Here is a 108,193-nt window from a genome sequence, read left to right as displayed (position 1 = left end):
CGCGCTGCGAGCGGGTAAGCTGAGGCCTCATCGTTTCCGGTTCCTCCGGTTTTGCGAGACCGTCGCCCACTCCAAATTGTCATCTTGGTTGTTGAGGCTGTCCCCGTCCTGGTGATCGCCGATCGTGTGGGCTTCGGTGGGTCGCACCTTGCCGGTTTCGCCCAAAATCGCCTTGTGCATGTAGATCGTGCAGCGCCGACCATCGCGCCATGATGTGCGCGTGGCGTAGCGTTTCGTTTTGGTGCGGTCCCAGCGCCAGGACCAGCGCCATTGCGTCACCCAGCCGTAACGGCCGGGCGATACGAGGCAAAAAACCTCGCCGTCATTGTCGAGATAGACGCGGCGCGGCGCGTTGACGTCGACAAGCACCAACTGCCCCGCTGTCGACAGCGGCCAGTCATCGGCGCCGAAGGTTTCAGAAATGGACAGCGCTGCGCCGGTCAATCGCAATACTCCAGCTCATCGCGGAGCGACCGGACGAAATCGGCTGTTTCGACGTCGAAGCAATCCGGGTTCTCCGGATCCTCACCGATCAGCCGCCGGATTTTGTGAACCGCGTGCATCACGGTGGTGTGGTCTTTGCCGCCGAAGTGCCGACCGATCACCGGCAAGCTGCTGGCAGTGAGCAGCTTGCAAAGGTACATCGCGACTTGCCGCGCGTGGACGAGCCGCTTATGCCGGCGTTCGGCGAGGAATTCGGAAAGGCTCAAGTCGACCCGACCGCAGACCGCAATCTGAACATCGCGAATGGTGATCGGCTTTTCGAGCGAAACGGTCTCGATGGAGAACCAGGTTTCTTTCATCGGCAGGCAGTAGAGCGGCGCAGTGTCGACCACGGGCGCCAGCTTCGGGTGCGCGGCCTCGAGCGCTGCCCGCAACTTTGATGCCGCAAGTTCAGCGGCCTTTGTCTCGATCGAAGCCCGGAACGCTGCGCGCCGATTGCGCGCTCGCAATTCCGTTTCTGTTGGTTGGTAAGCCGGGGCGGCTACGCTCATTTAGCCCCCGTTCTGGCGAACCAAAGCCTTAGCCTGCACCACAGGATCCGATGCAGCGCCGCACGCCGCCTCGGTGATCGCAATTTCATGCCGCAGTTTCCCCATCTGACGTTTGCACTCGGCCTGGTAGGCCGCCCGTAACCGCATGTACGCAGTGACGCCGATGTCCTTGAGCGATGAGGCGCGGTATCGAAGCCGCCACATCACGCCATAGTCGACGCCGTAATCACGTTCGATTGAACGCATCGCGTGCTCGGTGTCTCCTGCACCCCGAGAACGCATTTTCGTAAGGTCCTTCGACCACTTAACCGCTTCATCCAGATACGCAGACCGCGGCATTTGCCTTTGCCTCCAAGAGAATTTGCACCAATGCAAAACCCGTCATGTTTGAACTTCCGGCATGACGAACCCGGACAACGAGAACGAACCCTTCCCCTTCCAGCCGCTCGCAGCATTCGCCGCGCGCGTGCTAGCTCCCCAGAACCAAAAACAAAGCGAAGATGTTGAGCGCGATCGAAGCGAGCCACGTTCCGACGAACAGCACGCCGAACAGCACCGCGCCCACGTCGATCAGGGCTTGCGCCAGATAGCTGCGTTTGAACGACGCGCCCGCGGCTTGAAACGTTGGTGAAACGTTGCGCATCAGGCGAGCCCCGCAACGACCGCTTCAAATTCGAGCCGGCAATATTCGTCCATCGCGGACGTCAAAGCGCAGTCGACCAGATCAACCCAGAAATCCCACCACCACAGAGCCAGCATTAAGCCGCCTCCATGTTGCGAGCGCTCATGAAGGCGCGGACGCGATCCATGGTCTTTAGGCTAGGAAGCCGGCCGCCTCGCAAAATGTCAGGGATGAAATTGCTGTCGCCCAGCGCGCCGGTGCCAAAGGCCGTGACGCTCATTCCCGTTTTCGCGCGGAACTCTTCGATCTCGTCGATTAAGGATTGGATAGCAGGATGAATGACCATGAAACAGGAAATACAGGAAGTTTCCTGTCACGTCAATCGGACAATTCCTGTTTTCCTTCTGAAAGGGTAAAGTTTTACAAAGGAGGCATGGATGTGGTGCGAAAACTGATTCTTGATCGATTGCAGCAGCTGGACTTGGGCATGGCCCAGGTCTCGTTGCAGATCGGCAAAAACGAAGCCTATTTGCAGCAATTTTTAAAACGCGGATCCCCGAAGGAGCTGCGGGAGCGCGAGCGCGCGTTACTCGCAGAGATTTTAAAGGTTCCGGAAGCTGAACTGCGCGGACCATCTACCCCGCTACCTAAACGCGGGTACAACAAACAAGATGTGGTTGAGCGCGAAAGTCTGATTGACGTTACGTCACACACGCCTCAAATAGCGCCAGCAGCGCAGAGGTCGGTAATTCCAGGCGCTGAACTTTTTTCAAGCATGGATTTGCCAGTGTTCGGCACAGCGCAAGGCGGCGATGGGGCTTTGATCATCACTGATCGCCCGGTCGACTATGTGGCCCGACCCTCCGTACTACTACGGGTTGAGGATGGATACGGCATGATAGTGACGGGGGACAGCATGGACCCTGCCCTGCGATCCGGATCAACGGCCCTCGTCAATCCGCACCTCCCTCCCCGCGTCGGCGATCTGTGCTTGTTCCGCAGCCACGCCGAGGACGGAAGCACCCACGCCGCCGTCAAAGAATATCGCGGCGAAACCGAAACGTCTTGGAAGGTCCGCCAATACACCCCGGCGAAGGATTTCACGCTTAGGAAATCCGAATGGCAGGACCGGCCCCAAAGGATTGTCGGTTCCTACTTCACCTGACCCCGAGCCCCGGTTCCCCGGGGCTTTTTCTTTGATTTGCGCACTATTCAGCATTTTCCTCAAAATATTTTTTGAGGCCGCGTATTTTTCCTGTTGCTGAAAAGGAAATTTCCTGTAGGATGTTTCCTGTCACAACGGGGAACGCCCAATGGCCGGATATCGACGCGACGACGAAAGCCCCTCCGAATACGCCGAGCGCCTTGAGCGCGCCGAGGCCGAAGCCGGTTGGTATTTCAAGACTTCCACCACGCAGCAGCAGGCCCGTTACGCCGATCGCATGAGCGTTGCCGCTGCCTACAAAGGCTCGCCGCGCTGGGATCGCGAGCGCGAAGCCGCTCAGAAGGAATTCACCGAAACCACCGCCGCCGCGTCCGAACTGTGCACCGAGACGATGCACGAGCTGATGACCATCGGCGAGGTTTCGGAAGCCCTCTCCTACCGCTGGGATGAACTGGCGGTTTCCGACGCAATGGCACAGGCCGCGGAGTAACCACCATGAAGCATTTCCGCTTTGACGTTCGCTGCATTGACGGGCGCCTTTTCCAGCACATCGCGCAAAACGATGACCCGGATTTCGAGCGCGACATCGGCCGTTGTGAGGAATGCGACGGCGCCGGCTGCGAGCGCCTGCACCGCCAGGCCGCAGAGGCCAAGGTTGGCGACAAGATCGTTTGCACCCACGTTTTCCCGCCGATCCCGGATCGCAATCACGATTGGTGCGCCACGCGCGACAACGACGAGCCCGACGACAACGGCAACATGTTCCAGGGTTTCGGCCGCACCGCGCAGGACGCGATTGACGACCTTGTGGCCGTCATCGAGGACGCGCGGGGCTGATGACAATGGGCGATTTCCTCCGACGTCACGGCTGCGACGCGACCGATATCCGCGATCTCGGCATCATCGCCGCTTTCATCGCCACGGTTTTTGTGTGGTGCGTCGTTCTGGGTGCAGCGTGAACAACTCGCAGGGCGACGTCCTCGAGGTCGGCACGCTGGCGATGTTCGATCGCCTGCCCCGCCTCGCCCGCGAAGCGATTGCCGGCGCCCGGTTCGATTGGGCGCTTGGCGAATGGCTGTCCGACTGGACGGCCGGAACGATCAGCGCGCGCGGCCTCGCCGTGAAAATTCAGGCCGTCGACAAGGTGGCATCCGCCTCCGAGCGCGTCGAGACCTGGGGACCGGACTACCCGATTTTGAAAGGTGAGCTTCCGTAATGGCAATCACGCTTGGCGACTTCCGCATTGACGCGGGACACCACGACATCACCCCGGAGCAGGAACGGGAGCTGGACGAGGCGCGCCACGCCGCCGAGGCCGGCGCCGCTCGCAACAAGCGGGTTGAGGGTTACGCCTCATGGCTCGCCGACGACGTGGACGGGCTGATTAGCGCCGTCGCACCGCGCGAAGGCGCGCCCAGCCAGCACTCGACCGCAATTCTCGCCGAGGCCCGCGCGGTTGTCGCGCTCGCCCTCTCGAAAATCGACCTCGCCATTGAGCGAGACAAAGAAGCCCACAGCCAGGAGGCCGCATAAATGTCAGCCGAACCGCTCCCCGAAAGCAACATCAAGCCGCTCGCGACGCGCCGCCCACGCGCCGTGACGCCCGTCACCCAGCCTATGGACATCGTTCGCGCAGCGCTGGAGACCGGCAACGTCGAAATGTACCGCGAAGCCGTGGCGCTCGCGAAGGAAATGGACGCCCTCGCCGCCCGCAAGGCGTTTGACGTCGCGATGGCCGAGGCCAAGGCTGAAATCCCGGTGATCCGGAAGAACCGGCGGGTTGGTTTCGAGAGCCGCAAGGCCGGCGCCGCGCGCACCGACTACGCCCATGAGGATCTTGCCGAGATCGCGCGCACCGTCGACCCGATCTTGGGCCGGTTCGGCCTCTCCTATCGCTTCCGCGTCTCGTCCAAGATCGGCGAGCCGGTTTCAGTGACATGCGTTCTGTCCCACCGCGACGGCCATTTCGAGGAAACGACGCTGCACGCCGGCCGCGATGAGAGCGGCAACAAAAACCACATCCAAGGCGTCGGCTCGACCGTCACTTATTTGCAGCGGTACACGCTCAAGGCCGCGCTTGGCCTTGCCGCGGCGGAAGATGACGACGGCCACGGCAGCGAGCAGCCCGCCGAGGAAGCCGCCTATACGCCGCCGCCCGGCTCGATCACCGCCGACCAGGTGGCATTCATCCGCGACGAGCTGGAAGCCAAAGGCGCAAGCGAAGTCGCCTTCCTTGGCTGGGCCAAGCAGAAGCGAATTGAGGACATCCCCGCAACCCACTTCGGCGCTTGCGTCAATGCGCTCGCCAAATTCCGGAAGGCCTAACCCATGAACGCAATTGTAACCCTCGACAGCATTTTGGAGCCGTCACAGGCCCTCACCCCGGCGGCGCTGTTCGGCACCGGCCAGATTGAAACCATCGTGTCGGCGATCGAGAGCCAGGTACGCGCCGAGGCCTACGACATCACCACGCCGGAAGGCCGGGAGCGCATCAAGTCGGTTGCCTACAAGATTGCCCGCAGCAAAACCACGCTGGACGAGATCGGCAAGGAGCACGTTGCCGAGATCAAGGCGCAGTCCGCCGCGATCGACAAGGAGCGCAAGACGCTCCGCGACCGGCTGGACGCCCTCAAGGAGGAAGTCCGCAAGCCGGTCACCGATTGGGAAGATACCGAGGCGAACCGCGTCAGCGGTCACGAAAACGCGATTGTTCGCATCATCGGCCTGCAATCCCCGCAGTTGCCCGGCGTCGACGGCATTCGCGCCGCAATTCTTGAAATGGAGCGCATTGCCGCCCGCGATTGGCAGGAATTCGAGCATCGCGGGATCGGCGCATATCAGGAGACCCGCGACAAGCTGGCCGCGATGCTCGCCGCCGCCGAGAGGGCCGAGGCCGAGCGCGCCGAGCTGGAAGCGCTCCGCGCCGAGAAGGCCGCACGCGAGGAGGCCGACCGCAAGGCCGCGGCCGAGCAGGAGGCCGCCGCAGCAGCCGCCCGCCATCGGGAACAGGAGCGCATCCGTGCCGAGCGCGCAGAGGAAGAGAAAGCCGCCGCCGTTGCCCGCGCCGTCGAGCAGGAGCGCCAGCGCGCCGAAGAGGCCCGCATTGAGGCCGGGCAACGCGCCGAGCGCGAGAAGGCCGCCGCGATCGAGGCCGAGCGCCGCCGGCTGGAGGAAGAAGCCCGGGCCGAAGAATGGCGCCGCAAGCGCGAAGAGCAAGCCGCGCGCGACGTGGCCGCCGCGGTAGCTGCCGAGCAGGCCGAACGCGAAGCCGCCGAGCGCAAGCGCCAGGAGAGCACCCGGCACCGCAACAAGGTTCACCGCGCGATCCGCGACAGCATGACCGAAAGTGCCATCCCCGGCGAAGTCGCGGACTTGATCCTTGCTGCGCTCATCGACGGCAGCATTCCCCACGTTTCAATCAACTACTGAGGCCAGCCAGTGCAGATTTTCAACGTCGAACAGAATTCCCCCGAGTGGTTCGAGGCGCGCCGCGGCATCCCGACCGCCTCGCAATTCAAGGCCATCTTGGCGAAGGGCGAAGGCAAGACCCGCCGCGCCTACATGCTGAAACTCGCCGGCGAGATCCTTTCCGGCGAGAAGATGGAGAGCTTTTCCAACGACTACACCGAGCGCGGCCACGAATTCGAGCCGATCTTGCGTGACCTTTACTGTTTCGAGACCGGCGCGCTGCTCGAGCGCGTCGGGTTCATCCGGAACGGCCGCGTTGGCTGCTCGCCTGATAGCCTGATCGGCACCGATGGCGGCTTGGAGATCAAGAGCCAGTCCCCGCACCTGTTGATTGAAACGATCCTCAAGGACGAATTCCCGCCCGAGCACAAGGCCCAGGTGCAGGGAACGCTCTGGGTCACCAAGCGGGAATGGTGGGACATCGCCGTAGGCTACAAAGGCATGCCGCTGTTCCGGAAAAAGACCTACCGGGACGAGCGTTACATTCAGACCCTCGCAACCGAAGTCGACCGGTTCAACGCCGAGCTTGACCAGGTTGTGGAGCAAATCCGCCGGCGCGGCGAGGCGGTGGCAGCATGAGCGCGCGCGTCGTCTCGGAAGCTGAATTCAGAACCAGGATGCGAGTAATTCTATCCGACCCGCTCACCATGACGGTCGGTTGTGTCACCGGCCCAGGCCGCAGCGGTGCCATTGCCGCAGTCTATGCCAGTCACATCCTGCGCGTGCCCTTCCTGCCGTACGGGCAGAAAGCGCCCGCGGATCTTGGCCGGCTCCTGATCATCGACACCGCACGCGAGAGCGGCGCCACCCTCCGCAAAGCGGAGCGGAAATATCTCGGCTGCACTCCGCTTGTGCTTGTGGCCTACGAAGAACCGCCCCGGGTGGTGTTTTGGTACGAGGCGCGCAAGCCGCAGCGGTATCGCCACGAGAGGGCCGCGGCATGAGCGGGCGCGCCCTCCTTGTTCTCTCTACCCGCGCGATCCGGGAGAAGGCCATTGACTGGATCATGCGCCTTCCCCCCGGAACGCGCGTCGAGTTCAAGGAGCCACAGCGCACCCTTGAGCAGAACGACCGCATGTGGGCGATGCTGACCGACATCGCCCGCCAATGCACCCTCAACGGCCGCCGCTGGTCGACCGATCAGTGGAAGGTGATTTTCCTGCACGAGCTGGGCCGCGAGGCGCAATTCATCCCGTCTCTGTCCGGAAACTTCATCCCCTACGGGCAGTCCAGTTCTGACCTTGGCGTCAAGGAAATGTCCGACCTCATCGAAAGCATGTTCGCCTACGGCGCCGAGAACGGCGTTCGCTGGAGCGATCCGAAATTGCAGGAGAACGCTGCTTGAGCCGGACCGTCGCCGAGTGGATCGGAAAGACCGACGACAGCCGGCCACCGCCGCATGTCCGCCTGCGCATTTTCGAGCGCCACGGCGGCCGGTGCCACTTTTCAGACCGCCGCATCATGCCGGGCGACCATTGGGACGTCGACCACGTCAAGGCGCTCATCAACGGCGGCGAGAACCGCGAAAGCAATATGGCGCCGATCCTGCGCGGGAAGCCGCACAAGGAGAAAACCGCCCAGGACGTCGCCGAGAAATCGAAGGTCTACCGGAAGCGCGCAAAGCATGTCGGAGCGATGCCGGCCGCGCGCCAGAAGATCAAGAGCCGCGGCTTTGAACGATCAAAGGCGCAGCACACCGCATCATCACCGATCGAGAAATGGAGGGGATTTTGAAGCAGACCCGCGCGGCGATGATCGCGAAAATCAAGGCGTTGCTTGCCAAAACGGTTGAGAACGGCTGCACCGAAGGCGAAGCCCTCGCCGCGCTCGAAAAGGCGCGCGCGATGATGGCCGAGCACGCCATCGGCGACGATGACGTCAATTTCGGCGGTGAACAGTGCATCCGCGACAGCACGTCACAGGACGATCGGGACCGCATCCGGCAGTCCCTCGCCACCGGCGTGGCCGCGTTCTGCGAATGTCGGACATGGACCGGCCCAGGGTTCGAGCAGATCAATTTTTGCGGCCTCGAGGGCGACGTTGGCTTTGCTCATTGGCTGCTGGACACCCTCGCCGCGTTCGTGCGCCGCGAGCTGGCCGCCTACCTGCGCGCCACATGGGCGCCGACGATGGGCCGCGTCCGCCGCCTCGAGACAGCCGGCTTCGTTGGCGGATGTTGTCGACGCATCGCCGAGCGATTGCATGAGTTGGCACCGAAGCCAGCGCCGGGCAATGGCCGAGACCTGGTGTTGGCGAAGGGCGCCTTGATCGACCGCACAATGCAGGATCTTGGCATCAAGCTCCGGGACACCTTCCACCGGAAGCGCATCGACCGCACCGCCGACGCCGCCGGCGAGCGCGCCGGCGATCACGCGCAATTCAACCGGCCGGTAGATGGCTGCGCACCTATGGGGATGATCGGCCGCCGATGAAACGGGGAATGAACAAACAGGAAGCCGCCGAATATTGCGGCTGCGACACCCTCGCCGCCTTCGATCAGTGGCGCAGCAAGGGCATTGTGCCAGGCCCCATCCCCGGGACCACCCGATGGGACCGGAAGGCGCTGGACGCCGCCCTAGACCGCGCCAGCGGCCTTGTGACAACATCGGCGCCCGAACTGACCCCGTTCCAGCGCTGGAAGGCCGAGAATGCCGCGCGCGAAACCACCTAAAGACCTCATCGCCGAGCTTCCCGACGTCCACCGCGTCAAGGCCAAGCTCGCCGATGGGTCGATCAAGGTCTATTTGTACTACCGGCCATCCGGCGAGAAGCTGGACCCGAACGACATCATGCAGAGCTATGCCCGGGCCGAGAAGAAATTCCGGACCAAGGGCGACGAGACGCTGACGGCGCTGATCCGCCTATTCGATGGTTCCAGCTATTTTGACCAGTTGAGCGACGACAGCCGGCGCGAATACGTCTGGAAGCTGCGCCGGATCGAAACCAAATGGGGCAGCGTCCCGAAGGCGACCTTTGACGATGCCGACGACGCAGACGAGTTCGCCGCGATGGCGCTCGCGTGGCATCAGGCGCTTGGCAAGACCTCGCTCCGATCGGCAGACAACCTCATGTCCGCGCTGTGCCGCGTGTTGTCGTTCGCCAAGGAACAACGGGCGATCAAATTTCACCCGCTGGCGACGTTTAAACGGCTCTACAAGAGCGACCGCGCCGACAAGACTTGGAGCGAGGATCTACAACAGAAATTCATCAGCACCGCCCGCCCAGCGATGCAGGCGGCAATGATCCTGGTCCGCAACACCGCCATGCGCGCGGCCGACATCCGGAAATTCCCTTGGACCCGCTACAATGGGTCGCAGGTTCAAATCCGATCCAGCAAGACCGGCAAATTACTGTGGATACCGGCGACCCGCGAGCTGAAAGCCTACCTCGACGGCCTCGACCGCAAGGGCGCGCTTGTGATGCTAACCCCGACCGGGAAAGCTTACACGAAGCGATATTTCAACGAGCATTGGGCCGAGGACGCCGCAGCCGTTGGGGCCGGCGATTTGCATTTCCATGACAACCGCGGCACCGCGGCAACACTTCTCGCCGAGGCCGGCGCGACGGCGCCCGAGATCGCTGAGGCGCTTACATGGACCGTCGACAAGGCCCAGCGCATCATTGACCAGTACCTTGCGCGAAAGGGCATTCTGGCGGCGAACGCGATTGCAAAGCTGGAGGATCATCGCGACAAGCTGGCATCCCAGACGAAGCAAAACGGGACGCCGTAGAGAACGGCCAGAGAACGATTTTGTAAAACGCCCGTAAAAGGGCGCTCCGAGTAAAACGGACCACGCCGAAACGACGTTGAATGTATTGAGAAAAATGGTCGGAGCGAGAGGATTTGAACCTCCGACCCCTAGTCTCCCAGACTAGTGCGCTAACCGGGCTGCGCCACGCTCCGATGCCGTTCCATTAGCTGCGATCCTGCGTTCGCGCAAGGCGGCGCGGGCCTTTAAGCCTGCAATTGGGACCCCGGTTCCCATGCCAGCTTGCTTGGCGGCTTCCTCGGCTCAGCCGTCCTTCATCGCCGCGTCGATCATCTGCCGGCAGGCGACCAGCTCCTGCAGCGCGCGCTCGAGCCGCTCCCGGTCCATTGGCGGAACGGAGGGCCTGACCGCCGGCGCAGCGGACGCCTTGCCCGTGTGGGCGTGCGCCTTCTTATAGGTCGACAGGATCGGGTCCTCGTCGGGATCGACGAATCGGTAGTCGATCCCCCCTTCGTCGCCGTCGCCCTCCTCGCCGTCGAAATCGAGGCCGTCATTGCTCTCGAGGTCGTCGGGCTCGGCCATGCTGTTGCCGACCGCCTCCTCGACCGCGCCGAACGACACGGCGGCGGTCTGGTCGGCGATGCCCTGCACCGACTTGATGCCGTGCTCTTTCAGGATCCGCTGCACGCCGCGGATGGTGTAGCCCTCGCCGTAGAGCAGTCGGCGGATACCCTTGAGCAGGTCGACGTCGTCGGGGCGATAATAGCGGCGTCCGCCGCTGCGCTTCATCGGCTTGATCTGGGCGAAGCGGGTTTCCCAGAACCTCAGCACATGCTGAGGGATATCGAGTTCGTCAGCGACCTCGCTGATGGTACGGAACGCATCCGGCGCCTTGTCCAAATGCCCGCTCCTCTGGCTTCAATGCCTGTTAATCGGCCTTGCTGCCGTCGCCATTTGTGACGGCATGGCCATTGATCCGCTGCTTCAGGATCGCCGACGGCTTGAACACCATCACACGCCGCGGCGAGATCGGCACCTCGGTGCCGGTCTTTGGATTACGCCCGATGCGCTGGCCCTTCTTGCGCACCATGAAGGAGCCGAATGAGGACAGCTTCACCGTCTCGCCCTTTTCCAGGCAATCGGTGATCTCCTTCAGCACCAACTCGACAAATGCCGACGATTCCGTGCGCGACAGACCTACCTTTTGGTAGACCGCCTCACACAAATCGACGCGCGTCACTGTTTTTCCGGTTCCCGTGGTCATCGCCTGCCCCGCACTCTCGGCGAACAATTTCTTGACTGAAATTAAAAGCTTAGCGCGCAATGGTCAACAGCGACCAGCATCCGGTCGCTGGAAAGATGCCGGCAACCTGCCGATACTCTTTGGCGATGCGCTACCAGCGCACGAGCGCCGACCCCCAGGTGAAGCCGCCGCCCATCGCCTCGAACAGCACCAGATCGCCCTTCTTGACCCGTCCGTCCCTCACGGCGACCGACAGCGCCAGCGGGATCGAGGCCGCCGAGGTGTTGCCGTGCTTGTCGACCGTCAGGACCACTTTCTGCGGCGCAATATGCAGCTTGTGGGCCGAAGCATCGATGATTCGCTTGTTGGCCTGGTGCGGAATGAACCAGGTGATGTCGTCGGCGGTGAAGCCGGTGGCGTTGAACGCATCGACGATCACATCGGTGATCATGCCGACGGCGTGCTTGAATACCTCGCGGCCTTCCATCCGGAGATGGCCGACCGTCTTGGTCGAGCCGGGACCGCCGTCGACGAACAGCTTCGACTTGTGGCGACCGTCCGAGCGCAGATGCGTCGTCAGCACGCCGGGATCGTCCGTCGTGCCGGAATGCTGCTGGGCTTCCAGCACGACCGCGCCGGCACCGTCGCCGAACAGCACGCAGGTACCGCGATCGTTCCAGTCCAGGATACGCGAGAAGGTTTCGGCGCCGATCACAAGCGCCCGCTTGTGGGCGCCGGCGCGCAGGAAATTGTCCGCGGTGGTCAGCGCGAAGACGAAGCCGGAGCACACCGCCTGCAGGTCAAACGCGACGCCGTGGTTGATGCCGAGCCCGTGCTGGACTGCGACCGCGGTCGCCGGAAACGTATTGTCGGGCGTCGAGGTCGCCAGCACGATCAGGTCGATCGACTGGGCGTCGATCTTGGCATCGGCGAGCGCAGCGCGCGCGGCATTGATGGCCAGATGCGAGGTGAACTCGTCATCGGCGGCGATGTGCCGCTCGCTGATGCCGGTGCGCTGCACGATCCAGTCATCCGACGTGTCGATTCGCTGAGCCAGTTCGGCGTTGGTCAAAACCCGCTCCGGCAGATATGAGCCGCAGCCGAGCACTACCGAACGTATCGCAGTCACGAGACAGCCTCCTGCGTGGTCTGCGCCTTTACCAGGGCGCTGCCGTCGCGGTTGAGCATCTGGTTGATCTTGGTGAGGAGATCGTAGTGGGCCATCTCATAGCCAACATCCACCGCATAGGCAAAGCCTTCCGCGTTGATGCCGCCATGGCTCTTGACCACCACGCCGTTCAGGCCGAGCAGCAGGCCGCCATTCGACTTATTGGGATCCAGCTTGTCGCGCAGCTTCTGGAACGCGCCGCGGGCAAACAGATAACCGATCCGCGCCAGCCAGCTCGACGACATCGCCTCGCGCAAGAGCGTGAACATCTGGCGCGCGGTTCCCTCGGCGGCCTTGAGTGCGATATTGCCGCTGAAACCTTCCGACACGATCACGTCGGCGAGCCCCTTGCCGATCGCATCGCCCTCGACGAAGCCGATATAGTTGAACTGGGGCGCGTTCATCGCGCGCAGCATCTCGGCGGCCTCGCGGATTTCCCCGTGCCCCTTGATCTCCTCGGACCCGATATTGAGCAGGCCGACGGTCGGCCGTTCGAGGTTGAACAGCACGCTCGCCATGGCGCTGCCCATCACCGCGAGCGTCGCCAGATGGCGGGCATCGCCGCCGATCGAGGCCCCGAGATCGAGTACCACCGAATTGCCGCGCAGCGTCGGCCACGCCGCAGCGAGCGCCGGGCGGTCGACGCCCGGTAACGTCCGCAGATTGATACTGCCCATCGCCATCAGCGCGCCCGAGTTGCCGGCGGAGACCGCAACATCGGCCTCGCCATGCTTCACCGCATCGATCGCCAGCCACATCGACGAGGCCCTGCGGGTCCGCCGCAGCGCTTGGCTCGGCTTCTCGTCATTCTTCACCGCGACGTCGGTATGGATCACCTTCGATACCGCCTTCAGCGCAGGATGTTTCGCAAGCTCCGGCTCGATCTGGGCGCGGTCGCCGACCAGCAGGAATTCGCTGTCGGGATGACGGCTCAACGAGATCGCGGCGCCGGGAATGACCACCGATGCGCCGACGTCGCCCCCCATGGCGTCAAGCGCGATTCGAACCTTATGAGGCATGAACGTCCCGGAAGCCTGCTCTCCCACAGCCCTTCAGACGAAGGCCGCGAGCTTGAAGTCACCGCCGTCAACGGCGCGCGGCGAAACACCAACTCGCGTCCCGGCCGGGCCGCGACAATAGCGTGTCCGCGGTCCGACACAACCTCTTGACCACAAACAACCGAGCTGCCGAACCGTCACGCAAGACATCAAGACATACCTGAAATACATGATATTTCAAACTATTACGACACATACTTGAAGTAACTGGAAATACCCCTCGCGCAGGCCTGCAGGCAAGTCATCCCCTCAAATGTTGGCGCTGGCTGCCCTCAACTCCCCTTTGGCTTCTTGCCGTCGGCCTTGTCCTTCAGCGCCTTCAGCGCGGCGAAGGGATGATTTTCCGGATCAGGCGCTTCAACCTCTTGTTCAAAGACCGCGTCCGGCTTGCGCGGATAGGGATCGATGCCGAGAAACAGCGCATCGGTGGCAAGCCGGCCGATGTCGATGAAGCCGCCTGTGATCGGCTCCGGCGGGTCCGGGGTCTCCTCGTCGCTTTCCTCGGCGTCGTCGACGAGGTCGGCCATCTCCGGGATCTGCTCGGGCGGCGCGAATACCACGTCGATCGGCTCGACGATCTCGTTCTCGATCGGATCGAGCGTTACCACGCAGGTCTGCCCGATCCGCGCCCGAACCCGGCCGGTGACGTGGTAGCTGCCGTCGCTCTTGGGCTGCAGGTCGAACTCGGCCTGCGCGGAGATGACTTCGCGCAATTCCGCGACCTCGGCCATCGCCTTGCGGGCCGCCTCGTCGGCGGTGATCTCGCGACGCAGGCCGGTCTCGGGAATCTGCGCCACATTGACCAGAACCCGCCAGGGATCGCGGTCGCGCGTTGCATCGGTGCGCCCGGTGGTGCTGCCGCTCATGCCGTGGTCCTCGCAGCCTGCGGCGCCGGGAAGCGCCATGCGCCCTCGGTCAGCGTCGCGAGATCGGCGCGTACCAACTGCGTCACCGCCTCCCTTGCGTAGGCTGCGAGCTCGCGGGCCTTGTCGATGTTCTGGCCGTTGAGGATGTTCTTGCAGAACGAGGCGGCCAGCGCCTCGTCGCCGTCGGCCAGCGCTAGGTCATAGGCCGCGGTGCGGCCGTAGAAGGCCTCGCCGAACGCCTGCATGCGCTTGGGCACCGTCAGGTCGCCGACGCCCATTTCCCTGAGATTGTCATCCATGTCGATACAGAAATGATCGAACAGGGCCTGCGAGAGCTCCACGCCGCCTTCTGCGGATTTCAATCGCCGCAGCACCAGCCACAGATGCATCAGAAGCAGGTCAAAACGGCCATTAACCGTGTCCGGAACGCCCAAGTCACGGTAAAATAACGGTTCTCGCGCCTGCGTCACGATCATGCCATAGATGGTCTCAATGGTGCTGCGCGCGGGCACCCGGGGTCTTCTGAAGTGATTGAACGGCCAAAGCATAGTGGGTTCCGGCTGCCGGTCCCCCGAGGGACGCCTGTTGACGGGGCGCCCGCAGGACGCCGGCATGATTGCAATCCATTGAGCTGCCCGGTACGTCAATGCCCCGGCCGATGCAAGAGGACGGATCAGATCCGCCGATGAACCACACGCTTTCCCGACAGTCTCGCGCGGCTTCCGCGCGTGGGTTCCTTTCGCGCTTCCGCGCCATCGCGGTCGTTGGTCTGTTCTGCGCCGCCGCGCTCGGCGGCTGCGCCGGCGAGCAATTCCAGAAGGGCTACATCCTGCCCGACGGAGCGCTCGAGCAGATTCCGATCGGCGCGAGCCAGGATCAGGTGCTGATCGTGCTCGGCACGCCCTCCACGGTCGCAACGCTCGACGGCGAGGTGTTCTACTACATCTCGCAGCGGACCTCGCGCCCCGTCGCCTTCATGAACCAGCGCGTGGTCGACCAGCGCGTCATCGCGGTCTATTTCGACAAGAACCGCCAGGTGCGCCGGCTCGCCAATTACGGCCTGAAGGACGGCAAGATCTTCGACTTCGTCAGCCGCACCACGCCGACATCGGGCCAGGAAATGTCCTACCTGACACCGCTCTTCAAGCTGCTGAGCTTCAACTAGAGCATTTTCGAGCGAAGTGGACTCCGGTTCGCGTGAAGAAAACGCGTCAAACCAGAGTCCAGAGCTTAAGCACTGCGCCAGTTTGTCGCTTGCCCCACGGGCAAGCGCTCCCCTACGCTTGCTCGCAAACAAGAAGCCTGAGCAGGGGGTAAGCGCGTGAGAGCGAACAGATTTTCCCGTCGTACGGTATTGTCGGGCACGGCCGCATTGGCAGCCGCGTCGATCCTGCCGCGTGCCAGCCTCGGTGCCGGCGACTGGCGGCCGACCGAGACGGTTCGGATCATCGTGCCGGCCGCAGCAGGCGGCTCGACCGACGTGATGGGCCGGCTGCTGGCGGCGCATCTGCAGCCGCTCTGGGGCCAGTCGGTTGTGGTGGAGAATCGCTCCGGCGCCGGCGGCACCATCGGAACGGCCGAGGTCGCCCGCAGCAACGGCGACGGCGATACCATTCTGATCGGCAATCCCGGTCCCAACGCGATCGCCTACAGCATTTTCCGCAACCTGACCTACAGGGCCGACCAGCTGCAGGCGGTCTCCAACTTGATCCGGATCCCGAACATCGTCTCGGCGCATCCATCGACCGGCATCAAGTCGATCCCCGAGCTGATCGCCTATCTGAAGAAGAACCCCGACAAGCTCACCTACGGCTCGTCCGGCACCGGGCAGAGCCCTCACCTCACCGGCGCCTGGTTCCTGCAACTGACCGGGCTGAAGATGACGCATGTGCCGTTCCGCGGCGCGGGCCCCGCGCTGCAGGCCGGGCTCGCCGGCGACATCCAGATCCTGTTCGACAATCTCTATCCGTCGCTGCCGCAGGTGCTGGACGGCAAGCTCAACGGGCTCTGCGTCACCACGCCCGAACGCAGCGAGTCCGCACCCAACCTGCCTGCAATGCGCGAGGGCGCGCCGGAGCTCGCCAAATTCGACGTCGCGTCCTGGTTTGGCGTGTTCCTGCCGAAGACCGCACCTGCCCCGGTGCTCGACGAACTGAACCGCCAGGTCAAGGCGATGCTCGAGCGCGACGACGTCAAGAAGAACATCGCGGGCATGGGCGCGCGCGCCGACTACGGCACGCCGCAACAATTTTCGGATTTTGTCGACGCCGAGACGAAGAAGTTTGCCGCCATCATCGAGAAGGAAGGCTTGCAGATGGAGGTCAAGTGACAGCCGCGGTCACAGTCTTCCTACGATGACTTGTTGATCTTCTTGATCTTGGCATCGGTCGCTTCCATCGACATCGCCAGCTCCATGATCGCCTGCGACAGCAGCTCGATGGCCTCCTTCTGATCCTGCGACTTGGAGGCGCGGAGCGCAAAGTTTCGGGCGGATGAGAGCGACATCGATTGATCTCCGTTTGGTTGGCGCCTGGCTCGGCGGATAGCCGATCAATCCGGCAGTACACCGAACCAGGTCCATGCAAAACAAAAACCCCGCGGCTTGCACCGCGGGGTTTTGCATTCAGTCTTGTCGCGGCGCTCAATGCGCCAGGATCGCCAGCAGCAGCAGCGCCACGATGTTGGTGATCTTGATCATCGGGTTGACCGCCGGGCCCGCCGTGTCCTTGTAGGGATCGCCGACGGTGTCGCCGGTCACCGCGGACTTGTGGGCGTCAGAGCCCTTGCCGCCGTAATGGCCGTCCTCGATGTACTTCTTGGCGTTGTCCCAGGCGCCGCCGCCCGAGGTCATCGAGATCGCGACGAACAGGCCGGTGACGATGACGCCGAGCAGCATGGCGCCGACCGCGGAGAACGCCGCCGACTTGCCGGCCGCGCCGCCGCCCGCGATCGCGTAGATCACGAAATAGACGACGATCGGCGACAGCACCGGCAGCAGCGAGGGGATGATCATCTCCTTGATCGCGGCCCGGGTCAAAAGGTCGACCGCCTTGCCGTAGTCCGGCTTGTCGGTGCCCTGCATGATGCCGGGCTTCTCGCGGAACTGGCGGCGGACTTCCTCGACGATCGCACCGGCCGCGCGTCCGACCGCGGTCATGCCCATCGCACCGAACAAATACGGCAGCAGGCCGCCGAACAGCAGGCCCACCACCACGTAGGGGTTGTTGAGCGAGAAGTCCGGGTTGACGCCCTTGAAGTAGGCGTGGGCGTTGGCGTCGCTGATGAAGAATTTGAGGTCCTGGTTGTAGGCCGCAAACAGCACCAGCGCGCCGAGACCGGCGGAGCCGATCGCGTAGCCCTTGGTCACCGCCTTGGTGGTGTTGCCGACCGCATCGAGCGCGTCGGTCGACTTGCGCACTTCCTTGGGCAGCCCCGCCATTTCGGCGATGCCGCCGGCGTTGTCGGTGACCGGGCCGAAGGCGTCGAGCGCGACGATCATGCCGGCCAGCGCCAGCATGGTGGCGGTCGCGATCGCGATGCCGAACAGGCCGGCCAGGCTGTAGGTGACGAGGATGCCGGCGATGATCACGATCGCGGGCAGCGCGGTCGCCTCCATCGAGACCGCGAGGCCCTGGATCACGTTGGTGCCGTGACCGGTGACCGAGGCCGCCGCGATCGACTTCACCGGGCGATAGTCGGTGCCGGTGTAGTATTCGGTGATCCAGATGATCAGGCCGGTGACGGCAAGACCGACCACGCCGCACCAGAACAGCGACATGCCGGTGTAGTCGACGCCGTCGAGCTTGCCGAAGCCGATCAGCCAGTTGATGACGGCCGCGACACCGATCAGCGACAGGATGCCGGTGGCGATCAGGCCCTTGTAAAGGGCGCCCATGATCGACTGGCTGGCGCCGAGCTTGACGAAGAAGGTGCCGATGATCGAGGTGATGATGCAGATGCCGCCGATCGCGAGCGGCAGCGTCATCATGTTCAGCAGGATCGGAGTCTTGGCGAAGAAGATCGCCGCGAGCACCATGGTGGCGACCGCGGTCACCGCATAGGTCTCGAACAGGTCCGCCGCCATGCCGGCGCAGTCGCCGACATTGTCGCCGACATTGTCGGCGATGGTGGCAGGGTTGCGCGGATCGTCCTCGGGGATGCCGGCCTCGACCTTGCCGACGAGGTCGCCGCCGACGTCTGCACCCTTGGTGAAGATGCCGCCGCCGAGACGGGCGAAGATCGAGATCAGCGAGGCGCCGAAGCCGAGCGCCACCATGGCGTCGACCACGGTGCGGCTCCCCGCCTCCAGACCCATGAACTTGACGAGCACCATGAAGTAGATGGTGACGCCGAGCAGCGCGAGACCGGCAACCAGCAGGCCGGTGATCGCGCCCGCCTTGAAGGCGAGTTCGAGGCCGCCGGCGAGCGAGGTGGTCGCCGCCTGCGCGGTGCGCACGTTGGCGCGCACCGAGACGTTCATGCCAATGAAGCCGGCCGCGCCCGACAGGATGGCGCCGATCGCAAAGCCAATCGCCACCGGAAGGCCAAGGAAGTAGGCCAGCACCACGAAGATCACGATACCGACCATGCCGATCGTCGTGTACTGCCGCCGCAGATAGGCTTGTGCGCCCTCGCGCACCGCGCCTGCGATTTCCTGCATGCGGGCATTGCCCGCATCCGCGTTCAGGACCGACTGGGTCGCCCAGATCGCGTAGACGATGGAAAGCGCCCCGCAGAGCACTATCAACCACAAAGCTGTCATTGAATGTTGCCTCAGATCCTTGATGTAACCCCCGCGCCTTCTTGTGCCGCTAGGGGGGCGGCAGGCGCTTATTTTGCGAGGACAACCCTCCCCAAAAACGGATTGCCTCAAATCGGGCGCGACCTTGCCAAAATCGTTACCGCTGCGCAACGCCACCTGTGGCCGAAAGCGCCGATATTGGCAGCTATTTAGAGGGAAAATCGGCGCGTTTCGGTCGGACGTTCTAGAAATGGCTGTAGGACAGGCGCTTCAGCGCCAGTTCCCTGCCCTGTCCGTCGAGAAAGCTCGGCGGCGACAAGCCTGCAATGAGGCCACCGATCGCAGTCACGGCGACCTTGGCCCGCCGTGCCTCCCGCACAAAGGCGTCCGCGCGATCGCCCGGGACCGCGCACAACAGTTCGTAATCATCGCCGCCGGCAATCAGGGTCTCGACCCCGATCGCCTTGCGCGCGAGCAGTCCTGCAGCTGCGGGCGATAACGGGATGCTCGGCACGTTGATCACGGCCGTCACTCCGCTGGCTGCACAAAGCTTGGCCAGATCGCCGGCGAGACCGTCGGACACGTCCATCGCCGCGCCGGCGTGGCTGCGGACCGCGTTGGCAAGTGCGTTGCGCGGCTGCGGAACGCGGTAGCGAGCGGCAAGAAAATCGCGGCCGGCGGGATCGTCCGCAAGTGCCGCCGCAACCGGACCGCCCCGCAGCACATCGAGGCCGAGCGCGGCATCGCCGATCGTGCCGGTCACGAACACGCGGTCGGCGGCCCTTGCGCCTGCGCGGTGCACCATCTTGCCCTGAGGCAGCCGCCCGAACGCGGTGATCGAGATCATCAGCGGACCCGGCGTCGAGACTGTGTCGCCGCCGAGCAGCGGGCAGCCGAAATGGGCAGCGTCCTCGCCGAGCGCTCGGGCAAACGGCTTGAGCCAGGCCTCCTCGGCGCCGCGCAGCGCCAGCGTCAGCACGAAACCGGCCGGCATGGCCCCCTTGGCAGCGATGTCGGACAGGTTCACCCGCAGCGCCTTGCGCGCCAGCGTGTCGGGCGGATCGTCGGGAAGGAAGTGCACGCCCTCGACGATCGCGTCCGTGGTGACCACGATATCCTCGCCGGCCGCGCGCAGCGCCGCGGCGTCGTCGTCGAGCCCGAACGCCCCCGGATCGCTCGCCAGCGGCTTGAAATAGCGCGCGATCAGGGGGTCTTCGCCGGAGGGATTGCCGTGACGCTCCGTCATGTCGCGCGCTTTCCCCTCAGCTGTCATCGCCCGGCTTGACCGGGCGATCCAGTACGCCGCGGCAGCTGTTGTTGCCAATAACCGCCGCGGCGTACTGGATCACCCGCATGCGCGGGTGATGACGGCAGAATACGTGGTTCAGTTCCGCACAAATTCGTCGCCGCGGAACTGGCGTGCGATCTGGTCGAGCACGGCGTTGACCATGCCGGTCTCGTCCTTCTCGACGAAGGCGTGCGCGACGTCGACATATTCGGAAACCACCACGCGGCCCGGCACGTCCCGGCGGTGCTCGAGCTCGTAGGACCCTGCCCGCAGCACCGCGCGCAGGATCGCATCGATCCGCTTCAGCGGCCAGCCCTTCGACAGCGCCTCGTCGATCAAGGGATCGAGCTTGGCCTGGTCGCGCACCACGCCGGAGACGACGTCGCGGAAGAAGGCCGCTTCCGCCGGCAGGTATTTCTCGCCTTCGACCTCGTTGCCGAGCCAGTGGCTCTCGAACTCGGCGAAGATGTCGTTGATGCCCGCGCCGCCGATGTCCATCTGGTACAGCGCCTGCACGGCAGCGAGGCGTGCTGCGCCGCGCCGGTTGGCTTTCCTGTCGGGGGCTTTCGCGGGCTTCTTGTTGTCAGCCATGGTCAGGCCTTTGCCAGGCGGCGTTTGATCCGCAGCATCGCGATCGCCGCGCGCGCCGCGTCGCCGCCCTTGTTGAGCTCGCTGGCGCGCGCCCGCGCCCAGGCCTGCGCCTCGGTGTTGACGGTGAGGATGCCGTTGCCGAGCGGGAATTTCCGGCTTACGGCCAGATCCATCAATCCGCGCGAGGATTCCTGCGAGACGATCTCGAAATGGATGGTGTCGCCGCGCACCACGCAGCCGAGCGCGATCGCCGCGTCATAGGGCTTGCCGTTCGCCGCTGCGGCATCGATCGCAATCGCAATCGCGGCCGGAATCTCCAGCGCGCCTGGCACCGTGATCACGTCATGGCTGGCGCCGGCCGCCTTGATCTCGGCGAGCGCCCCTTCCAGCAGCGCATCCTGGATGTCGTCATAAAACCTGGCCTCGACGATCAGCACGCGTGCGCCTGTGATGTCGGTCTGGTCCTTCAGGGGTGCGCGCCGCGCGTCAGCCATTGCAATACCAATCGGAACTTGGGGAGGAGTTGTGCTGCGTTTTAGGCGCAGCAGGCGCTAAAGCCAAGGGCCATACTGGCCCGGATGTCACCACGATCGGCCTGATTTTTCGGGTCGGCTTCGCCCGCAATGCATGGGCCATGCGGCCCAAGGCCACCCGCGGTGAACAGGCAGATAAGGACGTCTGCCTCGGCCGCAATGCCGAGGCCGAAGCTATTTCATCTCCGACAGCCGTGCTGCGTAGCGGGCCATCAGGTCGACCTCGATATTGACCTCGCTGCCGGCCTTCCAGCCGCTCAGGGTGGTGACGGACAGCGTATGCGGGATGATCAGCACCGAAAAGGTGACATCGTCGACCGTATTCACGGTCAGCGACACGCCGTCCAGCGTGATCGATCCCTTCGCCGCGATGAAACGCGCCAGCTCGCGGGTGGTTTTGAGCTCGAAGCGCGCCATGTCGGGCAGATCGTCGCGCTTGACGATGGTCGCGATCCCATCGGCATGGCCGGCCACGATGTGGCCGCCGAGTTCGTCGCCGATCTTGAGCGCGCGCTCGAGGTTGAGCCGGCCGCCCTGCGCCCAGTGCCTGGCGGTGGTCATGCCGAGCGTCTCGGCCGCGGCATCGACGTCGAACCAGGTCTTGCCGTCAGCGGTGCCGGAGGCGACCACGGTGAGGCAAACACCGTTGCAGGCGATCGAGGCGCCGTCGGCGATCGTGGTCTGGTCGTAGTCGCAGGCAATCCGCATCCGGTGCAGCTGCCCCTGCGCCACGGGCTTCAGGCTTACGATCTCGCCAATATCGGTGACAATTCCGGTAAACATTACGCACGCTCGTAGATTGTGAGACTGTCGTTATCGAGGATTTCGCTAGCACGAAGGCGGAAGGCCGGCGACTGCGTGATTGCGGCGAGCGGCATTGCGTCCAGCGCGGGAACGCCGTCGGCGCCGATCGCATCTGGTCCGCGCAACAGCCAGATCTCATCGACGAGGCCGGCCGCCACGAAAGAATTTGCCACGCGCGCGCCACCCTCGACGAGCAGCCGCGTAATGCCCTTCTCCGCCAGCGCATGCAGCACCGCCGGCAGATCGAGCCCAGGTTGCTGGCTGGACGCAACGCGGATCACCTCTGCGCCGGCAGCACCAAGCTTCATCGCGGCCGGCGCCTCGGCGAGATCTGATGTCACCACCCAGAGCGGCGTCTCGCGCGCGGAATGCACGAGGCGGCTGTCGCCCGGGATCCGCAGCGCGCGATCGAGCACCACCCGCACCGGCGAACGATCAGCCATGCCGGGCAACCGGCAGGTCAGCATTGGATCGTCGGCCCTGACCGTGCCGATCCCGACCAGGATCGCATCGCTCTGCGCGCGCAACAGATGCACACGAGTTCGCGCGGCCTCGCCGGTGATTGCAACGGGCTTATGATTGGCGGCTGCGATCTTGTCGTCGGCGGACACCGCGAGCTTGAGGATCACATGGGGACGCTGATCCGCGATCCGGCGAAAATGCCCGGCATGGTCGCGCGCGGCCTCCGCCGAACACAGCCCGACCTCGACCGCGATCCCGGCCGCGCGCAGCTTGGCGTGCCCCTTCCCTCCGACCTCCGGATTGGGGTCCTCGATCGCCGAGACCACGCGGGCGAGCCCGGCCGCGACCACGGCATCCGCGCAAGGCGGCGAGCGGCCGAAATGCGAGCAGGGTTCGAGCGTGACGTAGAGCGTCGCGCCCCGCGCCGCGCTACCCGCCCGCCGCAGCGCCTCGACCTCGGCATGCGGGCGGCCGCCTGCTTGCGTCCAGCCGCGGCCGACGATGACACCGTCCTTGACGATGACGGCGCCGACCGCCGGATTGGGCCAGGTGCGCCCGAGCCCGCGGCGACCGAGCGCAAGCGCAAGCTGCATGAAGCGCAGATCGGCGGCCTTTGCCGCTTCCTTGGCAGCTTCCTTGGCCTCTTTGGCTTTCTGCCCGAGCTGCTCTTCCAGAATACGGAAGATCATTTTCGCAACGTCGCGATCCGCGGGTCCTCTTCGCCGGTCAGCTCGTCGAGCACGGCCTCGAAGTCCTTGGCCTCGCGGAAATTACGATAGACCGAGGCGAAGCGCACATAGGCGACGTCGTCGAGCTGGCGCAGATGCTCCATCACGATCTCGCCGATCGCCTCCGAGGAGACCTCCGCCTCGCCGCCGCTTTCGAGCTCGCGGACGATGGTGGACACCATCTTCTCCACCCGCTCCGACTCCACCGGACGCTTGCGCAAGCTGATTTGCAGCGAGCGCACCAGCTTGTCGCGATCGAACGGCACACGTCGCCCGTTGCGCTTGATCACGGTGAGCTCGCGCAGCTGCACCCGCTCGAAAGTCGTGAAGCGGAAGTTGCAGGCCATGCAGACGCGCCGCCTGCGGATGACGGCGGAGTCCTCGGTCGGACGCGAGTCCTTGACCTGCGTATCGAGAGAATTGCAGCTCGGACAACGCATCCGACGGGACCTCTAGGACCTTTACTGATAAATCGGGAAGCGATCGGTCAGCGCCTTGACGCGCTCCTTGATCGCGGCCTCGACCAGCGGCGCCTTGCCGTCCGGTGACTGCGCCAGCGCATTCAAGACTTCCGCGATCATGCCACCGACCTGCTTGAACTCGGCCACGCCGAAGCCGCGCGTGGTCGCAGCCGGTGTGCCGAGACGCAGGCCCGAGGTGACGAACGGCTTCTCGGGATCGAACGGGATGCCGTTTTTGTTGCAGGTGATCGCAGCGCGCACCAGCGCCTTCTCCGAGATGTTGCCCTTCAGACCCTTCGGCCGGAGGTCGACCAGCATCAGATGGTTGTCGGTGCCGCCGGACACGATATCGAGGCCGTGGCCGCGCAGCGTCTCCGCCAGCGCCTTGGCGTTCTCGACCACGTTCTTGGCGTAGACCTTGAAGTCCGGCCGCAGCGCTTCGGCGAACGCGACTGCCTTGGCCGCGATAACGTGCATCAGCGGACCGCCCTGCAGGCCGGGGAAGATCGCCGAGTTCAGCTTCTTGGCGAGCGTCTCGTCGTTGGTCAGGATCAGGCCGCCGCGCGGACCGCGCAGCGACTTGTGCGTCGTGGTGGTGGTGACGTGGGCGTGCGGCACCGGCGAGGCGTGCACGCCGCCGGCGACGAGGCCGGCGAAATGCGCCATGTCGACCAGCAGATACGCGCCGACGGAGTCCGCGATCTCGCGGAAGCGCTTGAAGTCCCAGGCGCGCGAATAGGCCGAACCGCCGGCGATGATCAGCTTCGGCTTGACCTGCTCGGCCTGCCTCGCGACCTCATCCATGTCGATGATCTGGTCCTCGCGGCGCACGGTGTAGTGCGCGGCCTTGAACCACTTGCCGGACATGTTGACCGGCGAGCCGTGGGTGAGATGGCCACCGGCGGCGAGGTCGAGGCCCATGAAGGTGTCGCCGGGCTGCAGCAGCGCCAGGAACACCGCCTGGTTCATCTGGCTGCCGGAGTTCGGCTGGACGTTGGCGAAGCCTGCGCCGAACAGCTTCTTGGCGCGCTCGATCGCCAGGTTCTCGGCGACGTCGACCCACTCGCAACCGCCGTAGTAGCGCGCGCCCGGATAACCCTCCGCGTATTTGTTGGTCATCACCGAGCCCTGCGCCTCCAGCACGGCGCGGCTGACGATGTTCTCGGAGGCGATCAGCTCGATCTCGTGGCGTTGCCGGCCGAGTTCGCCCTTGATCGCGGCGGCGATCTCGGGATCGGCCTCGGCAAGGGTCGCCGTGAAGAAGGAGTCGGGCGCGGAAGCGGTCTTGGAGGATGAGGTCATCGGCGAAATATCTCCACCGCCGCAAGCCTTTACACGGGATGCGGACGGTCACGAGTGGCGGTCGAAGCTGGTTTCAGAGGGTTATCACATCACCCCAAAATGGCCAAGCGGTTGCGGTCCCCGGCGGTCAATTATGCCAGATATGGTGGGGATGGCCGGGATTGCCAGCCGGCGGGACCGAGCCCGTCCGCGGGCCCGGTACCGGTCCCCCCAGACGGCATGGCCACGGCGGCCTGCGGAGCGAACGGACGCCCGCTTTCCCGAGCGGCCCCCCCATCGGGGCCGACGCCTCACGGCGCGGGCAGCGCCCTCTGGCTTCGCCAGTGCCGGTCCCTCAATCATGCTCTACTCAATGACGCGACGACCGACGCTCTGGATCATCACGCGCGCGAACATGATACATCGAGTCACGAGATGATTTTGAATCATTCGATTTTTGAATCGTTCAACACTGGATCGATTCAAGCGTCTCACGCGATGCGTGCAATTGTGCGCCGTACTCCGTTGTCCCTCAGTCACACACATCAGCTTTGCGTGCAGCTTCGATAGCTTCTAACCGCGCGCGGGCCGTTCGCGAAAATCACCGTGATAACGACGCCGAAGAAAACTTCTCTTTGGGGGCGTTGAATGACGGACGGATGGATTCGGCCGCAGCGGTTTGCTGCTTCGGCCTTGGTGATGGTTTCGGTTGTTGCTGCGGACAACGCCGTTGCGCAAACGCAATTGCCCTCCGTGACAGTCGATGCGCCCTCGCACCGGCAAGCCGCGCGATCGCAGCAGCCATCGCAACGGACCACGCACGCACGCAGCGCCGCGCGCCGCGCAACAGCCGCGCCAGTGGGCGCGCAGCAGCCGGCCGCACAGCAGGCCCCGAGCGCAGGCGGCGGACATGAGCGCGGCAATGGCCCGGTCACCGGCTATCTGGCGCGACAGAGTGCGAGCGGCACCAAGACCAGCACGCCGATCATCCAGACGCCGCAATCGGTGACGGTGATCAGCGCCGAGCAGATCCGCGACCAGAAGATCGTCAGCAAGTTCGACGAGGTGCTGCGCTATACGCCGGGTGTCATCGGCGGCACCTACGGCGCCGATTTCCGCAACGACTGGTTCATGATCCGCGGCTTCCCCGCGCAGAACGAGTCGCTGTTCCTCGACGGCCTGCAACTATTCTACACCTCGTATGCGAGCTGGAAGCTGCAGCCGTTCAATCTCGAGCGCGTCGAGGTGCTGCGCGGTCCGTCCGGCATCCTGTATGGCGGCTCGGCGCCGGGCGGCCTCGTCAACGCGGTGAGCAAGCTGCCGCAGGCCGAGCCCATTCGCTACATCGAGACCGGCGTCAACAATTTCGGCAACGCCTATACCCAGTTCGACATCGGCGGCGCGACGGCGCAGCCCGGCGGCGGCCAGCTGCAGTATCGCCTGGTCGGCCAGGCCCAGGGCGGCGGCACCCAGACCGACTATGTCTACGACAACAATTTCTTCTTCGCCCCGTCGGTGACCTGGCGGCCGGATGCCGACACCAGCCTCACCGTGTTCGGCCTCGCCTCGCACAGCAACACGCGCGCGCTGAACTTCCTGCCCTATGTCGGCACCGTCACCAACGCGCCGTTCGGCCGAATTCCGACCGGCCTGTTCGCCGGCGACCCCAGCGTCGACCAGTTCCGCCGCGACCAGCAGATGGTCGGCTACCAGTTCCAGAAGAGCGTGAGCGACAACGTCGACTTCCGCCAGAACGCGCGCATGGCGCATGCCGACGTCTACTACGCCGGCCTCTACGGACTGGGCTACGCAACGACGCCGGCGGGCGGCGATATCACCCGCGGCAATTTCTACACCCGCGGCATCGCCACCCAGCTCAACCTCGACAATCAGGTCGAATACCGCTTCTCGACCGGCGCGCTGCAGCACACCGCGCTGGTCGGCGTCGACCTGAAATATTACGGCATCGACGACCGCCAGGGTTTCGGCATGGGCACGAATCTCAACGTGTTCAATCCGGTCTACGGCAACAATCTGCCGTATGGCGGCCCGCTGTATCAGAACGCCTATCTCACCCAGGGCATGGCCGGGCTCTATCTGCAGGACCAGGTCAAGCTCGATCGCCTGACGGTCGTGCTGTCGGGGCGCCAGGACTGGGTCGATCTCACCAACAACAACCGGATCGGCGCCGATCAGGGGCGCGACGACAGCAAGTTCTCCGGCCGGGTCGGCGCGATCTACAATTTCGACTTTGGCGTTGCGCCCTACGTCTCCTACATGACCGGCTACAATCCGGTCATCGGCACCAATGCCGCCGGCCAATTGCTGCTGCCGGAGACCTCCGAGCAGACCGAGGTTGGCGTCAAGTACGAGCCGGTCGGGCTCAACGCGCGGTTCGGCGTCGCGTATTTCGATCTCAAGCGCAAGAACGCGCTGACGACGGATCCGAACAACACGCTGTTCCAGACCCAGAACGGCGAAGTCACCTCGCGCGGTGTCGAGCTCGAGGCGGTCGCGAACATCACGCGGGATTTCAAGCTGGTGGCGAGCTACACCAATTACGAGCTGTTCGTCAGCAAGGACCTCAATCCCGCGCTGATCGGCACCGTGCCGACCAACACGCCGCGGCAACTCGCCTCGGTGTGGACCGACTATACGTTCCGCGACGGGCCGCTGAACGGCTTCGGTTTCGGCGGCGGCGTGCGCTATGTCGGCTCGTCCTTTGCCGATACCGCGAACACCGCGCGCGTCCCCGGGGTCGTGCTCGGCGACCTCGCCTTGCATTACGAGTGGGACAACAACTGGCGCGCGGCGCTCAATGTGGTGAACGTCACGGACAAGATCTACGTCGCGAGCTGCGCGACCATCAGTTCGTGTTACTACGGCGATCGCCGGCGCATCACGGCAAGCCTCGCCTACAAATGGTGAGCATGCCGCGAAACATTCTGTTCACAAAAGGATGATCGAGAGGCGACGTTCAGCCGCCTCTCTTTTTTGATCCTCGTCAGGGTGGCGTCAGCAAGCCGCGCTAGGTTCTCGCCGCGGCAACGCTTGCCGCGCCCAGACTGGCCCGCTCCGAATTGCGAGCCCCGGAGCGGGCCTTTTACATGCCGGGAGCATGACAGGGTTTCACGCGACGGCCAGTTCGCATCCAGCTCACCATCGATAGCGCAGCCCCGCATAGATCGCCCTGCCCGTTCCGGGCTCGAACAACGGTGATGCCGCATTGGCGCGGTCGATGATGCTGGCGCTCGCGATATAGGCCTTGTTGGCGATGTTGCGCGCCTCGATATAGCCGGACACCGGACCGCCATTGTCGAAGCCTGCCTTGAGCCCCCAGATCGCGTAGACCGACGTCATCAGCGTGTTGGCGCTGTCGACGAAATAGGCCTGCGGCACCCATTCCAGATTCGGGCCGACGTAGAGCCCGGTCGGATGCTTGTAGAGCAGCTCCGCCCGCACGAAGTGGCGCGGTGCCCCCGGCAACTGATTGTTGCCGAACACCGGATCGTTGTCGAAGCGGAAATCGTTCAGGGTGTAGGCGATGTTCAGCCAGACCTTGTCCGGCGCCTGGCCGCCGACGAAGAGGTCGCGGAAGATCGCCGCGCCCGCCCCGGCCTCGATCCCCTGATGGACCGTCTTGTTGGCGTTGGTGACGTTGCAATTGCCGAACGCGCTGTAGAGGCACAGCAGTTCGTTGTCGATTTCGGACCGATAGAGCGTGACCTCCCAGGCATAGTCCGGCCGCTTCATGCGGGTGCCGACCTCGTAGGTCGTCGCGGTCTGCGGCTTGATCGAAAAGAACGGAATGTTGGGCAGGGTCGGATTGAGGAAGTTCGGGCTGACGCTCTCGCCGAAGCTCGGCACTTCGGCGCTGCGCGAGACGTTGCCGAACACTTGCCAGCTCGGATCGACCTGCCAGAGCAGGCCGGTCTTGGGGCTCCACAGGCTGAAGCTGCTGCGGCCGTTGAGATCGCCATTGGTCGAGAAGTTGACGTGCTGGTCGCGCACCGCGAACAGATATTGCGTGCCGGCGATGAAGGCGACCTTGGGCAGGAAGTAGAACGAATTCTCCGCGAACGCCGAATAGTTCTCCGGGGTCTGCCGCAACGACGACGTCTGCGCGCCTTTGAAGCCGCCGACATTGACGAATTGCTGGGCATCGATCGTGCCGTTGACGACGTTGACGCCGGCGACGAAGCGGTTGCGGAAGCCGCCGATGACGCGGTCGTCGGTGACTTTCGCAAAGCCGCCATAGTCCTGGTAGCGATAGTCCAGCCACTGGAAGATCGGATGCATCAGATGCCGGTCGACGCCGAACGCGCCGAATTCGAGCTTGACGTCGTCGAGGCGGATGGTCGTCTTGTTGGCGACCCGCACAGTGTCGATGTTGCGCTGCCAGTCATTGGCGACATTGACGGGTGCAGCCGTGGTCGGCGACGTCAGCGCCGTAGTCCGGTCGACGCTGCCGGGGATGCGCTGACGCACCTCGTTGGCATTCAGGTAGAACCGGGTCTCGACGTCGGGCGAGATCTGGTAGCCGACATTGGCGCTGAGCTTGTTGCTCGAGCCGAAACTGTGATCGCGGAAGCCGTCGGAGGCCTGCGTGGACGCGGTGACGAAGCCGTCCCACGGTCCGTTCGCGCCACCGGCATTGACCTGCAGCCTCCTCGTGTTGAACGCGCCGAAGTCGAACGAGGCGCCATTCGGGTTCGGATCGCGTCCGGTCGGCGTGACGAAATTGATTGCCCCGCCGAGCGAATTGGCGCCGAACTGCAGCGCGTTGCCGCCCTTGTAGACCTCGACATATTTGTACGCGGTCGGGTCGATCTCCTGAAAATCACCGTAGCCGTCGGAGGTGTTGATCGGAATGCCGTCCATAGTGAGCTGGATGCCGCGCAGATGGAAATTGCGCGACAGGCCGGAGCCGCGGATCGACAGCCGCGTATCGTCGCCCCATTTCGGCTGCGCGAACACGCCGGGAACATAGTCGAGGATTTCCTTGATCGTGTTGGCCACAGTCGAGTTGCGGTAGGCCGCGGCCGGCACCAGCGCGACGCCGCCCGGGGTGTTGTTGATTTCCTTCAGCGCCTGTTGTGCCGACAGCACGGCGAGCGCGGCGCGGGCGCCGCCGCCCTCACCGTTGGCCGCTTGCACGGGCGCGGCAGGAAGGCGCGCGGTCCGCGCCGGGGCGCTGCGCACGGCGCGCCGCTGCGGACGCACCGATGCGTCCCGCCGCGGCTGCGGTGCGTCGACCGTGACTGATGGGAGTGTCGATTGCGATGTGGACTGAGCGCTTGCAGGCGAGATGAATGCTGCGGCGGTGCCGGCGAGCGCACAGGCTCGCAGCCGCGCGATGGCGAATGACATGGCTGGACTCCGGATTTGAACTGACGAGCGGGATGCGCCGAAGCGGGGCGCGGTCAGGTCAGTGCCGGAGGTCCGCGGGACTGATGGTCGTAGGACCGGAAACGCGCAACGAACCGCGCCTCGAACGCACGGATCGTCGTGACCACAACCGGCAGCCGTGCGCTGAATGCAAATGCCGGGGGCGGCAGCGCGCCGGTGACGTGATGACCGACGCACAGCGGACAGTGGATCGCGCCGCTTCGCCCGCTCTTGCCCGCATCGTCGTGCGCCGGATCGGCGTCAGTGCTGTTGATGCAGAGGATTCGGTCGGCCGCCGCGGCCACAGGCGATATGCCGGCGACGAGGAGGCTTGACAGGATGACGTTGAGGACAAGCGCGTAGGCTGCGACAAACGCCGCCGCGCTGCCCACACGCTGCCTGAAAACGAACCGCCTCATCTCATACCCCGCCTCACGCCTATCACAGCGCAAGAGCGAGTCAAAACGCATCGGCCGCCGATTCGACCGATCGCGCGGCGGTGTTGCGGGCGGGCCATGTGACGAACTGTCCTGCGGGCTACGAGCCGACGTCAGAATGCACCCTTGAACTGCGCGACATAGTCGGGGCTGCCATAGACCCACATCGGCTCGTCGCATGGCTGCGGGCCTACATCGTTCATGCAGGCAGCACTCCAGGGTGGAGCCGCGATCTGGCGCCCGACGATCCGGTATCCCTGCGGTCCGCCGCCGATTGCAGGCCCCGTGCCGACATGCGCGCGGTCGCTGCCTTTGCCGGTTCGCGCATCGGCATTGTCCTGGGTCGCGAGAGATAGAGCCAGCAAGAGCGCCGCCAGAAAGTAGATCGCCTTCATCGTTCAGCCGCCTTGATTGCGCCTCGCGCAAGCGAGGTGTGTGCGTTGCTGAAAGGAAGACCGGGATCGGAGCTTGGATATTTCCCGGTCACGCAAATGTTGGCGATATTATCCTCCGGCAGATCGATGGACCCAAGGCCTAATCTTCATTCGCCTTGAACCGCCCGAGTCCCCTCAGCACGAACGGCGCCAGCAGCGCGATCAGCGCGATGCCGAGCAGCGTGGCCGACATCGGGCTTTGCAGCAGCACCATGGGATCGCCGAGACTGATCGCCAGCGCGCGGCGCAGCTGGCTTTCGGCGATCGGCCCGAGGATCAACCCGATCACGACAGGCGCGATCGGAAAATCGAACCGCCGCATCAGGAAACCCATCACGCCGAACGCTGCCAGCATCGACAGTTCGACGACCGACGGCTTTGCCGCGATCGTGCCCATGGTCGCGAACACCAAAATGCCGGCATAGAGCCACGCTTGCGGGATCGCGAGCAGCCGCACCCACAAGCCCACCAGCGGCAGGTTGAGCACCAGCAGCATGCCGTTGGCAATGAACAGGCTCGCGATCAAGCCCCACACCAGATCGGGCCGTTCCGCGAACAGCAGCGGCCCGGGGTTGAGGCCGTATTGCTGGAAGCCCGCCAGCATCATCGCCGCGGTGGCCGAGGTCGGCAGCCCGAGCGTCAGCAGCGGCACTAGCGTGCCGGCGGCGGAGGCGTTGTTGGCGGCCTCCGGTCCGGCGACGCCTTCGATCGCGCCCTTGCCGAATTCCTTCGGATATTTGGTCAGGCGCCGCTCGGTTGAATAGGACAGGAAGGTCGGGATCTCGGCGCCGCCGGCCGGCAGCGCCCCGATCGGAAAGCCGAACAGCGTGCCGCGCAGCCACGGCTTCCACGAGCGTCGCCAGTCCTCCCGCGTCATCCACAGCGAGCCTCGCACCGGCTCGAGCTTCTCCTCGGCATGGTGGCGGCGCGAGGCGACATAGAGCGCCTCGCCCACCGCGAACAGGCCGACTGCAAGCGTCGTCACCTCGACGCCGTCGAGCAACTCCGGAATACCAAATGCAAGCCGCGCCTGGCCGGTGAGCTTGTCGATGCCGACCAGCCCGAGCGTGAGGCCGATGAACAGGCTGGTGAGGCCCCGGACCGGCGAGTCACCGAAGGTCGCAGACACCGTGACGAAGGCGACGCACATCAGCGCGAAGTAATCCTCCGGCCCGAACCGGACCGCGACATCGACCAGCCATGGCGCGAGGAACGCGAGGCCGATGGTGGCGATGGTGCCGGCCACGAACGAGCCGATCGCCGAGGTCGCCAGCGCCGGGCCGCCGCGGCCGGCCTTGGCCATCTTGTTGCCCTCGAGCGCGGTCGCCATCGACGCGCTTTCGCCCGGCGTGTTGATCAGGATCGCGGTGGTCGAGCCGCCATACATGCCGCCATAGTAGATCCCGGCGAACATGATCAGCGAGCCGCCGGGATCGAGCTTGTAGGTCACCGGCAGCAGCAGCGCGACGGTCAGCGCCGGGCCGATGCCCGGCAGCACGCCGACCGCGGTGCCGAGGAACACGCCGATCAGGGCGTAGAGCAGGTTCATCGGCTGCATGGCGACCGCCATGCCGTGCGCCAGCGCGGCGAATGTCTCCATCACAGCAGTCGCTCCAGCGGGCCGGCGGGAAGGCTGAGCGTCAACAGCTTGTCGAACGCCAGGTAGATGAGGGTCGTGATCGCGAGCGCGATGACGGTGTCGGCCGCGACAGCGCGCCGGCCGAAGGCAGCCGACGTGGTGACGAACAGCGCCGAGGTGGCGAGGATGAAGCCGCCTCCGAAGCCGATGATGCCGATCAGCAGCGCAAGGCCGCCGATGATCAGCCACACCGGTTTCGGATCCATGCTCTCGCGCGGCGGCAGCCTGCCGTGCAGCACATCGATCAGATTGCCGACCGCAAGGATGACGAGGCCGACCGCGATGACGATCGGCATCGCCTCCGGCCCCATCCCGTACATCGTGGTAGCCGGCAGCTTGCTCGCGTCCCACACCAGCACCGCGGCGAGGACAGCGAGCGCGGCCGCAATGGCGAGACCCGCGCGATCGATCCGCCGCGCCGGCTCGCGCGGGAGATTGTCGGAAGCCGTGTCCGGCGTCATGACTTCACGAGGCCGACGGACTTCAACACCTCGGTGACGCGCGCGATTTCCTTGTTCAGGAAATCGGCGAACGCATCGCCGCCGAGATAGGCGTCATCCCAGCCCTTCTGCTTCAGGATGCCCTTCCAGGCGTCGGACTTCACCATCTTCTCGACGGCATCGCCGAGCGCCTTGCGCTGCTCCGGCGTGATGCCGGGCGGCGCCACCACCGAGCGCCAGTTGGCCAGCACGAGGTCAATCCCCTGCTCCTTGAAGGTCGGGATGTCGACACCGGGCAGCCGCTGCGCCGAGGTCACGCCGAGCGCGCGCAGCTTGCCGGCCTTGATCTGGCCTTCGTACTCGCTAAGGCCGGAAATGCCGGCCGTGACCTTGCCGCCGAGAATGGCGGCGAGCGACTCGCCACCGCCCGAGAACGGAATGTAGTTGATCTTCTTGGCGTCGGCGCCGACCGTGCCCGCGAACAGCGCCGCCATCACGTGGTCAACGCCGCCGGCCGAGCCGCCGGCAAAGGTCACCTTGGCGATATCGGCCTTCAGCGCAACGGCGAGGTCCTGCGCCGTCTTGATCGGCGAACTCGCCGGCACCACGATCACCTGGGTCTCCTCGGTCAGGCGCGCGATCGGCGTCACCTGATCCAGCGTCGCCGGCGACTTGTTCATGGCGAGCGCACCCACCATGACGAAGCCGTTCACCATCATCTGGTTGCCGTCGCCCTTGGCGCCGTTGACGAACTGCGCGATGCCGACGCTGCCGCCGGCGCCGGGCACGTTGGTGACCTGGACGCTGCGCGCGACACCGGCGGCGACCAGCGCCTGCTGCATCGAACGCGCGGTCTGATCCCAGCCACCGCCAGGCGCTGCCGGCGCCATCAGCTTGAGGTCGAGCTGCTGCGCCGGCGCCGGCCCGCTCGCCCCAAGCAACAGCGCGACGACCGCGCCGAACAGGCGCATGTGGGACGAGATCATGGGGCTTCCTCCTGGATTTTCTGACGCGCCCCGCCGATCGCAGGCACGTCCAGTCGCGTGGTCGCATCGCCAGTCGAAACGCGCGAGTTCGGGTTATGGAATCGCGCGCGGAGCTCGCGTCTGCGCGTCCTTAGCGACCATTCGCCACAGCCTTCGGCAAGCCCGCGGCGCAACTACGCCGTGCTGCAAATCGCCGCACCTCGCTGATCGCTTTTCGCTTGCCATGAGTTGAGCGAGGGTCGGCCGGCTCGCTCGAAGCTCAGCAGATGCCGCAGACCAAAAATCGCGTCGCGACGGCACACGGCCGCAACACAAGCCGCCGGCTGGTCAAACTATAGGAACCATCGTGGCTTTTTCCCGTTCCACCTCGGCCGATAGATGCGGCATTGGAGGAGAGAAGATGAACGTTAAAACGATTGTCGCGGCAGCGCTGCTTGCCGCTTTTGTCACGCCGGCATTTGCAGCGGACGAATTCTACGTCGTGCAGGACGTGAAGACGAAGAAGTGCACGATCGTCGATCAGAAGCCGGTCGATACGACGACCACCGTCGTCAGCCCCTCGGGCACGATCTACAAGACACGCGCCGAAGCCGAGGCCGGCATGAAGACTGTCAAGGTCTGCACGTCCGACTGATCGGCGCCGAGCACGCAGTCATCGTTATTTGAGCCGTGCCGGCATTCGTCATCCCGGTGATGACATGTGCCGGATCGGTCATCCCCACTGAAGGCGAGGAGTTTCTCTTATGAAGAAGTTTGCTATCGGCTGCATCTTGGCTGCGGCGTTCGCGGCCGCCGCGCATGCAGCGACCACGATGCCCGCCGCCCCGACGGACAGCTGGACCATCACCAACTACTACAAGCAGAATGTCTATGATCCGAAGGAATCCAAGATCGGGACGATCGACGACGTGCTCGTCGACAAGGCCGGCAAGGTGACCGGCCTCGTCGTCGGCGTCGGCGGCTTTCTCGGCGCCGGCGAGAAGGACGTGATCGTGCCGTACACGGCCGTCAAATCGCAAAAGAAGGACGACAAGTGGTGGCTCACCCTCGACGAGACCAAGGACAGCCTGAAGGCTGCACCGGGCTTCAAGTACGATCGGGCCAGCACGACCTGGATTCCTGAGAACAAGTAGCACCGAAAGTCCGCCCGCTCGGCGGTGCATGCCGATCACGCAGCTTGACGAGCAAAGCGGAACACTCGCCCCGGCGCCTTCCCGCGCTGGGGCTCTTGCTTCCGCTCGAACTTCGCCTCAGCCCGGCAAGCAAGGCAATGAAGCCGGATTCTCGCGATGATGATCCGATACCGCCAGCGGAAGACAACGAACATGCGACAACTAGCAGCCACCCCTTGGTCGTTTTCCTGTTTCAAGATTTCTGGCCTGATCCGCCAACCAACGATCCCCGGCACCGGAGGTCTCACAGCACCGGGGATCGCTACTCCCGGTGGGCTTGGGGGCGGAGACCGGGAGCTGAAAGTCGACTCCCGTGGTTCCAGTTCGTTCCAACGGAACCATGGGAACGCCTGCCATCGTCCGGAAGTTAACCCGACATCACCGCGCGGCCTTCGGTATCCATCGGTGATGAGAACGCCAATTGCGCTCCCGCCTTCTCCAGCAGGAAAGGACAGCGCATGTTCAAGCGTCGTCGTTTCAGGCAAAAGGGCTCGCTTGTAGAACGCCTTTTGGCGCAGGCCAAAGGCCTACGTCAGAAGGCAACGGCTCTTCCGATCGGAGCCGAGAAAGAAAGGCTCTTGCAGAAAGCCCGGCAGGCCGACACGGCCGCCCAGTTGGACCAATGGCTATCGTCGCCCGGGTTGATGCCGCCCGAATAGGAACAGAATCCATCGAACGGCCGTTTCCTTCCTGTTGCTCGAGGAGCAATGGCAATGCCCCGCTATTTCTTCGATATCAGGCACGACGGCGATCTCTACCCCGACGAAGAGGGACTGGATCTGGCGGACCTGAGAGCCGCCAAGGTTGAAGCCGCGAACACCCTGGCCGGCATCGCCAGAGACACCGGCCATTCTGGCGGGGACCATGATGTTGCGATTGAAGTCCGGACCGACGATGGACTGCAATTTCATGCCGCCTTTATCCTCCATGGACCGAAACAATAAGGCGCCCGGCTTGCCGATGTCAGATATTCGCATGCCATCACGATTGCTGTCGTCTCTGAGCCTCTCGTTTCTGGTCGCCCTGAGCGGTTGCGGCAATCAGCTCGAGTGCGATTCAATCGAGACGCGAAAGGCCGTGCTCCAGAGCATTGCCGACGACCACCGCAATCCGCTGATCAACTATGCCGCCAGGGAGGCAACGGCGAAGCCTGATCCGGAAAACTCAAAGCCGCAATACCTGCTCGGGGAAAAGATCGTCACGACTTCGACGAGCGCGGACAAGCGGACCCTGCAATGCAGTGGCGGGATTTCGGTCGCCATCGGCGACGTCAAGGCGTCGAAAGAGGTGGAGTTCACCGTGCAAAAGTCCGCCGACGGAAAGTTGTCGGTTTCAGTTGCGCCGTTTCAGTTTTGATTTGGTCGCTTTGCCGGGAACCGGAACGGCGAACACAGAGTTATCCGTCATAGCCAGGGAGCCCGGAGAAAATTCCGGGCCCTGCAAATTTCAGTTCGAAAAGCCGGGCCGCTCCATTCATTCGCGCTCGCATCGCGAAGGATGCGGTAGTGGATGCCGACCGCGCTCGTCGTGGGAGCACGCCGTCGTGGGAGCACGCCAATGGCTGCCCGTCCGGAGTGGAGTGCGACGATGCAGGCGAACCACCATCATATCAACGGCGTGGAGGTTGCTTTTGTCTGCGCTGCGGCGGTGTCGCTTTTGGCCCTGATCGCCAGCGTGGCGTGGCTCCTGCTGCGATGAGCAATCGAATCGTATCATGAATCGAGAACCATCCCCGCCGCGATCCCATCGATCATCAAGCGGGGTGGTTATGGGTTTCGCCAGGACGACGATCGTGTGAGGCACCGGCGCTGTCGTCGGCCGGCTTGGATCTCTCGCATGCGCGGGTGATGCCACCGATGGCTCTTTGATATCTTTGATAATTGAATTTCACAGCAACGGCGGAAAAGTACGCCCTACAGCCCGGTAAACCCGGCTTTCACATGGTCGGTGCTGCCGTCGAGCTGGCGCAGATAGGTCAACCCGCACACCGTCAACCGATGCGTGTCGCGCTCGCCCGCATCGAACAGCGTCTGCACGTACTCTGTCACCTTCGCCCGCGCTTCGTCGCTTGCAGCGGACGTGCGGTTGAGCAGCAGATCATACGTCTGCATGATCCGATCGATCGCAGCTTCCATTGAAGTCTCCGGGTTGACGCTCAGGCGACCACCAGCGTCTCGGCCTCGAATTTCGCGATCGCCTTGTTGGCGAGGCGGAGGCGATTGATCTCACCGCGCTGGAACAGCTTCACGATGATGCCGAGCAGGCGCTCATTGGTGGCGAAAGTGTCGGGAATGGTGCCTGATTTGCGCAGATAGTTCGAGGCGATCGCGTAGGCGTCACTGACGACCTCGACGTTCAGCACCTCAATTCCGCGCTCGACCAGCATATCCCTTACTCTCCGTTGGGAGACGGGATAAAGCGCTGGGAACGCCATGGTTCCTTGCCCGGGCCGATTTATTTTCGCAGGTGCAGCATGAAACGTGCAGCATGAAAAACGCATCGGCCGGGCATGACCGATGCGTTGGTTGAAGCAAGGTTGGACTGGAGGGAGGCTGCCGGTCTTTTCAAGTGGCCGGCTTGGCCATCAGGCGAAAACGGGAAGACTCAGAGGCGATACAGGATCTGGTCGGTCCAGAACCGCTCGAGGCGATGCAGCGACTTGTTGAGGCTCGCGAACTCCTCGTTCGAGATGCCGCCGACCTGCTCGACCGTCTTAACGTGCTTCTGATAGAGCGCATCGACGATCTTGCGGACTTCCTGGCCCTGCGGGGTCAGGCGGATGCGGACCGAGCGGCGATCGACACGCGAGCGCTGATGATCGAGGAAGCCGAGTTCGACGAGCTTCTTCAGATTGTAGGAGACGTTGGAGCCGAGATAGTAGCCGCGGGTGCGCAGTTCGCCGGCGGTCAGCTCCTTGTCACCGATATTGTACAGGAGCAGCGCCTGCACCGAGTTGATGTCGGCGCGGCCACGACGATCGAATTCGTCCTTGATGACGTCGAGGAGCCGGCGATGCAGCCGCTCCACCAAAGTCAGGGCTTCGAGATAGAGCGGCTGCACCGGAGCTTGACCGGTAGCGCGATCAGCGGCATCCGCCGCCGTTGTCGCAACGGCTTTCATCATGACACTTCCCCTGTTTGTCGTTTTTATCGACTTTATTCGACGAAACTTGTGTCCCGCCTGATAGGTCCAACGTAAGGGGGCCGTTTGAATATCCGCTTAAATAAGAGAATAAAGAGATCATGAATTTAAGACAGTGAATCGTGGATTAAGCCCATGGATCAAGGGCTTTTCGCAACTTTTCATTGACGGTGGCTGGCCCCTGTTCACGCTTCGTCTGCCTGCCCTGTCACATTCGGAAACAGCGGCGTCCGAATTCGAAACGACGGCGTAAGGTGTGTGAGGGAACCCTTTACGGTGACCGATCGGTTACCCGAAAATTCTTCGAAAATTTTATTGGAGTGCATCGCGGCGGGATGCGCGTGATGCGCGCAGGCGGGCCCCATTCGCTGCCGCGGCCAGATCAGTTCCGCCGTCGGCCTGCGCAAAGCCGGCCGGTCACGCACCGAGATCCGAAGAAATGGCTCCCGACGGCAGGTCCCGCGGAGACGCTCCGGGGGAAACGGGCATCTCGAAAGGGGTACGATCTGTCGGGCATCCACTAGCAGAACCAGTGCGGTTGTCTTCTCGTTGCGCGCACGAGTGCCGAATATTGCCAGCCGCCGTCAGCTATTCGCCATGCTGTCGCAACAAGGCAACAGCGTATCGCGCAGGCGGTGAGCTATGGCGGGCGTTCGCGCGCCGCCATCCAGGCCAACGCCAGATAGGCCGCGAGCATGACGGCCTCGAGCCCGACCACGGTGAGGCTGCCGCCATAGATACCCGGAAACATCAGCTCGATGACGGCCATCGACACCACCGTGGTCAACCAGACCACGGCGCCCCACGGCGTCGCGAGCCAGAGCCCGACGGCGGCGACGAGTTCGATGACGGCGAAATAGATCGTGGCGGTCTGCCAGGCCATCGACTGGTTCTCGAAGGCCTCCTCCTCGCCGCCGACGAAGCCGGTCACCTGGGCCCAATGATAGAGGCCCTTGGCGACCGAGACGACGGCCATGATGCGCAGGAAAATGACGAGGCGCCGCGTCCACGCATTGTCGTCCGGCTCGATCCGGTCGGACGAGATCGCGCTCACCGAGATGGCGTTGTCCCGCGCCTGATCGCGTGCAGAGGTGTCAGACATCAGAATCGCCGCGTGGCGGCTGCAAAATGGGGTTCATGGCGCAGTCTTGGCCCGCCGGGGCCGCAAAATCAATTGCCGTTGCGGCAAATCAAGGGCGCCCAAGGCGCAACGGTTGGCGCAATGACGGCGCCCCTGCGAGGTGCTAGAAGTACCCTTATATCCGGTCCAGACCAGCCGTCCCTCGAGGAGAAGACAATATGGCGATCAAATTCGGGCGCCCGATCGAATTGCGCGATGCGCCGCGGCGCCAGAAGGATGCCCTCGCCTCCCCCTCGCTCGACCTCACGATCCGGATGCGCCGCAACCGCAAGTCGGAATGGGCCCGCCGTCTGGTACGCGAGAACGTGCTGACCACCGACGACCTGATCTGGCCGATGTTCGTGGTCGACGGCCATAACACCCGCACGCCGGTGGCCTCGATGCCCGGCGTCGACCGCCTCACCGTCGACCAGATCGTCCGCGACGCCGAGCGTGCCGCAAAACTCAACATCCCCTGCATCGCGCTGTTTCCTTTCACCGAGCCTGCGCTGCGCGACGAGCAGGGCTCGGAAGCGCTCAACCCCGACAATCTGGTCTGCCAGGCGGTGCGCGCAATCAAGAAGGAGTTTCCCGACATCGGCGTGCTCTGCGACGTCGCGCTCGATCCCTTCACCAGCCACGGCCATGACGGGCTGATCGAGGGCGGCAAGATCCTCAACGACGAGACGGTCGCGGTGCTGGTCCAGCAGGCGCTGACCCAGGCTGAGGCCGGCTGCGACGTGATCGCGCCGTCGGACATGATGGACGGCCGCATCGGCGCGATCCGTGAGGCGCTCGACGACAACGGGTTCGGCGACGTCCAGATCATGTCCTATGCGGCGAAATACGCGTCCGCCTTCTACGGCCCGTTCCGCGACGCGATCGGCTCGGCCAAGACGCTGACCGGCGACAAGCGCACCTATCAGATGGACAGCGCCAATTCCGACGAGGCCCTGCGCGAGGTCGAGCTCGACATCGCCGAGGGCGCCGACATGGTGATGGTGAAGCCGGGCATGCCCTATCTCGACATCGTCCGCCGCGTGAAGGACCATTTCGCGATGCCGACCTTCGTATACCAGGTGTCGGGCGAATACGCGATGATCGCGGGCGCCGCCGCCAATGGCTGGATCGACGGCGAGCGCGCGATGATGGAGAGCCTGGTCGGCTTCAAGCGCGCCGGCGCCGACGGCATCCTGACCTATTTCGCGCCGAAAGCCGCCGAGAAGATCAAGGCGGAGAGCTGAGGCGCGGCCAAGGCCGCCCTCCCCGGTACAGCAACATTGCTTTGCTGGCCGCCGCGCTGTCCGCAAACACGGCACAGACCAGCCGCCGAATCGCCGGAATATTTCGGCTAGTTAATGTTCGCGCGGACTTGGCAGGCCGGCCTCCTGTTCCCATGTCCGGCGCGGGAGTTTCATCGGAGGTTGGTCATGTCCTACGGCAATGACGGTGGCGCTTGGCGCGGGGCAGCCTGGCGCAACGACGGCGGCGTTCCCCCGCATGCGTTCGATCCGTTGATGCAGCCGGAACTGTTCCGCGGCGTGCTGACGCGGCGCGTCTTTGCGTTCCTGATCGACCTCTTCGTGCTGTCGGTGCCGGTGATCCTGGCGGTGATCTTCATCGCGATCTTCGGCATCGTCACGCTCGGTCTCGGCTGGGCGCTGTTCTGGCTGGTCTCGCCGGCTTCGATCGTCTGGGCCATCGTCTATTACGGGGCCTCGATCGGCGGGCAGCACTCGGCGACCATCGGCATGCGCATGATGGATCTGGAACTGCGCACCTGGTACGGCGCGCGTGGCTATTTCGTGCTCGGCGCCACCCATGCGGTGCTGTTCTGGGTGACGGTGTCGTTCCTGTCGCCGCTGGTGCTGCTGGTCGGCCTGCTCAACGGCCGCCGCCGGCTGCTGCACGACATCATCCTCGGAACCGTCGTCATCAACAGCTCGGTCCGGACCCAGGTCACCTCGGCCGCGCGGGCCTCTTATTAGGCCCGCCTAAACCAATTGACCGTTAGCCTCCGGAGGGCGATGCTAACTCGGCTGCCTGTATTGTATGTGGAGCCCGACGATCAGACGTGACCCAGCACTCGCGTGATACCCCCCAGTTCTACCTGACGGCGCCCTCACCCTGCCCCTATCTGCCGGGCCGGCACGAGCGGAAGGTTTTCACGCACCTGGTCGGCGACAAAGCGGGCGATCTCAACGACTTGCTGACCCATGGCGGCTTCCGCCGCAGCCAGTCGATCGCCTACCGCCCGGCCTGCGACCAGTGCCGGGCCTGCGTCTCGGTCCGGGTGGTTGCCAACGAATTCCGCCCCTCCCGCAACTTCCGCAAGGTGCTGGCCCGCAACGCCGACATCATCGGCGAGCAGCGCACCGCGGTGCCGACCTCGGAGCAATATTCGGTCTTCCGCGCCTATCTCGACCGCCGCCACCGCAACGGCGGCATGGCCGACATGACCGTGCTGGACTACGCGATGATGGTCGAGGACAGCCATGTCGAGACCCGGATCATCGAGTACCGCAAGCGCAATGCCGACAGCGCCATCACCGGCCGCGGCGACGAGCTGATGGCGGTGGCACTGACCGACGTGCTCAGCGACGGACTGTCGATGGTCTATTCCTTCTTCGAGCCGGGGCTCGAGGCCCGCTCGCTCGGCACCTTCATGATCCTCGATCATATCGCCCGCGCCCGCCGGCAGGGCCTGCCTTACGTCTATCTCGGCTACTGGATCGAGGGCTCCAAGAAGATGGACTACAAGGGCCGCTTCCTGCCGCAGCAGCGGCTCGCGCCATCGGGCTGGCTGCGCGTCGACGCGTCAGGCGAGGGATTGACCGAGCCGCAGGACTAACGCGTTTCGATTGGACGCTCTAGGTACCGAGCAACGTATCGATCAGCAGCTTCACGTTCAGGATCACGATCAGGCCGGCGACGATCCACGCCGCCACGGCGACCGGGAGCGAGATCGCAAGCTTGCCCATCTTGCGCTTGTCGGACACGAAGCGGACCAGCGGGATCACCGCGAACGGCAGCTGCATCGACAGCACGACCTGGCTGAACACGAGAAGCTGCGCGGTGCCGCTTTCGCCATAGAGCGCGGCGACCACGATGACCGGGACGATCGCGATGCCGCGGGTCACCAGGCGCTGCAGCCAGTCGGGCAGCTTGAGGTCGAGAAAGCCCTGCATCACGATCTGGCCGGCCAGCGTCGCGGTCACGGTCGAGTTGAGGCCGGACGCGAGCAGCGCCACGGCAAACAGCGTCGAGGCGATGCTGAGCCCGAGCAGCGGCGACAGCAGCTCGAAGGCCTGATCGATCTCGGCGACGTCGGAATGGCCGCTCTTGTGGAAGGTCGCGGCCGCCAGCACCAGGATCGCCGCGTTGACGAACAGCGCCAGCATCAGCGCGATGGAGGAGTCGGTGGTCGCCCATTTGATCGCGTCGCGCCGGCCCTCCTCGGTGCGAGGATAGGCGCGGGTCTGCACGATCGATGAGTGCAGATAGAGGTTATGCGGCATCACGGTGGCGCCGATGATGCCGATCGCGATGTAGAGCATCTCCGGATTGGTGACGATCTCGCGCGACGGCATGAAGCCGCCGATCACGCCGGCGATCGGCGGCTCTGCGGCCGCGATCTGGACCACGAAGCAGACCGCGATCACGATCAGAAGCGCGACCACGAAGGCTTCGAGAAAGCGGAAGCCGCGGTTCATCAGGAGCAGCAGCAGGAACGCATCGAGCGCCGCCAGCAGCGCGCCGCCGATCAGGGGAATGCCGAACAACAGCTTCAGCGCGATCGCGGTGCCGATCACCTCGGCAAGGTCGCAGGCGATGATCGCGGCCTCGCAGGCGATCCACAGCAGCAAATTCACCGGCCGCGAATAGGTCGCGCGGCAGGCCTGCGCCAGGTCGCGGTCGGTGGCGATGCCAAGCCGGGCCGACAGCGCCTGCAGCAGGATCGCCATCAGGTTGGAAAGCAGGATGACCGACAGCAGCGTGTAGCCGAACTTCGATCCACCCGCGAGATCGGTGGCCCAGTTACCCGGGTCCATGTAGCCGACCGAGACCAGGTAGCCTGGCCCGGCAAAGGCCAGCAGCCGTCGCCACCACACGCCTGTGCTTGGCACCGCAACGGTCGCGTTCACCTCAGGCAGGCTGCGCGCATGGCCGGCATCGCCCCGCCAGCCACCTCGCGCGGCGTCGGCAACGGAAACGGGAGACATTTCAGGGGTACGAGCGTCCATCCCCAAAGGATGGCCCAACTCTTTCGTTATTGCAACTCATTTGCAAATGCATCTGGGCTCACGGAAATGATACCGGCCCTCGATCTTGTAAAGCACTGAGGAAGTGCTTTAAATTTGCCACATGATCAAGCTGCCGGCCGAGACACCAACCGCAACGCTGCGCTACGCTCTCGCCCCCGACCCGTCAGGCATCGAGGCGATCGAGGCGACCCTTGCGGCCTATGATCGGATGATGGCAATCCTCGCCGAGGTCGCCCCTGTCGGCGCCAACCTCGTTTCGCTGCACGCCCAGGCCTACGAGAAGATCCGCAAGGAGACCGGGCTGCCCGCGCGGCTGGTGACGCTCGGCCTGCGCGACCGCGCCAACTACATCGCGGGCGCCGCCGTCCGCCGGATACCGCTCGACGACAAGTTGTTTGCGATCAAAGGTCCAACTTCACTGACCATTAGCACTGTCAGCGGACGCGTCTTGGTGCCGTTCGACGTGCCGGGATATGTCTCGGGCTGGGAAAGCCCCTTCCCGGCGCATTTGATCTCGGATGGACGCGGCTACGAAATCCACATCGCCGTCAAATCGAAATCAGCCCAACCGGAGGAGAAGACCATGCTTCACGAAGGCATCCTTGCGCGCATGGGCCGGCTTCTTGCCGCCATCGCGAGCCAGACCATCGACAACGTCGAGAGCAACAACAAGGTCGCGCTGGTCAAGCAGGCCATCCGCGAGATCGACGCCGGCGCCGACGAAGCACGTTATGCGCTCGGCAAGTCGCGCGCCGAGGAATTCCGCCTGAAGCGGCGCCGCGAAGAACTGGATGCCGAAACGGCCAGCCTGAATGAGAAGATCCGTCTCGCACTTGCGGAAAATCGCGAGGATCTCGCGCGCGCCGGCGTCGCACGGCAAATCGACCTGGAGTCGCAGGTGATCGCGCTCGAACGCGCGATGGATTTCATCGAGCTCGAGATCGACGAGCAGACCAAGGCGCTGCAAGCCATGCTCGGCGCGCGCCGCGAGGCGGAAACACGATTGGCCGATCTCGAACAAAGTCTGATCCGCGAGGCCAACGACGAAACCAGCCGGGCCCCATCGACGACAAATACATTGAGCGCTGAACGCGCGATGGCGGCGATCGCCCGGGTCACCGGTGTTCCCGCTGCAAGCGTGCTTGGCGACAAGGAGCTTGACGAACTCGATCGCCTGCACCGCGAAAAGGAAATCGCGGCGCGGCTTGAAAGGATCAAGTCAGAAAAATGAGTGCAGTTGGCGACATTCTGCTCGCCCCGGACGTGCGGCCCTTCGCGGTCGCGGCTGCGATCATGGTGGCACTTGGCGGTATCGAGCTGCTGACCACCATGGTCGGACTTTCGATCAGCGAACTCGTCGGCAAGGATTTCGCGGTCGAGGCCGAGAGCCACAATGCTCTCAGTGGCCTGTTTCTCTGGATCAACGCCGGGCGGCTTCCCCTCCTGATCCTGATCATCCTGATACTCGGCATATTCTCGATCGGAGGCTTCCTGCTTCAGGGACTGGCGCATGCCGCAGGCACCGCCATCCCGGTCTTGATTGCCGCGGTGGTTGCTGCCGCAGGCAGCATCCCGGTGATCAGAAGTGCGAGCCGCGGCCTCGCCTGCATCATTCCGCGCGACGAGAGCTATGCGGTCAACGACAGCGACTTTGTCGGCAAGGTCGCAACCGTGTCGGTCGGCCCGCTCGATCAGGGCCTGCCCGGTAGGGTTCGTCTCAAGGATGTCTTCGGCAACTGGCACACTGTGTCGGCGCGTGCCAGCCCTGATTCCGAGGCGTTGCCGGTTGGCGCCAGCGTGCTGCTGGTCGACCGCGACGCCAAAGCCTTCATCGCGATTGCCGCTCCCGCCGACCTCATCGAACAACGACAATCTTCCAACAGGGCATAACATATGTGGGAACTTGCTGTACCCGTCGCCATTGGCGTCCTCGCCATCCTTGTCATTGGTCTGCTTTTCGCAAAACTCTACAAGCGCTCGACGCGCGATGAGGCCTATGTCCGCACCGGCCTCGGCGGCCAGAAGGTGGTGCTCGACGGCGGTTCGCTGGTGCTGCCGATCTTCCATTCCACCGCCGCGGTGAACCTGAAGACGTTGCGGCTCGAGGTCGCGCGCGGCGGCCCGGACTCGCTGATCACCAAGGACCGCATGCGGGTCGACATCGGCGCCGAGTTCTATCTGCGCGTCAAACCCGACTCGTCGTCGATCGCGCTGGCCGCGCAGACGCTCGGCAACCGCACCAATGACGCCGCCGAGCTGCGCGAGCTGGTCGAGGCCAAATTCGTCGACGGCCTGCGCTCGGTCGCCGCCACCATGAATCTCGAGGAATTGCAGGAGCAACGCGCCACCTTCGTCAAGGCGGTGCAGGACGCGGTCGGTGCCGACATCCAGAACAACGGCCTCGAGCTCGAATCGGTGTCGCTGACCAGGCTCGACCAGAGCGACATCAAGCATTTCAACCCGAGCAATTTCTTCGACGCGCACGGCCTGACGACGCTGACCAAGATCACCAAGGAGCGCGAACAGGAGCGCAACCAGATCGTCCGCACCACCGAGGTCAATATCGCCCAGCAGGACCTGGTGGCACGACAGACCACGCTGACGATCGAGAGCACCAAGCGCGAGGCCGAGCTGGCCCAGCAGCGCGACATCGCCAACAAGACCGCCGCGATGCGCGCGCAGACTGCGCAGGTCGAACAGACCGCGTTGCAGAACGAGGCCGAATACCGCATCCAGCAGGAGCTCGCGGTCGCCAACAAGCAGACCGAGGCCAACCAGGCTCGCGACACCCGCAAGATCGAGGCCGATCTCGCGGTCAAGCGCCGCAACACCGAGATGGAGCGCGATCTCCAGATCGTCGCACAGGAGAGCGCGATCGCGGTCGCGGCCAAGAGCAAGGAGCAGTCGGAGGCCCAGACCATCGCCGAGACCGCGCGAGCGGTTGCGATCGCCGCCGAGGAAAAGGTCACCACCGCTCGCGCCACCGAGATCGCCGAACGCGACAAGATCATCAACGTGATCGCCGCGCGCAAGGCGGCCGAGACCGACGCGATGCCGATCACGGTCATGGCCGAGGCGGAACGCCAGGCCGCAGCCAACAAGGCGGAAGCCACCAACGTGCTCGCCAAGGCCGACGCGGCGGCCGCCACCACCCGCGCGGCCGGCGTCAAGGCGCTCGGCCAGGCCGAGGCGGAAGTCGCGACGATGAAGGCGGAGGCGCGCAACAAGCTGAGCGCCGACATGATCGCTTACGATCTCAATCTCGCGCGGATCAACGTGATCCCGAGCGCGCTCGCCGAAGCCGTAAAACCGATCGAGAAGATCTCCGACATCCGGATCTTCGACACCGGCAGCATGCTCGGCCGGGGCGGCGCCAACGGCCATGTCAACGGCAATGGCGGCGGCAATGGCGGTCTTGGGCTTGGCGACGGCCTCGCCGCGCAATTGCTGTCGGTCTCGGCGTTCAAGCCGATGATCGACAAGATCCTCTCGGAGGCGGGCTTCCCGGCCGGCCCCGACGCGCTCACCAGCCTGACCAGCGCGCTGGCGCAGCGCAAGGCCGAGGCCGCGCCCGCGTCTGCGGTCAGCGACGACAACCGGCCAGCCACATTGGTCGGCACCATCACCGGCCAGCTCGCGCCCGCGCCGCAGTGACGTGACTGCACTCTGATCTCAACGACAGGCCCGCCTCTCCCGGCGGGCCTTTTGTTTTGGGTTGTCGGGAAACGGGTGGGATCGGGCGTCTTCCAACCACACATTATGGCCAGACGAATTTTCCTCAAGGACTCTGCCATGCCCGCCGATACGCCTCGCCTGCCAAGCACCTTCAATCGCCTGGCCTGGTCCAACCTCGCCGCACAATCGGCCGAGCAGATTGCGCTTGCGGCCGCGCCCATCGTCGCCGTGCTGGTGCTCGGCGTCGGTGAAGGCCAGACTGGCCTGTTGCAAACCGCGCTGACGCTGCCCTTCATCCTGTTTGCGATACCCGCAGGCCTCTTGGCCGATCGCGTGTCGCGGCGCTGGGTGATGGCGGGCGCCGAGGCCCTGCGCGCCGCGGCATTGGCTGCGATCCTGCTGCTGCTATGGCTCGGTGCGATGACCCTGCCGCTGCTCGCCCTGCTCGGTTTCATCGCGGTCTGCGGCACGGTTGCCTACAGCGTCGCAGCGCCCGCGCTGGTCCCGTCCCTGGTGACGTCGCAGCAATTGCCGGCCGCGAATGCCCGCATCGAGCTCGCCCGCACCGTCGCTTTCGCCAGCGGACCCGCCCTCGGAGGCGTGCTGGTCGGCTGGGTCGGCGCCGCACCCGCATTCGGCTTCGCCGCGGCGCTGTCGGCGATCGCGGTCGTGCTGCTTGCCGGCCTCTATGAGCCGGCCCGCGCGCCCGCCCCGCGACGCCATCCGATGCAGGACATCAAGGAAGGCGCCGCCTTCGTCATGCATCACGCCTTGCTGCGGCCGGTGTTCATCACCCAGTTCATCTTCAACACCGCCTCCTTCCTGCTGCTCGCCGTGTTCGTGCCCTATGCGGTGCGCCATCTCGGGCTCAGCGCCACCGGCGTCGGCACGACGCTTGCGATGTACGGCGTCGGCATGGTGGTTGGCGCGCTGTTCGCAACCCGCGTGATGAAGCGGCTGGCGTTCGGCACCGTGATCGGGCTCGGCCCGGTCACCGGTCTCGTCGCCTCGATCGTGATGGCGCTGACCACCTGGATTGCGACGCCGCTGCTCGCCGGCCTCGGCTTCTTCCTGCTCGGCGTCGGCCCGATCCTGTGGGTGATCTCGACAACGACGCTCAGGCAATCGGTGACGCCCCCCTCGCTGCTCGGCCGCGTCTCGGCGATCAACATCATGAGCTACGGTGCCCGCCCGCTCGGCTCCGCACTCGGCGCCGTCGTCGGCGGCTTCTATGGCGCCGAAGCCTGTCTCTACCTCGCGGCCGCGATCTTCGCCGCCCAGGCGCTGGTGATCCTGATGTCTCCGGCGGTGTCGCTCAGGCGGCAGCCTGACATGGTCGGCGAACCCGCGCGCTGCTGAACGGCTCCTGCGCTCGCCGTCATTGCGAGGAGCGAAGCGACGAAGCAATCCATCTCTCCGCAAGCGGTGAATGGATTGCTTCGCTTCGCTCGCAATGACGAGGGAAGAAATCAGCTCGCCAGGTACCGCTCATACTTGCCGCCGACGACCTCGTCCGCGGTCACGGCCGGATCGAGCGTAAAGAGATCCTGGGCATGGCTGATGCCGCGCAGGACGAAGCGGCCGGTGGAGACCAGATAGTTGCGGCCGGCGGCGTCGAGCCCGGTGCGAAAATCGGTCGAGGTCAGCAGTTCGCGGTCGACCGAGGCGCACATCGAGGCGATCCGGCTGACTTCATTCACGGCAGGCCCGACCACCGTAAAGTCGAGCCGGTCCTCGCTGCCGATGTTGCCGTAGAAGACCTCGCCGACATGGAGGCCGACATAGGCAGTGGTGGTCGGCCGGTTCTCGTTCTCGCGGCGATCGTTCAGCACCCGGATGTTATGGCGGAATCTGTGCTCGGCACGCAGCGCCGCACGCCTGGCGCTTGCCATGTTCTCGCTGGTGAACATCGCCAGCACGCCGTCGCCGATCAGTTTCAGCACCTCGCCGCCGGCATCATGGATCGCGTCGATCGAGGCCTGCGCATAGTCGTTGAGGAACGGGATGATCTCGTCCGGGCCGATGCGCTCGCTGATCGCGGTCGAGCCGCGCACGTCGGAGTACCACAGCACGGCCTTGATCTTCTCGGTGATGCCGCGCTGCATGCGCCCGCGCAGCACCTGCTCGGCCGTCTCGCGGCCGAGATAGACCCGCCCGAGCGTGCGGGCGATCTCGACCTGGGCGGCCGATTTGATCGCGAGCCCGAGCACCGGCACGAGATCGCGCAGCGCCGCCATATGGGTCTCGTCGAAGCCGTCCGAATGGCGGGTGGTGTAGTAGGAGTAGAAGCAATCCATCTCGCCGATCGTGCCGGCCTCGCCGAAGCGATGCACGAACGCGGCGAAGTGCTTGTGGCCCTTCTCGGCGAGGTCGCCGATCATCGAGAAATCGTGCGGGCCGGTGAGGTCGATCACCATCTCCTCATGGCCGTTTTCGAGCATGTGATGGAACGCCGACCGCCGCCAGTTCTGGTTGGCCTCGCCGCTGCTGGTCGAGCCGTATTCGAAAATGTCGGCCTCGTTGCTCTCGCCGTCGTTCCAGCGGAAGCCGCGGCCCTCGAAGATCGGATGCAGGGTGTCGATGAAGACGATCGCCCGCGACAACGGCATGCCGGCGGCCCGGCAGCGCTCGCAGAAGCCGCGCAGAAGGTCGTTTTCCGGCAGGCCGGTCAGGCCCTGGCGGACCAGCCAGTTCATGAGGCGCAAACGGGGCGTCAGTTCCATACGGTGAATTATGCCGGGCAATTGGTGCGGGAGGAAGGGCTGGTCGGCGCGTGACAGATGCGGATGCTGGTCCAGCATTGCAAGGCCGCCCGACCTCATCATTTCACGCGGAACACCACCACCTGGGCTGGCGATTCCGCTTCCCTTTGCCCCAGCCTTCGCGCACAAGAGCGCATGGATAACGACACCGGCCAGCCGAACCCGATCCGACGCCTCGTGCAATGGGCGATCACCCCGCCACAATCCTATGGCGTCTACCTGGCCGCCCTCGCCCTGATGTTCACCCTGTCGTTCTACGCCGGGACGATGAAGCCGAAGCACGCGCCGGCTCCGCCGGTTGCTGCACCATCTGCGCCGCGCAACTGATCAGCGGACCGAAACTGGGCGAAAGCGCGCGCCGTCAAAGCAGCTCAGTCATAGAACTCCGGCGAGAGCTTCAGCCCGTCGCGGTGCGCTTGGCGGCCGGCTAGACCATTTCCGCCGGCGCCAGCCGGCAGGTCTCGCTGCTGATCTCGACCTGCAGGGTCGCGTGGTGGATGCTGAACCGCTCCGACAGCTCGGCGCAGACGCGATGCAGGAAGACGTCGTCATGTCCGCCGGGCCGCACCAGATGCGCGGTCAACGCGGTCTCGCTGGTGCTCATTGCCCAGATGTGCAGGTCGTGCACCTCGGTGACGCCCTCGAGCGCGCCGAGATAATCCCTCACCCGCTTGAGATCGATGCCCTTCGGCACCGCGTCGAGCGCGAGGTTGACGCTGTCGCGGGCAAGCTCCCCGCCGCTCAGCAGCACCACCACGGCGATGACCAGGCTGATCGCCGGATCGAGCCACTGCCAGCCGGTTGCCATGATCAGCAGCGCGGCGATCACGACGCCGAGCGAGACGCCGGCATCCGCCGCCATGTGCAGATAGGCACCGCGCACATTGAGGTCGCTGTCGCGGCCGCGCATGAACAGCAGCGCCGTGCCGCCATTGATCAGGATGCCGAGCGCCGCGACCCAGACCACGGTCCAGCTTGCGACCTCCGCGGGCTCACGGAAGCGGTTGATCGCCTCGACCGCGATGCCGCCGACCGCAATAAGCAGCAGCCCGGCATTGAACAACGCCGCGAGGATCGAGGCGCGGCGGTAGCCATAGGTGTGGGTATCGGTCGGACGCCTGCCGGCGAGCCAGGCCCCGCCCCAGGCCAGCAGCAGCGCGATGACGTCGGAGAGATTGTGAACGGCGTCGGAGACCAGCGCCAGCGAGTTGGCGGAATAGCCGAAGATCAGCTCGGCGATGACGAAGGCAGTGTTGAGCGACGCGCCGACCGCAAACGCGGTGCCAAAACTGTCCGGCGCGTGGCTGTGCCCGGGATGGGAATGCCCGGCATGCGAGTGGCCGGCGTGTGCGTACCCGGCATGGGAATGGCCGTGAGAATGACCGCTGTGGTCATGGTCGTGGTCGTGATTGTGCGCCATGGCAACCGTCGCCCGAGTTCGTCGGCGACGGTTATAGCGCTGTGAAATGTGGATACTATCACACCGCGGCTGTTGAACGGCGGGTTACGACTTGCGCCTAACCCGCCCGACGCTATCACTCCACGCCGCGATTGAACTTGTTCGACTTCGGCAGGCCGTGGGCGAGCCGGCCGGCGTCGGCGCGGTTGCCGCGCCAGTCGGCCAGTTCCTTCATGGTCATGCTGTGCTCGCGGCCCGCGGAATCCTTCCAGGTCAGGCCGGCCCTGGAGTCGAACACTGCGACATCGGACAGCTCCGAGCTGGTGTATTTCTGCAGCCGCACGCCGCGGCCGCGCGCCATCTCCGGCACCTGGTCGAGACCGAACAGCACCATCTTGTGGTTGGTGCCGATCACCGCGACGGTGTCGCCGTTCACGGTGGTGATCGCGCGGGCCTCGTTCGGCATCTCGACATTGAGCACCTGCTTGCCCTTGCGGGTGTTGCCGACGCAGTCCTCTTCCTTGACGATGAAGCCCTGTCCTTCGCTGCTCGCGATCAGGAACTTGCGCTCGCCCTTGTTGACGAACAGCGCGATGATCGCAGCGTCCTGCTCGAGGTCGATGAACATGCGGATCGGCTCGCCATGGCCGCGGCCGCCGGGCAGTTTGGCCACGTCGAGCGAGTAGAACTTGCCGTTGGTGGCGAACAGCAGCAGCTTCGAGGTGGTCTCGGCAAAGAACGAGTGCTCGAGCTTGTCGTCGGTCTTGAAGGCGAGCCCCGAGAGGTCCTCGACGTGGCCCTTCAGCGTCCGCACCCAGCCCTTCTCGGAGATCACGACCGTGCAGGGCTCGCGCTCGACCAAGGCTTCCTCGATCGCGGCGAGATCATGCTCGGGCGCATCGGCGAAGGTGGTGCGGCGCTTGCCGAGCGGCGTCTTCGGCCCGAAGATATCGCGGACCTTGCGGACCTGATCGCCGACCTTGGCCCATTGCTCGGTCTCGGAGCCGAGCAGGCCCTCGAGGCCCTTCAGCTCCTTCCGCAATTCCTTGTCCTCATTGCGGATCTCCATCTCCTCCAGGCGGCGCAAATTGCGCAGGCGCATGTTGAGGATGGCGTCGGCCTGGATCTCCGTGAGCTTGAAGGTCTTCATCAAGACCGGCTTCGGCTCGTCCTCGGTGCGGATGATCTTGATCACCTTGTCGAGGTTCAGATAGGCGACGAGGTGGCCGCCCAGCACTTCCAGCCGATGCTCGATCTGCGTCTTGCGGAAGTTCGAACGGCGGACCAGCACGTCGCGCAGATGGTCGAGCCATTCGCGCAGGCACTCGGCGAGGCCGACCACCTTCGGGATACGGCCCTTGATCAGCACGTTGAGGTTCAGCGATATCTTGCTTTCCAGCTCGGTCAGGCGGAACAGCGACTCCATCATCAGCGCTGGATCGACGGTGCGCGATTTCGGCTCAAGCACGACCCGGACGTCTTCGGCCGACTCGTCGCGGATGTCGGCGACCAGCGGCAGCTTCTTCTCGTTGATGAGTTCGGCGACCTTCTCGACGATCCGCGACTTCTGCACCAGCCACGGGATCTCGGTAACGACGACCACCCAGCTGCCGCGGGCCCCCTCTTCCACGCTCCAGCGCGAACGGGTGCGGAACGAGCCGCGGCCCGTGGTGTAGGCCTCGATGATCGCTTCCTTGGAATCGATGACGATGCCGCCGGTCGGGAAGTCCGGACCCTTGACCCACTTCAGCAGCGCCTTCGACTTGGCGTCGGGCTTCTCGATCAGATGCAGCGCGGCGTCGCAGAGCTCGGCGGCGTTGTGCGGCGGGATCGAGGTCGCCATGCCGACCGCGATGCCCTGGGCGCCGTTGGCGAGCAGGTTCGGGAAGCCGCCCGGCAGCACCACCGGCTCTTTCGACTGGCCGTCGTAATTGAGGCGGAATTCAACGCCGTCCTCGTCGATGCCGTCGAGCAGCAGTCGCGCGACCTCGGTCATGCGCGCTTCGGTATAGCGGTAGGCGGCCGGATTATCGCCGTCGATATTGCCGAAATTGCCCTGGCCGTCGACCAGCGGGTAGCGCGAGGAGAAGTCCTGCGCGAGGCGCACCATGGCGTCGTAGATCGCCTGGTCGCCATGCGGATGGAACGAGCCCATCACGTCGCCGACGATCTTGGCGGATTTCTTGAATGCAGAGCGCGGGTCGAGCCCGAGCAGGTCCATGCCGTAGAGGATGCGCCGATGCACCGGCTTCAGCCCGTCGCGGGCGTCCGGCAGCGCGCGATGCATGATGGTCGAGAGCGCATAGGCGAGATAGCGCTCCTCGAGCGCGTCACGCAGCGGCACCTCGTGAATTTCGGCCGGCTTTTCCGGCGGTATCTGTCGTTTTCCCATGGGGGAGGCGTTAAACCTTGGCGGTGAATCGGGCAAGCCGCGAATCACCGGGAATTTAGGGCCCGAATCGGCCTTACGGAACCGCCGACCGGCCCCGCGGCCGGGTCACGGCGTTGATAAATCCGTCCCGGGCGTCGGAATGGCCCTGGCCGCGGGGCTCCAGCACATGGCGCAGCAGGAACAGCCCGGTGATCTGGAAACCATCACGCAGATCCTGCTCCGACCAGCCGTTGGCGCCCCCCTCGCCTTCGCGCAGGAATGCCGGCAACGGCAACAGCCGGTCGCGCCACGGCTCGCCGGCTGCGCGGGACACGGCACCGCCGGATTTCGGCGACACGTAGATCAGGTCGGTGGTCTCACCTGTCGCCGCGCAGTTCTCCAGATCGAGCCCGAAGCCGAGCTCGGTCAGCATGGCGAGCTCGAACCGGATCAGGTGCACCGCGGCGATACCGGCATCGTCGAAATCGTCCAGTGTCCCCTGCAGCATCTCGTAGATGTCTTCATGCGGATCGCGCTCCGGCAGCAGCCGCGCCAGCGCCGCCAGATGCGTCACGCCGTAGACGGCGTGCGACGAGGCCAGCAGCGTCGCCGCGCGCAGCCGAGTGCCTTCCAGCGCGTACATGCCGAGATGCTCGTCGAGCCGGGCCCGCCACACCGCGGTGACGCTGTTGCCGGGCTGCAGCAGCGGCCGCATCCGCGAGCTGGCACCGCCGCGCACCAGGCCGAGATGGCGGCCGTGCTCGCGCGTCAACAGCTCGACGATGGCGGAGGATTCGCCATGCCGCCGCACGCCCAGCACGATGCCTTCGTCGGTCCATTCCATGAAAGAGAGACTACAGGATTCAGTCGGGTAACACAGCCATTTGCCTCGTCATTTCCGGGATGCGCCTCTTGGCGCAGGCTCGGAAATGACCGCCGACGTGGTCCGCTATGCGTTGAACCAGCCCTGCGCGTCGCCGGTGAAGGAATAATACAGCCCCGCCGTGGTCAGGATGCAGGACACCACCTCGATGGCGCTGTCGAGCTCGAGGCCCTTTTCGCCGATCACCTGCACCAACGAGATCACCGACAGCACCAGCATGGCGCCCAGCGCCCAGCGCGGCCAGTTCTTGCGGTGCTGCGCGGCGAGCCGGACGAAATACACCAGCAGCAGGATCATGCAGCCGGCGGTCAGCGTCTCGCCGGTGATCATCTGTTCGGTCCTGACGTCGGTCGGCGTGCGGTCCTGGAACGCCACCGACAGCGCGTCGAGCGTCAGCGACAGATAGAGCAGCACCTCAAACCACAGCACGTTTCTGGGCACGTTCATTGCGACGCCGGCTCTATTCCTTCGGGAAATCCAGTCCCATTTCCTTGTAGCGGTCGGGATCGTCGCCCCAGTTCTCGCGCACCTTGACGAACAGGAACAGATGCACGGGAACGCCCATGATCTCGGCGATCTCGGCACGCGCCTGCGCGCCGATCGACTTGATGGTGGCACCGCCCTTGCCGAGCACGATCTTGCGCTGGCTCTCGCGCTCGACAAAGATCGTCTGCTCGATGCGGATCGACTTGTCCTTGCGGTCGGTCCAGCTGTCGGTCTCGACCGTCGACTGGTACGGCAATTCCTGATGCAGATGGCTGTAGATCTTCTCGCGGGTGATCTCGGCCGCCAGGTGCCGCATCGGCGCATCCGACATCTGGTCCTCGGGATAGAGGAATGGGCCCGCCGGCACCATCTTCGCCAGCGCCTTGCGCAGATCGTCAACGCCGTCGCCCGACAGCGCCGAGATCATGAAGGTGTGCTCGAAGCGCATCCGCTCGTTGGCGGCCTGCGCCAGCGCCAGCAGTTTCTCGCGCTGCACGAGGTCGACCTTGTTCAGCACCAGGATCTTCGGATGCGCGACGGTTTCGAGCTTGGCCAGGATCGCATTGGCCTCCTCGTCGATGCCCGACTTCGCGTCGAGCAGCACGCAGACGAGATCGGCATCGTGGGCGCCGCTCCAGGCGGTCGACACCATGGCGCGGTCGAGCCGGCGCCGCGGCGCGAAGATGCCAGGCGTGTCGACCAGGATGATCTGCGCGTTGCCCTCAATCACGATGCCGCGGATCAACGCGCGGGTGGTCTGCACCTTGCGCGAGACGATGGTGACCTTGGAGCCCACCAGCGCGTTGACCAGCGTCGACTTGCCGACATTGGGCGCACCGATCAGCGCGACGAAGCCACAGCGCGTCGCATCCCCCTGCCCTTTGGGTTCGTCAGTCATTGGTGCCGACGCCTTCACGCTCGATCATCGCGGATGCCGCTGCTTTCTCGGCCGCGCGCTTGTTGCCGCCGAGGCCCTCGGCGGAGGCGAGGCCCGGCAGGTCAACCGCAACGCGGAATTGTGGATCGTGGTGCGGGCCGGTGCGTTCGACCTCGCGGTAGACCGGCGTCGGCAATCCCTTGCCCTGCGCCCATTCCTGCAACACGGTCTTGGGATCGCGCAGCGGCCGGCGCAGCTTGTGCATCCGCTCGGTCCAGTTGCGCTCGACGAACTGGCGCGCGGCCTCGTAGCCGCCGTCGAGGAAGATCGCCCCGATCACCGCTTCGCAGATATCGCCGAGCACGGATTTGCGCAGCCGCGCGCCCTCGACCGCCTTGACCATGCCGAGCTTGATGTCCTCGAGCAGCCCGAGCGCCTTGGCGACGTCGGCGCAGCTTTCCTTGCGCACGAGATCGGCGAGCCGCTTCGACAATTCGCCCTCATCGGCCTTCGGGAACGCCCGGAATAGCATATCGGACACGATCAGCCCGAGCACGTGGTCGCCGAGGAATTCCAGCCGCTGATAGCTGTCGGCGCGGTTGCGGGTGGCGGGCTTCAGCGCCGAGACGTGAGTGAACGCGGTGGTCAGCAGCGCGGCATCCGAGAACGTATACCCGATACGCGCCTCGGTGCCGGCGATCGCGGCCTTCTCTTCGGCCGCCTTGGCGGCCTTGCTGCGCCGCTTCTTCGGCGCGGCCGTGCTCTCGGCGGCAGGCGTCTGGCTCGGCTCGCCGGTCGGCGCTTGATCGTTGATGGCTGCGGTATCGTCGTTCATCGCACGATGGTGAATAGGCGATTCCACCGCACGGCGAACGGCCAGCGCCAGATCATCCAGGCCTGCTCGCCCTCGGCGATCGAGAAGAAGATCATCTGGGCCCGCCCGATGATGTTCTCGAACGGCACGTAGCCGACCTGCGACAGGAAGCGGCTGTCGGTGGAGTTGTCGCGGTTGTCGCCCATCATGAAGAAATGCCCGGGCGGAACGGTGTAGACGATGGTGTTGTCCATATAGCTGTTGTCGGTGCAGTCGAGCGACTCATAGCTGACGCCGTTCGGCAGCGTTTCCTTCCAGCGCTTGACCTTGGCGGTGGCATCCGCCGAGCCGCAGGGGTCCTCGCCGACGAAATCGCTCAGCCGCTCGCGCTTGATCGGCTCATCGTTGATGTAGAGCAGCCCGCTCCGGACCTCGATGCGGTCGCCCGGCAGGCCGATGACGCGCTTGATGTAGTCGGTGGAGTCATCCCGCGGCAGGCGGAACACGACGATGTCGCCGCGGTTCGGCTCCGAGCCGAAGATGCGTCCCGAGAAGATGTTCGGCGAGAACGGGATCGAATAGTGGCTGTAGCCATAGGAATATTTCGAAACGAACAGGTAGTCGCCGACCAGCAGCGTCGCCTTCATCGAACCCGAGGGTATGTTGAACGGCTGGAACAGGAAGGTGCGGATGACGAGCGCTATCAGAAGGGCATGAATGACGACGCGGATGGTCTCGCCCAAGCCGCTCTCAGATTTGGTCCCGGTGGTCGCGCTCATTGCTTTCCCAATTCCCGCAGGCCCTGATGCCCACGCGGTGGCAGAACGTTCTCTCCACGCGAAGCGTTCGCCCCCCGCGTGAGGAAAATGGCCTTGATTCTGATCTTGAGGGCAAATTCCGGCCTGAACCTGGAATCCGCGTCTCGCTCGATACCCTGCGGCGTTTTAGACGGTTGTTCGCAAGGGCGCAATCAATCGCCGCCTCAAAACTTCGCAATTCATTGAAATATCAGCGATTTTTTAGTTTTCTGAAGTTTTCTGGCAAATTCCGGCGCCACCCGCTCATGTGGCGGGAGCAACCGCCGAAATTATGACGAAGGCCTGCGCCAGCGGCCAATCGTCCGTGATCGAAAGGTCGATCTGCGCCTGCATGCCCGTGGGCGTCAGCTCTTGGAGCCGAGCCAGCGCCCCGCCGGTCAGCCGCATCGACGGCCGCCCGCCCGGCAGGTTCACCACCCCCATGTCCTTCCACCACACCCCGCGCCGGATACCGGTGCCGAGCGCCTTGGAGCAGGCTTCCTTTGCGGCGAACCGCTTGGCGTAAGTTGCGACCACCATCTTCTCATTGTTGGCGCGGCGCATCGCCTTGGCGCGCTCGGCGTCGGTGAAGATGCGGTCGAGGAAGCGCTCGCCGTGGCGCTCGATCACCTTCGCAACCCGGGTGATGTCGATCAGGTCGGAGCCAATGCCGATGATCATGCGCTGACCTTGGCGCGGCCGCGGTCCATTGCCGCACGCATCTCGCGCACCGTGGCGGCGATGCCGACGAACAGCGCCTCGCCCATCATGAAATAGCCGATGTTGAGCTCGCGGATCTCGGGCAGCGCGGAGATCGTCTCCGCAGTCTCATAGTCGAGCCCGTGGCCGGCATGGACCTCGAGCCCGGCCGCCTGCGCGAGCCTGGCGCCGGCGACGATGCGCGCCCACTCGGCCTCCGCCTTGTCCTTGTGGCCGTCGACCACGGCGTCGCACCAGCCTCCGGTATGGATCTCGATCACGGGCGCCTTCAGCTTCGCAGCCATCTCGATCTGCCTGGGATCGGCGGCGATGAACAGCGAGACCCGGATGCCGGCGTCGCTAAGCTTCGCGATGAACGGCGCCAGCGCATTGTGCTGGCCGACCACGTCGAGGCCGCCTTCGGTGGTGAGCTCCTGGCGCCGTTCCGGCACCAGGCAAACGGCGTGCGGCCTGGTGGCGAGCGAGATCCGCAGCATGTCGTCGGTCGCCGCCATCTCGAAATTCAGCGGCTTGGATATCTCGGCTTTGAGCCGCGCCATGTCCTCGTCGCGGATATGGCGGCGATCCTCGCGCAAATGCGCCGTGATGCCGTCGGCGCCGGCCGCGATCGCGGCGAGCGCCAGCCGCACCGGATCGGGTCGCGCCCCGCCTCGCGCGTTACGCAAGGTCGCGACGTGATCAACATTGATACCGAGACGGAGCGGAGGAGCCTTTGACATGTCTTTAACCTGCAACCAAACCTAACCTGTCACCAAACCTGACCCATGCGCGCACAGCGATGCGGAGAACGGCGTCGCCCGCGCACCATCTTCAGCCGTTGACGCGCTCGACCCGTGCAACGACCGCCTTGGCGCGCAATTGCGCGATGATAGCGCTGAGATGTTTGAGGTCATAGACCTCTAGATCGATGGTCAGCTCCGTGAAGTCAGGCGATTGGCGCGACATGTGGATGTTGTCGATATTGCCGTCATGCTCGGCGATCACGGTCGCAATCTGGGCGAGGCTGCCCGGCTCGTTGACATTGTGCACCAGGATGCGCGCGGGGAAGCGCTGCGGCATGGTCTCGTCGATGTCCCAGCGCACGTCGAGCCAGCGCTCCGGCTCCTCCTCGAAATCCTTCAGCGCCGGCGACTGGATCGGATAGATCGTGATCCCCTCGCCCGCCGTGACGATGCCGACGATCCGATCGCCCGGCACGGCGCCGCCGTTCGGCGCGAATTTCACCGGCAGGTCGGAATTGATGCCGCGCACCGGGATCACCGATGTGGCGCGCGCCGGATGCGGCGGGGTCTGCGTCTTCAGCTTGGCGGCGAGCCCCTTCTTGGCGCCGTAGCGCACCAGCCGCTCTTCCTTGTAGTCGGGATACATCGCGCGCGCGACGTCGGAGGCCTTGATCTCGCCGCGTCCGACCGAGGCCATCACGTCCTCGATCGAGGTGCGCGCGAGCCGCGGTAAGGCGCCCTTCAGCTTGTCGTCGGCATATTCGATCTTGGCGCGGGCAAACAAGCGGTCGACGATGCGGCGGCCGAGGCCGGCATACTGGTCGCGCACCGCATCGCGGGTCGCGCGCCGGATCGCAGCGCGCGCCTTGCCGGTCCGGGCCAGCGCTTCCCAGGCGGATGGCGGCGCCGACTGCGCCTTCGAGGTCAGCACCTCGACCTCGTCGCCGTTCTGCAGCTCGGAGGACAGCGGCGCGAACTTGCCGTTGATCTTGCAGCCGACCGCGCTGTTGCCGACCCCGGTGTGCACGGCGTAGGCGAAGTCGATCACGTTGGCGTTGCGCGGCAGCGCGATCAGCTTGCCCTTCGGCGTGAAGCAGAACACCTGGTCGTGGAACAGCTCGAGCTTGGTGTGCTCGAGGAATTCCTCCGGATTAGAGCTCTCCGAGAGGATGCCGATGGTGTGACGCAGCCAGGCGAAGGCGTTGGACTCGTGCTTCAGCCGCTCATGCGGCGAGCCAACCCCCTCCTTGTAGAAGGCATGCGCGGCGATACCGAACTCGGCGATCTCGTTCATTTCCTCGGTACGGATCTGCAACTCGACGCGCTGCTTGCCCGGCCCGATCACGGTGGTGTGGATCGACCGGTAGTCGTTCTGCTTCGGCGTCGAGATGTAGTCCTTGAAGCGGCCCGGCACGACCGGCCAGGTGGTGTGAACGATGCCGAGCGCGCGATAGCAGGCGCCGACATCGTCGAGGATGACGCGGAAGCCGTAGATGTCGGACAGCTGCTCGAAGCCGACCGACTTGCGCTCCATCTTGGTCCAGATCGAAAACGGCTGCTTGCGGCGGCCGAACACCCGGGCGGTGATGCCGTTCTTCTGCAGGTTCTTGGAGAGCTGGGTTTCGATCTCGCCGATCAGGTTGCGGTTGCGCTCGGCCAGTGAATCGAGCCGCTGCTTGACCACCGCATAGGCCTCGGGGTCGAGGACGAAGAACGATAGGTCCTCCAGTTCCCCGCGCATCTCCTGCATACCCATGCGGCCGGCCAGCGGCGCATAGATATCCAGCGTCTCCTCGGCGATGCGGCGGCGCGAGGCCGGCGGCACGAATTCCAGCGTCCGCATGTTGTGCAGGCGGTCGGCGAGCTTGATCAGCAGCACGCGGACGTCGTCGGCGATCGCCAGCAGCAGCTTGCGCAAATTCTCGGCCTGCTTGGCCTCGCGCGACACCAGCTCCAGCCGCTTCAGCTTGGTCAGGCCCTCGACCAGCGCGCCGATCTCATGGCCGAACACGTGGTCGATCTCGGCCCGCGTCGCCTCGGTGTCCTCGATCGTGTCGTGCAGCAGCGCCGCCACGATCGTGGCATCGTCGAGCTTGAGGTTGGTGAGGATCGCGGCGACCTCGAGCGGATGCGAGAAATAGGGATCGCCGGAGGCACGCGTCTGGGTGCCGTGCGCCTTCATGGCGTAGACGTAGGCGCGGTTGAGCAGGTCTTCGTTGGTGTCGGGGTTGTAGGACCGGACGCGCTCGACAAGGTCATATTGTCGCATCATGCGGGTCCGCGGCTTGGCCGGCCGCTCCGCCGTGGACGACGCCGGCGCGACCGCGACCGTTTCGGTTGCAGCCTGCATCTGGATGGAACTGCGGCGTCGATACGCCATGAACTCGCTGCCTCTCGCGCGGGACCGGAACGTCCCTTCTCAATCTAGTGCGCTTTCGAACGAAGCTGCACCCCGCGCGGGCCCTGGAACCATTCAATTTCCCGCGTCCGCATAGGACGCACCGTAACAGCGAAATTGTCAACAAAAGCAAAGGCCCGGAGCGATGTCCGGGCCTTTGGCAAATCTACTCGAAAATGAAGAGCTGAACGGCGAGATTACTCGTCTTCCTCGGGCTGCTCTTCCGGGGGCGCCAGGCCCTCGAGGCCCTTCAGCAGCTCTTCTTCCGTCATGCGCTCGACTGCGACCTCGGTGTCGTCGGCATCGACGCTGGCACCGGCGGAACCGATCAGCGGCACGGTGTCCGGCTCGGGCTCGTCGACCTCGACGAACTTCTGCAGCGAGTGCACCAGTTCCTCTTTCAGGTCCTCGGGCGAGATCGTCGAATCGGCGATCTCCCGCAGCGAAACGACGGGATTCTTGTCGTTGTCGCGATCAACCGTGAGTTGCGATCCCGACGAGATCATCCGGGCGCGATGCGCAGCCAACAGGACGAGGTCGAAGCGATTGTCGACCTTATCAATGCAATCTTCGACGGTGACGCGAGCCATCTCGAGGCGCTCCGTGGTAAAAGGGACCGAACATGTAGGTTATGAGGGTTAGTTATAGGGCTAGCCCCCGTTTCGCAAGGTAAAATTTGTGATTTGCCTTCCCGACAGGCTCTGATAACCCCCTCTGCCGGGGCCAGAATGGCCGGAGCGTCTGACGACATGGCTAGGTTGCTGTCCCAGACAAGTAAATCTCTTCATTGCAATGTCAAAGGTCTAGGCTTTTTGCCCTCGCCTCACCATAATTGCGGTGGTGACTGTCGCGGGGAAAGATTCACAGAACTTTAGGCAGCAACGCCGGAATTTACGCGCGGTCGATCACCGCCGCGCTAAGAACACGAACAACCACGCGAGAACACTTTGATGTCGTCACCTGTTTCCAACAAGATCGCGCTCTTCATCGACGGAGCCAATCTTTACGCAACCGCAAAGACGCTCGGCTTCGACATCGACTACAAGCGCCTCCTCAAGGAATTCCAGGGTCGCGGCACGCTGCTTCGTGCGTTCTACTACACGGCGATCATCGAGGATCAGGAATATTCGTCGATCCGTCCGCTGATCGATTGGCTCGACTACAACGGCTACACCGTGGTCACCAAGGCGACCAAGGAATTCATCGACGCCAGCGGCCGCCGCAAGGTGAAGGGCAATATGGACATCGAGCTCGCGGTCGATGCCATGGAACTAGCCGAGCACATCGACCAGATGATTCTGTTTTCCGGCGACGGCGATTTCCGCTCGCTGGTCGAGGCCGTGCAGCGTCGCGGCGTTCGCGTCACCGTCATCTCCACCATTGCGAGCCAGCCGCCGATGATCGCCGACGAGCTGCGCCGCCAGGCCGACGTCTTCACCGACCTCGTCGAACTGCAATCCAAACTTGGCCGCGATCCGTCCGAACGTCCGGCCCCGCGCGAACCGCGTCATCACTCCCCGCAATTCCTGCAGCGCGCGACCACGATGGCCCCCCGGGGAGCCGATGACGATTTCGACGAGTAATCTCGTCGCCGCACCTACGCGCCCCGACAGCAACTGTCAGCTCTGCGTCAGGCTGGCCGACTTCCGCACACAGGCCCGCGCCCTCCACCCGGATTGGTTCAACTCGCCGGTGGAATCGTTCGGCGATCCGAATGCGCGGCTGTTGATCGTCGGTCTCGCGCCCGGCATGCAGGGCGCCAACCGCACCGGCCGTCCGTTCACCGGCGATTACGCCGGCGATTTGCTCTATGCGACCTTGCTCGAATATGGCTTTGCCAGCGGCGTCTATCAGGCGCGGCCGGACGACGGCTTGAAGCTGGTGGACGCCCGGATCAGCAACGCGGTGCGCTGCGTGCCGCCGCAAAACAAGCCGCTGCCGGCCGAGATCAACACCTGTCGGCAATTCCTCCGCGCCACCATCGCAACCATGCCGAAGCTGCGCGCGATCGTGCTGCTCGGGCGGATCGCGCACGAATCAACATTGAAGGCGCTGGATATGCGTCTGGCTGCCGCGCCCTTTGTGCACGGCGCCGTGCATAACGCGGGCACATTCAAGCTCTACGACAGCTACCATTGCTCGCGCTACAATACGAATACGGGCGTGTTGACGACCGATATGTTCCGCAAGGTCTTCGCGACCGTGCGCAAGGACCTAGGCTAGCACAAGCGACAGCCTTGGAGCGGAGCAGTCGCGCAATTTCGGAATATTAGAAAATACCCCTGAATTGCCCGACGTGTCAAGTTGCTCGGTCGAACGCCGGCCGCAGCCGGCTCCTTTGCATGGGGTTGTTTTCGATATTTTGGAACAGCCCCCTGCGTCGGCCCCGTGACGCTAGCCCTTGCGCGGGTTGTCCCTCAGCCATTCCAGCACGTCGCCGGCGTTCCGGTCGGGCGGGAACACCGGATAGAACACGCGGGTGATGCGCGCATCGTCGATGATGAGCGCAAGCCGCTTGATCAGCGTCAGGCCCGCTACCGACATCGTCGGCAATCGCAGCGCGCGCGTCAGTTCCAGCGCTTCGTCCGACATCACCGGGAACGGCAGATGCAGGCGCGAGGCCATTTCGGTCTGGTACGCGTTGCTTTGCGTCGACAGCCCGAACACCTGAGCGGCACCGGCCGCCTTCAGTTCGGCGAACAGGTCGCGGAAGGCGCAGGTCTGCGGCGTACAGCCGCGGGCCCCCGGGATCATGTCCCAATCGTCGACCAGCCCGATCTTGCCGGGCTCGCCGGTTCGCGGATAGGCGAACACCACGGTGCGGCCCTCGAGCGCCGACAGCGCCACCGAGGTGTCGTCGGTGGCGCGCAGCCTGACCGGCGGGATCGTCATGCCGGTCAGATGCGCGGCGCCGCCATCGTCCGTGGGTGCCGGGATCTTGCTCCAGTCGACGTCGGTCAGGCTGCTCTGGCTCATCAGACCAATCTCCATCCGCCGTCGTCGCAGTGTCGGGCTCCGAGCGCCCTAGCCCCGCGCCCGCATCAGGCGGCCCTTTTCGCGGCCCCAGTCGCGCTTCTTCTCGGACTCGCGCTTGTCGTGCAGCTTCTTGCCCTTGGCGACCGCGAGCAGCAGTTTGGCACGGCCGCGCTCGTTGAAGTACAGCTTCAGCGGAATGAGCGTCATGCCCTCGCGGTCGACTGCGCCAAGCAGCTTGTTGATCTGCTTGCGGTGCAGCAGGAGTTTTCGCGGCCGCTTCGGCTCGTGGTTGAAGCGGTTTGCCTGCAGATATTCCGGGATATTGGCGTTGATCAGCCAGATCTCGCCGTTCTTGGAATCCGCATAGGACTCCGCGATCGTGCTCTTGCCGCTGCGGATCGACTTCACCTCGGTGCCGGTCAGCGAAATGCCGGCCTCAACCGTATCCTCGATGGCGTAGTTGAAGCGTGCCTTCCGGTTTTCAGCGACAACCTTGATCGGACGTTCGTTCTTGTCGGCCACGTTAGCCCTTCTTGAGGAGGTCGCGGATTTCCGTCAGCAGCACGACCTCGTCGGACGGCTTCGGCGGCTCGGCGGGCTTGGCCTCATCCTTGCGCTTGAACTGGTTCATGGCGCGAATGACCATGAACAGCACGAAGGCGATGATCAGGAAGTTCAGCGTCAGCGTTAGGAAGTTGCCCCAGGCCAGCACCGCGCCCTGCTTCTTGGCGTCGGCGAGGTTGCTGGCCGTCACCTTCGCTGAAAGCGGAGTGAAATAGTTGGAGAAATCGAGTCCGCCCGTGATCGCGCCGATGATCGGCATGATGATGTCGCCGACCAGCGAGGTGACGATCGCGCCGAAGGCCGCACCGATGATGACGCCGACGGCGAGGTCGACGACATTGCCCTTCATGGCGAATTCGCGGAATTCCTTCAGCATCCCCATCCCCTTCTGTTCGACATTGCGCACGGTGGTGTTCACGGCAGTAGCAGTCCGGTTCAGTTGATCAGGCCGGCATGGACCATGGCGCTGCGGACGGCCTGACGGGTCGATTCAGAAACCGGCACCATCGGCAGGCGCAGCTTCTCGTCGAGCTTGCCGAGCAGCGACATCGCATACTTCACCGGCGCAGGATTGCTCTCGATGAACAGATTGGTGTGCAACGGCATCAGCTTGTCGTGGATCTTCAGCGCCGTCGTGACGTCGCCCTTCTGCCAGGCGGTCTGGAATTCCGAGCACAGCCGTGGCGCGACGTTCGAGGTCACCGAGATGCAGCCATGGCCGCCATGCGCCATGTAGCCGATGATGGTGGCGTCCTCACCCGACAGCTGATTGAAGTCCTCGCCCATCGCGGCGCGCTGCTGCGACACCCGCACCATGCTCGCGGTCGCGTCCTTGACGCCGGCGATGTTCTTCAGCTCGAACAGACGCGTCATGGTGTCGACCGACATGTCGATCACCGAGCGCGGCGGGATGTTGTAGATGATGATCGGAATACCGATCGCATCGTTGATCGCCTTGAAGTGCTGGTACATGCCTTCCTGGGTCGGCTTGTTGTAGTACGGCGTCACCACCAGCACCGCGTTGGCTCCGGCCTTCTCCGCGTGCTCGGCGAGCTCGATCGCCTCCTTGGTCGAATTCGAGCCGGCACCGGCGATCACCGGCACCCGGCCCTTGGCCTCCTGGATGCACCACTCGACCACGCGCTTGTGCTCGTCGTGGCTCAGCGTCGGGCTCTCGCCCGTGGTGCCGACCGGCACCAGGCCGTGCGTGCCCTCGGCGATCTGCCAGTTCACGAGGCCGCGGAACGCCGCCTCATCGACCGATCCGTTTTTGAAGGGCGTCACCAAGGCAGTGAATGATCCCCGGAATTTTGTCTTGGCTGCCATGGACTTCCTCCAAACGCTTCAGGCTAAAGGCTAGGTCGACGGACCCTTTGTTATTGTCGTGCTTCGCGTCCGTGCAACCGGCACTCGGTTGATGCGAAACGCCATGAAAGGCAATTCATATCGGGTCTGGCTGACAGGCGAAAGGGCCGTACCGAACCTATTCCCAGCCGGTTCCAGCCGCGATTTTGCCGTTGTGCTGGCGCAAACAGCCGCACCGGCAGGCTTCTTAGTATTTTGTCTACGTTTTCAATCAAATAAGAACCCAGGGCCCAAACGACCAGATGATTCGGGGCCGCAGAGGACTTCTGTGATTCGTTCCGTTCGCGCAGGCACATTGCGATCGACGGCGCTGGCGACGAGCCTGGCGCTCGTGGTCGGCTTGGCCGCCATCACGGCCGATGCATGGGCCGCCGAGGATGTTCCAGCCGCAAGGCCGGCCGCCCAAGACACCGCTTCAAAGACGGCCGCCTCGAAGGACGCGACTGCCAAGGGTGCCGCCTCCAAGTCCGAAGCTTCCAAGAGCGGCACCTCGAAGCCGCATGCTTCAAAGCCGACCGCGACCAAGAACGACGAAACCAAGACCAGCGCGGCCAAGACGGGCGCGGCCAAGACGACTTCTTCGAAGTCCGGTGCCGCAAAGGCCGACGGTGCCAAGGCCGCTTCTTCCAAAACCGACGCTTCGAAGAGCGCCGCGTCAAAGAGCAGCACGTCCAAGAGCACCGCGTCCAAGTCCACTGAGGCAAAGACCACTGCGTCGAAGCCCACCTCTCCGGCTGCGACGGGAAGTCTGCCTAACAAGCCGGCGCCCGTCCGCGCCGCCGCCCCTGCGTTGGTTCCGGCGACCCGCCAGCATGCCGCGCCGATCGCGCGCAAGCCGGTGTTGCCTGCGGCCGTGGCCGCGACATCGTCGACGTCGCAGTCCGACAAGGAAGCGCTGGCAAGCGTCGTCGAGCTGCTGCGCAAGCGCAAGCCGGCGGACGCCACCGAGGCCGAGGCCTCGATCTCCGATCCGGTTGCGCGCAAGCTTGCGGAATGGCTGATCCTGCGCAGCGAGGACAATGGCGCCTCGGTCGAGCGCTACCGCGCCTTCCTCGACGCCAATCCGAGCTGGCCATCGCAGACCTTCCTGCGCCGCCGCATCGAGGCATCGCTATGGGACGACCATCGCGACGATTCCGCGGTCTGGGCCTGGTTCCAGAATGAATCGCCGGTCTCGGCCAAGGGCCGGCTCGCGCTTGCCAAGGTGATGATCGGACGCGGCGACCGCGGCAATGCCGAGCGCCTGGTGCGCGAAGCCTGGCGCAACGATCCGATGAGCGAGGACACCGAGAGCACCGCGCTCGACCTTTTCGGCTCGTTCCTGACCGCCGCCGACCACAAGGCGCGCATGGACACGATGCTCTACGGCACCGACAACGAAGCTGCCGGAATTCGCGAGGCCAAGCGGCTCGGCTCCGGCTATCTGGCGCTCGCCAAGGCGCGCATCGCGGCCAACCGCAAGGGATCGAACCTTCGCGCGCTGCTCGAGGCGGTGCCGAGCGAGCTCTCCGGCGACACCGGTTACCTGTTCGCAAAAATCCAGCTGCTCCGCCGCGAGGAGAAATTCGCCGAAGCCGCCCGCCTGATGCTGAGCGCGCCGAAGGACCCGGCGCGGCTCTACAACGTCGACGAATGGTGGGTCGAGCGCCGCCTGCTGGCGCGCAAGATGATCGACGTCGAAGAGTTTCGCACCGCCTATCTGATCGCGCGCGACGCGGCGCTGCCCGCCCGCGACATCTACAAGACCGAGCAGGAATTCACCTCGGGCTGGATCGCGCTGCGCTTTCTCAACGACCCCGCCCTCGCCGCCCAGCATTTCGCGCGGATCGGCGTCGGCAGCGCCAACCCGACCGCGCTGGCGCGTGCGGGCTATTGGCAGGGCCGCGCCGCGGAAGCCGCCGGCCGCGGCCAGGAGGCGCGCGCCGCCTACGCGCGCGCAGCCGAGCAGTCGACCAGCTATTACGGCCAGCTCGCGCGCGCCAAGCTCGGCCTGCCGCAGATCGAATTGAACAGCGCGCCGCGCGGCCGCGGCGCCGACCGGCTGGAGATCGTGCGCGCGGTCGGGCTGCTCTACGAAATCGACGCGCGCGAGCTTGCGATCCCGATCTTCGGCGACATGGGCGACAATGGCGATCCGGAAGCGCTGGCCGGCCTCGGCGAGCTCACCGCGCGCCATGGCGATGCCCGCGGCATGCTGCTGATGGGCAAGGCCGCGCTCAATCGCGGACTGCCGTTCGACCACTACGCCTACCCGGTGAACGGCATTCCATCGTTCCGCCAGGTCGGACCGGAGGTCGAGCAGAGCGTCGTCTATGCGATCGCGCGCCAGGAGAGTGCGTTCAATCCGGCGGTGGTGTCGCCGGCCCAAGCCTACGGCCTGATGCAGGTGACGCCGGACGCCGGACGCTACGTCTGCAAGCGCGCCGGCATCGGCTTCGATCTCAACCGAATGAAGACCGACCCGGTCTACAACGCAATGCTCGGCGCAGCCGAACTCGGCGGCCTGCTCGAGGACTATCGCGGCTCCTACATCCTGACCTTCGCCGCCTACAATGCCGGCCGCGGCAGCGTGAAGAAGTGGATCGAGCGCTACGGCGACCCGCGCGATCCCAAGGTCGATGCGGTCGACTGGGTCGAGCTGATTCCGTTCTCGGAGACGCGAAACTACGTCCAGCGCATCATGGAGAATCTGCAGGTCTACCGCGCCCGTTTCGGCGGCGGCACCAGATTGCAGATCGACGCTGACCTGCGCCGCGGCGCCAGCGTCGAATAGCCGCCTCGGCCGCAGCTGGGCTCCAACGCGTTTTCTAAAACTTCTTCAATACTTTACGCGATAAGTTCTGCCTTCGTTCTCGCGCAGTCCATTATCGCGACAAGGACGAGCCATTCCGACCGCCCTCATCACGATGGGGGCATTGCGAATAATCGAGCGGAAACATGCCCTTCCAAATTGACCCAGCTGACAAAATCGATGCATAAGGCTCGCACCGGAGAGGTGGCCGAGTGGCTGAAGGCAACGCTTTGCTAAAGCGTCATACGGTCTCAAGCTGTATCGAGGGTTCGAATCCCTCCCTCTCCGCCAGCCAACCTTTTCGATCTTGAGCAGAACCCGGCGCCGCCGATATCCGACCCAGCTTCGATTCCATGGTTCGCGAGCCGTCCGAGGCCCGCTGGGCTTGAACCGATAGTCACCTCCGCGTGAACGAAACATCATTCCCGGCGCCTCGAAACGAGCGCGAAACAAACCGCGCCCAGCATCTCCTGCGTTTTTCATCACCTGAATATTTCCGGAGCAAAGCCATGCACCACGATAATGGCATTCAATTCCAGGACATCGACCAGGTTTTGCGTAACGCCCAGCTTCGCCGATCCACCGATCTGGGTCCCTTGTTACGGCATGGCTTCAAATCCAACGCAGGCAGGATCGTGATCGCAACTTCACTGGCCTGCGTGATTGTCGTGCTGGCGATCGTTGCTGCCCCACGGCCGGTCTCGAGCGCTGCGCTTGGCAGCGATTGGCAATGCAGCAAGGCAGCGTTCGTCCTGACGACCTGTCGTCAAACCGACCCTGCGCGCTCGTAGCAACGGCCTCGAATGGTCGCGCCGCCAATCGGCCGGCGAAACCTTTATCCGGCGACAACGTAGCTGGACGGCCGGCCTCCTGTTCTTCCATTTTGGTGCTGCGGGCCGGCAGAGGCCGTTCGGTCTTTCCCAGTCACGAACGGCCTCGCTCCTGCGCCCATCGATGAATCGTGTCGTCGCTGAAGGCGAAGAAACATGAATGGGCCGAGCCGCGGTCTCAGGTTAGTGATCTACCTCGGACTGGCTATTGTCCTGCCTGCTGCTCAGACGCGGCCGACGGTACATGCGCGGGACGTGCGTCGTGTGGTCGACAAGGAATGCCGCGACGTCTTGCCTGCGCAGGCAAAGATAAGGGCGTGCCTCAATTTGCTCAGCGATCGGCGGCTCTCGACCGCCTATCTTGCGCCGATCAACAGCGAAATATCGAGCGCGTTCCAAAGCCTGCGGGACTACGACAATGCGATCAAATACAAGAAGATCGAGATTGAACGCGCGCAAGCCGCGGTGAAGCAACCTTCTGCGGCCGACGCACTCCCTGCAAGTTTCGGCGCGATGTCCCTGCGTTACATGGAACTCGGGACGCTCCAGGCGCTCAATCGCCTGACCAACTTCAACAGTCAGTCCGACGAAGCGCGCCGAAGCGCCGCTGAGGAGCAAGGCAACTACAACCTGGCGCTCCAGTACAACCCGATGAACTACAGGGCATATCGATACCGCGCTGAAATTCACAGCTTGTTCTGCGATAGCGCGTCTGCGGTTCTCGATATGGAGGCAGCGGTCAGATTTGCTGAAGAAGCCGGAGACGAGAATACGGCTCGAGACTACAAGCGCGTCACGCTCGACGCATGCATCCCGGCTTGGCGCCGAGAATGGCCAGCGACGTCGGCTACCCGGTGACCTTCCCGCGTGAGCCGCTGCCGTAGTCTTACGGCCCCCCTACTGGCAGGCAACTTGCGATGTATCCGTGAACGTTCGTCGCCGGCCGTTCCCGGCGTACCGAACTCGGACATTCGGAGCACGCCCATGAACATGCATCATCGTTTTGAGACAGTTCGCGCAAGCACCGGACGAGAGTCGACGGTCAGGAGGATGCTGTCCGATCTTGTGCTGGCCTGCCAGCAGATCGAAGCCGACATTGCCACCGAAGAAGCGCGCGCGGGAATTCACGACCGATCGGACACAAGGTATCCGATCCTGGCAAGGTCGCTCCATGAACGGCACGACAATCTCAAGGGAACCATCGCCACGCTCGAAAAGCGCGTCACCAGCGATCACAGCACAAGTTGGTCGCCGACGCAGCATGGCGCGATCCTTTGACCAACCTGGGCGACGGAAGAGGCATCCGCCGTCCGCCAGGCAAAGGAGCCCGCGAGAAGCAGGCCCAGCCTCCTCACCGTCCCCCGAAGCACTGCTGCTTGCCATCGTTCAGGCAGGCAGCGTGATCGAGCGATGGAGGCGCGGCGCTGACCGACGTCAGCCGCTTCCACGCGTGGATGGATCGAGATTTCGGTTCTCGCCAGGCGGGATCGGCCCGAAGCCGGGATATCGGTACCCGCCAGGCACGATCACCTCTTCGCTCGGACGGATGATGAGGTGTTGTCGCACACGCCGGTGATGCGCCGTCGCCGCGTCGGCAACCGCACTCCACAGGATCAGAAGAGGCAACGTCAAGACCAGGGCAACGCGCATCGCGATCACTCCGTTTCACCGAACAAGTGACCGCCGACCGCGACGCTCTATTCTGCCCCGGCCATTCACCTGTGATCAAAACCGCGAGATCGCCGATCCGTAGCTCGCACGTCATCGCGGATCGTGTGCGGTCTTCAGGGGCCGCGGCAAGGCCTGCGCGCAGGCAACGCCGAGCAGCGCGAGGCCGCCGCCGATGACGTGGAAGGGCCTGACCGGCTCGCCCAGCATCACGATCGCGGCCGCAGCCGTCAGCACCGGCAACAGGTTCATGAAGATCGCGCAGCGGTTCGGGCCGAGCTGCGCGACACCGCGGATCCAGAGGAACGGCAGCACCACCGAAGCCAGCGCGCCGGCATAGACGATCAGCGGCCAGGTCGCCGCGTTGACCTGACGGAGCGGCGCCGGCGTCGCGAGGAACGCGGGGAACATCACGGCCAGCGCGCACAGCGCCTGCATGTAGGTCGACTGCCACCCGGTGATCGGCAAATTCCAGCGCTTCAGCAGCACGCCATACAGCGCGTAGACGATCGCGGCCAGCAGCATCAAGGCGTCGCCCGCATGCACGCCGTTCTGCAGCAGCGACGACAATTCGCCGCCGCTGACGAGATAGACGAGGCCCGCAAACGACAGCGGCGCACCGCAGACCATGCCGAGCGTCGGCTGCTCGCCGAGTAGCCCGGCGCTGAGCCCGACCGTGAGCAGCGGCGTCAGCGCGGTGAACACGGCCATGTTGGTGGCAGTCGTGGTCTCCGCCGCGAGATAAGAAAGGCTCTGGAACAGGCACATCGCCAGGAAGCCGAGGATCGCGAGCGGCCCGAGATGCGGCCAGATCACGCGGCGATTGCGCCAGGCGGCGCGCGCCACGAACGGCGACATCAGCAGCACCGCGATCAGCAGGCGATAGAAGGTAATCGCCTGCGGACCGATCGTGTGGGCCGACAGTCGCGAGACGATGACATTGCCGGCCCACAGCACAATGGCAACGAAGGGATAGAGAAGTGCAGCATTCTTCCTAAACATGACCTGGCAGCGCATTGGTGAAGGAGGCACCAGCAACTACCTGTCGCACTGAGGTCCGTCTCACGCTAGAATGACCAGACCTAGCGAGATTGGGACATGCGAGATGAAGACGTGTTGGACGACCTGATCACACGGCACCTCGACTACCACGCCACGGCGCGGCCGATGGCGGCGATGGAGATCGATTATCCGAGCGGCGCGTCGACCGGCCTGCATGCCCATCCGCGCGGCCAGCTGCTCTACGCGATCGAAGGCGTGATGATCGTGCGCTGCGCCGAGGGCACCTGGGTGGTGCCGCCCAATCGCGCGGTGTGGCTGGTGGCCGATCTCGCGCACGAGGTCCGGATGTGCGGTGCGGTCAAGATCCGCACCGTGTTCGTCGACGCCACTGCCGTCCCTAACCTGCCGCAGACCAGTTGCGTGTTCACGGTCTCGCCGCTGTTGCGTGAATTGTTCGTCGCCGCGATGGGTGTGCCACTGGACTATGCGCCCGCGACCCCTGACGAGCGCCTGATGCGTGTGCTGCTCGACCAGCTCCGCGAAATCGATGTGCTGCCGCTGCATTTGCCGATGCCGCGCGACCAAAGGCTGGCGCGGATCTGCGCGGCGCTGGTGAACCGTCCGGACGACGCTTCCACTGCCGAGCAGTGGGCGCGCCGGCTGAAGCTGACGTCGAAGACGATCCATCGTCTGTTCGTCAGGGAGACCGGCATGACGTTCGGCGAGTGGCGCCAGCAGGCCCGCCTGCTGTTCGCGCTGGAGCGCCTCGCGCGCGGCGCACGGGTGGTCGATGTCGCGCTCGATGCTGGCTATGCCAGCCAGAGCGCCTTCAGCGCGATGTTCCGCAGGCATTTTGGGGTGCCACCGAACGGCTTCTATCGGTAGGCCGTCTCGCGTTCGGCAGGCGCCAACTGGGCCAGCGGCCCGAGTATCCATTCCCTGAATGCCGCGATCTTCGGAAGCCCCTGCCGGTTGTCGGGGCAGACGAGATAGTAGGCGAACTCCTCCAGATGCGCGGTCTCGAGCAACTGGATCAGCTCGCCGGCCTCGATCTCATTTGCGACCATCGCCGCCGGCAAAAGCCCCGCGCCCTGCCCGGTCAACACGGCCTTCAAGAGCAGGCCGCTGTCGTCGAACGACGGGCCGCGCGGCGGACGAACTTCAGCAATGCCATTGGCCTGAAACCACAGGCTCCATCCCTTGCGATCGGCATCGTGTACCTGCGGCCAGCCCGCGAGATCTGCGGGAGACGCCGGCCGCCCGAGCCGCGCAACCAGCGACGGCGCGGCCACCGCAACCATCTCGACGGTGACGACGCGGTCGCTGCGCAGCCCCGGATAGCGGCCGAGGCCGTGGCGCACCGCGAGGTCGACGCCGCTGCGCGAGAAATCGACCACCGTGTTGCTGGTGACGATCTGCAGATCGATCTCGGGATGCGTCCCCTGAAACGACGCCATGCGCGGCACCAGCCAGGCCGATGCGAAGAATGGCGTCACGCTCACCGTCAGCGTGCCGACGTCGACTGAAGCGGCGACGCGGCGCGAGGCCTCCGCGATCTGGCGAAACGCATTGCGGATCGACGGCAGATAGTCGCGCCCGGCGTCGGTGAGATAGATGCCACGCGGCACCCGCTCGAACAGCTTGACGCCGAGATGGGCCTCGAGCGTCTTGAGCATCTGGCTGACCGCGCCCGGCGTGACGCACAGCTCCTCGGCCGCGAGCTTCACCGAGAGATGGCGGGCGGCGGACTCGAACGCCTTGAGTGCGTTCAGGGGTGGAAGCCGGCTCTCCATGATTTAGATTTTCTAATCCAAGATACGCAGCAAATCTGGTTTGCCAACTTGGTCATCTGCGCGCTCAATCAGCCTATCCCAGTGCAGGAAGCTTCGTCAACGCAGAGAAATCCAAGCAAAAAGTTAGATTTTCTAATCTTTATGACGCCTCCCGCGAGGCTTTCGGCGCACTCGTGAAACCAAGGACAAGGCATGACTAACGTCCCCGATAGACTCGGCCTACGCGACATCAGCGCAGGTAGCCTCGCCAGCGGACTCGTCGACCGCATCAACGCCTCGCAAGCCGGCGCCCTGCCCGGCCTGCTGGACTTTCAATGGCTCGAAGCCGAGCGCGGCCTCGTCCGCGGCCGCTTCGAGATCGCAGCGAAGCACTTCTCGCCGCACGGGCTGTTGCACGGCGCAAGCCTGGTCGCGCTGGCGGATACCGCGTGCGGCTTCGGCTGTCTCACGTCTCTGCCGGACGGTGCGACGGGTTTCGCCACCGGCGAACTGAAGACGAACTTCATCGGCGCCGCGCGCGAAGGCGGCGTCCGCTGCGAGGCGCGCCTCGTTCATGCCGGGCGCACCACCCAGGTGTGGGACGCCGAGATCCGCAGCGAGGCAACCGGCAAGGCCATCGCGCTGTTCCGTTGCACGCAGATGCTGCGCTATCCGCCGGCCAAGGCGAGCGACCACGCACCGCAGGGAGAACGATCATGAGGAGCGCCGCCATGCACGCCGGACACCAACGCGCAAGGCCGTTCTACGGCTGGATCGTCGTCGCGGCCGCCTTTGTCGTGACATTCATCGGCTTCGGCAGCGCCTACACGTTCTCATCCTTCGTGGACTCGTTGCAGCGCGAGTTCGGCGCCTCGCGCGGCTCGGTGTCGCTGGTGTTCTCATTCGCGGGCTTCCTGTATTTCGGCCTCGGCATCGTCTCAGGTCCGCTCGCCGATCGCTGGGGCGCGCGCAGGCTGGCTGCAATTGGGATGGCGCTGGTCGGTCTCGGCATGGTGCTGGCGGGGCAAGCGCAGACCATTCTTCAGGTCTATGCCGCCTACAGCATTGGCATCGGCGTGGGCGTCGGTTGCGCATACGTTCCGACCTTGGGCGCCGTGCAGCGCTGGTTCGTCAGGCGGCGCGGTTTTGCGTCGGGCCTCGCCGTCAGCGGGATCGGCGTCGGGACACTGGTGATGCCGCCGCTCGCAACCTGGTTGATCACGAGCCTTGGCTGGCGCGATGCCTACGTCGTGCTGGGGGTCGTGGCCGTCGTTGCCGGGATCGGGGCGTCGCTCCTGATCGCCGACGATCCGCGCCGCTACGGCACCGGACCGGATGGCGATCCGCTTGATACGGCGTCAGGCACGCCGCTGCGTCAGGGTGTTTCGATCCGCCATGCGGTGCGCACCGCCCGCTTTGCCGGGCTCTATGCGGCCTGCCTAGTCAGCGCGTTCGGGGTGTTCGTACCCTTCGTGCATCTGGTGCCGTTCGCCGTCGACCATCAGGTAGCACCGACGCTCGCCGTGCTGCTGCTCGGGATGATCGGCGTCGGCAGCACCGCCGGCCGCTTCTTCCTCGGCGGCATCGCCGACCGCGTCGGCCGCGATGCGTTCCTGATCGCGATGTATCTCGGCATGGCCGCCTCGCTGGCGATCTGGGCGCTTGCCGGCACATTCTGGTCGCTGACTGTCTTCGCATTGCTGTTCGGCGTGTTCTATGGCGGCTGGGTCGCGATCCTGCCCGCCGTGGTCACCGACCATTTCGGCGGCCGTAATGTTAGCGGCATCATCGGCATCCTCTACACCAGCGTCGCTTTTGGCACGCTGCTGGGACCCAGCGCTGCCGGCTTCGCGTTCGACATCAACCACAGCTACTTCATCCCGGTGGCGATCAGCGCCGCCGCCAACCTCGTCGCCGCCCTCATCGCTCTCGCGACCATGCGAACGGCCTCGCCGATGGCTTCAATCGCCCGGCCGTGACGGTCGGTGACCCCCGTGCTACGCTCGGGGATCACCCACCATCGGCTCGAGACTGTGATCACCCGGTTCGCCATGACCAAAACCTGGAACTACCGGCGCGCCGACAGTGACGATATCGTCGAACTGGCGTCGTGGCGCGGTGCCGGCTCGCTCGGCCTCAGGCCGCACTTCCATGACGAGAGCCAGATCGTGCTGGTGCTGTCGGGGTCGCGCGCCTTTCGCATCGACGACGCGACCGTCACCGTGCCTGCCGGCCACGCCGCGCTCATCCCGGCGGGAATGCTGCATGCACCGATGGCGACACCGCGCGCGGAGACGGTTTGCTTGAACGCCTATGTTCCGGCGAATCGCGCCTGCTCGTCGCTCCGGATCGTCAATGTCGGGGACCGCTGGCGGAGTATCGAGGAAATATCGCCCGAGCACATCGGCGAGATCGCCAACGAGATACTGTCGCGCGAGCCGCCCAACTCGATCGAGCGGACCGGCAGAGCCAGGCTCGGCACTGCCCTGACCGAGAGCCTAGAGCCGATCGGCGAGATCGCCGCCAGCTTCGGGCGAAGCCGCGAAGGATTCAGCCGCATGGTGAGGCGCGAGCTCGGCGTCGCGCCGCATGCCTTCCGTCTGCTCGCCCGGCTCAATGTTGCCCGGCGGCTGCTGCGCGCCGGCGAGCCGATCGCAGCCGTTGCGGCGGATGCCGGCTTCTCGGACCAGAGCCACCTGACCCGCCTGTTCCGCCGCACCTTCGGCACGACGCCGGGCGTCTACTGGCGCGATTGAGGCGGCGTCACAGACGTTCCAGACCGGCCGCTGCTCGGCCCGCTAGCCTGCTCACCCTGCAAGGGGTGAATGATGGATACCGGGACAAGTCTTCTGCTGCTCGCGGCCGGTGGCGCGGGAGGCGTCATCAACGCATTGGCGGGCGGTGCGACACTCATCACCTTTCCGGCGATGCTCGCCGCAGGCCTGCCGGCGGTCATCGCCAATGCGTCGAATGCGGTGGCGATCTCGCCAGGGCATTTGATCGCGGCGCTCGCCGATCGCGGCAAGCTGCCGCCACCGACGCGGCGTACCGTCAGCTTCGTCGCCGTCTCCACGGTTGCAGGCGCCATCGGTGCCGGTGTCCTCTTGTTGCTTCCCGAGCGACTGTTCGTCCTGCCGGTGCCGGCCCTGATCGCATTCGCAACGCTGCTGTTTGCCTTCGCGCCGCAGATCCAGGCATGGACCGTCGGGCACCAGACCGCAGCCTTGCCATCGACCGGCGCGAGCAGTGCTGTCCTGGGATTGGCGTGCGTCTATGGAGGGTTCTTCGGTGCCGGACTCGGCGTCATCCTGACTGCGGTGCTGTCGATCACGGAACCGAGCGACATCAGGGCGATCAAGGCACTGAAGAACCTGCTCGCGACCTGCGTCTCGCTCGCCGCCACATTGATCTTCATCGCGCAGGGAGCGGTCCGGTGGCCGGAGACCTTGGTGATGCTGCTCGGCGCCATGGTCGGCGGCTATGCCGGAGGCTACCTGATCCGGATCCTGGCGGCTCGGATCGTCCGGCAGTTCGTCATCGCCAGTGGCGCGCTGATGACCGCGGTCTACGCAGGACGATACTGGTTCTAGGTGGAGCACGGGAGCCGAGGCTCCCAGCTCGATGATATCGGTGACTTGCCTAGTGCGTCGTCATCCAGGCGCGGGCTTCGCGCTGGGCGGCAGCGATCTCGACGTCGGACATCTGCTCGGCGACTTCGCGGCGGTGCGCGATCGCGTCGGTACGTCCCTTGAGCGCCGCCAGGTTGAACCATTTGTGCGCCGCGACGAGGTTGACCACGCCGGAGCGGCCGCTCGCCCAATACATGCCGCGCTCGAACAGCACGTCCTGGATTGCAGTCGCAGCAACCGGGACAGCGCTTTCCTGATCGATGACCCCCTGAAACATTGTCGTCATTCCCCTTTTTGTTGTTGGCCGCCCTCCCCCGAGCGCGGCCCCCGTCCACTGATGAAACGCCTTGTTATCCCCGCGCTGATCCTGGATCATGCGCCGCGCTGATCCCTGGATCATGCGCTCGCCGTTTGCCGGCTTGTTGGGATGATCATGGCCCATCAAATTTGAAGAGCGGTTTAAGTATCGCGATGAACGGGATGTAAATCGGGCCGGCCGGGTGCATTCCCCGGAATCGCAGAAGTGCCTGTGCCGCAGGCATTTCCGTGGATTCGTGAATGCCGGTTTACCTTGGTGCTTCGGACATCGATAACCATCGCCGACAATGGCCGCGGCGCCGTCCGGTCGCGGCCGCCGTCGCATCCGATCAGTCGATGAATTGACGGTGGGCTGCTACGACAGCCGGACGGTCCGCGAAGCCGCGGCACGGTCGCGCACGCAAAGAAACGTGAGCCCGTCAGGCCCGACGTCGATCCAGAAAATGGGATGTGGAAAGTGGCTGCCGGGCGCGGACTGCGCGGGCCGCCGGAACGAGGGGGTCGGCGAACACGTCAGGACCAGATTTCAGCTCGGCATTCTCGCCGGTGAAATTGCGGAACCGATCCGGCCCCGCACCGAACGAAGAAATCTCTGTTTCTTCTGCCGGACCGGTTTTGGGAAGGTTGCCCTCCCCGAAATACGATCCAGCCGTTTGACCTGATGTCTCGCCGACACCCTCTTTCGTCAGCCAGAGCCTTGGGGTGGGATATGCTTCTCAGCAGTCCGTCCGCTGGCTCTTGCGACGTGCCGGCGTCAAGCCGCCGGCAATCCTCTCAAGGCGAGAGGCTTACTTCTTCTTGGCGACCTTGCGGGTCTTCTTCGCAGTCTTCTTCACTGCGCTCTTCGCCTTCTTCGCCTTCTTCGCCTTCTTTGCCTTCTTAGCCATGTTGCCCTCCAGTATGTGAGATGGCTCTTACTTCGCTGCGTGCACTCGGGAATCGATATGCACTACTTCCCGAATACACCAACAGACCAAAAAAAACAGTGTCCCGCTTAAGGAAGTGTTGACGCAGCGGTGGCAGCGCGCACACCGCGCGCCGCCGATAAAATCGACGATGCATTCGCGCGACGATGCAAGAAACGCAACAGCCGCCGACATCGCCATTTGTCAACGTTGCAGGAAACGCCTTCTGTTGTAGGCTTTTCTTGAATTCGCATTGAAGCGATCGACGCGAGATCGTCGTTGCGCTGAGTCGCGAGCGAAGACGAAAAGCGGCGCGTCGCCGACGCCGAGTCGTAATTTTTGGCAACGAAAAAATTTTCGTGGGAAAGACGGCTTTTGCCTCGTTTGAGGTCGTCCAAGGCGGATTCGCGAACGAATCGCAGCTTCGTCGATTCGGCGCCGAAGCCGTCAGCGCGGTCGTCGAGCGAGGGTGTGAGGCAGGATCACGCCGCGTTCACGCGCGCGCGACGACGCCGACGGTGACGGCGCGGGAGCATGATCCGACTGGATCATGCGCCAAGGACAACATCATTGTCCTGTTCGTTCAGATGCCGAGCTTCGACTTCAAGAGGTCGTTGACCGCCTGCGGGTTCGCCTTGCCGCCCGACGACTTCATCACCTGACCGACGAACCAGCCGACCAGTTGCGGCTTCGCCTTCGCCTGCTCGACCTTGTCGGGATTGGCCGCGATGATGTCGTCGACCACCTTCTCGATCGCGCCGAGGTCGGTCACCTGCTTCATACCGCGCGTCTCGACGAGCGCGCGCGGATCGCCGCCCTCCTGCCAGACGATCTCGAACAAGTCCTTGGCGATCTTGCCGGAAATCGTTCCCTCGCCGATCAAATCGACGATCGCGGCGAGTTGCTCCGCCGACACCGGCGAGCCTGCGATCGCCACACCTTCCTTGTTGAGACGGCCGAACAGCTCGTTGATCACCCAGTTGGCAGCAAGCTTGCCGTCGCGCGCCTTGTCGGCGAGACGAGCGAGCACCGTCTCGTAGAACTCCGCGCTCTCGCGCTCGGCGACGAGCACGCCCGCATCATAGGGTGACAGGCCGAAGCCCGTAATAAAACGGGACTTCTTCTGGTCCGGCAGCTCCGGCAGCTGCGCCTTGAGTTCGTCAACGAAGGCCTGGCTGAATTCGAGCGGCAACAGATCGGGATCGGGGAAGTAACGGTAGTCGTGCGCCTCTTCCTTGGAGCGCATCGAACGCGTCTCGCCCTTGTTCGGGTCGAACAGCCGGGTTTCCTGGTCAATCGAGCCGCCGTCCTCGATGATCTCGATCTGACGCCGCGCCTCGTACTCGATCGCCTGACCGATGAAGTTGATCGAGTTCATGTTCTTGATTTCGCAGCGGGTGCCGAACGCGGTCTCGCCGTAGCGCCGCACCGAGACGTTGACATCGGCGCGCAGGCTGCCCTTCTCCATGTCGCCGTCGCAGGTGCCGAGGTAGCGCAGGATCGAACGCAGCTTGGTGACGTAGGCCTTGGCCTGCTCAGCGTCGCGGATGTCGGGCTTGGAGACGATCTCCATCAGCGCGACGCCGGAACGGTTGAGGTCGACATAGGTCATTGTCGGCGACTGATCGTGCAGCAGCTTGCCGGCGTCCTGCTCCAGATGCAGCCGCTCGATCCCGACCGTGGCGCTGCGGCCGCCGTCGAGCTCGAGCAACACCTCGCCCTCGCCCACGATCGGCGACTTGTACTGGCTGATCTGGTAGCCCTGCGGCAGGTCGGGATAGAAATAGTTCTTGCGGTCGAACACCGAGCGCAGATTGATCTTCGCATTCAGCCCGAGACCGGTGCGCACCGCCTGGCGGACGCACTCCTCGTTGATCACCGGCAGCATGCCCGGCATCGCGGCATCGACCAGCGAGACATGGGAGTTGGGCTCGCCGCCGAATGCGGTCGATGCGCCGGAGAACAGCTTCGCGTTCGAGGTGACCTGGGCATGGACCTCCATGCCGATCACGACCTCCCAATCGCCCGTGGCGCTCTTGATCAGTTTGTGAGGGGCAGCAGATGCGGTCATGGATCTCGGTTTCCGGACAGGTATTATCTGGGATGGATTGGGCTTCGCGCAACCGACAGCGCCAGTCAAGCCGCCTTGCAATCCGGTTGCGGCCCGCCCGTCGCCGGAGGCGCTGATCAGAGCCCGCGCCGGAACTGCTGATAGGCCTTGCTCGAGCGCAACGCGTCCGCGCCGCCCGTGATCAGTTGGTCGACCTGCTCGGCCGGCAGTGAAAGCCGCGTCGGGATGGCGTTCAGGATGCCGGCACGATCCGGTCCGAGCCGGTCGAAGCCGAGCCGCTCGACATAGATCGCGACATCACCGCATTTCCACCCCGTACCGACGCCGAGCCTGGAGCGATCCGCCGCCGACAGGCCGCAGCGCCAACGCTTCAGCTTGCCGGACCAGTCGCTGGCGAGCGCCGTGAACGCGGCGTAGCTGGAGCGCACGCTGGCATCGATCGCGGTGTCTGCGGCCGCCGACACGAGTTCGACACCGTTCGGCCCTTCGAGCGTCTGCACGAAATCCCCGGAGATGCCGCGGCCGGCATCGACCACCAGGAACAGGATGCGCTTCAGCTTGGCCGCCTGCCGCTCGTCGAGCGGCTCGTAGGGACGTTGCGCGGCGAGCAAGCCGATGCTGAGCCCCGACAGCCCGTAATTGTCGACCAGCCCGCCATCGAGCAGCTTGACGTAGCGCATCGAGCCGTCGCGGTAGCGCGCCTGGGCCTCGGCGTAGGACCGCAGCAACGGCTGCGCGTTCGGATCGTTGCGCACCCGATCATACCAGGGCGGCAGCGGCGCGGCGCAGCCGCCGGGATAGGTCTGCAGCACGATCGGGGCAAACGCGAGCGGCACCGCGGCCGATGCGGCCACCGCTTCGGCAACACGATAGGAGCGGATGTCGCTGCACAGCGCGTCGAACGATGTCTTGCCGAACACGAACGGCGTGCGGTTGTAGATGTCTGACGCGTTGATCCACACCCGCGGCCGGCGGTCGTCGGGCAACGCCTCGAACCGTGCGCCGTCGAACAGATTTTGATCGAGCCAGTCGGTGAACTGACTGTCGTTGACACCGCCGCCGAGCGCGCGCCCGATATTGCCGAGCGAGATCCGCGTCTTCAGTCCTTCTTCGGCATTGCGCAGCAGGAAGCGTTCGCGGAAATCAGCGAGCGCCGCACGCCGCTTCAAGCCGAAATAGGCGGCGGTAACCGATCCGCCGGAGACACCCGAGACGAAGTCGACGCGGTCGAGCAGCGTCTTGCTGCCGGCAGCGCTGGAGCGCGCCCGGTCGAGCTCTTCCAGCACGCCGAACGAAAACGCCGCCGCGCGGGTGCCGCCGCCGGAGAACGACAGCGCGAGCAGCAGGTCATCTTCATAGGTCGGATAATCGCGGGCGCTGCTGTTGTCGGCGAGCGCAGCACCGAGCGGCACGTTGCCGGGGAGATTATAGACGGACGCGCAACCGGCAAGGCCCGCTGCCACCGCTGCCACCAGCAATGCTGACAGCCATCCCCCTATGCCCGACCCACGCACGAATACTCTCTTTGCCGCTGGCCCCCGCCACGTTCCGTCAGCCTATCACGGCCAATCTGGGCGGCGGCATGGCGGCCGAAATACGGTTAATACTCGCGGTGCCACGGCACCGGCATCTGGCACCGATAGTTCAGGCCAAAAGCGCCGAGACGATCCGCTCCCACTCGGCCTCGACCGTGTCCTTTGCGACCGGCTGGCCGGCTCGGCGATACCAGTACCCGGCATTGCCGAGATCGCCCTCGACCCGATGCAGATGGGCATGCACCCAGGCCGAATTGGCGTCGCTCTCGTCCTGCACGATGCGATGCGCCTGATCCCAGTCACCCTTCCTGGCCCACCACAATGCGGCGAGCGGCGGCGACAACGCGCTATTCGGCGCAGCGTCAGCGAGACTGGCGCGGAAATCCGCCATCGCTCACCACCATCTGGGCGCCGCGAACCGGCCGGCCGCCTGCTCGATCACTTCGCCGAGCGAGAACAGCGTCTCCTCGTCGAACGGACGGCCGATCAGTTGCAGGCCGAGCGGCAAGCCTTGCGTGTCCTTGCCCGCTGGCACGGCGATACCCGGCAGGCCCGCCATGTTCACAGTCACCGTGAAGATGTCGTTGAGGTACATCTCGACCGGATCGGCGCCGCCCTTTTCGCCGATGCCGAATGCCGCCGATGGCGTCGCCGGCGTCAGGATCGCGTTCACGCCCTTGGCGAAGCAGTCCTCGAAATCCTTCTTGATCAGCGTCCGCACCTTCTGCGCGCGCAGATAGTAGGCGTCGTAGTAACCGGCCGAGAGCACATAGGTGCCGATCAGCACGCGGCGGCGCACCTCGTCGCCAAACCCATCGGCACGGCTGTTCTCGTACATCTCGATGATGTTCTTGGCCGGTTCGCGCAGCCCGTAGCGCACGCCGTCGTAGCGCGCGAGATTCGAGGAGGCCTCCGCCGGCGCCACGATGTAGTAGGCCGGCAGCGCATATTTGGTGTGCGGCAGCGACACTTCGACGAGTTCGGCGCCGGCGGCCTTCAGCCACTGCGCGCCCTCGCTCCAGAGTTTTTCGATCTCGGCCGGCATGCCGTCGAGGCGGTACTCCCTGGGAATGCCGATCTTCATGCCCTTCACGGACTTGCCGATCGCGGCTTCGTAGTCCGGCACCGCGATGTCGACCGATGTGGTGTCCTTGGGATCGTGACCTGCCATCGAGCGCATCAGGATCGCAGCATCGCGCGTCGTGCGTGCGATCGGGCCGGCCTGGTCGAGCGAGGATGCGAACGCCACGATGCCCCAGCGCGAGCAGCGGCCGTAGGTCGGCTTGATGCCGACGGTCGCGGTGAACGCGGCGGGCTGGCGGATCGAGCCGCCGGTGTCGGTTGCGGTTGCGCCCATGCAGAGCAGGGCCGCCACCGCCGAGGCCGAGCCGCCGGACGAGCCGCCTGGCACCAGCGTGGTGTTGGAACCCTCGCGACGCCACGGGTTGGTGACCGGGCCGAAGCACGAGGTCTCGTTCGACGAGCCCATTGCGAACTCGTCATTATTGAGCTTGCCGAGCAGCACCGCGCCGTCGCGCCACAGCTGCGAGGTTACCGTGGATTCGTAGGGCGGGATGAAATTGCCGAGGATCTTCGAGCACGCGGTGGTGCGGATATCGCGGGTCGCGAACAGGTCCTTGATGCCGAGCGGGATGCCGGCCAGCGGCCCGCCCTCGCCCTTTACAATTTTCTCGTCGGCGGCCTTGGCCATCTCGCGGGCACGGTCGGGCGTCTCCAGCACATAGGCATTGAGCACGCGCGCGGCTTCGATGGCGGCGAGATGCGCGTCAGTCAGCTCGACGGCGGTGAAAGACTTGCTCGCCAGGCCCTCGCGGGCCTCGGCGATCGTCAGCGATGTCAAATCGGTCATTTATTGATCGGGCTGCAGAAGAACGGAGACAGGGTCTTGTCGTGGGCGGGGTCGTCCTGCCGGGGGCTGATATTTCTCTGGACGTTTTCCCTGGCACGCTCGGCATCGAGCGCTTCGAGATGGTCGAGGACCGCATCCATCGCCGCATTGGGATCGGCGACCTTCCCCTTGCGCTCCATCGCATCGAGGAAGTCCATATAGGCCTTGTAGGCCTTTTCATCGTCGCAGAGCAGACACATCGCCATCGTCCCAGAACAGAGAAACTACTCGACCACCTTCGGCACGAGGAAGAAGTGATCGGTCGTATCGGGCGCGTTGCGAACGATGTCGTCGGCGATCTCGCCGTCATTGACCACGTCAGCGCGCTTCTTCATCTCCATCGGCGTCACCGAGGTCATCGGCTCGACGCCGTCGATATTCACCTCCGACAGCTGCTCGACAAAGGCAAGCATCGCGTTCAGCTCGCCCTGGAGGTGGGGAACTTCGGCGTCGCTGACCGCGATCCGCGCCAGATGCGCGATGCGGCGGACGGTTGTGGCGTCGACGGACATTATATAGGGCCTCGGGTCCCAAAGGTCAGGCTGAAAGGTCAGCCCGCCGTATAGCAGAGGCCGGTTTTGCGCCGCAACCGCGCGAATCCCTCGGCCCCGGGGGCTTGGGCCCCCTGCCCGGCGCCCCGGCGAGGCCTTCCGCGCGCATTCGGGACGCAAAAAGCCTGCGACGAAACCACTTTGCGGCTGCCACGAAGTGGTGCCGAAACATTCGCGGCGCCTACTTCCCCCAAATAGAAAAGTTCGGAGTGCGTCATGCAAACGCTGGAAAGCCGCCCCCGGCCGGAGAGCTGGGACCCCGCTTTGTGGTCGATCGGCACGGTGCTGGGGATCGCGATCCTTTACGTCGCCTGCCTGGTCTGAACGAGGAGCCATGGCCATGTCCCAGGCAACAGCTCTGCAGGAAAAGGCCGAGATGTTCGAGCGTCGCGCCGAGAGCGCCACCGATACGATCTCCCGGCAGCATTATAAGGAAATGGCCGCACATTATCGCAGGCTCGTGGCCGAGCATCTTGAGATCAGCCGGAGCGAGCCCGCGCGTCAGGCCTGAGACAGCGCGCCCATGCGTGCGAGTGCGGCGCCCGCCAGCGCGCGGGTCAGCTCGGCGGCCGGCATCTCCTTCCCCATCCGCACCGCCTGCCCGGCCCAGAGATTGGTGAAATCGACCTTGCCCTGTTTTTCGGCAGCCGCCTTCAGCGGCCCGAGGGCGGTCGCCGCATGCGGGAACGCCGGTGCGTCCGGCGAGATCGGACCGACCTCGCGCATCACGCGGTTGGCAACCCCGCGCGCCGGGCGGCCGGTCATCACATTGGTGATGACGGTCGATTCATCGCTCGCCTGCGCCAGCGCGATCCGGCCCTGCGCAGTGACCTTGGATTCCGGACAGCGCAGGAACGCGGTGCCGATCTGCACCGCGGATGCGCCCAGCGCAAAGGCCGCCGCGATCCCGCGTCCGTCCGCGATGCCGCCGGCCGCGACGACCGGCACCTTCACCGCATCGACCACCTGTGGCAACAACGAGAACGTGCCGGGCTGCTCGGCGATGGTCTCCGTCAGGAACATGGCGCGATGGCCGCCGGCGTCGGCGCCTTGCGCGATGACGACATCGGCGCCGTTCTCCTCGAGCCAGATCGCCTCCTTCACCGTCGTCGCCGACGACATCACGATGGCGCCCGTCGCCTTCACCCGCTGCAACAGTTTCGGCTCCGGCAGGCCGAAATGGAAGCTGACGACCTCGGGCTTCAGCTCCTCGACCACGGCGCAGAACGCCGCGTCGAACGGCGCGCGGTTCGCCGCATTGCTCGGCGCATCCGGATCGAGGCCGTGCTCGCGGTAGTAAGGCCCGAGCCGCTGCCGCCATTGCGCCTCGCGTGCCGGATCGGCGTCGACCGCCTTATGGCAGAAGAAGTTGAGGTTGACCGGCGCGGACACGCGCTGGCGGATGATGTTGACCTGCTCACGCGCCTTCTCGGCCGAGAGCATCGCGCATGGCAGCGAGCCGAGCCCGCCGCCCTGCGCCACCGCAATCACGAGCTCTGCATCCATCACGCCGGCCATCGGCGCCAGCACGATCGGGAATTCGGTCTTGAAACGATCGATCAATCGACGGTCCGGCCACATGGTCTGTCTCGCGCTTGTTCAGGACAAAGAGGAAAGGGTGTTACGCCGGCCCTGCAGCGTCTGCTCGGCCTCGGCGACGATGCGGCCGACTATCTCGGCCGCGGGAACGATATCATGGATCAGCCCGACGGACTCGCCGGCGAATACCGCGGCGATGTCGAAATTGCCCGCTTCCCTCGCCGCGGTGTATTCCACCACGATCTCGTCCGCGCGCTGCATCAGCTCGATCTCGCGGCCAGACCAGCGCCGCAGATGATCGTTGGCAAGCGAGCGCGCGGTGAACGGCGCCGGCCACATCAGCTTGCGCGACCAGTCCATCACCACGCCGCGCACCGTCTCGCCGCTCCTCGCCGCGCAGATCAGTTGCTTCGCCCGCTCGGGCGCGTCGGCCTCGGCGCTGGCATAGAACCGCGTTCCCATCAGCACGCCGGATGCGCCGAGCATCATCATCGCAGCCAGGCCACGGCCATCAGCGATGCCGCCGGCTGCGACGACGGGGACGCGCCCCGCCGCGAAATCGATGATCGCTGGCACGATCTCGAGCGTGGTGCGCGAGGCACCGTGACCGCCCGCCTCCGTGCCCTGAGCTATCAGGATGTCGGCGCCGCAATCGAGCGCTTGTTGCGCCATCTCCTCGCTCTGCACCTGGCAGATCAGCAGCGCGCCCGCGGCCTTGATCTTGGGCGCGAACGGCGCGGGATCGCCGAACGACAGCATCACCGCGCGCGGTCGCGCTTCCAGTGCGATCTCCATCAGCTCCGGCTGTTTTGCGAGGCTCCAGGTGATGAAGCCGATCCCGAACGGGCGGTGATATCGCCTGAGCACCGCTGTCTCCGCCGCGAGCCAGGCTTTGTCTCCGTAGCCGCCGCCGAGAATGCCGAAGCCGCCGGCGTCGCTCACCGCCATGACCAGCCGGCTTGCCGTGATCATCGCCATCGGCGCCGCCAGGATCGGATGCGCGATGCCGAGACGTGCCGTCAATTCGGTGCCGATCGGCATGGTTGCTCCCTGTTCCGGATTTGCTGTTCTGGACTTGCAGCGTAAGCGGGCCTACCATTCTGTGAAAATGAATACTAGAGAACGCTACCATCTCTAAAATGAAACGGTGGTCCCTGATGGAATTGACCGACCTGCTCACCTTTTCCACGGTCGCCCGGCTCGGCGGCATTACCCGGGCCGCCGACGAGCTGAACACCGTGCAGTCCAACGTCACCCAGCGCATCAAGGCGCTGGAGGCCGAGATCGGCACCGCGCTGTTCGAGCGCCACAGCCGTGGCATGTCGCTGACCGGCGCCGGCCGCCGGCTGTTGCCCTATGCGCAACGCATGGCTGCGTTATCGCGCGAAGCGGTGCTCGCCGCGCGCGACGATGGCGAGCCGAAGGGGCCGCTGTCGATCGGCTCGATGGAGACCACCGCCGCGGTGCGGCTGCCGACGCTGCTTGCCGAGTTTCATCGCCGCTATCCGGCGGTGCGCCTTACGCTGCGCACGGCGCCGACCGCCGATCTCGTCGCCGCCGTACTCGACGGCACGCTCGACGGCGCCTTTGTCGCCGGTCCGATCGAGCACGCCGAACTCACCGTGACGCCGGCCTTCACGGAGGAATTGGTGCTCGTCACCGCGCCGCGCTGGACATCGCTCGCCGCCTTGCGCGCCGGCACGCCGGAGTCGGGCCCGACTGCGCTGGTGTTCCGCACCGGCTGCACCTACCGGCAGCGTCTCGAACAGGTGTTCACCGAGTTCGGCTGGCCGTCCGCCGCCCGCTTCGAACTCGGCACGCTCGACGGCATGGTCGGCTGCGTCGCCGCCGACATGGGCGTGACGCTGCTGCCGCGCGCGGTGGTCGAGCGCGACCACGTCCAGCGCGACATCAAGATCCACAGGCTCAATCCGCAGCATGCGCATGTCGAGACGCTGTTCATCCAGCGCCGCACCGCGCACCAGTACAGCGCGTTGCAGGGACTGGTCGCGTGCCTTTCCGGCGACGATCGGGTGATCGCTGCCTGAGGCGACTGCAATCTCACCTCTCCCATCGGGAGAGGTCGGCGCCTCGCGCCGGGTGAGGCGTTACGTTCCCTCGATGGAACGCTGTCCCCTCACCCGAATTGCTTCGCAATTCGACCTCTCCCCAATGGGGAGAGGTGAAGCAAGTGCTTTGCCTCGGCGAGCGGGTGCGTGCTAAGCGCTAGCGCATGCCCGCCCCCATCCTTCCCCTGATCGAAGCCGCGCCGCATTGGCCCGCGCGCGGCGCGCTGGTCGGCCTCGACCTCGGCACCAAGACCATCGGCGTTGCCGTCTCCGATCCGGACCGGCGGCTCGCGACCGGCGTCGAGACCATCCAGCGCAAGCAGTTCAAGGCCGACGCGGCGCGGCTGCTCGCGATCGCGGCCGAGCGCAGCGCCGTCGGCTTCGTGCTGGGCCTGCCGATCAACATGGACGGCACCGAGGGCCCGCGCGCGCAATCGACCCGGGCCTTCGCCCGCAATCTCGCAGGCCTCACCACGCTGGCGATAGGTCTGTGGGACGAGCGGCTGTCGACCGCCGCCGTCGAGCGCGAGCTGATCGGCATGGACGTCAGCCGCGCCCGCCGCGCCGAGGTGATCGACGAGCACGCTGCGATCTTCATCCTGCAGGGCGCGCTCGACCGGCTGGCGAAGCTGCGCGGAGACCGCTGACGATGGCCGTGGTGATCGCGGCGCTGCTGCCGGTGTTTCTGCTGATCGTGCTCGGCGTCGTCCTCAGGCGCACGCTGATGCGGCTCGATACCCAGTGGCATGGGCTGGAGCAGCTCACTTACTACGTGCTGTTCCCGGTGCTGCTGGTGCAGACGCTGGTGAAGGCCGACCTGACGACCGTGCCGGTCGCCGGCGTCGGCGGCGCGCTGCTGCTGGCGGCGCTGGTGATGTGCCTGCTGTGCCTTGCGCTGCGCGGCCCGCTCGCCCGCGCCGGGGTTGACGGCCCCGCCTTCTCCTCGATCTTCCAGGGCGCGACGCGCTGGCAGACCTATGTCGCGCTGTCGGTGTCGGGCAATCTCTATGGCAAGGTCGGACTTGCGCTGGCCTCGGTCGCGATGGTCGCGATCATTCCGCTGGTCAACGTCTTCAGCGTCGCCGTGCTGGCGAAATATGCCTCATCCGGGAAGCGGTCCGCGGGCGCCATCGTGATGACTGTGGTGAAGAACCCCCTGATCTGGGCCTGCGTCATCGGGCTCGCCATCAATGTCATCCATGTTCCGCTGCCGAAGATATGGCACGACGTCGCCGACGCGCTCGGCGGCTCGTCGCTGGCGATCGGCCTGCTCGTCACCGGCGCCGGGCTGCATCTGGAAGGCATGTTCCGCCCCAGCCTCGCCGCAAGCGTCGCGCTGCTCCTGAAGCTGGTTGCGATGCCCGTCCTGACCGTCACGCTGGCGATGTGGTTCGGCGTCACCGGCGCCAACCTCGCCATCGTCGCGGCCTGCGCCGCGGTGCCGACCTCGCCCTCGGCCTATGTGCTGGCGCGCCAGATGGGCGGCGACGCCCCCCTGCTCGCCCAGATCATCACGCTGCAGACGATATTGGCCGCGATCACGATGCCGATCGTGATCGCCGCGGTCGGGCCCTAGCATGCGGCCTGCGCTTGCGCAGTAAGGCTCGTTCCGCCAGTCGTCGTTATTTCCCGCTCGAACCAGTGAACGCCCTATCGAGCACATCGCCGATCGGCTGCCAGCTGCGGCCATCGAACTGCAGCAACCGCAATTGCTCGACCGGCCGGAACTGCGTGGTGTTGATCTTGATGCCCGGCAGCAAGGCGGATGCCTGATAATCCCTCAGCGCCGCGGCCTGCTTCATGACGTTCTCGCGCGACAGATCGTTGCCGCATTGCCTGAGCACCTGGACCAGCGTTTCGGCAGCAGCATAGCCATAGACAGCGGCAGCGTCGTCCTTGCCCCCGGCCTTGGTATATTTGTCCATGAAGCTGTGCCATGCGCCCTGATCTTCCTTCCACGCCGGATCGCTCGCGTCCTTCAGGAAGGCGGCGGTGATGACGCCGGTCGCATTCTCCGTGCCGGCCGGCTTGAGCACCGTCTCGATCGATGACGCCATCTGGTTCACGACGAACACCGGCCGCCAGCCGTGCTCGGCGGCAGCGCGGATCACCTTCGAGGCATTTTCCGGTACCCCCGGCAAACACGAAAACCTCGGCGCCCGATTGCTTCAGGATCGAGATGTGGCCGTCCAGATGCTGATCGTCGACGTCATAGGCGATGTCGACCCTGATGTTCTGGGCGACGTCTCCCAGACCCTGGACCAATCCCTTGAACAATTCACGCCCGAACTGGTCATTCTCCCAGAGCGCCACGATCTTCTTCCCGGGATAGAAGGCCTGGATGTAATTGGCGTAGATGCGCCCCTCCTCGCGGTACGAGGGCTGCCAGCCCATGGTCCACGGATAGAGCGACGGCTCGCTGAGGTCCTGATCGCCGGAGGCAACGAAAAGCTGCGGGACCTGCCGTTCATTGAGATACTTCCGCACCGCGAGATTCTCCGGCGTGCCGAACGAGCCGAACATCAAGAGCACATTATCCGTCTCGACCAGGATGCGCGTGAGATCCATCGCGTTGGACGCATCCGACAGATCGTCATAGGACATGAAGCGGATCTTGCGGCCATTGATGCCGCCGCGTTCGTTGATCATCTCGAAATAGGCGGCTTCGGCCTTGCCGATCTGGCCGAAAATCTCGAGCGCGCCGCTATACGGCATCAGATTGCCGATGCGGATTTCAGTGTCGGTCACGCCCTGATCGCGCACCTGCTGCGTGATGGCACCGAGAGACGCCAGCGCGACGACGCTGGCAAAGAGCGTTCGGATCAACGTGGCCATGGGAAGAGCTCGCACGACGGCAGCCGCCGCTGCCTGGTTTCAGTCCGGCCCGCGCTCGTTCTTTGATCCAGATCATAGCACTCGAGGGGGCCGCTGGCATCCCTTTCGTCAACCTCCCGATGGGCGGCGACGCAGCACTGCTGGTTCCGGATTGTCGCGCTGTAGACGATTCCGGCGGCCATCGCAGCGCCGATCGTGATCGTCGCGATGGCGCGTTAAACGTAAGGGCCTATCATGAAGCAGCTGACTATGTTCAAGGCCGAGTGAACAATCACAGTCAGCCAGGTCGAATTACTGCGCCAACGAAAGTAGCCCAGAGCGAGGCCGAAAACGAATAGACAAGAACGATAGGACCAATCGTACTGCGTGTGATTGAGAGCCCAAACCAGGGATGTCAAGACGATGGCACCGATTGGTCCGAGGAAGGACTGCGACCATCCTCGAAACAAAAAGCCGCGGAAAACAAGCTCCTCCATGATCGGCGCGGCCAAGCAGCAGCCGATCAGGAAGGTGAGCAAGCCAACCCGCCCCTGCACGTTCAGATTGGGAGCGGCCCAACTCGTGTCTGCTCCTACGAAAGTAAGAAAACAGCTCTCCACAATCAGCAGAGCTGCCGCGATGGCGAATGCGAGAGAAAGCTCTCTTGAACTAGGCCAATTGAGCGCAAGGTACTCGGAAAAGTCCCGATCGAGCTTGCGGACAGCGACCCAAAGCACCGCAACAGCGGCTGGACTTCCGAGCACCAGACCTGCGCCCTGCCAGCGTCCCTCAAGCCCAACCTGAGCAATCGGGATTGTCCCATACTGCGCGTGCATGAGGATAAGAACACCAAGCCCTCCCGTCAGAAGAAACGCACCGTAGGCGAGAAGGCCAACAAGCGTCGTCTCCAGGAAATCCCATACCCGCGGCGGTTTCGCCGAAGCCGGGACCGGCGCGCCGGCATTTTCGAAGTTCGACATATGGATTTTTCTGCAGCAACGTTGCAGCGAAGGTGGGCCTGAACTCAACCTAGCACAGGGAACTCTCAGCCCGCTAGCCACCAGGTCTGGAGCGTCGCGGCAAAATTGTTCAGCCCGTGCAGCAGGATGGTCAGCCAAGTCGAGCCGGTGCGGAAGCGCAGATAGCCGAACAGGAGGCCTATCGACAGCACCTCGCAGAGGAAGAACCAGTCGTACTGCAGGTGCATCACGGTCCAGACGATCGACGACAGCAGGATCGCGCCATAGGGGCCGAGCCTGGATTCCGACCAGCCGCGATAGAGCCAGCCGCGCGCGAACAGTTCCTCCCAGAGCGGCGCGGCCACGGCGAAGGCGATCACCAGCAGCCACAGCGCGCTGTGCTCCTGTGCCGATTTCAGCACGTCGCCCATGAAGCCCGGCGTCACCTCGCGGCCGGCGGCGCGGGACACCATGTCCCAGGCGCCGACCAGCACGGCGAGCGCGACGACGCCGATGATGACGTTCTTCCACGACGTGCCGCGCAGCCCGAGGTAATCGGCGAATGGGATGCCGGTGCGGCGGATCGCGAACCACAGCGCCAGCAGCACCATCGGCAAGCCGGCGAGAACCGAGAGCGAGATCGTCAGACCGTCGGCGACGACATGGGTGATGCCGGCCGCCGACAGTTCGCCGCCCTGCGCGATGATGCGGTAGATGACGACGGCGACCTGGCCGACGAACATTGCGACGAAGATCAAGAGACCCCACAGCGCGGTGCCCCAAAACTTCCAGACCCGCGGCGGGCGCGGCGGCGGTTCGAGAGCCGACGGCGAAGTATCGGGATTGAGTGCGTCCATCAGCAAACCTTCATGGCAGCGCCCGCGCCAGCAGCGCGCGCTGATCGGCATCGGAGAGATCCACCGCGCCGTACATGCCGGCGTGGCGTTCGGCAAGCCGGGTCACAGCAAACAACTCGGCGTTTTTCGGCGTGACCTGGTTGAGCGCGGCGGCGGCCGCCAGCAGCGCCAGCTTCTCGACCGCAAGCCGTGCGATGCGTTCGCTGTCCGGCCGGCGGAACGATTGTCCGATCGAGGCGACCGCCTCAGCGGCGCCGGGCAGGCCCCTGGTCTCATCGGCGAGCGTACGCAGCACGGCGAGCGCGGCATCGGCTTCGCGGCCGAGCGCGCGGAGCACGTCGAGGCACATCACATTGCCGGAGCCCTCCCAGATCGCATTGACCGGCGCTTCCCGGTAATGGCGCGCCAGAGTGCCCTCCTCGACGTAGCCATTGCCGCCGAGGCACTCCATCGCCTCATAGAGGAAGCCCGGTGCATTCTTGCAGATCCAGTATTTGATCGCCGGCGTCAGCAGCCGCATATAGGCGGCCTCGGCCGCGTCGGCGGGCGCGCGATCGAAGGCGCGGCACAGCCGCATTACCAGCGCGATGGACGCCTCGACATGCAGCGCCATGTCCGACAGCACCGCCTGCATCAGCGGCTGATCGGCGAGATGCTTCTGGAACACGCTGCGATGGCGGGCGTGATTGAGCGCGTGCGCCAGCCCCGAGCGCATCAGGCCCGCGGAGGCGATCGCGCAGTCCTGCCGCGTCAGCTGCACCATCTGAATGATGGTGCGGATGCCCTTGCCCTCCTCCCCGATCAATTCGGCATGGGCGCCGTGGAATTCGACCTCCGACGAGGCGTTGGAGCGGTTGCCGAGCTTGTCCTTCAGGCGCTGGAAGTGGATCGCATTGACGGTGCCGTCGGGCGCAAAGCGCGGCATGAAGAAACAGCTCAAGCCATCCTTGGTCTGCGCCAGCACCAGGAACGCGTCGCACATCGGCGCCGACATGAACCATTTGTGCCCGGTGATGCGATAGCCATCGCCGTCGCGCTCGGCGCGCGTCATGTTGGCGCGCACATCGGTGCCGCCCTGCTTCTCGGTCATGCCCATGCCGAGCGTCATGCCGCGCTTGGTCCACCACGGCGCAAAACCCGGGTCGTAGGCGCGCGTTCCGATCACCGGCATCGTCTTCGCCAGGATGTCCGGCTGCGAGGCCAGCGCCGCGACCGAGGCGCGGGTCATCGTGATCGGACAGAGATGACCGGTTTCGACCTGCGCGGCGATGTAGAATCTTGCCGCGCGCATCACTTCGGCCGCGCCGCCAGCCGGCTTGCCGTCGGCGGTCCAGGTCGAATTGTGCACGCCGGCATGCGCCGAGTGCGCCATCAACTCGTGATAGGCCGGATGAAACTCCACCTCGTCGCGGCGATTGCCTCTGGCATCGAAGGTGCGCAGTTTCGGCTGGTTCTCGTTGGCAATGCGGCCGCGCTCCGCCATGGCGGCGGAACCCCAATGCTTGCCGAAATCCGACAGCTCGGCGGTGGCCGCGGCGGCGCCATTGGCGGCAACAGCCGCGACCAGCGGCGCATCCGTCGTGAACAGGTCGATATCCCAAAACGGCGGCGACTGGTTGAGCACGTCGTGGGTGGCAAACGGAGCCTTCGTCATGGTCGCCTCGGCAATGGGTCTCGCTGCGCGCTTGGTCAAGCGGACGGTCGCGACCACGGGCTATTCGTCGCGCATTGGAATCGGGCGATCATAGCCCGCAAGGAGGCGCCGGGCAGCGAAAAATGCGGCTTCTGCCGGGCTGCCAGTTCCTGAATTGGGCTGATTTGCCCCACGATGCCCGGGCAATGCCGGTGCAATATCGGCGTCGCCATGGCCCGGAAAGCCGCGAGCGCATTTGACCTCGACTGACCGCCCGCCCCTGCAGTTGGAACCAGCTCTCCGGCTTGGAGACCACCTCTCTCGTGGTGCATCGTTCTTGCTGCATTTTTCATCGCCGCATTTTTGGCAGCAACCAAATGCGGTCAGCATTGTTGCAGTCGCTAACCGGCGCCGCGAAAAACAGTCCGCCAACAAGAAGTGCGCTTCCAGGGCCCTCCCGACCGAGAGAGAATTGATGATTGACAGATCCGAAACCCGCGGCACCGTGCGGAAACATCAGGGAATACTGAGAATATCCGCGGTCGCCGTGGCGGGATTGCTGTCTGTCCTGATGCTGACAGCGGTAGCGCCGCCGATCATTGCAGACCAGTCCGATCGCGCCGTAGTCAACGCACCCGTTACGCTTCTGACGGCGCCAATCAGTGGCGAAATCGATTCGTTGACGGCGCTTCCGGGTCACGACGTCCGCGATGGCGACACGCTGGCGCAAATCAGCAATCCAAGACTTGATCGCTGGACCCTCATCTCGTTGCAGGAAAAGGCGTCCGACGCACGGCAGAAGCTCGATGCGACGCGCTCAAAATACGACTCGGACGTCAACTATGTTTCGTCTCTCGACGGCGAGCTCGCTGACCAGACAAACCAGCTCAAGGGGCAGTTCCAGTCGCAGATCGAGGAGCTTCGCGCCCGCGTTGCTCAATCCAACGCTGCGACAAGTGAAAAGAAAGCCCTGGTCGACAGACAGACCAACATGGTGACACGCAATGCCGCGAGCATGGACATGCTCAGGCCGACGACCCAGCAATATGCTGCGGCGATGCATGGCGCGGACGCAGAAATAGCCAAGCTCAACCAAAAAACGGCACAGCTCAACGCCCTGAGCAAGGGCATCTATATCGGCGACGAGTTGGTTGCGCTCAACAATCTGGCTCAGAAGCGCAGGGACATCGATCTGGATGCCAAGCGGATGAAAATCGAGGAACGGCAGCAGATCGCGGTGCTCGCCGACCTCGAGCAGCTGATCGACGCCGAACAAAAACGGCTGGCGACTTTGGCCGACGCCAAAGTCCTTGCGCGCGGCCAGGGCAAGGTATTGACCGTCGGAGCCGCGATGGGACGGCACGTGAGCGCCGGTGACACCATCAGCTCTGTCATCAACTGTGACAAGCCCTTTATTGTCGCCATCTTCTCCTACCGGCAGGGCCAGAGCATGACGCCCGGCACGCGCGTCCGCATCGACGGGAGTTCGTTGCGATCCGGCGTCGTCACTGCGGTTGTGCCGAAGACCAGCGACAAGACCGATGAACGCTTTGCCGTTCCGTTCCCGCAAACCGAGCGGCGCGAGCTCTACGCCATCATTAGCCCGGACGCGGCGAACGACGGCGGACCGGTGCAGCAAGCAGCGACGGCAGAGGCGTCCGCCTGTCAGGTCGGCCAATGGGTGACAGTGACGCGCGAGAATGGCGTAGTCCCCTCGATGTCGGTCACGTGGCGACGGCTCGGCCATTTCGTCGCTTCGTGGATTCGGGACGACGCAGGCACCATCAGCACCGCGCAGAGCACGTCATCGGACGCGGATGCGCGGCGTTCTGGCATCGCTCGTCTGCAGGATGCATTCCGGGCCTCGCAACCGCAGCAGCCAACCGCCGGTGAGAATGGATCGCCCGGAACTCGCACCCTCGTATCGCGATGAAGTCTGCCATCGTGATGACGCTATGCGCGGTCGTCCTGGGCGCGCCCGCAGCGGGCCACACCGCCCCAACCGCAAACGTTTTCTGCGCTGGGTTGCAAAGGGCCGTCGCCCCACGCGCAAGCGCGGCCGACGCGGTTTTCATCCGGAGCTATGACCCCGGCACGGATGAATCGACGCTTCCGGCGGGTCTCGCAACGACGGCGTTCGTCTACGACAACGCGCTCGCCGCCATTGCGCTGATTGCCTGCGGCTACGTGTCGGATGCAAGACCGATCGGCAACGCGCTGAGTCGCGCCGTTGCCAAGGACCGCAGCTTCGATGATGGCCGCGTGCGCAATGCCTACCGTGCCGGCGCGCTGAACAAGGTCGTTCCCGATCTGCCCGGCTGGTGGGATGGGCATGCCAATATCTGGGCGGAGGACGCGGCGCAGGACGGCAGCTCCACCGGAAACGTGGCCTGGGCCGCATTGGCATTGCTGACGCTGCATCAGGCAACCGGGAATCCACAATATCTCGCCGATGCAAGGCGCCTGATCGATTGGGTGATCGACACAACCGCTTCGCAGGATGGCTTTCACGGCGGCTTCCACGGCTATGATCCGAAGCAGGTCAAGCTCACCTGGATGTCGACCGAGCACAACGCCGATGTTCACGCCGCCGCGCGCTGGCTGTTTCGCCTGACTGGTGACCAGAAATACGACGGCGCGGCCGGACAGGCCAAGCGACTGCTCGATCGCGCTTTTCGCGGCGATCATTTCCTGCTTGGGACCAAGCCTGACGGCAGCCTTGCGGACGAAGGTCTGCTCGCGCTCGACGCCCAGCTTTGGCCCTGGATGGCAATTCCTGAATCGCTCCCGGCATGGAAGAGCACGCTCGGTTTCGCGAAAGCTCACCTCGGGGTCGATGGCGGCTTTGACTTCAACGGCGATCGCGACGGCCTCTGGGTAGAGGGCACGGCGCAGGCCGCCCTGGCCTACCGGATCGTCGGCGACACCCGCGAAAGCGATCGGCTGCTGGGCAACCTGAAGGCGGACCAGACGTCGTCCGGCCTGCTCAACGCCGCGCGTCCGGCGCGACTGACGACGGGATTGTCGATCGATCCAACCGGCGGCGTTCCGGACTTTTTCTATTATCGCCGCCCGCATCTCGGCGCGACGGCGTGGGCCGCGCTGGCTGAAACAGGCTGGAATCCGTTCACGGGGAAGAGGATACGCTGATGTTTCCGACTGCCGCTGATAATTCATCGATCCTGGCCATCGACATCGGAATTTTGCTCGGGCTTCTGGTCATGGCGCGACTTCTGGAGCCGCTGCGCGCCGGCCACCGTATCCTGTTCGGGGCGACGACGGCGGCCCTTCTGACCGTTTACGCGCTGTGGCGGTGGAACGACACGCTGCCGCCATTTGAGTGGTCGGCGCAAAGTCTCTGGCCGCGACTCTTCATTGCATTCGAGTTGCTTGCGATCCTCTACACGCTGATATCGATCGTCATCCTGTTCCGCAGCACCGACCGCACCGCGCAGGCCGACGCTTCACAACAGCTTTTGGCTTCGGAAGATCGCAATCCGGCCGTCGACGTCTTCATCTGTACCTATGACGAACCACTCGAAATCCTCGAGCGATCGATCCTGAGCGCACTGGCGCTCGACTATGCCCATGCGACGGTCTGGGTGCTCGATGATACGAGACGCGACTGGCTGCGGGACTATTGCGACCGGGTCGGCGCGCGTTACCTGACGCGGCCCGATAACAAGGGCGCCAAGGCCGGCAATCTCAATAACGGATTGATCGCAACCGCTCGAGCGACAAATGCGCCTGTCATTCTGGTGCTCGATGCGGATTTCGCGCCACGGCGGGATTTCCTGAAGCGCACGATCGGCGTGCTGCTGTCCGATCCGGGGGTTGCGATCGTGCAGACCCCGCAATTCTACTACAACGCTGATCCGATCCAACACAATCTGCTGGCGGAAAAGAGCTGGGTCGACGATCAACGGTTATTTTTCGACATCTTTCAACCGGCCAAGGATGCGTGGGGCTGCGCATTCTGCGTCGGCACCTCCTTTATCGTTCGCCGTGACCGTCTGGATGAGATCGGCGGCTTTCCCGACCAGGCCGTCTCGGAGGATATCAATCTCACCTACACCATGCTGGCGCACGGCTATCGCACGGCCTGGCTCAACGAGCCGCTCAGTTTCGGACTTTCAGCCGAAGGCATTCCGGAATATGTCACTCAGCGAGCTCGCTGGTGCCTCGGCACCATCCAGGTCGCATTGCTGCGCAACGGACCGCTATTTGGCCGCGGCTTCCGCTTCACCGAGCGCTGGCACTATCTGCACGGCGTGCTGAACTGGCTCTCCAAGCCGTTCATGGTACTGCTGTTGATCGCGCCGACCATCTATTGGTTCGGCGGGCTACCCGCGTTCGAGGCCGACTATCAGTCCTTCCTGCGCTACGGCATGCCGGCCCTGCTCGGGCAAATCGTCTACATGAGCTGGATATCGCGCGCGCGGACGCTGCCCTTGTTCATGGAGGCGACGCATGCCGTCACCTGCTTTGCGGTGACCGCAACCCTGTTCACCGCCATGGTCAAGCCATTCGGACGCCCCTTCAAAATCACCGACAAGGGAGGCGATCGATCGGCGCCGCGGGTTCACTGGAAGCTTGCCGCCATCTTTGGGCTGATCGCGGCGAGCTCCGCCGCCAGCATCATATGGGAGTTCATCTCCCCCTACGCCGCCGACGAAATCTCCTCTCTCGATTTCTTCAACCTGTTGTGGGCGGCCATCGCGATGTTGATCGCCTTCATCGCGTTTCTGGTCTGCTTCGAAGTGCCGCGTTCCGGTCCTATGTTCGAGACGGACGAGTTCGTCTGGCTCGCCGGCGAAGGAAAAATCCTTTCGTGCCGGCTGCTCGCAATATCGCCGTCCTCGGTGCGGCTCGCGGGCGCTGCTGGCGAGACGCTCGAGCTTGCCGGCTGGCACTATAGAATTCACCTGGAGGGCTTGGGATGGACCGACATGTCCATGGTCTCGCGATCCGGCCGCACGGTGCTGGCGCGCCTTGAGCCGAGTGCCGAACAGTATCAGCGTCTGGTGGTGCGGCTTTTCAGCGCGTCCCAAAATAACGTTGCCAGTGTCGCCAGTCTTCGCGGCACTCTGGCCGGGCTGCTGCGCCGCGGGTTCATTGGCGTTTAGTTGAGCGTGCGCCGGGCCGTCGTCGGATTGATCAATCCCTGCGCTAGATGCTTCCGTGGCTCGGCGCGTCGCGACCGAGCCGCCGGTCCAGCCAATCGTTGGCGCGGGTTCTATTGGCCTCTTTCAGGGACGCCTGCACCGGAAAGATGTCGCCGGCGTGCAGCGGCCGGTCATACGGATAGGCCGCCAGTTGCAGGTTCGATTCATGCGCGGCCCCGTCCGCCGGAGAGATGTAGGCAAACCGGATCTCGATCTTGTGCTTGATGTCGGCGCCCTGCCATTTCGGATGATGGCGCGCCAGCAGCTCGACAAGCTCGCAGGGCAACAGATCGGAGGTCGAGCTCCGATTGCCCTCGGTCCTCTCCATGTAGCATTGCTCCTTGACGCTGCTGACGCGCGCGTCGATCGGACGGAAGTTCACCCGCTTGTCGAGCTCGATATAGGCATAGAGGCCCGCGACGCCGATGGCGATCATTCCGTAGAGGCCCAGGCGCATGGTTGAACTCCAATCCTCCCGAACCGACGCGACGATCAGATCATGCGCGTCTTCTCTGCCTTGGTCTTGGAGGCCAGTACCGGAAAAACCTCGCCGGCGCGCAGCGGCTTGCCGCTCGGGAAGTACGACATCTCCAGGCTCGACTGGTGCGAGACGCCATCGACCGGCGAGACATAGACGACGCGCACCTCGATCTTGTGCATCACGTGATAGCCCTGCCACTTCGGATGCTCCTTCCGCAGCAGCTCGGCGGTTTCGCAGCGAGTAAGGTCCGACGTGAAGGTCGTCTTGGTGATGACGCCGCGCTCGACCTTTTCCAGATAGCACTGGTCGTTGACGCTGCTGATGCGCGCATCGACACGCTGGTAGTTCGCACCCTTGTCGTACTGGTCGTAGATCGCGATGCCGAACGCGCCGACGGCAACAATGACAACAGCCCAACGCATGTTTCGTGCTCCCGCAATGCGGGCACTTGATACGGCCGCAATTAAGGAGTGTTGAATGCGCATTCGGCTACTTCAGCGATGGCAAGCTTTGTGTTGCGGAAGCGCCTTGGATTTGAAGAAAATCCAGCCGCTAGAGCATGATCCGGAAAAGTGTGTAGCGGTTTTCCGAAAAGATCATGCTCAAACCGAAGAGATAGAGCGGGATGACTATTAGAAGAATAGTCGTCCCGCTCTAATGCGCGCGCGTGATCGGGAAATCATAGGCCGGCCCGCCCGCCCCCGGCAGCGAGAAGTGCCACCATTCCTTGGAATAATTGGCAAATACCTGGCGGGCCATCGCGGCGACCAGAAGGTTGCGCCAGCGTCGCTGCGCCGGCGTGATCGCACTGGCAGCGGTATGCCCCTTCACGTCGGAGCAGTCATAGCCGGTACCCATGTCGACGCTGCCTTCGGGCGCACGGTCCGCGACCGGCGCGGTGCAGTCGGCGTAGTCCTTGGCGGGATCGAACTTGCGCGAATTGTCGGCGCGAAGATCGACCAGCGTGAGATCGACCGCGGCGCCAGTCGAGTGCCCCGAATGCGTGGCGATATAGCCGAGGCGGAACAGGTCCGCCTTCGAGAACGCCGGGTTGTAGCGTCGCTCGGCGGCGGTCTCCTTGCCGTTCTTCGACCACGCCACCATGTCGGCGACCGCGCGGGCCGGCCGGTAGCAATCGAACATTTTCAGCGACAGGCTTTGCCGCGCCAGCTCCTGCTGCACGGCCTTGAGCCGCAGCCCGACCTCCCGCTTCACCACGCATTCCGCAGCGCCATAGCCCGCGATCGGCCGCCCCATGAAATTGTTGGAGGTCGCGTAGCGGATATCCTGAATGATGGTCGGGTCGATCTCGCGCAGGAACGCGAAGCCGCCCGGAAGGCCCTGGGCAAGGACCGGGGAGACCAAGCCCGCAACGGCAACGAGGATCACGACAATTTTCATGAGCTCAAGCTCCGGCGCAGCCGCCGGGTTGGTCCCGGCCGTCCACCTCTTGTTCCGGAAAGACCAGCAAAAGCAAGCCAGCGGTGACCCGCCACAAGCCCAGGCATGTCCGCCGAGAAACCCAGCCCCATCTTACTCGGGGAAAACTCCTGCGGGCCCTCTTCGCGCTTGCCCCACCGGCCATCCGCGCCTATAGCTCTCGCTTTAATGACCCCATCATTAAAATCGACTTTTGTCCTCGGTCACCGGCATCTGCTGGGCATCGAGGGCCTTTCCGCTGACGACATCACGGGCCTGCTCGACCTCTCCGAGGAGTATGTCGAGCTCAACCGCCAGGTCGACAAGAAGCGCGCCTCCTTGCGCGGCCGCACCCAGGTCAATCTGTTCTTCGAGGCCTCGACCCGGACCCAATCCTCGTTCGAGATCGCCGGAAAGCGCCTGGGCGCCGACGTCATGAACATGTCGGTGTCATCGATGTCGACCCGCAAGGGCGAGACCTTGATGGACACCGCGGTGACGCTCAACGCGATGCACCCCGACATCCTGGTGGTGCGCCACCACGCCTCAGGCGCGGTCGAGTTGCTGGCGCGCAAGGTTGACGGTTCCGTGATCAATGCCGGCGATGGCGCCCATGAGCACCCGACCCAGGCGCTGCTCGATGCGCTGACGATCCGGCGCAACAAGGGCCGGATCGAGGGGCTGACGATCGCGATCTGCGGCGACGTGCTGCATTCGCGCGTGGCGCGTTCCAACATCTTCCTGCTCAACACGATGGGCGCCCGCGTCCGCGTGGTGGGCCCCTCCACGCTGCTGCCGCGCGGCATCGAGCGGATGGGCGTCGAGGTCGCGCGCGACATGCGCGAGGGACTGAACGGCGCCGACATCGTGATGATGCTGCGGTTGCAGCGCGAGCGGATGAACGGCTCCTTCGTGCCGTCGTCGGGCGAGTATTTCCACTATTTCGGCCTCGACCAGAAGAAGCTCGGCTACGCCAAGCCGGACGCGCTGGTGATGCATCCGGGCCCGATGAACCGCGGTGTCGAGATCGACACTTTCGTCGCCGACGGCGCGCAATCGCTGATCCGTGAACAAGTCGAAATGGGTGTGGCGGTTCGCATGGCGGTGCTCGAAGCGCTCGCCCGCAACCTGCCGAACGCGTGACGCCATGCTGACTGACCGCCGCCCCATTCTGCTCGCCAACGCCCGCGTCATCGATCCGTCCCGCGACTTCGACGGTCCGGGCGATGTCCTGATCGCCGATGGCGTGATCCGTGACGCCAAGCGCGGCATCGGCGCCGCCGGCGTCCCCGAAGGCACCGACATCGTCAATTGCGCCGGCAAGATCGTGGCCCCCGGCCTGATCGACATGCGCGCCTTCGTCGGTGAACCCGGTGCCAGCCACCGCGAGACCTTTGCCTCCGCCAGCCAGGCCGCCGCCGCCGGCGGCATCACCACCATCATCTGCCAGCCCGACACCTCGCCTGTCATCGACAATTCGGCGACCGTCGACTTCGTGCTGCGCCGCGCCCGCGACACCGCGATCGTCAACATCCACCCGATGGCAGCCCTGACCAAGGGCATGCAGGGCCAGGAGATGACCGAGATCGGCCTGCTCAAGGCCGCCGGTGCCGTCGCCTTTACCGATGGCGACCGCAGCGTCACCAACGCCCAGGTGATGCGGCGCGCGCTGACCTATGCCCGCGATTTCGACGCGCTGATCGTGCATCACACCGAGGACCCGCATCTGGTCGGCGAAGGCGTAATGAACGAGGGCGAGTTCGCCACAAGGCTCGGTCTCGCGGGAATCCCCACCGCCGCCGAGTCGATCATGCTCGAGCGCGACATGCGGCTCGCGGGGCTGACCGGCGGACGCTATCACGCGGCCTCGCTGACCTCGACCGAGTCGCTGGAGATCCTCAAGCGCGCCCGCGATAGCGGCCACAACGTCTCGGCCTCGGTCTCGATCAACCACGTGACGCTGAACGAGAACGACATCGGCCCCTACCGCACCTTCCTCAAGCTGGCGCCGCCGCTGCGTACCGAGGAGGATCGCAAGGCGCTGGTCGCAGCGCTCGCGTCCGGGCTGATCGATGTCGTGATGAGCGACCACAATCCGCAAGACGTCGAGGTCAAGCGGCTGCCGTTTGCGGAAGCGGCGAGCGGCGCGGTCGGCCTGCAGACCATGCTGCCGGCGGCGCTGCGGCTGATCCACAATGGCGAGATGGACTTCAAGACGCTGATCCGGGCAATGTCGACGCGGCCGGCGGAACTGCTCGGCTTGCCCGGCGGCACGCTGCGCGCCGGCGCCCCCGCCGACGTGATCGTGATCGACGCCGATACCCCCTGGGTGCTCGACCGCGACGACCTCAAATCGCTCTGCAAGAATACGCCGTTCGACGACGCCCGCTTCTCCGGCCGGGTGACCCGGACGATCGTCGGCGGACGGACGGTGTACGAACACGTCTAAACTGGGATGGAACTCAGCGCGCCGCGAGTTGCGACATTGCCTCCATCGTCGTTCCGACGACGATGGCCGCGACGTAAACGACAAAGAAAACCTGCTCCAGCCGCCTGCGAACAGAAGCCATGATAAGGTCCCTCATTTCCAAGGCCATGGTGCGGATCGATGGTTAATATTTCATTGATGGGATCCTTCAAAATGGACCGAACCGACCGTCCGGGGAGCCACTTCGATGTCCGCTGACGCGTTCCTGCTGGCCGCCTTTGTGATCGGCTATCTCCTGGGCTCGATCCCATTCGGCATGATCCTCACCAGGCTCGCCGGCACACAGGATCTGCGCACCATCGGCTCGGGCAATATCGGCGCCACCAACGTGCTGCGCACCGGCCACAAGGGTCTCGCCGCGGCGACGCTGCTCGGCGACATGCTCAAGGGCACGGTCGCCGTCATCGTCGCGGGCTCGATCGACGGCCCGAACGCCGCGATGCTGGCGGCGCTCGGCGCATTCCTCGGCCACCTCTTCCCGGTCTGGCTCAAATTCCGCGGGGGCAAGGGCGTCGCGACCTATATCGGTGTGCTGCTCGGCCTGTTCTGGCCGGCGGCGCTGATCTTTGCCGTGATCTGGATCGGCACCGCGACCACCACGCGCTATTCGTCGCTGTCGGCACTCGTCGCCGCGTTCGTAACGCCGCTGTTCCTGTGGTGGTTCGGCCACAACGCGCTCGCCTCGCTGTTTGCCGTGCTGACGCTGCTGCTGTTCTACATGCACCGCGAGAACATCCAGCGCCTGCAGGCCGGCACCGAAGGCAAGATCGGCGAAAAGAGATAGCTCTTTCCTTCATTCCGGGACGCCCCTCTTGGCGCGGGCCGGAATCCAATGGGCCGCATGGCTTGTGGAGGAATGGATTCCGGGCTCTCGCTTCGCGAGCCCCGGAATGACGAGGTCTAGTTTGCTAAAGCATCCTCGACAAAGCTCGCCGCCGCCAGCGCCTTCGCGTCATCTCCAAAACCCGCGATCACGGTCACGCCGACCGGCAATCCGCCCTCGGCGATCAGCGTCGGCACGTTGACGCAGGGCACGCCCATCAAGGTCCAGAGCCGGTTGTAGCGGGGATCGCCGGTCGAGGCCAAACCGTTCGGCGCGGCGCCCGGCGCCGACAGCGTCAGCAGCACATCGATCCCGGCAAAAATCGCTGCCAGCGCCTGCCGCGCACGCAACGTGACCTCCATCGCCGCGTCGTACTCCGCGGGTGTGCCGCCCTTGCTCTCGTCGAGCCGGCCGCGCAGCAACGGCGGCATCGCCTCGTAGTTCTGCCCGTATTCCCAGGCGAACGACTGGTGCGCCTCGAACTCCTGCACCACAGGATGGATCCGCCACGCCTCGGCGATGATCTCTGATATCGCGAGCTCGCGCACGGTTGCACCCGCCCGCTCCGCCGCTCGCGCGGCCCTCTGCAACGCCTCCGCGCCGGAGGGTTCGGGCGCACCGGCAAAGGCCTGCGTCACCACGCCGATGCGCGGTGCCGCGACCTCGGACGACACGACCAGTTCGGGCCGCCTTGTCATTGCGGACAACCCCAGCGCGACGTCGCGGACGCCGGCGCCGAACAGCCCCACCGTATCGAGCGTCCACGAAAAGCACTTCACGCCGACGGTCGGCAGCAGCCGGTAGCTCGGCTTGATCGCGGCGACGCCGCAGAACGAGGCCGGCCGGATCACCGAGCCGCCGGTCTGCGTGCCCAGCGCCAGCGGGATCATCCCGGCCGCGACCGCGGCCGCCGAGCCCGACGACGATCCGCCCGGCGTGTGCGCGTGATTGTGCGGATTGAGCGTTGCGGTCGGATCGTTTGCCGCGAACGCGGTCGTCGTGGTCTTGCCGATGATGGTGGCGCCGGCCTGCTTCAACGCCATCACGACCGGCGCATCGGCGCGCGGCTGATGGCCGCGATAGATCGCAGCCCCCATCTCGGTCGGGAAGCCGGCGGTATCGATGATATCCTTGATGCCGACCGCGATGCCGCGCAGCGGCCCGGCACCTTGCGCACGCGCCGTTGCGTCATGGCAGACAAAGGCGCCGATCGCCTTCTCCTGCGCGCGGATCACCTCCAATGATTGGCCGATGGCCGCTTCAGGCGACAGCGCGCCCTGCTCGATACGCGCTTGGAGATCGGCAAGTGAAATCATGGGCGGCGGCTCCTTTGCGCAAACCGATCCTCTATCAGGATCAGAGCAACGGTATTTCTCTTAGTGAAGTGTCGCCCTGATTGTAAGACCCAAGCCAACGACAATAAGGATGATGCCCATAATGCGCATGCATTTGATGAAGTTATCGTCCGACCAATCGCGCATGACGATGTCCCATTTAAGCCAAATGCCCCGTCGAAACATCATCGGGTTCAGCAGGTAAAAAACTCCGGTAACAATCAGCACAAGCCCCAGCATTCGATAACCCCGTTGGGCCATGCCGACCCGTTCCGCCGGCAAGACAAGACTCTGCTGACACACAAGCGGTTGTCCACACGCCTCAGTTGCGCCATGCTACGCAACATGGACTGGACCAGTGGCGACAGCAAGCAGACCTCAAATCAACTCACCGACACCGAACGGCTCAACCGGCTGCGGTTGATCCGCTCCGACAATGTCGGCCCGCGCGGTATTATGGCGCAAACGCCACAAGGGCACGCGCCGAATACCGTCCATTTGAAAGGAATGGACGATGCGTGGGCTAATCAGAATTATTGTGCTGGTCGGAATAGTTAAATTCGACGCCGCCGTCGCTCTTTCCGGTAGCGGTTTCTTCGGCGCCCCCGAGAATGGT

At 64.6% G+C, this 108,193-nt stretch carries 123 protein-coding genes, 2 tRNA genes and 1 pseudogene (2 of these 126 only partly in view); 54 read left to right on the top strand and 72 right to left on the bottom strand.

The features are described 5' to 3' along the window. The 6 genes from ACVISU_RS40130 to ACVISU_RS40105 all read right to left on the bottom strand — a co-directional run. On the bottom strand, positions 1-31 hold the 5' end (the start) of the coding sequence (locus ACVISU_RS40130; RefSeq protein WP_456710612.1) for a hypothetical protein. Its footprint begins 197 nt before the window's first position; 31 of the gene's 228 nt are visible here — the first part of the coding sequence; its start codon is at positions 29-31; its stop codon lies off the left edge, out of view. Continuing rightward, on the bottom strand, positions 28-444 hold the full coding sequence (locus ACVISU_RS40125) for a hypothetical protein (protein ID WP_456710611.1): 417 nt from the start codon (positions 442-444) through the stop codon (positions 28-30). Before ACVISU_RS40125 ends, ACVISU_RS40130 begins: the two co-directional genes overlap by 4 nt. Next, the gene (locus ACVISU_RS40120) at positions 441-995 is read right to left on the bottom strand and encodes a helix-turn-helix domain-containing protein (protein ID WP_456710610.1); all 555 of its coding nucleotides are present in this window, start codon (positions 993-995) and stop codon (positions 441-443) included. The genes ACVISU_RS40125 and ACVISU_RS40120 overlap by 4 nt, the downstream gene beginning before the upstream one ends. Then, on the bottom strand, positions 996-1,241 hold the full coding sequence (locus ACVISU_RS40115; protein WP_456710609.1) for a hypothetical protein: 246 nt from the start codon (positions 1,239-1,241) through the stop codon (positions 996-998). Positions 1,242-1,464: 223 nt separating this feature from the next. Then, positions 1,465-1,638: a hypothetical protein gene (locus ACVISU_RS40110; RefSeq protein WP_456710608.1), complete on the bottom strand. Its 174-nt coding sequence runs from the start codon at positions 1,636-1,638 to the stop codon at positions 1,465-1,467. 115 nt (positions 1,639-1,753) lie between these two features. Further along, on the bottom strand, positions 1,754-1,963 hold the full coding sequence (locus tag ACVISU_RS40105; protein WP_456710607.1) for a hypothetical protein: 210 nt from the start codon (positions 1,961-1,963) through the stop codon (positions 1,754-1,756). Between ACVISU_RS40105 and ACVISU_RS40100 the strand changes: the two genes are divergently transcribed. The 14 genes from ACVISU_RS40100 to ACVISU_RS40035 all read left to right on the top strand — a co-directional run bounded on the left by ACVISU_RS40100 (position 1,952) and on the right by ACVISU_RS40035 (position 9,981). Beyond that, positions 1,952-2,782, top strand: a complete 831-nt coding sequence (locus ACVISU_RS40100) for a S24 family peptidase (RefSeq protein ID WP_456710606.1) — start codon at positions 1,952-1,954, stop codon at positions 2,780-2,782. The two genes, ACVISU_RS40105 and ACVISU_RS40100, sit on opposite strands and share 12 nt — an antisense overlap. Before the next feature lie 148 nt (positions 2,783-2,930). Beyond that, positions 2,931-3,272 carry a hypothetical protein gene (locus ACVISU_RS40095; RefSeq protein WP_456710605.1) on the top strand — a complete coding sequence of 114 codons (342 nt, stop codon included), beginning with the start codon at positions 2,931-2,933 and terminating at the stop codon, positions 3,270-3,272. Positions 3,273-3,277: 5 nt separating this feature from the next. Beyond that, positions 3,278-3,619 carry a hypothetical protein gene (locus tag ACVISU_RS40090; protein WP_456710604.1) on the top strand — a complete coding sequence of 114 codons (342 nt, stop codon included), beginning with the start codon at positions 3,278-3,280 and terminating at the stop codon, positions 3,617-3,619. A gap of 118 nt (positions 3,620-3,737) precedes the next feature. After that, the gene (locus ACVISU_RS40085; protein WP_456710603.1) at positions 3,738-3,998 is read left to right on the top strand and encodes a hypothetical protein; all 261 of its coding nucleotides are present in this window, start codon (positions 3,738-3,740) and stop codon (positions 3,996-3,998) included. Next, positions 3,998-4,315 carry a hypothetical protein gene (locus ACVISU_RS40080; protein ID WP_456710602.1) on the top strand — a complete coding sequence of 106 codons (318 nt, stop codon included), beginning with the start codon at positions 3,998-4,000 and terminating at the stop codon, positions 4,313-4,315. Before ACVISU_RS40085 ends, ACVISU_RS40080 begins: the two co-directional genes overlap by 1 nt. After that, positions 4,316-5,107 carry an ERF family protein gene (locus tag ACVISU_RS40075; protein WP_456710601.1) on the top strand — a complete coding sequence of 264 codons (792 nt, stop codon included), beginning with the start codon at positions 4,316-4,318 and terminating at the stop codon, positions 5,105-5,107. It begins immediately after the preceding gene. 33 nt (positions 5,108-5,140) lie between these two features. Beyond that, positions 5,141-6,211 carry a hypothetical protein gene (locus ACVISU_RS40070; RefSeq protein WP_456710600.1) on the top strand — a complete coding sequence of 357 codons (1,071 nt, stop codon included), beginning with the start codon at positions 5,141-5,143 and terminating at the stop codon, positions 6,209-6,211. Positions 6,212-6,220: 9 nt separating this feature from the next. Beyond that, positions 6,221-6,829 (top strand): lambda exonuclease family protein, encoded by a 609-nt coding sequence (locus ACVISU_RS40065; protein ID WP_456710599.1) that lies wholly within the window; start codon positions 6,221-6,223, stop codon positions 6,827-6,829. Then, positions 6,826-7,194: a hypothetical protein gene (locus ACVISU_RS40060; protein ID WP_456710598.1), complete on the top strand. Its 369-nt coding sequence runs from the start codon at positions 6,826-6,828 to the stop codon at positions 7,192-7,194. The genes ACVISU_RS40065 and ACVISU_RS40060 overlap by 4 nt, the downstream gene beginning before the upstream one ends. After that, entirely contained in the window at positions 7,191-7,595 is a 405-nt protein-coding gene (locus ACVISU_RS40055) for a recombination protein NinB (protein ID WP_456710597.1), read from the top strand. The genes ACVISU_RS40060 and ACVISU_RS40055 overlap by 4 nt, the downstream gene beginning before the upstream one ends. Beyond that, entirely contained in the window at positions 7,592-7,984 is a 393-nt protein-coding gene (locus tag ACVISU_RS40050) for an HNH endonuclease (protein WP_456710596.1), read from the top strand. The genes ACVISU_RS40055 and ACVISU_RS40050 overlap by 4 nt, the downstream gene beginning before the upstream one ends. Then, a complete protein-coding gene (locus ACVISU_RS40045; RefSeq protein WP_456710595.1) occupies positions 7,981-8,682 on the top strand; it encodes a DUF2786 domain-containing protein in 702 nt (233 codons plus the stop codon). Before ACVISU_RS40050 ends, ACVISU_RS40045 begins: the two co-directional genes overlap by 4 nt. Before the next feature lie 8 nt (positions 8,683-8,690). Next, on the top strand, positions 8,691-8,921 hold the full coding sequence (locus tag ACVISU_RS40040; RefSeq protein ID WP_456710594.1) for a hypothetical protein: 231 nt from the start codon (positions 8,691-8,693) through the stop codon (positions 8,919-8,921). Next, a complete protein-coding gene (locus tag ACVISU_RS40035) occupies positions 8,899-9,981 on the top strand; it encodes a tyrosine-type recombinase/integrase (protein WP_456710593.1) in 1,083 nt (360 codons plus the stop codon). Before ACVISU_RS40040 ends, ACVISU_RS40035 begins: the two co-directional genes overlap by 23 nt. Before the next feature lie 95 nt (positions 9,982-10,076). Here the strand turns inward: ACVISU_RS40035 and ACVISU_RS40030 are convergent. The 7 genes from ACVISU_RS40030 to ACVISU_RS40000 form a co-directional block, all read right to left on the bottom strand. After that, positions 10,077-10,154: transfer RNA gene (locus ACVISU_RS40030), tRNA-Pro, on the bottom strand. A 109-nt stretch (positions 10,155-10,263) separates the two neighbouring features. Then, the gene (locus ACVISU_RS40025; RefSeq protein WP_050400927.1) at positions 10,264-10,860 is read right to left on the bottom strand and encodes a MerR family transcriptional regulator; all 597 of its coding nucleotides are present in this window, start codon (positions 10,858-10,860) and stop codon (positions 10,264-10,266) included. 28 nt (positions 10,861-10,888) lie between these two features. Further along, positions 10,889-11,224: an integration host factor subunit alpha gene (locus tag ACVISU_RS40020; RefSeq protein ID WP_021079083.1), complete on the bottom strand. Its 336-nt coding sequence runs from the start codon at positions 11,222-11,224 to the stop codon at positions 10,889-10,891. Positions 11,225-11,354: 130 nt separating this feature from the next. Next, complete coding sequence (locus ACVISU_RS40015; RefSeq protein WP_456710592.1) at positions 11,355-12,332, bottom strand: beta-ketoacyl-ACP synthase III; 978 nt, start codon at positions 12,330-12,332, stop codon at positions 11,355-11,357. Beyond that, a complete protein-coding gene (plsX, locus tag ACVISU_RS40010; RefSeq protein ID WP_456710591.1) occupies positions 12,329-13,390 on the bottom strand; it encodes a phosphate acyltransferase PlsX in 1,062 nt (353 codons plus the stop codon). The genes ACVISU_RS40015 and plsX overlap by 4 nt, the downstream gene beginning before the upstream one ends. A 311-nt stretch (positions 13,391-13,701) precedes the next feature. After that, the gene (locus ACVISU_RS40005) at positions 13,702-14,295 is read right to left on the bottom strand and encodes a YceD family protein (RefSeq protein ID WP_456710590.1); all 594 of its coding nucleotides are present in this window, start codon (positions 14,293-14,295) and stop codon (positions 13,702-13,704) included. Further along, positions 14,292-14,843: a ubiquinol-cytochrome C chaperone family protein gene (locus tag ACVISU_RS40000; protein WP_456710995.1), complete on the bottom strand. Its 552-nt coding sequence runs from the start codon at positions 14,841-14,843 to the stop codon at positions 14,292-14,294. Before ACVISU_RS40000 ends, ACVISU_RS40005 begins: the two co-directional genes overlap by 4 nt. Before the next feature lie 137 nt (positions 14,844-14,980). On the opposite strand from ACVISU_RS40000, the gene ACVISU_RS39995 reads away from it, so the two are divergent. Both ACVISU_RS39995 and ACVISU_RS39990 read left to right on the top strand, forming a co-directional pair. After that, on the top strand, positions 14,981-15,460 hold the full coding sequence (locus ACVISU_RS39995) for an outer membrane protein assembly factor BamE (RefSeq protein ID WP_456710589.1): 480 nt from the start codon (positions 14,981-14,983) through the stop codon (positions 15,458-15,460). A gap of 156 nt (positions 15,461-15,616) precedes the next feature. Then, entirely contained in the window at positions 15,617-16,624 is a 1,008-nt protein-coding gene (locus ACVISU_RS39990; RefSeq protein WP_456710588.1) for a Bug family tripartite tricarboxylate transporter substrate binding protein, read from the top strand. Between the two features lie 20 nt (positions 16,625-16,644). On the opposite strand, the gene ACVISU_RS39985 is transcribed toward ACVISU_RS39990, so the two are convergent. From ACVISU_RS39985 to glyA, 9 genes are all read right to left on the bottom strand, one after another. Next, positions 16,645-16,800 carry a hypothetical protein gene (locus tag ACVISU_RS39985; RefSeq protein ID WP_172803586.1) on the bottom strand — a complete coding sequence of 52 codons (156 nt, stop codon included), beginning with the start codon at positions 16,798-16,800 and terminating at the stop codon, positions 16,645-16,647. A 136-nt stretch (positions 16,801-16,936) separates the two neighbouring features. Further along, on the bottom strand, positions 16,937-19,057 hold the full coding sequence (locus tag ACVISU_RS39980; protein ID WP_050400932.1) for a sodium-translocating pyrophosphatase: 2,121 nt from the start codon (positions 19,055-19,057) through the stop codon (positions 16,937-16,939). Positions 19,058-19,280: 223 nt separating this feature from the next. After that, positions 19,281-20,282 carry a thiamine-phosphate kinase gene (gene thiL / locus ACVISU_RS39975; RefSeq protein ID WP_456710587.1) on the bottom strand — a complete coding sequence of 334 codons (1,002 nt, stop codon included), beginning with the start codon at positions 20,280-20,282 and terminating at the stop codon, positions 19,281-19,283. A gap of 138 nt (positions 20,283-20,420) precedes the next feature. Then, positions 20,421-20,915 carry a transcription antitermination factor NusB gene (gene nusB / locus ACVISU_RS39970; protein ID WP_050400934.1) on the bottom strand — a complete coding sequence of 165 codons (495 nt, stop codon included), beginning with the start codon at positions 20,913-20,915 and terminating at the stop codon, positions 20,421-20,423. Between the two features lie 2 nt (positions 20,916-20,917). Next, positions 20,918-21,409 (bottom strand): 6,7-dimethyl-8-ribityllumazine synthase, encoded by a 492-nt coding sequence (gene ribH / locus ACVISU_RS39965; protein WP_050400935.1) that lies wholly within the window; start codon positions 21,407-21,409, stop codon positions 20,918-20,920. A 213-nt stretch (positions 21,410-21,622) separates the two neighbouring features. Beyond that, entirely contained in the window at positions 21,623-22,231 is a 609-nt protein-coding gene (locus tag ACVISU_RS39960; RefSeq protein WP_050400936.1) for a riboflavin synthase, read from the bottom strand. After that, the gene (gene ribD / locus ACVISU_RS39955; RefSeq protein WP_456710586.1) at positions 22,231-23,403 is read right to left on the bottom strand and encodes a bifunctional diaminohydroxyphosphoribosylaminopyrimidine deaminase/5-amino-6-(5-phosphoribosylamino)uracil reductase RibD; all 1,173 of its coding nucleotides are present in this window, start codon (positions 23,401-23,403) and stop codon (positions 22,231-22,233) included. The genes ACVISU_RS39960 and ribD overlap by 1 nt, the downstream gene beginning before the upstream one ends. Beyond that, a complete protein-coding gene (gene nrdR, locus ACVISU_RS39950; protein ID WP_050400938.1) occupies positions 23,400-23,882 on the bottom strand; it encodes a transcriptional regulator NrdR in 483 nt (160 codons plus the stop codon). The genes ribD and nrdR overlap by 4 nt, the downstream gene beginning before the upstream one ends. Positions 23,883-23,903: 21 nt before the next feature. Then, positions 23,904-25,205 carry a serine hydroxymethyltransferase gene (gene glyA, locus ACVISU_RS39945; protein ID WP_050400939.1) on the bottom strand — a complete coding sequence of 434 codons (1,302 nt, stop codon included), beginning with the start codon at positions 25,203-25,205 and terminating at the stop codon, positions 23,904-23,906. A gap of 627 nt (positions 25,206-25,832) precedes the next feature. Here glyA and ACVISU_RS39940 point away from each other — a divergent pair. Further along, positions 25,833-28,112, top strand: a complete 2,280-nt coding sequence (locus ACVISU_RS39940; RefSeq protein ID WP_456710585.1) for a TonB-dependent siderophore receptor — start codon at positions 25,833-25,835, stop codon at positions 28,110-28,112. A 228-nt stretch (positions 28,113-28,340) separates the two neighbouring features. On the opposite strand, the gene ACVISU_RS39935 is transcribed toward ACVISU_RS39940, so the two are convergent. The 6 genes from ACVISU_RS39935 to ACVISU_RS39910 form a co-directional block, all read right to left on the bottom strand. Continuing rightward, positions 28,341-30,554: a TonB-dependent receptor family protein gene (locus ACVISU_RS39935; protein WP_456710584.1), complete on the bottom strand. Its 2,214-nt coding sequence runs from the start codon at positions 30,552-30,554 to the stop codon at positions 28,341-28,343. A gap of 53 nt (positions 30,555-30,607) precedes the next feature. Next, positions 30,608-30,964 (bottom strand): DUF2946 family protein, encoded by a 357-nt coding sequence (locus ACVISU_RS39930; RefSeq protein WP_456710583.1) that lies wholly within the window; start codon positions 30,962-30,964, stop codon positions 30,608-30,610. Positions 30,965-31,122: 158 nt separating this feature from the next. Continuing rightward, positions 31,123-31,404, bottom strand: a complete 282-nt coding sequence (locus ACVISU_RS39925; RefSeq protein ID WP_456710582.1) for a hypothetical protein — start codon at positions 31,402-31,404, stop codon at positions 31,123-31,125. Positions 31,405-31,543: 139 nt separating this feature from the next. Next, the gene (locus tag ACVISU_RS39920) at positions 31,544-33,043 is read right to left on the bottom strand and encodes a tripartite tricarboxylate transporter permease (RefSeq protein WP_456710581.1); all 1,500 of its coding nucleotides are present in this window, start codon (positions 33,041-33,043) and stop codon (positions 31,544-31,546) included. After that, a complete protein-coding gene (locus tag ACVISU_RS39915; protein WP_456710580.1) occupies positions 33,043-33,543 on the bottom strand; it encodes a tripartite tricarboxylate transporter TctB family protein in 501 nt (166 codons plus the stop codon). Before ACVISU_RS39915 ends, ACVISU_RS39920 begins: the two co-directional genes overlap by 1 nt. Continuing rightward, a complete protein-coding gene (locus ACVISU_RS39910) occupies positions 33,540-34,508 on the bottom strand; it encodes a Bug family tripartite tricarboxylate transporter substrate binding protein (RefSeq protein WP_456710579.1) in 969 nt (322 codons plus the stop codon). Before ACVISU_RS39910 ends, ACVISU_RS39915 begins: the two co-directional genes overlap by 4 nt. 400 nt (positions 34,509-34,908) lie before the next feature. Between ACVISU_RS39910 and ACVISU_RS39905 the strand changes: the two genes are divergently transcribed. The 6 genes from ACVISU_RS39905 (at position 34,909) to ACVISU_RS39880 (ending at position 37,378) form a co-directional block, all read left to right on the top strand. After that, positions 34,909-35,142, top strand: a complete 234-nt coding sequence (locus ACVISU_RS39905; RefSeq protein ID WP_050400946.1) for a hypothetical protein — start codon at positions 34,909-34,911, stop codon at positions 35,140-35,142. A gap of 109 nt (positions 35,143-35,251) precedes the next feature. Next, a complete protein-coding gene (locus ACVISU_RS39900; RefSeq protein ID WP_456710578.1) occupies positions 35,252-35,641 on the top strand; it encodes a PRC-barrel domain-containing protein in 390 nt (129 codons plus the stop codon). Between the two features lie 497 nt (positions 35,642-36,138). After that, on the top strand, positions 36,139-36,339 hold the full coding sequence (locus ACVISU_RS39895; protein ID WP_050400948.1) for a hypothetical protein: 201 nt from the start codon (positions 36,139-36,141) through the stop codon (positions 36,337-36,339). A gap of 54 nt (positions 36,340-36,393) precedes the next feature. After that, positions 36,394-36,624 carry a DUF6894 family protein gene (locus tag ACVISU_RS39890; protein ID WP_050400949.1) on the top strand — a complete coding sequence of 77 codons (231 nt, stop codon included), beginning with the start codon at positions 36,394-36,396 and terminating at the stop codon, positions 36,622-36,624. Positions 36,625-36,634: 10 nt separating this feature from the next. Continuing rightward, positions 36,635-37,036 carry a hypothetical protein gene (locus ACVISU_RS39885; RefSeq protein ID WP_456710577.1) on the top strand — a complete coding sequence of 134 codons (402 nt, stop codon included), beginning with the start codon at positions 36,635-36,637 and terminating at the stop codon, positions 37,034-37,036. A 201-nt stretch (positions 37,037-37,237) separates the two neighbouring features. After that, positions 37,238-37,378: a hypothetical protein gene (locus tag ACVISU_RS39880; protein WP_157113484.1), complete on the top strand. Its 141-nt coding sequence runs from the start codon at positions 37,238-37,240 to the stop codon at positions 37,376-37,378. A gap of 215 nt (positions 37,379-37,593) precedes the next feature. Here the strand turns inward: ACVISU_RS39880 and ACVISU_RS39875 are convergent, their stop codons facing one another. The 4 genes from ACVISU_RS39875 to ACVISU_RS39860 form a co-directional block, all read right to left on the bottom strand. Next, entirely contained in the window at positions 37,594-37,815 is a 222-nt protein-coding gene (locus ACVISU_RS39875; protein ID WP_050400951.1) for a hypothetical protein, read from the bottom strand. A gap of 20 nt (positions 37,816-37,835) precedes the next feature. Beyond that, the gene (locus ACVISU_RS39870) at positions 37,836-38,066 is read right to left on the bottom strand and encodes a hypothetical protein (protein ID WP_050400952.1); all 231 of its coding nucleotides are present in this window, start codon (positions 38,064-38,066) and stop codon (positions 37,836-37,838) included. A gap of 218 nt (positions 38,067-38,284) precedes the next feature. Next, positions 38,285-38,803 (bottom strand): transcriptional regulator LdtR, encoded by a 519-nt coding sequence (ldtR, locus tag ACVISU_RS39865; protein ID WP_018271925.1) that lies wholly within the window; start codon positions 38,801-38,803, stop codon positions 38,285-38,287. A 658-nt stretch (positions 38,804-39,461) separates the two neighbouring features. After that, positions 39,462-39,923, bottom strand: a complete 462-nt coding sequence (locus ACVISU_RS39860; RefSeq protein ID WP_029081124.1) for a DUF6163 family protein — start codon at positions 39,921-39,923, stop codon at positions 39,462-39,464. Between the two features lie 197 nt (positions 39,924-40,120). Here ACVISU_RS39860 and hemB point away from each other — a divergent pair, with 197 nt between their 5' ends. The 3 genes from hemB (at position 40,121) to ACVISU_RS39845 (ending at position 42,792) form a co-directional block, all read left to right on the top strand. After that, positions 40,121-41,185: a porphobilinogen synthase gene (gene hemB / locus ACVISU_RS39855; protein WP_050400953.1), complete on the top strand. Its 1,065-nt coding sequence runs from the start codon at positions 40,121-40,123 to the stop codon at positions 41,183-41,185. Between the two features lie 186 nt (positions 41,186-41,371). Next, the gene (locus ACVISU_RS39850; RefSeq protein WP_050400954.1) at positions 41,372-41,929 is read left to right on the top strand and encodes an RDD family protein; all 558 of its coding nucleotides are present in this window, start codon (positions 41,372-41,374) and stop codon (positions 41,927-41,929) included. A gap of 86 nt (positions 41,930-42,015) precedes the next feature. Then, positions 42,016-42,792 carry an arginyltransferase gene (locus tag ACVISU_RS39845; protein WP_050400955.1) on the top strand — a complete coding sequence of 259 codons (777 nt, stop codon included), beginning with the start codon at positions 42,016-42,018 and terminating at the stop codon, positions 42,790-42,792. 19 nt (positions 42,793-42,811) lie between these two features. On the opposite strand, the gene ACVISU_RS39840 is transcribed toward ACVISU_RS39845, so the two are convergent. After that, positions 42,812-44,185, bottom strand: a complete 1,374-nt coding sequence (locus ACVISU_RS39840) for an Nramp family divalent metal transporter (RefSeq protein WP_456710576.1) — start codon at positions 44,183-44,185, stop codon at positions 42,812-42,814. 121 nt (positions 44,186-44,306) lie between these two features. Here ACVISU_RS39840 and ACVISU_RS39835 point away from each other — a divergent pair, with 121 nt between their 5' ends. The 4 genes from ACVISU_RS39835 (at position 44,307) to ACVISU_RS39820 (ending at position 49,240) form a co-directional block, all read left to right on the top strand. Next, entirely contained in the window at positions 44,307-45,437 is a 1,131-nt protein-coding gene (locus ACVISU_RS39835; protein ID WP_456710575.1) for a PspA/IM30 family protein, read from the top strand. Continuing rightward, positions 45,434-46,096, top strand: a complete 663-nt coding sequence (locus tag ACVISU_RS39830; protein WP_456710574.1) for an OB-fold-containig protein — start codon at positions 45,434-45,436, stop codon at positions 46,094-46,096. Before ACVISU_RS39835 ends, ACVISU_RS39830 begins: the two co-directional genes overlap by 4 nt. A 3-nt stretch (positions 46,097-46,099) precedes the next feature. Beyond that, on the top strand, positions 46,100-47,860 hold the full coding sequence (locus ACVISU_RS39825) for a flotillin family protein (protein WP_456710573.1): 1,761 nt from the start codon (positions 46,100-46,102) through the stop codon (positions 47,858-47,860). Positions 47,861-47,998: 138 nt separating this feature from the next. Continuing rightward, positions 47,999-49,240, top strand: coding sequence for an MFS transporter (locus tag ACVISU_RS39820; protein WP_456710572.1), 1,242 nt, complete (start codon positions 47,999-48,001; stop codon positions 49,238-49,240). Between the two features lie 110 nt (positions 49,241-49,350). Here the strand turns inward: ACVISU_RS39820 and ACVISU_RS39815 are convergent, their stop codons facing one another. Then, positions 49,351-50,604, bottom strand: coding sequence for an adenylate/guanylate cyclase domain-containing protein (locus ACVISU_RS39815; RefSeq protein ID WP_456710571.1), 1,254 nt, complete (start codon positions 50,602-50,604; stop codon positions 49,351-49,353). Between the two features lie 57 nt (positions 50,605-50,661). Here ACVISU_RS39815 and ACVISU_RS39810 point away from each other — a divergent pair, with 57 nt between their 5' ends. After that, a complete protein-coding gene (locus tag ACVISU_RS39810; protein ID WP_456710570.1) occupies positions 50,662-50,970 on the top strand; it encodes a hypothetical protein in 309 nt (102 codons plus the stop codon). Between the two features lie 100 nt (positions 50,971-51,070). Here ACVISU_RS39810 and ACVISU_RS39805 read toward each other — a convergent pair whose 3' ends face one another. From ACVISU_RS39805 to rpoZ, 11 genes are all read right to left on the bottom strand, one after another. Continuing rightward, complete coding sequence (locus tag ACVISU_RS39805; RefSeq protein WP_456710569.1) at positions 51,071-52,063, bottom strand: cation diffusion facilitator family transporter; 993 nt, start codon at positions 52,061-52,063, stop codon at positions 51,071-51,073. A gap of 115 nt (positions 52,064-52,178) precedes the next feature. After that, positions 52,179-54,434: a DNA topoisomerase IV subunit A gene (gene parC, locus ACVISU_RS39800; RefSeq protein ID WP_456710568.1), complete on the bottom strand. Its 2,256-nt coding sequence runs from the start codon at positions 54,432-54,434 to the stop codon at positions 52,179-52,181. 73 nt (positions 54,435-54,507) lie between these two features. Continuing rightward, entirely contained in the window at positions 54,508-55,257 is a 750-nt protein-coding gene (gene recO / locus ACVISU_RS39795) for a DNA repair protein RecO (protein ID WP_050400964.1), read from the bottom strand. A 105-nt stretch (positions 55,258-55,362) separates the two neighbouring features. Continuing rightward, complete coding sequence (locus ACVISU_RS39790) at positions 55,363-55,743, bottom strand: hypothetical protein (protein WP_050400965.1); 381 nt, start codon at positions 55,741-55,743, stop codon at positions 55,363-55,365. Positions 55,744-55,756: 13 nt separating this feature from the next. Continuing rightward, complete coding sequence (era, locus tag ACVISU_RS39785; RefSeq protein ID WP_050400966.1) at positions 55,757-56,680, bottom strand: GTPase Era; 924 nt, start codon at positions 56,678-56,680, stop codon at positions 55,757-55,759. Next, positions 56,673-57,494, bottom strand: a complete 822-nt coding sequence (rnc, locus tag ACVISU_RS39780; RefSeq protein WP_146985578.1) for a ribonuclease III — start codon at positions 57,492-57,494, stop codon at positions 56,673-56,675. The genes era and rnc overlap by 8 nt, the downstream gene beginning before the upstream one ends. After that, positions 57,491-58,252, bottom strand: a complete 762-nt coding sequence (gene lepB, locus ACVISU_RS39775) for a signal peptidase I (RefSeq protein WP_050400968.1) — start codon at positions 58,250-58,252, stop codon at positions 57,491-57,493. The genes rnc and lepB overlap by 4 nt, the downstream gene beginning before the upstream one ends. Positions 58,253-58,534: 282 nt before the next feature. Beyond that, positions 58,535-58,951 (bottom strand): holo-ACP synthase, encoded by a 417-nt coding sequence (acpS, locus tag ACVISU_RS39770; protein WP_050400969.1) that lies wholly within the window; start codon positions 58,949-58,951, stop codon positions 58,535-58,537. Then, positions 58,948-59,709, bottom strand: a complete 762-nt coding sequence (locus ACVISU_RS39765) for a pyridoxine 5'-phosphate synthase (RefSeq protein ID WP_050400970.1) — start codon at positions 59,707-59,709, stop codon at positions 58,948-58,950. The genes acpS and ACVISU_RS39765 overlap by 4 nt, the downstream gene beginning before the upstream one ends. 91 nt (positions 59,710-59,800) lie before the next feature. Then, positions 59,801-62,092 carry a RelA/SpoT family protein gene (locus tag ACVISU_RS39760; RefSeq protein ID WP_456710567.1) on the bottom strand — a complete coding sequence of 764 codons (2,292 nt, stop codon included), beginning with the start codon at positions 62,090-62,092 and terminating at the stop codon, positions 59,801-59,803. A 215-nt stretch (positions 62,093-62,307) separates the two neighbouring features. After that, complete coding sequence (gene rpoZ / locus ACVISU_RS39755; RefSeq protein WP_016844003.1) at positions 62,308-62,700, bottom strand: DNA-directed RNA polymerase subunit omega; 393 nt, start codon at positions 62,698-62,700, stop codon at positions 62,308-62,310. Between the two features lie 360 nt (positions 62,701-63,060). On the opposite strand from rpoZ, the gene ACVISU_RS39750 reads away from it, so the two are divergent. Beyond that, the gene (locus ACVISU_RS39750) at positions 63,061-63,693 is read left to right on the top strand and encodes a LabA-like NYN domain-containing protein (RefSeq protein ID WP_050400972.1); all 633 of its coding nucleotides are present in this window, start codon (positions 63,061-63,063) and stop codon (positions 63,691-63,693) included. Next, positions 63,674-64,333 carry a uracil-DNA glycosylase gene (locus ACVISU_RS39745; RefSeq protein WP_456710566.1) on the top strand — a complete coding sequence of 220 codons (660 nt, stop codon included), beginning with the start codon at positions 63,674-63,676 and terminating at the stop codon, positions 64,331-64,333. The genes ACVISU_RS39750 and ACVISU_RS39745 overlap by 20 nt, the downstream gene beginning before the upstream one ends. 171 nt (positions 64,334-64,504) lie before the next feature. On the opposite strand, the gene ACVISU_RS39740 is transcribed toward ACVISU_RS39745, so the two are convergent. The 5 genes from ACVISU_RS39740 to ACVISU_RS39720 form a co-directional block, all read right to left on the bottom strand. Next, on the bottom strand, positions 64,505-65,086 hold the full coding sequence (locus tag ACVISU_RS39740) for a peroxiredoxin (protein WP_456710565.1): 582 nt from the start codon (positions 65,084-65,086) through the stop codon (positions 64,505-64,507). A gap of 48 nt (positions 65,087-65,134) precedes the next feature. Continuing rightward, positions 65,135-65,608, bottom strand: a complete 474-nt coding sequence (smpB, locus tag ACVISU_RS39735; protein WP_050400974.1) for an SsrA-binding protein SmpB — start codon at positions 65,606-65,608, stop codon at positions 65,135-65,137. Position 65,609: 1 nt separating this feature from the next. After that, positions 65,610-66,026: a large conductance mechanosensitive channel protein MscL gene (mscL, locus tag ACVISU_RS39730; protein WP_456710994.1), complete on the bottom strand. Its 417-nt coding sequence runs from the start codon at positions 66,024-66,026 to the stop codon at positions 65,610-65,612. 59 nt (positions 66,027-66,085) lie between these two features. Next, entirely contained in the window at positions 66,086-66,976 is an 891-nt protein-coding gene (gene dapA / locus ACVISU_RS39725) for a 4-hydroxy-tetrahydrodipicolinate synthase (protein ID WP_050400975.1), read from the bottom strand. A gap of 246 nt (positions 66,977-67,222) precedes the next feature. Further along, positions 67,223-67,690: a hypothetical protein gene (locus ACVISU_RS39720; RefSeq protein WP_456710564.1), complete on the bottom strand. Its 468-nt coding sequence runs from the start codon at positions 67,688-67,690 to the stop codon at positions 67,223-67,225. Between the two features lie 115 nt (positions 67,691-67,805). Here ACVISU_RS39720 and ACVISU_RS39715 point away from each other — a divergent pair, with 115 nt between their 5' ends. The 5 genes from ACVISU_RS39715 to ACVISU_RS39695 all read left to right on the top strand — a co-directional run bounded on the left by ACVISU_RS39715 (position 67,806) and on the right by ACVISU_RS39695 (position 71,914). Continuing rightward, positions 67,806-69,788: a lytic transglycosylase domain-containing protein gene (locus tag ACVISU_RS39715; protein ID WP_456710563.1), complete on the top strand. Its 1,983-nt coding sequence runs from the start codon at positions 67,806-67,808 to the stop codon at positions 69,786-69,788. Positions 69,789-70,004: 216 nt separating this feature from the next. Continuing rightward, positions 70,005-70,097 (top strand) — tRNA-Ser (locus ACVISU_RS39710). Positions 70,098-70,213: 116 nt separating this feature from the next. Further along, entirely contained in the window at positions 70,214-70,597 is a 384-nt protein-coding gene (locus tag ACVISU_RS39705; protein WP_456710562.1) for a hypothetical protein, read from the top strand. 195 nt (positions 70,598-70,792) lie between these two features. Then, entirely contained in the window at positions 70,793-71,494 is a 702-nt protein-coding gene (locus tag ACVISU_RS39700; protein WP_456710561.1) for a hypothetical protein, read from the top strand. A 126-nt stretch (positions 71,495-71,620) separates the two neighbouring features. Beyond that, the gene (locus ACVISU_RS39695; protein ID WP_063695446.1) at positions 71,621-71,914 is read left to right on the top strand and encodes a hypothetical protein; all 294 of its coding nucleotides are present in this window, start codon (positions 71,621-71,623) and stop codon (positions 71,912-71,914) included. 483 nt (positions 71,915-72,397) lie between these two features. Here ACVISU_RS39695 and ACVISU_RS39690 read toward each other — a convergent pair whose 3' ends face one another. Further along, entirely contained in the window at positions 72,398-73,306 is a 909-nt protein-coding gene (locus ACVISU_RS39690) for a DMT family transporter (protein ID WP_050401002.1), read from the bottom strand. Positions 73,307-73,402: 96 nt separating this feature from the next. Here ACVISU_RS39690 and ACVISU_RS39685 point away from each other — a divergent pair, with 96 nt between their 5' ends. Beyond that, positions 73,403-74,191, top strand: a complete 789-nt coding sequence (locus ACVISU_RS39685; protein ID WP_050400978.1) for an AraC family transcriptional regulator — start codon at positions 73,403-73,405, stop codon at positions 74,189-74,191. Here the strand turns inward: ACVISU_RS39685 and gcvA are convergent. Next, positions 74,182-75,099: a transcriptional regulator GcvA gene (gene gcvA / locus ACVISU_RS39680; RefSeq protein WP_456710560.1), complete on the bottom strand. Its 918-nt coding sequence runs from the start codon at positions 75,097-75,099 to the stop codon at positions 74,182-74,184. The genes ACVISU_RS39685 and gcvA overlap by 10 nt on opposite strands. Positions 75,100-75,291: 192 nt before the next feature. On the opposite strand from gcvA, the gene ACVISU_RS39675 reads away from it, so the two are divergent. The 4 genes from ACVISU_RS39675 to ACVISU_RS39660 all read left to right on the top strand — a co-directional run bounded on the left by ACVISU_RS39675 (position 75,292) and on the right by ACVISU_RS39660 (position 78,668). Continuing rightward, positions 75,292-75,798 (top strand): PaaI family thioesterase, encoded by a 507-nt coding sequence (locus ACVISU_RS39675; protein ID WP_456710559.1) that lies wholly within the window; start codon positions 75,292-75,294, stop codon positions 75,796-75,798. 11 nt (positions 75,799-75,809) lie between these two features. After that, positions 75,810-77,057, top strand: coding sequence for an MFS transporter (locus ACVISU_RS39670; RefSeq protein ID WP_456710558.1), 1,248 nt, complete (start codon positions 75,810-75,812; stop codon positions 77,055-77,057). Positions 77,058-77,072: 15 nt separating this feature from the next. Then, complete coding sequence (locus tag ACVISU_RS39665) at positions 77,073-77,834, top strand: helix-turn-helix domain-containing protein (RefSeq protein ID WP_456710557.1); 762 nt, start codon at positions 77,073-77,075, stop codon at positions 77,832-77,834. A gap of 72 nt (positions 77,835-77,906) precedes the next feature. Further along, complete coding sequence (locus tag ACVISU_RS39660) at positions 77,907-78,668, top strand: sulfite exporter TauE/SafE family protein (RefSeq protein ID WP_456710556.1); 762 nt, start codon at positions 77,907-77,909, stop codon at positions 78,666-78,668. 49 nt (positions 78,669-78,717) lie between these two features. Here the strand turns inward: ACVISU_RS39660 and ACVISU_RS39655 are convergent, their stop codons facing one another. From ACVISU_RS39655 to gatC, 8 genes are all read right to left on the bottom strand, one after another. Then, entirely contained in the window at positions 78,718-78,984 is a 267-nt protein-coding gene (locus ACVISU_RS39655) for a hypothetical protein (RefSeq protein ID WP_021078341.1), read from the bottom strand. 1,035 nt (positions 78,985-80,019) lie between these two features. Continuing rightward, positions 80,020-80,328: a hypothetical protein gene (locus tag ACVISU_RS39650; RefSeq protein WP_456710555.1), complete on the bottom strand. Its 309-nt coding sequence runs from the start codon at positions 80,326-80,328 to the stop codon at positions 80,020-80,022. Between the two features lie 185 nt (positions 80,329-80,513). Continuing rightward, positions 80,514-82,001, bottom strand: a complete 1,488-nt coding sequence (gene gatB / locus ACVISU_RS39645) for an Asp-tRNA(Asn)/Glu-tRNA(Gln) amidotransferase subunit GatB (RefSeq protein WP_456710554.1) — start codon at positions 81,999-82,001, stop codon at positions 80,514-80,516. A gap of 116 nt (positions 82,002-82,117) precedes the next feature. Beyond that, on the bottom strand, positions 82,118-83,479 hold the full coding sequence (locus tag ACVISU_RS39640; protein ID WP_456710993.1) for a patatin-like phospholipase family protein: 1,362 nt from the start codon (positions 83,477-83,479) through the stop codon (positions 82,118-82,120). A 166-nt stretch (positions 83,480-83,645) separates the two neighbouring features. Next, complete coding sequence (locus tag ACVISU_RS39635) at positions 83,646-83,927, bottom strand: hypothetical protein (RefSeq protein WP_456710553.1); 282 nt, start codon at positions 83,925-83,927, stop codon at positions 83,646-83,648. 3 nt (positions 83,928-83,930) lie between these two features. Next, positions 83,931-85,406 carry an Asp-tRNA(Asn)/Glu-tRNA(Gln) amidotransferase subunit GatA gene (gatA, locus tag ACVISU_RS39630; protein ID WP_456710552.1) on the bottom strand — a complete coding sequence of 492 codons (1,476 nt, stop codon included), beginning with the start codon at positions 85,404-85,406 and terminating at the stop codon, positions 83,931-83,933. Then, positions 85,403-85,645, bottom strand: coding sequence for a hypothetical protein (locus tag ACVISU_RS39625; protein WP_456710992.1), 243 nt, complete (start codon positions 85,643-85,645; stop codon positions 85,403-85,405). The genes gatA and ACVISU_RS39625 overlap by 4 nt, the downstream gene beginning before the upstream one ends. A 24-nt stretch (positions 85,646-85,669) precedes the next feature. Further along, positions 85,670-85,957 (bottom strand): Asp-tRNA(Asn)/Glu-tRNA(Gln) amidotransferase subunit GatC, encoded by a 288-nt coding sequence (gene gatC / locus ACVISU_RS39620; protein ID WP_050400986.1) that lies wholly within the window; start codon positions 85,955-85,957, stop codon positions 85,670-85,672. A gap of 373 nt (positions 85,958-86,330) precedes the next feature. Here gatC and ACVISU_RS39615 point away from each other — a divergent pair, with 373 nt between their 5' ends. Next, positions 86,331-86,507 carry a hypothetical protein gene (locus ACVISU_RS39615; protein ID WP_456710551.1) on the top strand — a complete coding sequence of 59 codons (177 nt, stop codon included), beginning with the start codon at positions 86,331-86,333 and terminating at the stop codon, positions 86,505-86,507. Here the strand turns inward: ACVISU_RS39615 and ACVISU_RS39610 are convergent. Next, positions 86,498-87,577: an NAD(P)H-dependent flavin oxidoreductase gene (locus tag ACVISU_RS39610; protein ID WP_456710550.1), complete on the bottom strand. Its 1,080-nt coding sequence runs from the start codon at positions 87,575-87,577 to the stop codon at positions 86,498-86,500. The two genes, ACVISU_RS39615 and ACVISU_RS39610, sit on opposite strands and share 10 nt — an antisense overlap. 18 nt (positions 87,578-87,595) lie before the next feature. Then, positions 87,596-88,576, bottom strand: coding sequence for an NAD(P)H-dependent flavin oxidoreductase (locus tag ACVISU_RS39605; RefSeq protein ID WP_456710549.1), 981 nt, complete (start codon positions 88,574-88,576; stop codon positions 87,596-87,598). Between the two features lie 116 nt (positions 88,577-88,692). On the opposite strand from ACVISU_RS39605, the gene ACVISU_RS39600 reads away from it, so the two are divergent. The 3 genes from ACVISU_RS39600 (at position 88,693) to ACVISU_RS39590 (ending at position 91,180) form a co-directional block, all read left to right on the top strand. After that, the gene (locus tag ACVISU_RS39600) at positions 88,693-89,583 is read left to right on the top strand and encodes a LysR substrate-binding domain-containing protein (protein ID WP_456710548.1); all 891 of its coding nucleotides are present in this window, start codon (positions 88,693-88,695) and stop codon (positions 89,581-89,583) included. A gap of 185 nt (positions 89,584-89,768) precedes the next feature. Continuing rightward, positions 89,769-90,251, top strand: a complete 483-nt coding sequence (ruvX, locus tag ACVISU_RS39595; protein ID WP_456710547.1) for a Holliday junction resolvase RuvX — start codon at positions 89,769-89,771, stop codon at positions 90,249-90,251. Between the two features lie 2 nt (positions 90,252-90,253). Continuing rightward, complete coding sequence (locus ACVISU_RS39590; protein ID WP_456710546.1) at positions 90,254-91,180, top strand: AEC family transporter; 927 nt, start codon at positions 90,254-90,256, stop codon at positions 91,178-91,180. 46 nt (positions 91,181-91,226) lie between these two features. On the opposite strand, the pseudogene ACVISU_RS39585 reads toward ACVISU_RS39590, so the two are convergent. The 4 genes and pseudogenes from ACVISU_RS39585 to ACVISU_RS39570 form a co-directional block, all read right to left on the bottom strand. Continuing rightward, positions 91,227-92,439: pseudogene (locus ACVISU_RS39585) on the bottom strand (ABC transporter substrate-binding protein). A 215-nt stretch (positions 92,440-92,654) separates the two neighbouring features. Next, a complete protein-coding gene (locus tag ACVISU_RS39580) occupies positions 92,655-93,398 on the bottom strand; it encodes a CPBP family intramembrane glutamic endopeptidase (protein ID WP_456710545.1) in 744 nt (247 codons plus the stop codon). A gap of 65 nt (positions 93,399-93,463) precedes the next feature. Next, the gene (locus tag ACVISU_RS39575) at positions 93,464-94,234 is read right to left on the bottom strand and encodes a CPBP family intramembrane glutamic endopeptidase (protein ID WP_456710544.1); all 771 of its coding nucleotides are present in this window, start codon (positions 94,232-94,234) and stop codon (positions 93,464-93,466) included. Between the two features lie 10 nt (positions 94,235-94,244). Further along, positions 94,245-95,888, bottom strand: coding sequence for an isovaleryl-CoA dehydrogenase (locus ACVISU_RS39570; RefSeq protein ID WP_456710543.1), 1,644 nt, complete (start codon positions 95,886-95,888; stop codon positions 94,245-94,247). Between the two features lie 316 nt (positions 95,889-96,204). Here ACVISU_RS39570 and ACVISU_RS39565 point away from each other — a divergent pair, with 316 nt between their 5' ends. From ACVISU_RS39565 to ACVISU_RS39555, 3 genes are read left to right on the top strand one after another with little or no spacing between them, the layout of a single operon-like run. After that, a complete protein-coding gene (locus ACVISU_RS39565) occupies positions 96,205-97,800 on the top strand; it encodes an HlyD family secretion protein (RefSeq protein WP_456710542.1) in 1,596 nt (531 codons plus the stop codon). 14 nt (positions 97,801-97,814) lie between these two features. Next, positions 97,815-99,017, top strand: coding sequence for a hypothetical protein (locus ACVISU_RS39560; protein WP_456710991.1), 1,203 nt, complete (start codon positions 97,815-97,817; stop codon positions 99,015-99,017). After that, positions 99,017-100,993 (top strand): glycosyltransferase family 2 protein, encoded by a 1,977-nt coding sequence (locus ACVISU_RS39555; protein WP_050399749.1) that lies wholly within the window; start codon positions 99,017-99,019, stop codon positions 100,991-100,993. Before ACVISU_RS39560 ends, ACVISU_RS39555 begins: the two co-directional genes overlap by 1 nt. A gap of 43 nt (positions 100,994-101,036) precedes the next feature. Here ACVISU_RS39555 and ACVISU_RS39550 read toward each other — a convergent pair whose 3' ends face one another. From ACVISU_RS39550 to ACVISU_RS39540, 3 genes are all read right to left on the bottom strand, one after another. After that, positions 101,037-101,489 (bottom strand): hypothetical protein, encoded by a 453-nt coding sequence (locus tag ACVISU_RS39550; protein ID WP_456710541.1) that lies wholly within the window; start codon positions 101,487-101,489, stop codon positions 101,037-101,039. Positions 101,490-101,524: 35 nt separating this feature from the next. Further along, on the bottom strand, positions 101,525-101,935 hold the full coding sequence (locus ACVISU_RS39545) for a hypothetical protein (protein ID WP_456710540.1): 411 nt from the start codon (positions 101,933-101,935) through the stop codon (positions 101,525-101,527). A 232-nt stretch (positions 101,936-102,167) separates the two neighbouring features. Further along, positions 102,168-102,914 carry a M15 family metallopeptidase gene (locus ACVISU_RS39540; protein ID WP_456710539.1) on the bottom strand — a complete coding sequence of 249 codons (747 nt, stop codon included), beginning with the start codon at positions 102,912-102,914 and terminating at the stop codon, positions 102,168-102,170. A 207-nt stretch (positions 102,915-103,121) separates the two neighbouring features. Here ACVISU_RS39540 and ACVISU_RS39535 point away from each other — a divergent pair, with 207 nt between their 5' ends. From ACVISU_RS39535 to plsY, 3 genes are all read left to right on the top strand, one after another. Beyond that, positions 103,122-104,075 carry an aspartate carbamoyltransferase catalytic subunit gene (locus ACVISU_RS39535; protein WP_050399752.1) on the top strand — a complete coding sequence of 318 codons (954 nt, stop codon included), beginning with the start codon at positions 103,122-103,124 and terminating at the stop codon, positions 104,073-104,075. Positions 104,076-104,079: 4 nt separating this feature from the next. After that, positions 104,080-105,381, top strand: a complete 1,302-nt coding sequence (locus ACVISU_RS39530; protein WP_050399753.1) for a dihydroorotase — start codon at positions 104,080-104,082, stop codon at positions 105,379-105,381. A gap of 226 nt (positions 105,382-105,607) precedes the next feature. Continuing rightward, a complete protein-coding gene (gene plsY / locus ACVISU_RS39525) occupies positions 105,608-106,204 on the top strand; it encodes a glycerol-3-phosphate 1-O-acyltransferase PlsY (RefSeq protein ID WP_456710538.1) in 597 nt (198 codons plus the stop codon). A gap of 116 nt (positions 106,205-106,320) precedes the next feature. Here the strand turns inward: plsY and ACVISU_RS39520 are convergent, their stop codons facing one another. Further along, entirely contained in the window at positions 106,321-107,559 is a 1,239-nt protein-coding gene (locus ACVISU_RS39520; protein WP_456710537.1) for an amidase, read from the bottom strand. A gap of 60 nt (positions 107,560-107,619) precedes the next feature. Beyond that, the gene (locus tag ACVISU_RS39515; protein WP_456710536.1) at positions 107,620-107,817 is read right to left on the bottom strand and encodes a hypothetical protein; all 198 of its coding nucleotides are present in this window, start codon (positions 107,815-107,817) and stop codon (positions 107,620-107,622) included. Positions 107,818-107,829: 12 nt separating this feature from the next. Between ACVISU_RS39515 and ACVISU_RS39510 the strand changes: the two genes are divergently transcribed. Next, complete coding sequence (locus ACVISU_RS39510; RefSeq protein WP_456710535.1) at positions 107,830-108,135, top strand: hypothetical protein; 306 nt, start codon at positions 107,830-107,832, stop codon at positions 108,133-108,135. On the opposite strand, the gene ACVISU_RS39505 is transcribed toward ACVISU_RS39510, so the two are convergent. After that, a protein-coding gene (locus ACVISU_RS39505) for a hypothetical protein (protein WP_456710534.1) crosses the window boundary here: on the bottom strand, positions 108,101-108,193 show its 3' end. 531 nt of this gene lie beyond the right edge of the window; 93 of the gene's 624 nt are visible here — the last part of the coding sequence; the start codon falls outside the window, past its right edge; the stop codon is at positions 108,101-108,103. The two genes, ACVISU_RS39510 and ACVISU_RS39505, sit on opposite strands and share 35 nt — an antisense overlap.

This window comes from Bradyrhizobium sp. USDA 4452 (genome assembly GCF_054063575.1).
This window is presented reverse-complemented; position numbering and strand designations above follow the sequence as displayed.

Coding starts and splice junctions, on each gene's coding strand:
- ACVISU_RS40120 (WP_456710610.1), bottom strand. CDS start 995: ATGAGCGTAGCCGCCCCGGCTTACCAACCAACAGAAACGGAATTGCGA.
- ACVISU_RS40115 (WP_456710609.1), bottom strand. CDS start 1,241: ATGCGTTCAATCGAACGTGATTACGGCGTCGACTATGGCGTGATGTGG.
- ACVISU_RS40110 (WP_456710608.1), bottom strand. CDS start 1,638: ATGCGCAACGTTTCACCAACGTTTCAAGCCGCGGGCGCGTCGTTCAAA.
- ACVISU_RS40100 (WP_456710606.1), top strand. CDS start 1,952: ATGAATGACCATGAAACAGGAAATACAGGAAGTTTCCTGTCACGTCAA.
- ACVISU_RS40105 (WP_456710607.1), bottom strand. CDS start 1,963: ATGGTCATTCATCCTGCTATCCAATCCTTAATCGACGAGATCGAAGAG.
- ACVISU_RS40095 (WP_456710605.1), top strand. CDS start 2,931: ATGGCCGGATATCGACGCGACGACGAAAGCCCCTCCGAATACGCCGAG.
- ACVISU_RS40090 (WP_456710604.1), top strand. CDS start 3,278: ATGAAGCATTTCCGCTTTGACGTTCGCTGCATTGACGGGCGCCTTTTC.
- ACVISU_RS40080 (WP_456710602.1), top strand. CDS start 3,998: ATGGCAATCACGCTTGGCGACTTCCGCATTGACGCGGGACACCACGAC.
- ACVISU_RS40075 (WP_456710601.1), top strand. CDS start 4,316: ATGTCAGCCGAACCGCTCCCCGAAAGCAACATCAAGCCGCTCGCGACG.
- ACVISU_RS40060 (WP_456710598.1), top strand. CDS start 6,826: ATGAGCGCGCGCGTCGTCTCGGAAGCTGAATTCAGAACCAGGATGCGA.
- ACVISU_RS40055 (WP_456710597.1), top strand. CDS start 7,191: ATGAGCGGGCGCGCCCTCCTTGTTCTCTCTACCCGCGCGATCCGGGAG.
- ACVISU_RS40040 (WP_456710594.1), top strand. CDS start 8,691: ATGAACAAACAGGAAGCCGCCGAATATTGCGGCTGCGACACCCTCGCC.
- ACVISU_RS40035 (WP_456710593.1), top strand. CDS start 8,899: ATGCCGCGCGCGAAACCACCTAAAGACCTCATCGCCGAGCTTCCCGAC.
- ACVISU_RS40020 (WP_021079083.1), bottom strand. CDS start 11,224: ATGACCACGGGAACCGGAAAAACAGTGACGCGCGTCGATTTGTGTGAG.
- plsX (WP_456710591.1), bottom strand. CDS start 13,390: ATGCCTCATAAGGTTCGAATCGCGCTTGACGCCATGGGGGGCGACGTC.
- ACVISU_RS40005 (WP_456710590.1), bottom strand. CDS start 14,295: ATGAGCGGCAGCACCACCGGGCGCACCGATGCAACGCGCGACCGCGAT.
- ACVISU_RS40000 (WP_456710995.1), bottom strand. CDS start 14,843: ATGCTTTGGCCGTTCAATCACTTCAGAAGACCCCGGGTGCCCGCGCGC.
- ACVISU_RS39995 (WP_456710589.1), top strand. CDS start 14,981: ATGAACCACACGCTTTCCCGACAGTCTCGCGCGGCTTCCGCGCGTGGG.
- ACVISU_RS39985 (WP_172803586.1), bottom strand. CDS start 16,800: ATGTCGCTCTCATCCGCCCGAAACTTTGCGCTCCGCGCCTCCAAGTCG.
- ACVISU_RS39980 (WP_050400932.1), bottom strand. CDS start 19,057: ATGACAGCTTTGTGGTTGATAGTGCTCTGCGGGGCGCTTTCCATCGTC.
- thiL (WP_456710587.1), bottom strand. CDS start 20,282: ATGACGGAGCGTCACGGCAATCCCTCCGGCGAAGACCCCCTGATCGCG.
- nusB (WP_050400934.1), bottom strand. CDS start 20,915: ATGGCTGACAACAAGAAGCCCGCGAAAGCCCCCGACAGGAAAGCCAAC.
- ribH (WP_050400935.1), bottom strand. CDS start 21,409: ATGGCTGACGCGCGGCGCGCACCCCTGAAGGACCAGACCGACATCACA.
- ACVISU_RS39960 (WP_050400936.1), bottom strand. CDS start 22,231: ATGTTTACCGGAATTGTCACCGATATTGGCGAGATCGTAAGCCTGAAG.
- ribD (WP_456710586.1), bottom strand. CDS start 23,403: ATGATCTTCCGTATTCTGGAAGAGCAGCTCGGGCAGAAAGCCAAAGAG.
- nrdR (WP_050400938.1), bottom strand. CDS start 23,882: ATGCGTTGTCCGAGCTGCAATTCTCTCGATACGCAGGTCAAGGACTCG.
- glyA (WP_050400939.1), bottom strand. CDS start 25,205: ATGACCTCATCCTCCAAGACCGCTTCCGCGCCCGACTCCTTCTTCACG.
- ACVISU_RS39940 (WP_456710585.1), top strand. CDS start 25,833: ATGACGGACGGATGGATTCGGCCGCAGCGGTTTGCTGCTTCGGCCTTG.
- ACVISU_RS39935 (WP_456710584.1), bottom strand. CDS start 30,554: ATGTCATTCGCCATCGCGCGGCTGCGAGCCTGTGCGCTCGCCGGCACC.
- ACVISU_RS39925 (WP_456710582.1), bottom strand. CDS start 31,404: ATGAAGGCGATCTACTTTCTGGCGGCGCTCTTGCTGGCTCTATCTCTC.
- ACVISU_RS39920 (WP_456710581.1), bottom strand. CDS start 33,043: ATGGAGACATTCGCCGCGCTGGCGCACGGCATGGCGGTCGCCATGCAG.
- ACVISU_RS39915 (WP_456710580.1), bottom strand. CDS start 33,543: ATGACGCCGGACACGGCTTCCGACAATCTCCCGCGCGAGCCGGCGCGG.
- ACVISU_RS39910 (WP_456710579.1), bottom strand. CDS start 34,508: ATGATCTCGTCCCACATGCGCCTGTTCGGCGCGGTCGTCGCGCTGTTG.
- ACVISU_RS39905 (WP_050400946.1), top strand. CDS start 34,909: ATGAACGTTAAAACGATTGTCGCGGCAGCGCTGCTTGCCGCTTTTGTC.
- ACVISU_RS39900 (WP_456710578.1), top strand. CDS start 35,252: ATGAAGAAGTTTGCTATCGGCTGCATCTTGGCTGCGGCGTTCGCGGCC.
- ACVISU_RS39895 (WP_050400948.1), top strand. CDS start 36,139: ATGTTCAAGCGTCGTCGTTTCAGGCAAAAGGGCTCGCTTGTAGAACGC.
- ACVISU_RS39890 (WP_050400949.1), top strand. CDS start 36,394: ATGCCCCGCTATTTCTTCGATATCAGGCACGACGGCGATCTCTACCCC.
- ACVISU_RS39880 (WP_157113484.1), top strand. CDS start 37,238: ATGGCTGCCCGTCCGGAGTGGAGTGCGACGATGCAGGCGAACCACCAT.
- ACVISU_RS39875 (WP_050400951.1), bottom strand. CDS start 37,815: ATGGAAGCTGCGATCGATCGGATCATGCAGACGTATGATCTGCTGCTC.
- ACVISU_RS39870 (WP_050400952.1), bottom strand. CDS start 38,066: ATGCTGGTCGAGCGCGGAATTGAGGTGCTGAACGTCGAGGTCGTCAGT.
- ldtR (WP_018271925.1), bottom strand. CDS start 38,803: ATGATGAAAGCCGTTGCGACAACGGCGGCGGATGCCGCTGATCGCGCT.
- ACVISU_RS39860 (WP_029081124.1), bottom strand. CDS start 39,923: ATGTCTGACACCTCTGCACGCGATCAGGCGCGGGACAACGCCATCTCG.
- hemB (WP_050400953.1), top strand. CDS start 40,121: ATGGCGATCAAATTCGGGCGCCCGATCGAATTGCGCGATGCGCCGCGG.
- ACVISU_RS39850 (WP_050400954.1), top strand. CDS start 41,372: ATGTCCTACGGCAATGACGGTGGCGCTTGGCGCGGGGCAGCCTGGCGC.
- ACVISU_RS39840 (WP_456710576.1), bottom strand. CDS start 44,185: ATGGACGCTCGTACCCCTGAAATGTCTCCCGTTTCCGTTGCCGACGCC.
- ACVISU_RS39835 (WP_456710575.1), top strand. CDS start 44,307: ATGATCAAGCTGCCGGCCGAGACACCAACCGCAACGCTGCGCTACGCT.
- ACVISU_RS39830 (WP_456710574.1), top strand. CDS start 45,434: ATGAGTGCAGTTGGCGACATTCTGCTCGCCCCGGACGTGCGGCCCTTC.
- ACVISU_RS39825 (WP_456710573.1), top strand. CDS start 46,100: ATGTGGGAACTTGCTGTACCCGTCGCCATTGGCGTCCTCGCCATCCTT.
- ACVISU_RS39820 (WP_456710572.1), top strand. CDS start 47,999: ATGCCCGCCGATACGCCTCGCCTGCCAAGCACCTTCAATCGCCTGGCC.
- ACVISU_RS39815 (WP_456710571.1), bottom strand. CDS start 50,604: ATGGAACTGACGCCCCGTTTGCGCCTCATGAACTGGCTGGTCCGCCAG.
- ACVISU_RS39810 (WP_456710570.1), top strand. CDS start 50,662: ATGCGGATGCTGGTCCAGCATTGCAAGGCCGCCCGACCTCATCATTTC.
- ACVISU_RS39805 (WP_456710569.1), bottom strand. CDS start 52,063: ATGGCGCACAATCACGACCACGACCATGACCACAGCGGTCATTCTCAC.
- parC (WP_456710568.1), bottom strand. CDS start 54,434: ATGGGAAAACGACAGATACCGCCGGAAAAGCCGGCCGAAATTCACGAG.
- recO (WP_050400964.1), bottom strand. CDS start 55,257: ATGGAATGGACCGACGAAGGCATCGTGCTGGGCGTGCGGCGGCATGGC.
- ACVISU_RS39790 (WP_050400965.1), bottom strand. CDS start 55,743: ATGAACGTGCCCAGAAACGTGCTGTGGTTTGAGGTGCTGCTCTATCTG.
- era (WP_050400966.1), bottom strand. CDS start 56,680: ATGACTGACGAACCCAAAGGGCAGGGGGATGCGACGCGCTGTGGCTTC.
- rnc (WP_146985578.1), bottom strand. CDS start 57,494: ATGAACGACGATACCGCAGCCATCAACGATCAAGCGCCGACCGGCGAG.
- lepB (WP_050400968.1), bottom strand. CDS start 58,252: ATGAGCGCGACCACCGGGACCAAATCTGAGAGCGGCTTGGGCGAGACC.
- acpS (WP_050400969.1), bottom strand. CDS start 58,951: ATGATCATCGGCATTGGCTCCGACCTGATCGACATCACCCGGGTTGCG.
- ACVISU_RS39765 (WP_050400970.1), bottom strand. CDS start 59,709: ATGTCAAAGGCTCCTCCGCTCCGTCTCGGTATCAATGTTGATCACGTC.
- ACVISU_RS39760 (WP_456710567.1), bottom strand. CDS start 62,092: ATGGCGTATCGACGCCGCAGTTCCATCCAGATGCAGGCTGCAACCGAA.
- rpoZ (WP_016844003.1), bottom strand. CDS start 62,700: ATGGCTCGCGTCACCGTCGAAGATTGCATTGATAAGGTCGACAATCGC.
- ACVISU_RS39750 (WP_050400972.1), top strand. CDS start 63,061: ATGTCGTCACCTGTTTCCAACAAGATCGCGCTCTTCATCGACGGAGCC.
- ACVISU_RS39745 (WP_456710566.1), top strand. CDS start 63,674: ATGACGATTTCGACGAGTAATCTCGTCGCCGCACCTACGCGCCCCGAC.
- ACVISU_RS39740 (WP_456710565.1), bottom strand. CDS start 65,086: ATGAGCCAGAGCAGCCTGACCGACGTCGACTGGAGCAAGATCCCGGCA.
- mscL (WP_456710994.1), bottom strand. CDS start 66,026: ATGCTGAAGGAATTCCGCGAATTCGCCATGAAGGGCAATGTCGTCGAC.
- dapA (WP_050400975.1), bottom strand. CDS start 66,976: ATGGCAGCCAAGACAAAATTCCGGGGATCATTCACTGCCTTGGTGACG.
- ACVISU_RS39700 (WP_456710561.1), top strand. CDS start 70,793: ATGAATGGGCCGAGCCGCGGTCTCAGGTTAGTGATCTACCTCGGACTG.
- ACVISU_RS39695 (WP_063695446.1), top strand. CDS start 71,621: ATGAACATGCATCATCGTTTTGAGACAGTTCGCGCAAGCACCGGACGA.
- ACVISU_RS39690 (WP_050401002.1), bottom strand. CDS start 73,306: ATGTTTAGGAAGAATGCTGCACTTCTCTATCCCTTCGTTGCCATTGTG.
- ACVISU_RS39685 (WP_050400978.1), top strand. CDS start 73,403: ATGCGAGATGAAGACGTGTTGGACGACCTGATCACACGGCACCTCGAC.
- gcvA (WP_456710560.1), bottom strand. CDS start 75,099: ATGGAGAGCCGGCTTCCACCCCTGAACGCACTCAAGGCGTTCGAGTCC.
- ACVISU_RS39675 (WP_456710559.1), top strand. CDS start 75,292: ATGACTAACGTCCCCGATAGACTCGGCCTACGCGACATCAGCGCAGGT.
- ACVISU_RS39670 (WP_456710558.1), top strand. CDS start 75,810: ATGCACGCCGGACACCAACGCGCAAGGCCGTTCTACGGCTGGATCGTC.
- ACVISU_RS39660 (WP_456710556.1), top strand. CDS start 77,907: ATGGATACCGGGACAAGTCTTCTGCTGCTCGCGGCCGGTGGCGCGGGA.
- ACVISU_RS39655 (WP_021078341.1), bottom strand. CDS start 78,984: ATGTTTCAGGGGGTCATCGATCAGGAAAGCGCTGTCCCGGTTGCTGCG.
- gatB (WP_456710554.1), bottom strand. CDS start 82,001: ATGACCGCATCTGCTGCCCCTCACAAACTGATCAAGAGCGCCACGGGC.
- ACVISU_RS39635 (WP_456710553.1), bottom strand. CDS start 83,927: ATGGCGGATTTCCGCGCCAGTCTCGCTGACGCTGCGCCGAATAGCGCG.
- gatA (WP_456710552.1), bottom strand. CDS start 85,406: ATGACCGATTTGACATCGCTGACGATCGCCGAGGCCCGCGAGGGCCTG.
- ACVISU_RS39625 (WP_456710992.1), bottom strand. CDS start 85,645: ATGTGTCTGCTCTGCGACGATGAAAAGGCCTACAAGGCCTATATGGAC.
- gatC (WP_050400986.1), bottom strand. CDS start 85,957: ATGTCCGTCGACGCCACAACCGTCCGCCGCATCGCGCATCTGGCGCGG.
- ACVISU_RS39615 (WP_456710551.1), top strand. CDS start 86,331: ATGGCCATGTCCCAGGCAACAGCTCTGCAGGAAAAGGCCGAGATGTTC.
- ACVISU_RS39610 (WP_456710550.1), bottom strand. CDS start 87,577: ATGTGGCCGGACCGTCGATTGATCGATCGTTTCAAGACCGAATTCCCG.
- ACVISU_RS39605 (WP_456710549.1), bottom strand. CDS start 88,576: ATGCCGATCGGCACCGAATTGACGGCACGTCTCGGCATCGCGCATCCG.
- ACVISU_RS39600 (WP_456710548.1), top strand. CDS start 88,693: ATGGAATTGACCGACCTGCTCACCTTTTCCACGGTCGCCCGGCTCGGC.
- ruvX (WP_456710547.1), top strand. CDS start 89,769: ATGCCCGCCCCCATCCTTCCCCTGATCGAAGCCGCGCCGCATTGGCCC.
- ACVISU_RS39590 (WP_456710546.1), top strand. CDS start 90,254: ATGGCCGTGGTGATCGCGGCGCTGCTGCCGGTGTTTCTGCTGATCGTG.
- ACVISU_RS39580 (WP_456710545.1), bottom strand. CDS start 93,398: ATGTCGAACTTCGAAAATGCCGGCGCGCCGGTCCCGGCTTCGGCGAAA.
- ACVISU_RS39575 (WP_456710544.1), bottom strand. CDS start 94,234: ATGGACGCACTCAATCCCGATACTTCGCCGTCGGCTCTCGAACCGCCG.
- ACVISU_RS39570 (WP_456710543.1), bottom strand. CDS start 95,888: ATGACGAAGGCTCCGTTTGCCACCCACGACGTGCTCAACCAGTCGCCG.
- ACVISU_RS39560 (WP_456710991.1), top strand. CDS start 97,815: ATGACGCTATGCGCGGTCGTCCTGGGCGCGCCCGCAGCGGGCCACACC.
- ACVISU_RS39555 (WP_050399749.1), top strand. CDS start 99,017: ATGTTTCCGACTGCCGCTGATAATTCATCGATCCTGGCCATCGACATC.
- ACVISU_RS39550 (WP_456710541.1), bottom strand. CDS start 101,489: ATGCGCCTGGGCCTCTACGGAATGATCGCCATCGGCGTCGCGGGCCTC.
- ACVISU_RS39545 (WP_456710540.1), bottom strand. CDS start 101,935: ATGCGTTGGGCTGTTGTCATTGTTGCCGTCGGCGCGTTCGGCATCGCG.
- ACVISU_RS39540 (WP_456710539.1), bottom strand. CDS start 102,914: ATGAAAATTGTCGTGATCCTCGTTGCCGTTGCGGGCTTGGTCTCCCCG.
- ACVISU_RS39535 (WP_050399752.1), top strand. CDS start 103,122: ATGACCCCATCATTAAAATCGACTTTTGTCCTCGGTCACCGGCATCTG.
- ACVISU_RS39530 (WP_050399753.1), top strand. CDS start 104,080: ATGCTGACTGACCGCCGCCCCATTCTGCTCGCCAACGCCCGCGTCATC.
- plsY (WP_456710538.1), top strand. CDS start 105,608: ATGTCCGCTGACGCGTTCCTGCTGGCCGCCTTTGTGATCGGCTATCTC.
- ACVISU_RS39520 (WP_456710537.1), bottom strand. CDS start 107,559: ATGATTTCACTTGCCGATCTCCAAGCGCGTATCGAGCAGGGCGCGCTG.
- ACVISU_RS39515 (WP_456710536.1), bottom strand. CDS start 107,817: ATGCTGGGGCTTGTGCTGATTGTTACCGGAGTTTTTTACCTGCTGAAC.